Here is a 115,061-nt window from a genome sequence, read left to right on the forward strand (position 1 = left end):
AACCGTAATATAAGTGAGATATAACTCCAAACGCCCATTTGCTGCCTATAACTCTCAACGCTTCGTTTACGGCAAGGAGACATTTTTGTTCATCGTTTCGATTCAATTTAACACACCTGCCAAAACGAACTCTAGGTTTGGAATTGGAAAGGGAACTTTGGCAGAAGCTACAAAACCGGATGTCCCCATAAAGCTAATAGCCGTAGATGACATCGGGGCAAGAAGGTTACGAAGTAGATTTTCCGACATTGCGCAACCTTCACCCCGGACTTATGAATTTCGACACTTGGCTGGAGAAGAAGGGCAAAGCGATGTTCGAAGTCCTTTTCGTGGACGACTGAGCGAACGGGATAGCCAAGACAAGCGATTCATTTCACGATCCGGCTCGAAAGAATATCGAAAGATGAAAAAAAGGACGGCGCGACTCGCTCGCGCCGCCCGACCGGACAAAAGTTGCGCTGCCCGGTCACACATATTTGGTCAAAATGCTCTCCACATGCTCCAGATGCAAGCGCATCGATTCCCCCGCCGCGGCGGCATCGCGGCGTGCGACGGCATCGTAGATTGCCGAGTGCTCGCGGAACAGCCGTTCGGCGACGGAGCGGTTGGCGTAAAGCTCGACGCGCCGGATTTCCCGAATCGCCTGCTCCAATTGGCCCGTGATCGACTCGAACAGACGCAGCAAGATGCTGTTGTGCGCCGCCCCCGCCAGCGCCAGGTGGAATTGCAAATCGGTTCGCTCGCCATCGAGGTCGTCGCCGATCGTCTGTTCCATCTCGCGCACGATGGCCGACAATTGCCGCAAATCGGCATCCGTACGCTTGTCCGCGGCGAGCCGGGCGTTGGAGACTTCCAGCGACTGGCGCGCCTCCAGCAGCTCGAGGAGCGTGGAGCGGTTCAGGCGAAGCGAATCGAGCTCGGGCAGCCGGATGTCCGAAGACGCGGCGGACAAGCGGCTGCTGATGACGCGACAGCCTCCTCCCTGCCGGATTTCGATCAGCCCCATCGCTTTAAGCGCGCTCAATGCTTCCCGGGTCGTCGAGCGGCCGACGCCGAAGCGCTCCGACATCTCCTTGGTGGAAGGCAGCTTGTCTCCGATCTTCAGCTTGCCTTCGAGAATCTGGTTTTTGAGCTGCTCCGTAATCTCTTCATAGTGGTTGCGCTTGGTGAGCGGAGTGACTTCCACCGGCGGCGACCCTCCCTTTCCCGCGAGAATTCAATTTTCGTGCGATCGATCAGCCTACGATCAACGCATAAACGATGCCCGGGCCGTGAACCCCGATCGTCAAGTCGTTTTCGATATCCGACGAACGGCTCGGCCCGGAAATGAAATGAATGCCGGCCGGCAGGTTTTCCCGTCCCGCCCGGTCGAACTCGACCAGAATTTCGCCCAGTCTCGTTTTCAACCGCTCCGCCGGGATGACGATCATCAAGACGGTCGGCAGCAGCGACACCGAGCGGCCCTTATCCTTCGACGACAGCACGGTGACCGAACCGGTATAGGCCGCCGCGTAGTCGGCCATGACGACCCCGAAGTCCGCTTCGGCCGAGCGCGCCTTCCAGTGCGTCTCCGAATCGGTATTCCAAACGGAGACGACGGCGTCCGGGAGCGCCTCTTCGAGATGAAGCGAGGCGAGCTCCGGCTCGTTCTGGCGCACGATATAGCGCGCCCCCATTTCGGATGCTTTCGCCGCGATGAAAGCGCGGGCGTCGTCCATTCCGGCGAGCCGGGCCACATGCCCGCCCACGCTGCGCCAGTTCTCGGAAAATCGCTCGATCCGCTCATCCAGGCTCCATTCGAATTCGTTCCAGAAGTCCGGAGCTCCGCGGAACGGGTGCTTCGGAGCTTCCGTCACGCGCGGTCGCTTCAGCTTCTGCGCGATTCCGTTCATGAACGCTTCCTGCTTGGCGCGGGACTCCGCTTCGAGCCTGGCCAGCCATTCTTTATCGGTCTCAGCCATGTCCGTGCCCCCCTTTGCCGTGTTCGCGCTCCTTGACGATCCGTTCCATCCGGCTGCGCATTTCCGGATTCATTTCCTTCAAGCCGCTGCGAATTTCCTCGTCCAGCGTCGCGAAGCGCTGCCGGAACGATTGCTTGGGCAGGCTCGGCGTCACCCGGTACGAGTTCCATCCCTTCAGCGGACCGAGCTTCGTCCGGATGCTGCCGTCCCGCACGACCAGCTTCTGGCCGAGCTTGCCCATGCCGAGCACGGCGCGGAACCGCTTGGCGTTGCCCATCACCTGCGCAAAGCCCTTCATGCCGGCGCTTTCCAGCTTGTTGCCGTGACCGCTCTCGACTTTGCGGCGACGCAGGTAGATAAGCATTTCGTGGAGCGGAATTTTGACGGGACACGCTTCGTAGCAGGCGCCGCACAAGCTCGAGGCGTTCGCGATGTCGTCCCATTCGGCGACGTTTTTGTTCAATGCCGGCGTCAGCACGGCGCCGATCGGCCCGCTGTACGTTCCGCCGTAAGCGTGGCCGCCGATGTGCCGGTATACCGGGCAGGCATTGAGGCACGCCCCGCAGCGGATGCAGTTGAGCAGCTCCTGGAATTCGGGATCGCCGAGCTGCAGCGAGCGGCCGTTGTCCACGATAATGATGTGCATTTCGTCCGGGCCGTCCGCATCCGCCTCGCGGCGCGGGCCGGTAATGCCGGACATGTACATCGTCAGCTTTTGGCCGGTTGCGGAACGGGGCAAAAGCGTCGCCATCACTTCGAGGTCCCGGAAGGAAGGGATAATCCGTTCCATGCCCATGAGCGTGATTTGCGTCTTCGGCAGCGTCGTGACCATGCGCGCGTTGCCCTCGTTCTCGAACAGCACCATCGAACCGGTCTCGGCGATCGCGAAGTTGCAGCCGGTCATGCCGATATCCGCCTCGAGAAAGCTTTCGCGCAGCTTTTTGCGCACGAAGCCGGCGAGCACGGTCGTGTCCGCCTCCAGCTTCTCCCCCGCCACCTCGGAGAGCAGATCGGCGATCTGGTGACGGTTTTTGTGAATGGCGGGAATGACGATGTGGGACGGCGTTTCGCCGGCCAGTTGGATGATATACTCGCCGAGGTCCGTCTCGATCGCTTCGACGCCGATTTTCTCGAGCGCATGGTTCAGATGCAGTTCCTCGGATACCATCGATTTCGATTTGACGACCGTTTTGGCCTTTTTGCGCTCGGCGATGTCCAGGGCGATGCGGACGGCGTCCGCGCCCGTTTCCGCGAAATGCACGTGCACCCCGTTGGCCCGGGCATTATTGACGAACATATTCAAATAGTAATCCAGGTGAGCGATCGTATGCAAACGGATCTGCCGTCCGCGTTCCCGCCACTCGTCCCAATTGCCGTGATCGGCGGAGGCGTTCTTCTTCCCGTTGCGAAGCCGTTCGGTCGTAAATTTGACCGCCTTGCGCAAAAATTCGTCGTTCAGCGCAAGCTCCGCCCTTGCCTTGACCGTTTTCGGTTGCGATGCCGTCGCATGGCTCATATGAGGTTCGCTCCTTCCGCGAGAAGTTCCGCCAGATGCATGACCCGCACCGGTTCGTTGCGGTAACGCAAGTTGCCGGCGATATTCAGCAAGCAAGCCATATCGAGGCCGACCAGCACTTCGGCTTCCGTCTCTTTCACGTGGTCGACCTTCTCCGACACCATCGCTCCGGATATGTCCGCCATTTTCACGGCGAACGTCCCCCGAAGCCGCAGCAGTCCTCGGCGAACGGCAGCGGGACGAATTCGAGCCCTTTGACGTTTTTCATCAATTCCATCGGTTCGTCCTTGATGCCGAGCAACCGGCTGCCGTGACAGGAGGGATGGTACGTAACCTTGCGCGGGAATTCGGCCCCGACGTCGGTCACGCCCAGCACCTGCACGAGAAATTGCGTGAATTCGTACGATTTGCTTTGCAGCTTTCGCGAGCGCTCCAGCATGACCGGATCGTTCTCGAACAATTTCGGATAATGATGGATCATGCCGGTACAGGAGCCGGACGGAGCGATGACGAAATCGCTGTCCTCGAATGCGTCGAGAATCGTCCGCGCCGAAGCCCGCGCTTCGTCCCAATAGCCGCTGTTGAAAGCGGGTTGGCCGCAGCAGGTTTGAATCGTCGGGAATTCGAGCCTTACGCCGTGCTGCGCAAGCACCCGAACCATCGCTTCCCCGACCCGCGGATAGATGGCGTCGCTCAGGCAAGTGATGAACATGGAAACTTTCATGTCAGTCGCGCTCCCCATTTGTTTTTATAGTCTTATTATCAGGTTGTCAGACAACTTTGGCAAGCAAAATTTTCGCGCGCAAAGTTTGACGCCCGTTAACAAACAACCTTTATAATAAGAAAATAGCGCTGAAGGAGGCGAGCAAGACATGAAAAAAATTGCGGTATTTTGCGGGTCGAGCATGGGCGCGTCCGAAGCATACGCGAGCGGCGCCCAGGAGCTTGGCAAGGAGCTGGCCCGGCGCGGGCTCTCGCTCGTATACGGCGGCGCGAACGTCGGCTTGATGGGCGCCGTCGCCAATTCCGTGCTTTCGGAAGGCGGAGAGGCGATCGGCATTTTGCCCGGATTTCTAAAAAATCGGGAAATCGCCCATCCCCTGCTGTCCGAGCTCGTCATCGTCGATTCCATGCACGAACGGAAGGCCAAAATGGCCGAACTCGCGGACGGGTTTATCGTATTGCCCGGCGGCGCGGGTACGATGGACGAATTTTTCGAAATTTTCACGTGGCTCCAGCTCGGCCTGCACGCCAAGCCTTGCGGGCTGCTTAACGTCAACCGGTATTTCGATCCTCTGATCGCCCTGATCGCTCATATGGCGGACGAGAACTTTTTGCAGGAAAAATACCGCACCGCCGTTCTGGTCGACGAAGATCCGGGCGAGCTGCTGAACCGGTTCGCGACCTATGGGGCGCCGGACGTCAAAACGTACGATTTGGCCCGGCGCGCTTGACTTGACGATTCAGGACGTCATCCTGCCGGCCGCGGGATGGCGAACACGTCCGGACTGAACCCCGCATGCTGCTTGAACTGCTTGACGAAGACGGCCAGGTCGGCATAGCCGACGCTTTGCGCGGCTTCGCTTATGCTGCATCCGGTCGTGGCGAGCAGCTCTTCGGCCCGTTTGATGCGTCTTTGCACCAGAAAATCCGTCGGCTTTACGCCGGCATATTGCTGAAACAGCCTGGAAAACTCCTTCGTCCTCATGCCGTGAAGGCTTGCCAAATCGTTCAGGGTGAACGGCTCGCCGTAACGATCCCGGATAAATTGAATCGCCTGTTCCATCATGCTGCGGTTCTCCCGGTCTTCTTTCAGCCGGTTGCCGTTGATCAGCTCTTGCAGGATGCTGTAAAACAGCTCCTTCGACCGGAAGGCTGCCGCCGGCCCCGGGATTCCCGCCGTATGATGCAGCTTGCGAAGCAGATCGACGAGCCTCGCGTTCGTCCCCGTCTCGATCGGAAACGGCGTTTCCGCAAGCGATTTGTCCCGGGATTTATCGTCCCGGTTCGAATAGTAGACGGCGCAATATTCGAAATCCATCGACCGGGTGCACAGATCGACGCTTGTCTTGTTGGACAGGTGGACGGTCTTGCCCGGATGGAGCTCGAAACAAGCCCCTTGCGCGTAAAGTTCCGCCTCTCCCCGCAGCGTGAAAAGGAAAAAAGACCCCGAACCGGGACGTCCCCGCAGCTCGCTGCAGTGTTTGTCCGCCGGAAGAACGTGCTTGTACACGCCGTCGATGTCGATCGAAGCCCGGGTAAACCGCGCGGCCAACTCATTCCAATCGTTTGCCATTATGTAAATTCACCTCTTATGCTCGTTTGTCGTATCCCTATAATAAATGATAATGATTCTCATTGTCAAATAAAATCGCTCGGATTTTCCCTCGTTTTTTTCGCGCAGCGCATCCGCAAACGGCAAAAAGACGCTCCCGCACATCGATGTGCGAGAGCGCCGCCGCGCTTGCCGGATGAACCGCTGCTATACCGTTTTCACCGATATTCCTCGATCGGTTATCATCTGCTGCATGTCTTTCGGCATTCGGCGGTCGGTAACGATCGAAGCGATCGCATCCAAATCCGCGACGTGGGCGAACGCCTGGCTGCCGAACTTGCTGGAATCGGCCAGCAAAATCACTTCGTCTGCCATGCCGATCATTTTGCTCTTGATCCTCGCCTGCAGTTCGTTCGATTCGCTGACGCCGCGTTCCAGATGGACGCCCTTGCACGACAAAAACGCCTTGCCTACGTGATAGGCGTCGAGAGAACGCTCCGCAAGCGGACCGACATACGAAAGCGAGCCGTGCGCAAGCTGCCCGCCGGTCGAAATGACGACGATCTTTTCCTTCGCCGCAAGCTCGAGGGCAACCTTGATCGAATTGGTCAGCACGGTCAGCGGAATATCCGGCAGCTGCGCCGCCATATACCATGCCGTAGAGCTGGCGTCGAGCAAAATCCGGTCCTTCGGACGGATCAACTCGATCGCCGCCTCGGCGATTCGTTTCTTCTCTTCCGCGTTCAGGATTTCCCGTTCCGCGTAAGGCACCTCCGGCGGCTGCTGCTGATCCTTGACGCTAACCGCTCCGCCGTGCGTGCGGCGCAATCGGCCGGCCAGCTCCAAGCGGTCCAAGTCCCGGCGAATCGTCTCCTCCGTCACTTGGCACAGCTCGCTCAGCTCGGCAACCCGGATGCTTCCTCGCTCGTTTACCAGCTGAACAATGTACTCGTAGCGTTCCGCGACCAGCATAGCCTACCTCTTTTCGTCCTCATTTCGTCGTTTCGATTCGCACGTCAATTCGCGCGCGCAAGTCCGGTCGCGCGCAAAAAGCGGCCGTACGCGTCTTCCCAATGCTCCCGTTGCTGCGGCTCGTACGTCGTCACCGGGAACGATTCGCGAATAACCTTCCGCGCCTCCCAAATGTCGGAAAACTGTCCTTGCGCGATCCACTGAACGGCCAGGTTGCCGATGGCGCTGCCTTCGGCCGGTCCCGCCCAGACGGGCTTGCCGATCGCGTTCGCGGACCATTGGCAGAGCAGCGCATTCTGGATGCCGCCGCCGACCATGTGCAAGCCGTTGAACCGCTGGCCGCTCAGCCGCTCGGTCATCTCGAGCACGTACCGGTATTTCAGCGCCAGGCTTTCCAGAATGCAGCGAACGACGGCTCCCGCGTCCTCGGGCGCTTGCTGTCCGGTTTTCGCGCAGTAGGCGCGAATGCGTCCCGGCATGTCTCCCGGCGGGAGAAACGCGTCGTCGTCCGGATCGATGAACGCCGCGAACGCCGGAGCCGCTCCCGCGAGCTGCACGAGCTCCGGGAACGAATAGGAAATGCCCGACCGCTCCCATTCCCGGCGCGTTTCGTTCAAAATCCACAGGCCCATGATGTTTTTGAGCAGCCGGTACGTGCCGCCGACGCCGCCCTCGTTCGTAAAATTCAGCTCCCGGGCCAGATCGTTTATGACGGGCTTCTCCACTTCCGTCCCCATCAGCGACCACGTTCCGCAACTGAGATACGCGAACGATCGGTCGAGCGCCGGAACCGCCGCGACGGCCGAGCCGGTATCGTGCTCGGCGACCGCGTAAACCGGCACCGGCTCGATGCCGAGCTCCTCGCACAGCGAAGGCAGCAGCGAGCCGACCCGCGTTCCCGGCTGCACGATTTCGCCGAACCATTGTTCCGGCAGGCCGAGCTTGCCGATCAGCTCCCGGTCCCAATCGCCTTTCAGCGGATTGTACAGCTGCGTCGTCGTCGCGTTGGAAAACTCGTTGAACCGCTCGCCGGTCAGGAAGTAGCGCAGCAGGTCCGGAATCATCAGGAAGCGCTTCGCTTCGCGCAGGATCGGGTTCTCGTCCCGCTTGAGCGCGAACAGCTGGAAAATCGAATTGAACGTTAAAAACTGAATTCCGGTCCGGTTGAAAATTTCGGCCGAAGGGATTTGCTCGAACAGCTGCTCCATCGCCCCTTCGGTGTGCCGGTCGCGGTAGTTGTACGGGTTGCCCAGCAATTCGCCGTTCGCGCCGATAAACCCGAAGTCGACCGCCCAGGTGTCGATGCCGAGACTTTGCAGGGCGATGCCCTTGTTTTTCGCTTTGAGCAGTCCCGTCTTCATCTCATGGTACAACCTAAGCACGTCCCAGTGCAAACGTCCCCCGACTTGCACGGGGTCGTTCGGGAAACGGTGCAACTCTTCCGTCTCGATCGAACGGTCGGTCAGCCGGCCGAGCAGCGCCCTGCCGCTGCTCGCGCCGAGATCATAGGCGAGTGTGCTCGTCAACTGGCATCATCCTTGATTGAAAAGTACGTCCGATTAGCGCTTGAGCAGCACTTCCTGCTCGTAGGCTTTGATTTCCGCAAGCCACTCCTCGCGAACCGGAACGCCCGATTTTTCGCAGTAGTAATCCCATACGGCGCCGAACGGATACGTCTTGAACTCCTCGGTCAGCGCGAGGCGCGTCGTGTAGTCGCCTTCGAGCTCCGCTTTTTTCAGCGCTTCGACCGGCTCCAGCATCGCGCGCAGCAGCGCCTTGATCGTGTTGCGGGTGCCGATGACCCAGGCGGCGACGCGGTTGATGCTGGCATCGAAGAAATCGAGCCCGATGTGCGTTTTGCCGAGCAGATCGCCGCGAATCAGCTCCTTGCCGATATCCAGCAGCTCGTCGTCCAGCGTGACGACGTGGTCGCTGTCCCAGCGCACCGGGCGGCTGACGTGCAGCAGAATGCCTTCCGCGAACAGCGACAGCGCCGACAGCTTGTTCGAAATCACTTCGGTCGGATGGAAATGGCCGGCGTCCAGGCAGATCAGCTTGTTATTCGTCAAGCCGTAGCCCATGTAAAACTCGTGAGAGCCGACGGTGTACGCTTCCGCGCCAAGGCCGAACACTTTGCTTTCGACCGCGTCGAGGTTGTGGGCAGGGTTCAGCTCCTCGGCGAACACTTCGTCCAGCGCATCCTTCAGGCGCTGCCGCGGCGCCAGGCGGTCCGCCGGCGTGTCTTTGTAGCCGTCCGGCACCCAGACGTTCGTGACGCACGTTTGGCCCAATTGCTCGCCGAAATAGGCTCCGATTTTGCGCGAGGCCTTGCAGTGGTCGATCCAGAACTTGCGGATTTTCGGATCGGCGTGGCTCAGCGTAAAGCCGTCCTTCGAATTTTCGTGAGAGAAGCAGGTCGGGTTGAAGTCGAGGCCGAGGCCTTGCTCCTTCGCCCAGGTCACCCATTTTTCGAAATGCTTCGGCTCGAGTCGGTCCAGTTCGACCTTTTCGTCCGTATCCGCGTAAATCGCGTGAAGATTGACCTTGTGCTTGCCGGGAATCAAAGAGAACGCTTTCTCCAAATCGGCGCGAAGCTCCTCGGGCGTGCGGGCGGCTCCCGGATAGTTGCCGGTTACCGCGATGCCGCCGGTCAGCTCCTGATCCTTGTTCAAAAAACCGCGAACGTCGTCGCCTTGCCAGCAGTGCATGGAAATTTTGATTTCGGAAAGCTTGGCGAGCGCCGCGTCCACGTCGATCCCGTGCTTGGCGTAAAGCTGTTTCGCCTCTTCGTAGCTTTTTTGTACGTTGGAAGACATCGAATTACTCCCTTCGGGCGAGCCCCTTAGTCTGACCTCGAATTATTTGACCGGGTAGGCGACGACGGACATGAGAGCGTTCTCGGCCTGCGTCGCATCCAATCGGCTGTATTGAACGATGACCGGTATGTCGCTGCGCACCTCGATCGCATACGGAACGCCGACCGGGATCGGCGTTCCGTTTTTGACCAGGGACGAGGTGCGGATATGCTTCGTGCGTCTTGGCGGAACGACGACGAGAATGTCTTCCATCGGGTCGCGGTCTTCGAAAAAAATCGTGAAGTTGATCAGCGCTTCTTCCGAGGACACGTTCAGCACGCAGACGGATTCGTGGCTTTCGAGCGATCCCGCGCTTGTCGGCGGAATGTAGCCGTCGGGAATGATCCAGTGCTTTTCGCCTTTCGCTTGCGGCATACCGCAAGACCTCCCTTATGCATAATAATGGCGATTATCTCGTGAACGCCGCCGGCACGCCGCCGTCGATCGTCAGCATGCAGCCCGTCGTTTTCGCCGATTTCGAGGAGGCGAAAAACGCGACGCCCTCCGCGATATCGCGCGGATAAATGTTGACGAGCAGCGTCGTGCGCTTGCGGTAGTACTCTTCCAGCTGGTCCGGCTCGATGCCGTACGCCGCGGCGCGTTCGTTGCGCCAGTTGCTGTTCCAGATGGCGGAGCCTTGCAAAATCGCGTCCGGCAAAATCGTGTTGACGCGAATGCCGAACTCGCCGCCCTCGGCCGCGATGCAGCGGGCCAGATGCGCTTCCAGCGCTTTCGCGGAGCTGTAGGCGGTGACGTTTTTGCCGGCGTAAACGGAGTTCTTCGAGCCGATGAACACCATGCTGCCGCCGATAGCCTGCTCCTTCATCAGCTTGAACGCCTCGCGGGCAACGAGGAAGTAGCCCGTGCCGAGCACGTTCATGTTCAGGCTCCATTCCTTGAGCGACGTTTCGTCGAACGGGCTGGACGTCGCGAGGCCGGCGTTGTTGACGATGATGTCGACGCCGCCGTAAGCAAGAGCCGTTTGCGCGTAAGCGGCCTGGACCGCTTCCTCGCTCGTGACGTCCATTTTGACGGCGATCGCGCGGTTTTCGCCGTATTTCGCGTTGATTTCGGCCGCGACCTTCTCCCCGCCTTCAAGGTTCAGGTCGGCCAGCACGACGTGCGCGCCTTCCGACACGAGACGGCGGGCCGTTTCGCTGCCGATGCCGCCCGCGCCGCCCGTAATGAACGCGACCTGGCGGGAGAATTCGGCTTCCGGCGGAGCGAGGGACAGCTTGTAAAGCTCGAGCGGCCAGTATTCGACGTTGTAGGATTCGTTTTCGCTGAGCGAGACGAAGTTGCCCAGCGCCGTCGCGCCGCGCATGACCGCAATCGCGCGGTGGTAGAGCGCGCCGCTTACCTGGGACATCGCCCAGCTCTTGCCCGTGTTGATCATGCCGACGCCCGGAATCAGGATGACGCGAGGAGCGGCTTCGAACATGACGTCGCCTTCGTTTTTGTTGCGTTCAAAGTACGCCTTGTACTGCTCTTTGTATGCGGCGATGCTTTCTTTCAGAATTTGTTTCAGGCCTTCGACGTCGTCCGCGTCAGGCGTCCAGTCGACGAACAGCGGCACGACCTTCGTGTGCACGAGGTGGTCCGGGCAAGCGGCGCCGACCTGCGACAGCTTCGGGGAATCGTGGCCGCCGACGAAAGCGAGCACGTCGTCCGCGTCGTCGAACGACAGGATCATTTTTTTCGCGTCGCTGACCGCGCCGCGAATCGTCGGCATCACTTGCGCCGCGATCGAGCGGCGGACGTCGGCCGGCAGCGGGGCATGCTTTGCGCCGCCGAACAGCTTCGCCTCATTGACGCGCGCTTCGATAAACGCTTCGGCTTCGCTGATGATTTTGATCGTTTGCGCATATGCTTCTTCGGACGTTTCGCCCCAGGTGACAAGGCCGTGTTTCTCCATCAGGACGAGCTCGGCTTTCGGGTTGGCCAGCACGCCTTCCGCGATCATCTTGGACAGCGTGAAGCCCGGGCGCACGTAAGGAACCCAGACGAAGCGGTCGCCGAAAATTTCCTTGGCCAGCTCTTTGCCGTTATCCGCGCAGCAGAGGCTGATGATCGAATCCGGATGCGTATGGTCGACGTGCTTGAACGGCAGGAACGCGTGCAGCAGCGTTTCGATCGAAGCGCGAGGATGCTTGGCGTCGATCATGCAGTTCGCCAGATAAGCCACCATTTCTTCGTCGCTCATCTCGTCGCGCTCGAACAACGGACGGATGTCGTCCATGCGCAGGCCGGTGAAATTGCCCGCTTTCATCGAGGCAAGGTCGGAGCCGCTGCCTTTGACGTACATGACTTCGACGTCGCGGCCGCGGAAATCCTTCACGATCGTCTTGGCCGACGTGTTGCCGCCGCCCCAGTTGCAAACGCGGCGATCCGCGCCGATGATGTTCGAGCGGTAAACGAGCTGGTCCAGTCCGCTTTGAAGCTCGGCTGCTTTAGAAGAGTCCCACAAGCTTTGTACCATGTTGAGAAAACCTCCGAATGTTGGTTTTGTTTTTGCTTGTTTCGATTATATCATCTTTGTTTATTTTTGAATATGAGATTTCAAACAAAAACAAAAATAAAACCGCCGATTCGAATGCCGGCGGTTTCGGTTGTTGCACGTTTCGGTTTGTCAAATCCCGTCCACGATTCGCACGGCCCGGCGGGCGGCTTGCCGAAGCAGCTCGTCTTCGTCGATCGTCAGCAGCTTCCGGCCGCGCATCAGCAGCTTGCCGTTCACGATCGTCGTGTCCGCGTCCGCCCCGCAGGCGCCGTACGCCAGCAGCGATTCGAGCCGGTGGACCGGCTGAAGACGGGGCTTGCGCATGTCGATCAGGATCAGGTCCGCCTTTTTACCCTTCTCCAGCGTCCCGACGCTCCCGTCGATCCGAAGCAGCCTCGCTCCCTCGATCGTGCCCATGCGCAAAGCCTGCCGCGCCGGAAGCTTGGTCGGGTCGCCGTAATCCAGCTTTTGCAGCCAGGAGGCGGCCTTGATCTGTTCGAACATGTCGACGCTCGTCGCGCTGCCCGCCCCGTCCGTGCCGAGCCCGACGACGACGCCCTGATGCCGGAGCTCCGTCACCGGGGCGATGCCGCAGCCCAGCTTCAGATTGCTGACCGGGTTGTGCGCAACCCCGCCGCGCATGCCCGCGAGCAGCCGCACGTCCTTCCGGCTCAAATGGACGCCGTGCGCGAGCAGTACGTGAGCCCGGTCGAACATGCCCGCATGCGCCAAATATTCGGTCGGCGTCAAGCCGTAGCGGTCGCGGATTTTGACCGTCTCTTCCTTCGTTTCCGCCAAATGGATATGGATTGGCACGCCCGTTTCCTCGGCAAGCCTGATGACGCGGGACAGCGGTTCCGGCGGACACATGTACGGCGAGTGCGGGCCGAGCATCGTCGTGATTCTCCCCTCCGCCTTGCCCGACCAGCGTTCGATCAAATCCAGCGCTTCCGCCATCCTCCGGCCCCCGTCGTCCTCGGCGAATACGAGCCCTCTCGTCAGCGAAGCCCGGATTCCGGTCTCCTCCACGGCAAACGCGATTTCGTCCATATGAATGTACATGTCGGCGAAAGCGGTCGTTCCCGATTTGATCATTTCGGCAATGCCGAGCTTCGCTCCCCAATAAATGTCCTCCGGCGTCATTCTCGCTTCGGCCGGAAGCATTTTTCGATCCAGCCATTTCATCAGCTTGAGATCGTCGGAAAAGCCTCTCAGCAGGCTCATCGGCGAATGCTGGTGAGCGTTGACCAGGCCCGGCATCGCCGCCATCCCTTCCGCCGGGATGACCTCATCCGCGGCCGCGTCGATGGCGAATCCGATTTCCGCGATCGAATCCCCTTCGATCAGGATATCTCCGACAAACGGTTCCTCCTCCTTCATCGTCACGATCGTCGCTTGCTTAATCAGCGTTCGCATGCGCGTTCACCCTCCGTTTTTTTGATCGTCGAACCCTTTCCCATCGTGCGCCCTTCCCTGACGCGAATGTCAAGAGGCCGCTGCGGCGCGGGCCGCATTCACGCAACGGAACGGCCGAAAGACGCCCGCCTGGCGCTTTGCGTTTACGCAGCGGAATAGGCAAGGAACGGCCGCACGGCCCTTTACTTTCACGTAAGGTGAAGGTTTACAATAAGAAGAAGAAACGGAAGGTGAATGCCGGTGAAAATAAAGGAAGCGGCGGAAAAGCTGCGCATAACGCCGAGAGCGATCCGCTTTTACGAGGAAAAGGGGCTTATCGCGCCGGCAAAGGATGAGGACACCCGATACCGCGAATTCGGCGAACAGGATATTTGGCGGCTGCAGACGATCGTCTCGCTCCGGGAATCCGGCATGTCCGTCGAGGACATGAAAGCCGTGCTGGACAAAATGGAAGAACTCGGCAGCGAGGAGCTGCCCTATTATTTGGAGCTGCAGCGGTCCGCTTTGTTCGCCAAATGGCTGGAGATCAAGCAAATGATCGAGACGACCGACGACATGATCCGCATCGTCCGGGAACGGAAAACGCTGCCGCTGGACGACATTTTCAGGCTGGCGGAAGGTTCCCGGCGTCTGCGGGAGCACCGCAGCCGTTGGACCGACAAGTGGAACTTCGACCGGCTCGCGGCCGGCCACGACGAGCGGGTGCGAATCGACGCCGATACGTACCGGGATTATGAAACGGCGCTTCAATCGGTCGTCGAATGGATGAATCCGGCCGCGGGCGAACGGGGGCTCGACGTCGGCACGGGAACGGGAAATCTGGCCGGCAAGCTGGCGGAACGGGGCGCCGATATGGCCGGAGTCGACCAGTCCAAAGAGATGCTGAAAATTTGCCGCCGGAAGTTTCCCGCCATGGAGACGAGGCTCGGCAATTTCCTCGCCCTCCCTTTTCTCGACGAAAAATTCGATTTTATCGCGTCCAGCTTTGCGTTTCACCATCTGGAAAGCGATCAGCAGCGGCTTGCGGTCAAAGAAATGCGCCGCGTGCTGAAGCCGCACGGGCGCATTTGCATCGCGGATTTAATGACGGCGGAGCCGGAAGTCCGGCGAAAATCCGGCAAAACCGAAAACGGGGCCGACCTCGTCTCGCTTCCCGGCCTTCTCCTCCTGTTCGCCGATTTCGGCTTCAAAGTCCGGTACCGGCGCTTGAACGAGCGGCTGTTTCTCGTCTGCGCGGAATAACGAATGGGCACGCGGGACGAACGCAACGCTTTCGGTTGTCGGCTCCTATTTCTCGACGCAAACATAAAAGCTTTGAATGATCGAGCAGGGTTGGCCGGCCTCGTTCGCAAACGACCGCCTTTCGATCTCGCTCGCGATTTTCCTCGCGGCGGAGCGGGCGAAGAAGGACAAGTCCCAGGCGGGACGCTCGACTTTGCTCAGCGGCAAATTTCGCGAAATGCGCTCGATCACGCCCGTATCGACGCCTTGGAGATGCTCCTTTTTGTGGGGATCCGCATAGGCCCCGGATTCGCGGAACTGCTTGTAAAGCGGGTCGTAATGGTGAAGGTAGTGATTGCCGTCGAAATTCAATATTCGGCCTCCGGGCTTCAGCACGCGCAGCCATTCCGCATAGGCGCGCTCGGGAAATTCAAGGTTCCACGTCAGATTCCTCGAGACGATGTAATCGAAGCTGTTATCCTCAAAAGCGAGCTGCTGGGCGTCCATTCGCCGAAGATCGATGGCGACGCGCTCGGCTTCCGCGTTTTTTGCCGCGTGTTCGAGCATCTTTTCGGTATAATCGACGGCGGTGACGTCGTGCCCCTCCTTCGCCAGCAAAATCGCCAAAAAGCCCGGGCCGCACCCGACATCCAGGCATTTGAGCTTTTCCTTCCGCGGGGCGTGCTGCCGAAGCGCCGCAAGCCAGTGGTCTTTCGCGTCGGTTCGCAGCTGCTCCAGGTTGGCGAGGGAAAAACCTTCCGCCCGCTCGTTCCAATACGACTTGATCTTTTCCAGTTCCATCCCGCATCTCCTTTGTTTTATGCCGAAACGATCGCCTTACAGCGGCGCGACCGGCACGACGTTCAAGTAGCCCAGCGACGTTTTCTCGACGCTGACCTTGACGTTATAAACGCTTTGCAACACTTCGGGAACCAGCACGTTTTCCGGCGTGTCGTGCGCTTTGACGCGGGCCTCGTCCAGCAGAAGCATCCGGTCGCTGTATCTTGACGCCAGCATCAAATCGTGAACGACGAAAATCGTAATCGCCCCCGTTTTCCTCGTATACTCCTTTGCCAAATCCATGACGATCAGCTGATGCCGCAAATCGAGCGCGCTCGTCGGCTCGTCGAGCAGCAGCACCCTCGGCCTCGATACGAAGGACTGGGCCATCGACACGAGCTGTTTTTGCCCGCCGCTCAGATGGTTGAACGGACGTCGGCTCAATTCGGACAGGTTCAGCTCCTCCAGAACCCGGGCAACGCTGGCGATCTGCTCCTCGGCGACCCGCCAGCGCAAATTTTTCACCAAGCCCAGCAACACCATCTCGAACACCGTCAATCTCGTGCTCGCCGATCCGATCTGCGGCAAATAGGCAATGTCCGTCGGCGGGTAGACCGTATCGGCTTCGTCATCCGCCAGACGAACGGTTCCGCCGCTTTTCACCTGCCCCGCGATCGCTTTGATGAAGGTCGTCTTGCCGACGCCGTTCCGGCCGATGACCGCCGTCATTTGACCGCCGTGAAACGTCGCGGAGATTCGGTTTAATATTCGCCGGTCCGCATATTGCGCGCTTAAGTTGTCTACGGTTAATTTCAGCATCGCTCAGTCTCTCTTCCTCAAAATGAGTATAAACAGGAACGGCACGCCGACGATCGAAGTAATGATTCCGACCGGCAGCATCGAGCCGGCCGACAGCAGCTTGGAGACGATCGATGACAGCAGCATCAGCATGCCCCCGAACAGCATGGAAAGAGGCAGCAGAAACCGTTGGTCGTCTCCGGACAGCAGGCGGGCGCAATGCGGAGCGACCAGCCCGACGAAGGCGACGGTCCCGATGAACGAGACGGCCCCCGAGATGAGCACGGCGCTGATGACAAACACCGAAAAACGCAGCCTCTCGACGTTGACGCCCAGGCTTTCCGCCTTCTCTTCCCCGGCCGAAAGCGCCGTAAGCCTCCAGGAACGCCGCATCAAGGCAATGGAGCAAACGAGCAGAAACGCCGCGCTGACCGCGACGCTTGTCCAGGTCGAACGCGCCAAATTCCCGAACGTCCAGCCGGAGATGATTTGCGCGATTTCGGGCGAGGCGCGATACTGCAAAAATTGCTGCAGCGCGGTAAAAAAGAAGTTCATCATAATGCCGGTTAAAATCAGCGTCATCGTCGACATGCCGCGGAACTTGCCCATGTAATAAATGCAGACGGAAACGAGCAGGGCAAACAAAAACGCCAGCAAGGAGGTCCCCAGCCACAATTGCCCCGCGATCGCAAAGCCCGTCGTGATCGAGATCGCCGCGCCGAAGCTCGCGCTCGCCGTAATCCCGAACGTATAGGGGCTGGCCAGCGGATTGTTCGTAATCGTCTGCAGCTGGAGCCCCGCCACTCCCAACGACGCCCCAACGAATACGCACGTCAGCGTCATCGGCAGCCGAATATCCCAGACGACGACTTTCGCAACGCCTTCGCCGTTCGGACCGGCCGCCAAAGCCTTCAACAGGTCGGCGAACGCCATGTTCGACGATCCCGCCGCGAGGTCAAACCCAAGCGCGAGCGCAAAGGCGAATGCCGAAATCAGGACGGCCATCATCCTTCTTCGGTTCAAGCCCGCGTATCCATTCGATTTTTCGGTCACATGCCAGCCCTTCATTCCTCATATTTGGTTATCCGCCCTATAGGGACCGACTATCGCAAACGAATCATGAACGTTCCGTCATCGTTCAGCTCCGGAAGGTATTTCTCGTAATAGTCGTGCATCGACTTCGCCGGATCGATATCCGCAAACGCTTCGGGATATAGCGCCTTGGCGAGATACTGGGTAAACGCATAATCGATCATATTGCGCAGGCTGCCGTGATCGACGCCGTAAACTTCTCCGTTTTTGACGGCTTTCAAGTCCTTCCATTCCGGTCTCGAAGCGAATCCGGCCAGCCGCTCTTGCGCCGTCGCTTCGTCGACCGCAAATCCCATTCGCATCTGGTCCCCGCCGCTGTCGTCCGACCAAATCGACCCGCCGATAAAGATAACGTCGGGATTCGAAGCGATTACGAACTCTTTGTCCAGAACGCCGTAGCCCCCGTCGATCCCCGCTCCCATATTGTCGGCGCCGACGTTGTGAACGATCGCGCCCCAGAGCATCGAGTCGCTGTAGCTGTTGCCGTATTCGCCTACGCCCTTGTTTCCGAGCTCCACGTAAACCTTTTTCCCCTTTTGCTCTTCGGGGAGCGCGGCGATCCGCTCGTTTACCTGCTCGATCGCGCCAATATAAGCTTCGTTCTGCTCCTCGGCAACTTGTTCCCTGCCCAGCAGCAGCCCTAGAATTTCCGTGCTCTTCGTATGATTTTCCAGCTTTTGCGCATGGTAATCCAGGACGACGACGGCGATTCCCGCCTGTTCGAACGTCGCGATTTGCGGATTGTTTTCCGCGTATTGCGACAGGTTCATCAGCAGGACGTCGGGTTCGAGCGAAACGATTTTCTCCGCGTTCAGCACGTCGTCGTGATACCCGCCGATGCTGACGATATCGCCGCTTTTCATCCGCGGAAACGCGTCGGTAAATACCTTGTACTCGCCGTACCGCGTATCTTCCCAGCCGTCGAACGTCATTCCGACGACCTTGTCCAGGCTTTCCGCGCCGCCCACCATCATAAAATTGGCGATATAGTTGGCGACGATGAACGTTTCCGGCGGCTTGTCCAGCCGAACCTCCCTGCCCGCAACGTCCGTAAAGACGATCGCAGCCGAACCGTTAACCGCAGACGGATCGCTTGCTTGCGCGGAATCGCTCGCTTGCGAGGGACCGTTAACCGTTTGGCTCGAACACCCCGCCGCAAGCATGAGCGCAACAAACGCCATTGCGACAAGCCTCGTCATGCTATTGCGTATCTTTCCCATTTGCGTGATTCCCCACCTGTCCAACCGATTTTCGTAACACATTTTTTCTATATTGTAACACTAACGAAGCTTCCGGCAACTTATTTTTGCGAAAACCTAGTAAAAACGTCTTCGCCGTTCTGGGAGACAGAGAATGTCGTTTTTATCGGAGAAACTTATCCATTCTGAATCGCGAAAAAAACGCGCCGTGCTCCTTCGGAGACGCGCGTCGGGATAAATCCTGCTTTATGAAGCGAGATGATTCCATGTTGCGTTCAGCCACTCGGCGAACCGTTCCTCTTCCTCGAATTGCGGATAATGGGCGGATTTTTCGAATAAAACGAATTGCTTCTCGGGGGCCTCCAAGCGGTCGAAGTAATGTTTGGCCGCACTTGCGGAAGTCATATAATCGTATTTCCCCATAACGAAATATAAGGGAATATCCAATTGGCGAACGATTCCGGTAATGTTTTTCCCCGCTTCCTCCTCAAGCAGCCTTTCTTGGGTGACGGCAACGCCGCGCAAATATCGAACGACATCGAGCAAATTATACTCGGGATTGAACAGAAAGCCCGTATAGTAGTCCCTGTTGTCGTCGATAAGCCTTGCCGCGCCGCCGTATTTCCGAACCAGATCCCTTGGCGTGTGTTCTTCTCCGCTCTCGATCGCGCTCCTCAGCCGTTCCAGCCGTTCTGCGTCTTTCGCGTTGCCGGCGAGTTCGGCCTGCCCGATCGTATAATTCAGGCTGTCCAGCTCGCTCTCCACCGTGTCGGCCACCTGGCCGATCCCGATATAAGCGGCATATTTGTCGGGCGCTTCGGCAGCCGCCTGCAGCGAAATGTACGTTCCGAAGGAGTGGCCGACCAGCAGCACTTTTTCTTGTCCAAGCTTCTCCCGGACGTAATCGGTCAACGCCAGCAAATCTTCTACGAGCAGTTCCGCCGTCACGTTCGAATAATCCTCGAAAAAATGGTACGACTTCCCGCTTCCCCGCTGGTCGTAATGAACGATCGTAAAATCGTCTTCAAGCAAATCCTGGTACTTTCTTACATAAGGAATCTCGGAGCAGCCCGGGCCGCCGTGAACGAAGATGACGACCGGGTTGCTTCTGTCCGTTCCCCGGATCATCACCTCGTGCCCGGCTCCGTTAATCGGGACTTGGCCTAAGAAATAGATGCTGTCGGCGCCTTTGATCCATGGCGTCCACGTCGGGAACACGAATCCGGCGGCGATAACAAGAAATAGAAGCAGGGCGGCGATCTTCCATCGTTTCTTCTTTTTGCTGTTCACTCGCATCGTTTTCCCTTACTTCCGCTTGTTCCGCATGGCGCGCAGCAGCTTCGGGTTGCCCTCCTTGCCCTCGTTCTCGAGCCAGTTTTGGTACTCGGGAGATTCCGCCCCGTAAAGGGCGATCCGGCCTTCGGCGTCGTAATGGACGCCCCAGCCGAATTTTTTGGGCAGCATCGACGCCCGGAGGCACGGATGCGACTTGCCGAACAGCTCGTCCCATATTAGTCTGCGATCCGCCGCCGCTTTGTCTTCCGGAATTCCCTTGTGACGGACGTGAACCTCGAACAGCAGTTCCTCGTGGGTGAAGCGATAAGGATTTGCCGACAGCAGCTCGTATTGAATGACGTGCGCCGGCTTTGTTTCCTTCGCGCTTTGCGGGACGATACCGGCTTCAGCCGGGCAATCCTCCGAAATGAGAATCAGCGTGTCCTTGTAACTCAACCGATCTCCCTCCTTAGGCGCCAGTATACCGAATCGCGGCAAAAACACAAGCATCCGCGGGCTGAGATGAGTCGCCACGACTCAAATGGATCGTTAGCGCGCATGCGGAGGCCGTGAGAGGAGTAAATTTCACTCAAATGCGTGCGGCAGTTTGCGCATGGCGGGCTGAGATGAGTCACCACGACTCAAATGGATCGTTAGCGCGCATGCGGAGGCCGTGAGATGAGTAAATGCGTGCGGCTGTTTGCGCATGGCGGTTGGAGATGAGTCATCACGACTCAAATGGATCGTTAGCGCGCATGCGGAGGCCGTGAGATGAGTAAATTTTACCCAACTGCGTGCGGCAGTTTGCGGCTTGGCGGGCTGAGATGAGTCACCACGACTCAAATAGATCGTTAGCGCGCATGCGGAGGCCGTGAGATGAGTAAATTTTACTCAAATGCGTGCGGCTGTTTGCGCATGGCGGTTGGAGATGAGTCATCACGACTCAAACGAATTACGGGGGGGGCCGAGCCAATTTCTGGATGGATGGGGGAAATATCGCTGGGAACTATATTCCTGCTGTCCGAACAGTGCGATTGTACCCACATGCTTGCTCGTACATGTTCACAGATTTAAAAAATAACGGCCGGTTGGATCCGACCGTTATTCGATAAGGCGCCGGTAGCGCGCAGACAAATGGTTCGTTGATTAGCCGACCACGCGTTGCGATTCGCCGCTGTTCGCCTTGGCTACATTGCCGACCCGCGCGTTGCGATTCGCCGCTGTTCGCCTTGGCTACATTGCCGACCACGCGTTGCGCTCCGACGCTGTTCGCCTCCGGCTACATTGCCGACCACGCGTTGCGATTCGCCGCTGTTCGCCTTAACTGCAAAGCCGGCTCGTTCGTTGCGGTCGGCTGCTTCCCCGCCGCATTTCCGCCACGTCGCTTCCCCGGCCGCTCTCAGCCGTCCCGTTACGAACGGAACTTCCGCAAAAATTGAACCGCTTGGGCGATGTCCGCCTCCGGTTTCGCTCCGACTTCCCGCTCGATCGTCAAATAGCCGCCGTAGCCGATATCCTGAAGCGCCCGGATATAGTTCGGCCAATCCACGCCGCCCTCGCCCAGCGGCACTTCGCGGAACGCCGAACCGGATTCGGCCTCCTCGGCGATTTTATCGTGGTCGAGCTTTTCGTAGCCGAGCGCGCCGTACACTTCGCGGGGATCGATCGGACGGAAGCGGACGCCGTCCTTGGCATGGGTATGCACGATGTAATCCTTCAACGTGTAAACGCCCTGCACCGGATCGTCCCCCGTCACCATCACCATGTTGGCCGGATCGAAATTGACCGACACGCCTTTGGAGCCGAGTTTATCCAGGAAGCTTTTCAGATGGGCCGACGTTTCCGGCCCCGTTTCGATCGCGAAATAGGCGTTCATGCTCGTCGCGTATTCACTCAACTCGCGGCAGGCGGTCAGCATCGAATGGTACACTTCGCCGTTTTCGTCTTCCGGCACGATGCCGATATGCGTCGTGACCACGTTCGTTCCCAGCTCGACCGCCAGGTCCAAAATCCGTTTCGACTTCTCGACTTTCGCCGGATTTTCCCGCTTGTCCTGGAACCCGTGCCCGGCCAGATCGCCGACGAGCGCGGAAATGTCGAGCCCGAGCGATTCGATGTACGCCTTCCATTCCTTGCGCGCGGCCGGGCTTAAGTTATCGGGATCCATCTCGCCCGACACGGCGTAAATTTGCACGCCTTCCGCCCCGACCTGCTTCGCTTTGACGAGCCCTTCGCGCACGCCGACGCGGAAGCTGTCGACGATGACGCCGATTTTGTTGTTCATTTGGACGCCTCCTCCGTTTCGCTCCACATTTTCTTCAAGTTGGCAAGCCCGATGCGGGAACCGAGCTTGCAGTCCTCCATCCCTTCGAACTCCAGCGACAAATAGCCGTCATAACCGGATTCGCGAATGATCGACAACACGTCCGGCAGGTCGATGTCGCCGTTGCCCGCGATCGCGCCGCGCAAATAATGCCCGTGGGCCGTCTTGAACCAGCCCTCGCCGGGATTGCCCCGCGTTTTCGGCCGCCAGTAAAAATCTTTGATGTGCACCATCGAGGCGTAGCCGATGTTTTTTCGGACGGCGACGGACGGCTGCTCGTCCGCGCACATGAAGTTTCCGACATCGAGCGTCGTTTTGAAATTCGGACGGTCGACCGCGTGGATGAGCGCCTGCACCCGGTCGCTCGCTTGCGTGAAATAGCCGTGGTTTTCGACGCTCGTCGTGATGCCGAAGCCTGCGGCATATTCCGCGATCCGGCGGCAGGCTTCCGCAACCCGCGGCAGCTCGCCCAAAAAATTGCGGATCGACAAATCGTCGGACGAAGCCGCGTCGTGCCGCATCAGCTTCACGCCGAGACGGCGCGCGATGTCGACTTCTTTTTTCACCCGGTCGATTTCCGCCTCGAACGCATCGTCCGACAAGCCGCAGAAGTTGGCGCCGATCGCGTAATTGGACAGCTCGATGCCGCTTGCTGCCGCCTGGCTCCGAATCGCCTCGATCAGCTCCGGGTTGTCCGTCAGCGAAAAGCCGACCGGCACGATTTCCGCATGCTCCCCGCCGATTTCCGCGATGTAGGCGATCGCTTCGGGAACGGTCAGCTCGCCCGCGCGAATCGCGCCGAACAGACTGTACGTGCTTACGCCGATTTTCATAGCCGGATCTCCTCTTTGCGCTCGGACGATTCGTACACCGCGTTCAATATTTTCATCATTTCGACGCCGTCCTCGATCGGGCTGATCGGCTGGCGTCCCTCTCTCACGCATTCGACGAAATGGTCGATCTCGCTTTGGAACGCGCCTGCGAAGTCGAAGCTTTTGTGGTCGGTTTGCGGTACAATGTTCAAAATCGTATCGTTCTTTTCCGTCACCATGACGATTTCCGGATCGATTTCGAAGCCGCCTTTATCGCCGTAGAGCTTGACGGAGGCTTCGTTCGATTTGGCGTGAAGCGCGAAGCTGACGTCCACCTGGAGGCTTGCGCCGTTTTCGAACCGGATCAGCGCGCTGGCCAGATCCTCGACCGTGTTGAAGGCCGGATCCCAATCCGCGGCCTTGTAATGCGACAGGCTGGTGACGTTCGCGCGGTTGCCGAGCTTGTGGTACGTGTTGCCGCTGACGGTAATCGGCTTCGGCTTGCCCATCATGTACCAGCACAGGTCGATCATGTGCACGCCGATGTCGATGAGCGGCCCCCCGCCCGAACGCGAGCGGTCCGCGAACCAGCCGCCCGGGTTGCCGTGCCGGCGCAGCGCGGAAGCTTTGGCGTAATAAATTTCGCCGAACTCTCCCTGCTCGACGAATTTGCGCAGCATTTGCGCGTTCGGGTCGTAACGGCGAACGTAGCCGACCATCAGCAGCTTGCCCGTCTCCCGGACCGCCTCCTGGATGCGCAGCGCTTCCTCTACCGTCGTCGACACGGGCTTTTCGACCAATACGTGCTTGCCCGCCCGCAGCGCCGCGATCGCGATCTCGGCGTGCGTATTGTTCCAGGTGCAAATGCTGACCGCGTCGATATCGGGATCGGCAAGCAGCTCCTTATAATCGCTGTAGCTTTTGGCGGCTCCGAATTGCTCCGCTTTTTTCTTGGCGCGTTCGGCGTTCAGGTCGCATACCGCGATAAGCTCCGCGCCCGGGTTGCGCGTGTAGGATTGCAGGTGCGAATCGGAAATCGAGCCCGTTCCGATGACCGCGACTTTGACCGTTTTCATAGCTTCCCATTCTCCTCTGCTGGGTATTGGCCAACTGATTTGATATTATGAGATGAGAGAGCCGGTCAGCCATGAACCGGATTGCGCTTTATTTGGACGATTGTGCGATTTGCGAGCGAGGTGACCGTCATGAGAAGACCCGCGGCGCTGCTGGAGCCGATGGATATGCCCGACCCCCATTTTCCGATCAAGGTCCACTTTTCGGCTTCGTTTCGGACCGGTCAGCTGTTGTTTCCGAACCATTGGCACAAGCATATCGAAATTTTGTACTGCGTTGCCGGCAAAGCGCACATCGAATGCAATTCCGTGCCGCTCGCGATGGAGGCCGGCGACGTGATCGTCATCAACAGCAACGATTTGCACAGCGGAACGTGCCTGTCCGACGATTTGGCCTATTACGCGCTGATCGCGGACCCGATTTTGCTGCAAAGCCCGACGCCGGACGCGGCCGAGTCCAAATATATCTCTTCCGTCGCCGACAATCGCCTGCTGTTTCGGCACAACAGCTCATGCAGCGAGGAAATCGGCGGCCTGATCGTCGCGATCGTGGGCGAACTGCGCGGGCGCGAGATGGGCTTCGAGCTTTCGGTCAAGTCGCATCTGTACCGGATTTTGACGCTGCTGATCCGCCGCGACGTGGCGCAGGTGCTGACGGAAAACGAAGACCGTCTCCGGACCAAAAATCTCGAACGCCTCGCCCCGGTGCTGGCCTATATGGAGACGCATTATGCCGACCCGCTCCACGTCCATATGCTGGCCGGCATGGCGGGACTTAGCCGGTACCACTTCGGGCGGCTGTTCAAGGCGGTTACCGGCCGGACGATTACCGAATACATTGCCTGGATTCGCCTCAGCAACGCGGAGCAGCTCCTTCGCAATACGACGCAGACGATTTCGGAAATCGCGGAAATGACCGGTTTTCACGACATCTATTACTTCAGCCGCATGTTCAAAAAAATGAACGGCCTGCCGCCGACCGAATGGCGCAAGATGGCCGCGGAAACGGATTTGGGACAGGTTACAGCACCGCCACCGCCCTGACCGGAGAGCCGTCCCCGTTCTCGATCGCGAGCGGAAAGCCGTAAAACATGAAATCCGTCTCCTCCGGAAGCCGCTCCAAATTCGCAAGCGACGTGTACGTGACGATGCCGGCGCCGAGCAGTGCCCGCTCCAGCTCCTCGGTCAGCTCCCCGCCGACGAACGGCGGGCGAAGCCGCGCCAGCCCTTCGAAAAGCCCGACCCCGATCTCTTCCTTGAAAAAAAGCCCCCCATCCCGCGGCCAGGCTCCGTCCGGACGCACGACTTGCGCCTTGCCGAAAAACCGTTCGAGCGGCATGCGGTCGATCGGCGTGCCTCCCGCGTGCATATGGGAAAATGCGTCGACATGCGTGCCCGTATGCGTGCCGAGCGTCATTTGCCTCAGTTCCCAGCCGTGGCTCTCCCTCGTTCGGACGATTCGCACCTCCACCTCCGGATCGCCGGGATACACCGGCATGCCCGACCGGATCGGAATCGATAAATCGATAACGGCCATCGTTCTCGTCTCCTTCTCAAGCTGCGTGAACTTCATTAAGCTTCATTTTACAATCGCCGCCCGGCCGTTGCAGCCGTTTTCCCGCAATTTCGTTGAGTTTTCGCCCTTTGCCGATCTATAATGTTAAAAGCTGCGCGTATGAATCTCATATTCTCGAAAAAGGTGTGCAAGTAGATGAGCATTTTAACGGTCAAAAATTTGTCCCACGGCTTCGGCGACCGCGCGATCTTCAACGACGTCTCGTTCCGCCTGCTGAAGGGCGAGCACGTCGGGCTGATCGGCGCCAACGGCGAAGGCAAATCGACGTTCATGAACACGGTCATGGGCAAGCTCGAACCCGACGCCGGCAAAATCGAATGGGCGAAAAACGTCCGGGTCGGCTACCTCGACCAGCATTCCGTGCTGCAAAAAGGGATGACGATCCGCGACGTTCTGAAAAGCGCCTTCCGGTATTTGACGGACCTGGAAGCGCAGATGAACGAAATGTACGAGAAAATGGGCGCCGCCTCCCCCGAGGAGCTGGAGGCGCTGCTGGAAGAGGTCGGGACGATCCAGGATCTGCTGACGAACAACGACTTCTACATGATCGACGCGAAGGTCGAGGAAGTGGCGAAGGGCCTGGGCCTGAACGATATCGGGCTCGACCGGGACGTGCACGACCTCAGCGGCGGCCAGCGGACGAAGGTGCTGCTCGCGAAGCTGTTGCTGGAAAAGCCCGACATCCTGCTGCTCGACGAACCGACCAACTACCTGGACGAAGCGCACATCGAATGGCTGAAGCGGTATTTGCAGGCTTACGAAAACGCGTTTATCCTCATTTCGCACGACATTCCTTTTTTGAACAGCGTCGTCAACCTGATTTATCATATGGAAAATCAGGAGCTGAACCGGTACGTCGGCGACTACGACACGTTCCTGCAGCAGCACGAGGCCAAAAAGCAGCAGCTGGAATCGGCCTACAAGCGCCAGCAGCAGGAAATCGCCGATTTGAAGGATTTCGTCGCGCGCAACAAGGCTCGCGTCTCGACGCGCAACATGGCGATGTCCCGGCAGAAGAAGCTGGACAGCATGGAGATCATCGAGCTCGCCAAGGAAAAGCCGAAGCCCCAGTTTCAGTTCAAGGAGGGCCGGACGTCCGGGCGGTTTATTTTCGAGGCGAAAAGCCTTGTCATCGGCTATGACGAGCCGCTGTGCCGTCCGATCGACCTCGCCATGGAGCGCGGCCAGAAAATCGCCGTCGTCGGCGCGAACGGCATCGGCAAAACGACGCTGCTGCGCAGCCTGCTCGGAGAAATTCCGGCTTTGTCCGGCTCCGTCGAGCGCGGCGACAACTTGCTCGTCGGCTATTTCGAGCAGGAGATGAAGAGCGGAACCGACATGACGTGCATCGAGGCGGTGTGGGACGAATTCCCGGCGATGTCGCAATTCGAGGTGCGCGCCGCTCTCGCCAAGTGCGGGCTGACGACGAAGCATATCGAAAGCAAGATTTCCGTTCTCAGCGGCGGCGAAAAAGCGAAGGTCCGGCTGTGCAAGCTCATCAACCGGGAGACGAACGTGCTCGTCCTCGACGAACCGACCAACCATCTCGACGTCGACGCGAAGGAAGAGCTGAAGCGCGCCCTGCGCGCTTATAAAGGAAGCGTTCTGCTCATCAGCCACGAGCCGGAATTTTACCGGGATGTCGCGACCGACGTCTGGAACTGCGAGTCGTGGACGACGAAGGTGTTCTGAAGCGCGGAAAAAGCCCCGGCAGCATGAACCGCCGGGACTTTGATTTAAATTGCGCGGCACGTAAATGTCGGCGCGGCAATCGAACGGATTTCGAGCCGATCGCGCGCCCGCTTAAAACGCCGGCACGACCGCGACGCCGTACTTCTCCTCGATGAACGCTTTGACCTCGGGCGACGTCAGAGCCGCGTCGAGTTTACGGATCGCTTCTTCGTTCTCGTCCCCGCTTCTGACGACGATGACGTTGGCGTACGGGGAATCTGCATCCTCGCGGAACAGCGCCGCGTTCGGATCGATGCCGGCTTCCAGGACGAGGTTCGTGTTGATGACCGCCCCGTCAAGGTCCGGCAGCACGCGCGGCAGCGCGGCGGAATCGACTTCGCGGAATTTCAGGTTTTTCGGATTGTCGACGATGTCTTTCGGGGTCGCCTCGTACGTCGTCAACCCTTCCTTTAGCTTGATCAGCCCTTGCTTCTCCAGCAGCACCAGTGCCCGGTATTCGTTGGACGGATTGTTCGGAATGCCGATTTCGGCCCCGTCCCGCAACTCGTCCTTCGATTGGGCCTTTTCCGAATAAAAACCGATCGGCTCGACGTGCACCTTCGTCGTGACGGCAAAATCGTAGCCTTGCTCATTCTTGACGGAATCCAAATACGGAACATGCTGAAAATAGTTCGCGTCGATCTGGCCGTCCTTCAGCGCGGGGTTCAATTGGCCTTCGTCGTCGAACACGACGATTTCCAGCTCGACGCCTTGTTCTTTCAGAACCGGCTTCACGAATTCCAGGATTTCCGCATGGGGAACCGGCGCCGCTCCTACCTTCAAAACCGCGGGTTCGGCCGGCGTTTCGGACGAAGCCGGGGTCTCGGATGCTCCGGACGAAGACGAGCCGCTCGGCGAAGGCGAGGCGGATTCGGTCGCGGGGGCCGAAGGCGAAGCGGACGAATCGCCATTGCCGGCACCGCAGGCCGAAATCAACACCGCCATTAACAAAACAAGCGCTGGGACGAAAAACCGTTTTTTCTTGGACATACGTTCCTCTCCTGTCTTTTATCGTAATATGTAAAGCCAAGCGCGTTGCCGAAATCGATCATTCGCTACTCCTGTTTGAACCTTCGGCGCTGGATCGACTTTGCCGTCCAGTCCCCGGTCCATTGGACGATCTGAACGAGCAAAATAATGACGATGACCGTCGCAAACAAAACATCCTCGCGGAACCGCTGGTACCCGAACCGCACCGCCAGGCTGCCGAGGCCCCCGGCCCCGATCGCGCCCGCGACGGCCGTAAACTCGGTGATCGCGATCACCGCGATCGTCATCCCCCGCACGAGCGCCGGCAGCGCTTCGGGAATGAGCACCCGGAATATAATCGCGAGCGGAGATGCGCCGACGGACTTCGCCGCTTCGATTTTGCCCGCTTCCACTTCCTTGAGCGAATTTTCGATAATGCGCGCGAGAAACGGCGCGGCGCCGATCGAAAGCGAGACGATCGCCGCCGTCGGGCCCAGCGTCGTGCCGATCAACAGCCTCGACAGCGGCAGCAGCAAAATGATCAAAATGATGAACGGCAGCGAACGCACCGTGTTGATGACCGTGCCCGCGACCTTGTGCAGGACGGGCAGCGGCATAATGCCTCCCTTTTCGGTCGCGACCAGGACGATCCCGAGCAGCAGCCCGAGAGCGGTCGCGAACAGCGAAGACCAGAACACCATGTACAGCGTTTCGGTCAAACCTTCCCTCAGCAAGCCCGGCAAATCTTCCCTCATGTCGCCGCCCGCCGCTCTTCCGCCGGAAATCGGCTTCCGTAAACCATTTGCGCGATGCCGACAAAGCGCCGTGCCGTTTCGCTTTCGGGGCTCGCGAACAGCTTGTCGACGGTGCCGGTCTCGACGATTTTCCCCCGTTCGATTACCGCCATCCGGTTGCAAATGTGTTGAAGCACGTCGAGCTCGTGCGTGATCAGCACGATCGTGAGATGAAGCTGGCGGTTGATCCGCTTCAGCAGCTCCAGGATCGAAAACGTCGTTTCCGGATCGAGCGCCGACGTCGCCTCGTCGCAAAGCAGAACGTCGGGATCGTTTGCCAGCGCTCTGGCGATGCCCACCCGCTGCTTCTGCCCGCCGCTGAGCTGGGCCGGATACGCTTTTTCCTTGTCCGAAAGCTGGACGAGCTCCAGAAGCTCCCGCACGCGCCGCCTGATTTTTCCCTTGGAATGACCCGCCACGACGAGCGGAAACGCGATATTCTCGTATACCGTCCTGGCGTCGAGAAGGTTGAACTGCTGAAAAATCATGCCGATTTTTTGCCGGGCCAGCCGCAGCGCTTTCCCGTTCAGTCTCGTAATCTCCTGCCCGCCGATCGCGACGCTTCCGGAATCCGGCTCCTCCAGCCGGTTCAGGCAGCGGATCAGCGTCGACTTCCCCGCGCCGCTCGCGCCGATGATTCCGTAAATATCGCCCTTGCGCACGTGCAGATCGATGCCGTCCAAAGCCGTGAACCGGCCTTGCGGCGTTTTGTACGTTTTGCTGAGCCGCTCGACGACAATCATGCATGCCCACTTCCTTTCCCTGAGATTTCAAGCAAAACGAAAAAAACCAAGCTTTATCGTCCGCAGGCGGCAAACGATCGCTCAGTTTCCAGTTCGTCTGGTCAACTTTTAAAATAAACTATTCCAATGGTTTTAATATACTTTAATTCACTTCCCTGATTCTGTCAATGTCTTTTCAAAGCAATCAAGTTTAATTATACTTTTCCAATAAAATAACTTATATTTAAGGAGCGGAACCTTTTACCGGGAGTTTAAAAGCAAAGTGGCCGCCGCCGGACGGGATCCGGACCGGGTCTACGTTTTGCAAGGAATTTCCCCGATTATCGGCGGCACCGATGCCGAGGCCCGGGCGGAAAGGGAGCGGCTGGAGGCGCTGATCCCCGAGGCGACGGGCCTGAGCTTTTTGTCCGATTATTTCCCCGGCGTCGACTTTGAGGGCCTGACCCTGGACGACCGGGCCAAAGACGCGGGACTGGACCGGCTGGAGCTGGACAAATCCGATTACCGCAAACACCGGCCCGTCATCGCGAGAGATAACCCGACGCTCCGCGAAGTCTACTCCCTGCTTACCGGTTCCTTCAGCGACGACGGGCTCGTCGGCACGCCGGAGAAAATCGCGGATACGCTCGAGCGCTGGTTCGCCGAACGGGCGGCCGACGGTTTCATGCTGATGGCGCCGTCCCTTCCCGGCGGCCTGGAACGATTCGTCGACGGCGTCGTGCCGATCCTGCAGCGGCGCGGCCTGTTCCGGACGGAGTACGAAGGCGCCACCTTGCGCGAGCATTTGGGGCTCCCCGCCCCCGAAAACCGTTACGCCCGGCAACCTCGCGCGGAAAGCCGGAAATAGCGCAAGCGACCGAATCGCGAAAGCAATAACGGCCTCTCGCGACCGTTCATTCGGCCGGGCCGTTCCCGGTCTCGCTCGAACACGAAAAAACCGCGTTTTCCAAAACCGGAAAACGCGGCTCGCGAGCGGGTCAAGAGACCGCCTTCGATTTTTTTTTGCACTCTTTGCGGGTACATGTTTTATAATGGCCGGTAAAATCGAGTCGGTGATCGGTTACTTTGAAGCCGTATTCGCGCTCCAGCCGCTGCTCGAGATCGAGCAGCCAATCCTCCTTGATCTCCTGCAGGGAACCGCATTCGGCGCAGATCAAATGGTGATGCATATGCTCGTGGTCGTCGCTGCGCAAATCGAAGCGGACGGCGCCGTCGCCGAAATTCATTTTCTCGACGATGTGCAGCTCCGCCAGCAGCTCCAGCGTCCGGTACACCGTGGCGAGCCCGATGTCCGAGTACTTTTCCTTTACGAGCATGAACACGTCTTCCGCTGTCAGATGATCCCGTTCGTTTTCAAGCAGCACCCGGACGGTCGCTTCGCGTTGGCGGGTCATCTTGTACCCGTTGCTCGCCAATCGGCAATTAATCGAATCCAGCTGTTCCGTGATCGTCAACACAAGCACCTCTCTTCTATAGATAGCTAAGCTTAGCAGACCTTTTATTTAGAATAATTCTAATCTTAACGCAAACTTTGTCTGAAAGCAAAGGATTTCATCAAAATGAAGTCCGGCGAGGATCGGGCTCCCGGGTCGGCCCGGCATAAAACGGAAAAAAGCGCCCCATCTTCCGGTTCCCCGGAAAATGAAGCGCCCCGACTTAAGCAGGCCATTGGTTTGTCCTTCTCGCATGTTCGCCGCGCGCGAACGTTTTCGCCCGCGCCGTTTACGCCAAAATTTCCTCGATCCGCTCCAGGACGTCCGCGGACAGCGCGACGCCCGATGCCGCCGCGTTTTCCTTCACCTGCTCCGGACGGCTCGCCCCGACGAGCGCGCTGGCCACGTTCGGCTGGCGCAAAATCCATGCCAGAGCGAGCTGCCCGACCGTAATGCCGAGCTCCGAAGCGATTTCGCCGAGCCTGCGCACTTTCGCGATTTTTTCATCCGTGATATGCTTCCGCATATGGTCGAGCTTGGCCGCGCGGCTGTCTTGGGGCACGCTGTCCGCGGACGCGTATTTTCCCGTCAGCAGTCCTTGCGCGAGCGGCGAGAAAACGACCTGGCCGATGCCCTTCCGCTCGCCGAGCGGGATGATTTCCTTTTCGATGTACCGCTGGAACATGTTGTAGACCGGCTGGTTGACGACGATCCGGTCCAGCAGGTACCGGTCCGCGACCGTCAGCGCCTCGGCCATTTGCGCAGCCGTCCACTCGCTGACGCCGACGTAGAGCACCTTCCCCTGCCTTACGAGGTCGTCCAATGCGCGAAGCGTTTCTTCGAGCGGCGTCTCCGGGCCGAAGCGGTGGCAATAGTAAATGTCCACGTAATCGGTGCCCAGGCGCTTCAGGCTGGCATGGCATTGTTCGGTCACATGCTTGCGGGACAGGCCGCGGTCGTTCGGACCGTCGCCCATCGGCCAAAACACCTTGGTCGCCAGCACGTACGATTCGCGCGGATACGCCCGCAGCGTCTCGCCGACGACCAGCTCGGCTTGTCCTCTTTCATAAACGTTGGCCGTATCGAAAAAATTAATGCCGAGATCGTAAGCCGTCTCGATCGATTTCACCGCGTTTTCCTTTTCGACGTAGCCTCCGTAAGTCAGCCAGCTTCCCAGGCTGATTTCGCTCACCTTCAGGCCCGTACCGCCCATTTTCCGATAGTTCATCTTGCAACCGCCTCCTTGAATGGGGTCGAAGCCGCTCCGAACGTTGCCAGCTTCGCCGGACATTCCTTGCCGGAACCGCTTTTATTGTAATGGATTGCGATATACAATTAAAAGTAGTGAATTATTTTTCATTAAATTATACCCAGTATATATGCTATACTTTGTATACCAAGGAGGGTTTGGCGATGAATGCGAGCAATTATATTCCGAAAGTCCCGGTCGATTACGAATGCAACATTGAAAAAACGCTCGACGTGCTTGGCGGGAAATGGGCCTTTCTCGTCCTGCGCGAGCTGTTCGGAGGAACGAAGCGATTCGGCGAGCTGCAGCGCAGCATCCCGGCCGTAAGTCCCCGCGCGCTCACCAGCACGCTGCGCCATATGGAGGAAAAGGGCGTGCTGGAACGACGCGTGTTTCCTACCGTACCGGTTACGGTCGAGTATACGCTTACGCCCAAGGGGCAGGATCTGCACCATATCGTAAAAGAAATGAAGCTCTGGGCGGCAAAGTGGACCTAGAGACCGGCCGCCCGCAAACGTTCGGGAGCTCCCGCGACAAACGAAACGCGCCGCGCGCTTCGGGTCCGATCCGCCGATCGGCCGCAAAGCTGCGCTGCGCGTTTCGTTTAAGAGCCGGCGACCTAGCCGATTCCGCTATGCCTCGCTTCCTCGATCACCTCGATGAGCCGGTCGGGATAGTTCGTATGAACGCCGTCCGCCCCCCACCTTACCGCCTTGCTCATGTTCACCTGGTAATTTACCGTGTACGGGTACATCAACAAGCCCGCGTTTTTGACCTTCTGCACGTAGGAGCCGCTGAGCTTTTCGAAGTTGGCGCCGATGCCGTTCGCGTATTGCTTGATTTCCTCCAGAGAAGAACTCGAGATATACGCCGGCGCGTTGTACCACAGCAGTTGGAACAGCAGAATTTCTTCGTTCAGGGAACGCAGCTTGGACAGGCTGGCTTTGCTGAACGATTGCACCGCGACGTGGCGGCTTAACTTGTATTCCTCGACGAGTTCGATCAGCTGTTCCTCCATGCCGGGATAAACCGTCGGGGACTTCGTCTCCAGCAGGTAGTTGGCATCGTTGCCGAACGTTTCGAAAATTTCCCGCAGCGTCGGCACCTTTTCGCCCGCGTATTCTTCTCTCGCGTACATCGGATGGGTTTGGTTAAACCAGGAGCCGGCATCGAGCTGCCGGATTTCCTCCAATGTCAAATTTCGCACGCGGCCGGTCCCGTCCGTCGTCCGGTTGACCGTTTCGTCGTGCATGGCGACGAGATGCCCGTCCTTCGTCATTTGCAAATCGATTTCCAAATAATCCGCGTTCATGCGAACCGCCGTCCGGTAAGCCGCAAGCGTATTTTCCGGCGCGTATCCCGAAGCCCCCCGGTGCGCGATCGTCGCCACCTTTCGATCCGGCGAAAACAGTTCCATCAAGACGTCGCGGCTTGCGGACCACGACATCAGGAGCGCGATGATCGCGGCGACCAGAAGCAGATGAAGCGTGTAAAAGTAAAGCGTCGTAATCTCCCGTTTGCGCAACTTGAGCCCTCCCGTCATCCCCTGGTGTCCTTGCCGAAGGGAGCCGGCGTTTCAAGCTGGAGGCGCTTTCGTGGATCTCCCCTCGTCCCGAGAGCTTTCTTTGAATCCGCTTTACTTGCTTGTAAGCATCGTATTCAAACGAGGCCGCAATGCTGCCTTGCCTCTCGGAAAACATACAATGAGTCATTATTTCATTATGTCCAAAACCTGTCAAGAGTCGCCGGCATTCGACAAATACGCACGCTGCTTTTTACCTCGGAGACCGAAAAAAGAAACGCACGCGATCGGATTGACAATGTAAATGAGAATTGTTATCATTAAACTCGCCTTTATACCATAAAAAAAGGTCTGTCACGACCTGAAGGGGAGCAACCAATTTGTCGCACGCAAAGAAAAAAATCGGTTGGATCGCAACCAGCTTGATCGCCCTGTCGCTGATGCTCGCCGCCTGCGGAGGCGGCAATTCCAATAACGCCGCCGGTTCGCCGAGCGCTTCCGCCGGCGCCAGCCCGTCCGCGGAGCAGACCGCAAGCCCGTCCGCATCGGCTGCGGCTTCGACTGACGCCAGCGCCGAACGAACGCTGACGGACGGCCTCGGCAACGAAGTGACGGTCCCGGCGAACCCGGAACGCATTATCGCCTCTTACCTGGAAGACCACCTGGTCGCCCTCGGCGTAAAGCCGGTCGCCCAATGGTCGGTGGCAAACGGCATTCAGGATTATTTGCAGGGTGAGCTGGAGGGGATTCCGACGATCGCCTTCGATCTTCCCTACGAAGCGGTTGCAAGCTTTACGCCCGATTTGATCATCGTCGGCTCGTCCGGCCTGGTCGAAGGCGACAAGTACGGCCAATATTCGAAAATCGCCCCGACGTTCGTCCTCGGGGACGAAATCAACAACGATTGGCGGCAAGCGCTGCTGAAAATCGGCGAAGTGCTGGGCAAAAGCGACGAAGCGCAAAAAGCGCTGGACGATTACGATGCCAAAGCGAAAGACGCCAAGGAGAAGCTGCAGCAAGCGGTCGCTTCCGAATCGGCCGCCGTCCTGTGGCTGACGAACAAGCAATTTTACGTCGTCAGCGAATCGCAATCCAGCGGCGCCGTTCTATACGGCGATTTGGGCCTGACGGTGCCGGAAGTCGTCAAGGAAATTTCGGCCGCCGGCAGCGCCAGCTGGAACTCCATTTCGCTGGAAAAGCTGGCCGAACTGGACGCGGATCACATTTTCCTGATCAACAGCGACGTGGCGTCGGGCTCCGAAGCGCTTCAGGACCCGATTTGGCAAAACATCCCCGCCGTCAAGAACGGCAACGTATACGAATTCGACAGCAAGGAGAGCTGGCTTTACTCGGGCGCGATCGCCAACGGGCAAATGATCGACAACGTGCTGGCCAGCCTGGTCAACTAAAGACGCGCATGCAGCGAAGCAATCCTTCCGGCCGCCTTCGGCCGGGGGGATTGTTTTTTTGCGGCGATCGGCGAATGGGGCTTCACGGACGGCGCGAAGTTCGTTACATTAAGAAGACGCGAAGCAAACGCTTTAATAAGTCGCAACCGGAGGTTTTGTCCGATGTCTTCCCCCGTTACGCCGTCTCGCCGGGACGCGCTGCCCGGTCGGCCGGCCGCCGTTCCCGGCGCGGGGAGCGCTCGCGCCGCGCTCCCGTTCAAGCCGGTTGCCCGCCGGCATCATATCCTGTTCGCCGCGGCGACCGTTTTATATTGGATGACCATGTACGTTTATGTACCGATTCTGACTCCGTTTCTGCAGGATCGGGGCTTGTCGATGGGCTGGATCGGCTTCATCGTCGGCAGCTACGGCCTGTCCCAGATGCTCATCCGGTTTCCGCTCGGCGTCTATTCCGACCGAATGAGCCGGCGCAAGCCGTTTTTGATTGCCGGAATGCTGGCGGGACTCGTCGGAAGCGCCCTGTTTCTCGTCGGAGACGCCTGGCAGGGGCCGCTGGCCGGCAGGCTCGTGCTCGGCATATGCGCCTCTTCCTGGGTCGCCTATTCGGTGCTTTACGCTTCGTACTATCCGCCCGAACAGTCCACCAAGGCGATGAGCACGATCAGCTTTCTCACCGTCGTCGGCCAGCTGGCCGGCATGACGGCAAGCGGCTGGCTCGCATCCGCAGGCGGCTGGGAAACGGCGTTTTTGACCGGCATCGGCCTTGCCGCCGCCGGGATGCTCGCCGCCGCATGCGTGTTCGAGCCGCCGTCGCCAAGCCGCGCCGCGTTGCCCGCGGCTGCGGCGGAAGCGCAAACGGCAGCGCCCGGCGGCGCCCGCCGCAGCGTCCGGAAGAACGTAACGTCCTCGCCGCTGCTGATCGAAGTGTCGCTGCTGTCGCTGCTCGTTCACTGCATTTTATTCATTACGATGTTCGGCTTTACCCCGCTTCAGGCCGTTGCGCTCGGAGCGTCGGAAGTCGAGCTTACGTGGCTTGTCGTCGCCTTCATGGTGCCGCATGCGCTCGTTTCGCTCTGGAGCGGCCGGTTGCTCGCGCCCCGCTTCGGCGAACGAAACGTCATTATCGCCGGTTTCATCCTCAGCGCCGCCTGCTCCGCCGCGATTCCGCTTTGCGCCTCGCTTCCGTCGCTGCTGGCGACCCAGGCCGTGAACGGAGCCGCGCAGGCGATGGTCATTCCGCTGCTGCTCGGCCTTGCCATTCGCGACTATCCGTCGTCCGAGCGGGCGACCGCAATGGGCTTCTACCAATCCGTCTATTCTATCGGCATGTTTGCGGGCCCTTATGTCGCGGGCTGGTTCAACAATGCCGGCGGTCTTCGCGCCGGGTTTTGGTTTGCCGGCGCCATCGGGCTGGCCGCGGCCGCAATCGCCTTGATCGGAGCGAAACGCCGCCGCTAGCCGGACGGAGGTCGCGCCGACGAATTGCCGAATGGCCCTCCTCGATCGGCGGGCTTACATGTCAAATGGCCGGCGTACCGCCCACCAGACGAGAAGGGCGACGATCATGGCCGCAGCCAAGAGCAGCAGCGTATCCCGCCGGGCCCAGCGCAGCGTCGGCCATACCGCGGGGTACGGCCTTCGTCCGACGCCTCGGCTTTCGAGCGCCAGCGCCGCCTGATCGCCATGCCGGAAAAGCGCCGTCAGAAAAGGCATGGAAATGTGAATCAGCCGGCCCGCCGCGTTTTTGAGCGATAAGCGGGCAGTTTTCCCCCTCGCGATCGCGAGCCGCTCGAACCGCTCCCACTCTCCGAGCAAAACCGGAATGAACCGCATAAGCAGCGTAACGGTCAAAATCGCGTTCTGCGAGCGCAAGCCGAGCCTTCCTTTTCTTGCCGCGAGCTGCTCCAGCGATTTGCGCAGCCGAAGCGGCGTCATGACGAGCGGCAGCCCCAATCCGAGCAGCATGACGAGCAGCGTGCGGCTCATCGAATGCAGCGTGGCAAGCATCGTTTCCGGGTGAATGCCTTTGGCTCCCCCGGCTCCCGCGGCCGCGATCAAGGACGCCGCGACGGAAAACGCCATGAAAGCGGCGATCATTCCCCGCCACCTGCGCAAAGGAATTTGGCCCCACGCGATGGCCGTCAGCACGATCGCGGCCGCCATTCCGAGTCCCGCCCAATCCCGAAGCATGAAAATCGCCGCGGATAACAGCAAATAAGAAAGCCATACCGCCCGCGGGTCGAAGCGCGCGAGCCGAGGCGGCTCGTCCATGCCGTCGCCCCGGGCGGACCGGTGACGCGCCGGCTGCGAATCCGCTTCGGAAGCGGCGGTTTCGCGCGCGGCCGCTTCGGGCAGGCCGGCGTCCGCCGCCGCATCTCCGGGCGGCCGATCCGGCACGAGCTCGTCGGCCAACGCCGCCGCGTCCAGCAGCGATTCCGGCCGAAGCCCCCGCTTCAGCCAATCGCCCGCGAGCATCAGCCACGGCGGCGTTTCCATGCCCGCTTCCCGCCACAGCTCGGGACGGGCGAGAAGCTCGTCGCGGCCGCACAGCCTGGCCTCGCCCGACGGCGCGAGCAGCAGCGCCCGATCGGCCAGCGGCAGCGCCCATTCGCTGTCGTGCGAGACGAGCACGACGCCTCGCCCCGATCGCGCCTCGCGGCGCAGCCGCTCTGCGAGCAGCGCATGCCCTTCCGCGTCCAGGCCCGCGGTCGGTTCGTCCAGCAGCAGCCACGGCGCGGGGACGGCGAGCAGACAAGCGATCGCAAGCCTTCGGCGCTCGCCGCCGCTCATGCGAAACGGATCGCGGGTCAGCCACGCGCGATTCCAGCCTACCGCTTCGAGCGCCTCCTCCTGCCGCTCGAGCTTATCCTCCGCCGGCAGCCCGTAAGGCTTCAGCGCAAATTCCAGCTCTTCGGCAGCCGTCCGGGCGAACAGCTGCTCTTCCGGCGCCTGGCTCGCGTAGGCATACGCTTTTAACGCCCGATCGTTTCGAATCGGACGGCCGCGCCAATCGCTTATCCACAGCTCCGATTCGCCGAAACTTATGCGCCAATCCTGCGGCGGCCTCAAGCCGGCCAGCTGTTCCAGCCAGTACGATTTGCCGGCGCCGTTCGGTCCGAAGACGGCCGTTATCGTTCCTCGATGGAACTCAAGCCGGGTGTCCCCGCGCGTCACCGTCAAATCCGTTCGTTTCGATTCCGCTGCCGACATGTCACGCCTCCGCCCTTTTCGGCCGCAGCCGCGTCCTGCGCCAATCCTCCGCCGTTACCGGCAGAGGCGGGAACAGCTTGCCGGAACGGCACAGCTCCCGCGCAAGCCGGGCCAGATAGGGAAGCCGAAGTCCGATTTGCTCGCAGGGCGATAGGCTTTGCGCATATTCATCCCGACCGTACAAAAACTGCCGCACGTCCCCGTCGAAGCGGATTCGCCCGTCCGCGAAAGCGACGACGCGCTCCCCCGGCTCCAGCTCCTCCAGGCGCTGCGTAACCCAGACGATCGCCGCGCCGCGCTCGCGAAGCCGGCCGGCGAACGAGCGAGCCCGGCGCCGGGCGCCGTCGTCCAGCATGGAGGTCGCCTCGTCGAACACGACAAGCTCCGGATTCCCGGCGCAAGCGGCGGCGATCGCCGCCATTTGGCGCTGGCCGCCGGACAGCCGGCTCCATGGGCGGTCGGCCGCTTCGCTCAAGCCCGCCGCCTCCAGCATCGCTTCCGCCTGCACGTCGGTTACGGACGGCGTCATTCCCTGCCATTCGAGGGCGAACCTCAATTCCTCCCGGGGCGTTTGCCCGAACAGCTGCGCGTCGGGCTGCTGCATGACATAGGCTGCCGGATAATCCCCTGCGAAACCGCGCTCGACCGTTCCCTCGACGTTCCCCGCCGGCAAACCGGCAATCAGCCGCGCCGCCGTCGATTTGCCGGAACCGTTCACGCCCACGATCGTAAGCCACTCCCCTTTGGCGATCGACAAGTTCAGATCGGCAACGATCGTCTTCGTCTCTCCCGCTTCGTCCGCTCCGTAAACCGTCACCTCGATCAGGCGCAGCGGCAGGCTCGTTTTTTCCTCATTCATCTAAAATTCCTCTTCCCAAGCGAAATTTCCCATGGTAAAATGCGAAATGTTAACCAACAACCAAAATAAAGGTTAACATTTCGAGAGGGGTTTTGACAATGACGAATTTACCCGATTCGGCGGGATCCCCGAATCCGTCTCCGGTTGCTCCCGGCCCGTCGCAGCAAATCAGAGGGATCGTTTACACGGCTTTGTTCGCCGCCTTGTTCATCGCCTTCAGCTTCGTGCAGATTCCGCTTGGCTTTACGCCGGTCCCGATTACGCTTCAAGCGCTTGCGGTCATGCTCGCGGGAGGTTTGCTCGGCGCCAGATACGGCTTTTGGAGCATTGCCATCGTCGTCCTGCTGACGGCCGCCGGACTTCCCTTGCTGCAAGGCCGGGGCGGGCTCGCGACCGTGTTCGGCCCGACGGGGGGCTTTATCTGGATGTTCCCGGTTTCCGCGCTTTTGATCGGCCTGGCGAGCGACCGGCTGTTTCGCGGTGTCACGCGGCCCGGCCCGAAGCGAGTTGCCGCGCTTGCGGCTTCGATCGTCCTGTTCGGCATCGCGTTCGCGTACCTAACGGGCGTGCCCTGGCTCGCCTACAAAGCCGACACGTCCCTTGCCCGAGCAATGGTGCTTGGCTGCTACCCGTACCTTGCCGGCGATTTCATCAAAGCGGCCGTGGCGACGGTCGTTATCGTCCTGCTTCGTCCGAAGCTCCCTCGGCTGCGTTGACGTCTTGGGTCCCGGTCGCGCCTTGAGGGGTGCCTTGAGGGGCGCCTCGGGAACTATGTTCCCTTTTGCGGCCTTATTCTCGATATCCCCTTCCCTCAGGAAAGCCGAACCTATTTAAAAGTACCCGAATAATGGGATGAAGAGCGGATGCAACGGGTTCTGCAAAACGGTCGCGATCCCGCAGACAGACTGAGCTAACGGGATACCGCAAACAGCGTCGCGATCCGCAGACAGACTGAGCCAACGGGATACCGGAAGCAGCGTCGCGATTCGCATACTGCTTATTCAATCGGGTAGGAGGCTACTCATTAGTTGAGTAGGGGTCTGTCAATAATTTTGTGTAAACTCTTTTATAGGCATCTCTCCGAAGGGGAGATTAGCCTCCTCAAGGTAAGTGCTGGCCGATCCGGTCCGGAAAGAAGACGGAGAGCTGCAGGAGCATCTGTCCCCAGTTTTGAACACGACCGGTCCATTTGCGGGTGACGTCCATCGTGACTAAGTACAGCATCTTCAGTAGCGCCTCGTCGCTTGGGAAGATGCTTTTCCCTTTGGTGACTTTTCGCAATTGGCGATGATAGCTCTCAATCATGTTCGTCGTGTAGATGAGCTTACGAAGCTCAGGCGGATACTTGAAGAAGGTGGCGAGTTCGTCCCAATTGCTGCGCCATGAGCGGACAATAAGGGGATACTTGGCGCCCCACGTCTCCTCAAAGCGGTCGAGTTCCAGCAGAGCCATTTCCTCCGTAGCAGCCTTGTAGATGGGCTTCAGATCGGCCGTCACCTTCTTCAGATCCTTGTAGGAGACGTAGCGCGTGGAGTTGCGGATCTGGTGGATGATGCACTTCTGAATCTCCGTCTTCGGATAACAGGCAGAGATCGCCTGGGAGAAGCCCGTGAGGTTGTCGACACAGGTGATAAGGATGTCCTGAACGCCGCGATTCTTAAGATCGTTCAAGACGCTCAGCCAGAACTTCGCGGACTCGTTCTCGCCGATCCACATGCCCAGCACGTCCTTGTTGCCGTCCATGTCGATCCCAATGACCATGTAGGCAGCTTTGTTCACGATCGCCCCGTCTTGCTTCACCTTGAAGTGGATGGCGTCCAGGAAGACGACCGCGTATACGCCCTGCAACGGCCGATTCTGCCACTCTTTGATGAGCGGAATGATCTTATTCGTGACATTGGAAATAAAGGTTGGCGAGACCTCCAAACCATAGAGATTCTGCAGATGGTCCTGGATCTCCCGCGTGCTGACGCCTTTGGCGTACAGGGCGACGATCTGATCCTCGATCCCCGTCACGTTGGACTGATGCTTCTTCACCACGAGCGGCTCGAACTCGCCCAGGCGATCCCGTGGCACGGCAATCTCCTGGTCGCCGTACTCGCTAGTGACGATTTTCTTGCTCTTACCGTTGCGACTGTTCTTCGTCTGCTTGTTCTGCACGTCATGCTTGCTATAGCCCAGGTGCGTATCCATTTCGGCCTCTAGCATTTCTTGCAGCGTTTCGGCAAACAGGTCCTTTAGCGCATTCTGCGCATCCTGTGCGGTGACCAGATTATTCTCCTTGATGAAACTCCGCAGCTGCTCTTTCGTCCATAATCCCATGTGTGCTCCCCAACCTCTCCATGATTTCATTTTAGTAGGTTTGAGAGTTTACACAAAGTATTTTACAGACTCTTGAGTAGCCGACCTCCCACACCACCGTACGTACCGTTCGGTATACGGCGGTTCCTAAGTTTACATTCGAACAGACTTGAAATACGCTGAGAAGGTTGTGTAACCGGCTTTCTCCAGAAGTATGTCGGTTACAGTCGTGTGCAGGATTGGGCTTTTGGCTGTTCGCCAATAGCCTTTTCTTGTACTCGCGAACTTGAAGGCGGTGTTGTGGTCGTTTCCGAGTTTACGTAGCATGGCATATCGGGTTCGTACGCGTTTCCAACGTTTCCAAATGTACATGCGTATTCTTCTTCTGAGCCATTGATCGGTTACCTTAAGCAGGCTCTTCATATCCGCGAGTTTGAAGTAATTCAACCATCCCGTTATGAATTGTTTCAGCTTTAATTTCAGCTCGTCATATCCAAACCCTTTGCTTCTTGCCGTGAGCTCTTTTATTCTCGCTTTCATTTTGCTGATGCTCTTGGCGTGGGTACGTAATTTAATTCCGTCCTTGGACGGATAGAATCCGTAGCCCAGAAATTTGATCTTTCCGATGTAGGCCACCACTGTCTTCTCTAGGTTCACCCGAAGTCGCAATTTTCCTTCGATGAATGGCAGAATGTGTTCCAGCATCCGCGCCGCTGACCTTTTCGTCCTTGCGAAAAGGAGCATATCGTCCGCATATCTGACGAACTTGATTCTTCTGCGCTCCAGTTCGCGGTCCAACTCGTTCAGCATGATGTTACTGCACAGGGGACTAATATTGCCGCCCTGTACAAGTCCCAGCTCTGTCTCCTCGAATTTCCCCTTGTTGATCGCGCCTGCCGCCAGATATTTGTGGATCAGCGATACGACTCTGCCGTCTTTAATCGTTCTGGACAGCAGTTCGATCATCTTCGCTTGATTGACTGTGTCGAAGAATTTCTCCAAATCCATGTCTACGACATAGGTGTATCCTTCGTTTGCGTAGGCCTTACATTTCCTTAAGGCATCGTGCGCGCTTCTCTTGGGTCTGAATCCATAGCTGGTTTCAGCAAATTGGGCTTCGAAGATGGGTTGTAGCACCTGTGCCACGGCTTGCTGCAGCATTCTGTCCACTGCGGTCGGTATGCCCAGCGTTCGCATCTTCCCGTTGTCCTTGGGGATCTCCACCCTGCGGACCGGATTTGGACGATATTTTCCGTCCAGAACAAGCTTTACGAGTTCATCTCCGTTGTCTTTGAGATATTGTAGCAATTCCTCTACTTCCATCCCATCGACGCCGTGTGCGCCTTTGTTCCTCTTCACTTGCTTGTAGGCATTGTTCAGATTCTCCCGGCTCAAGATTTGCTCTAGTAGCTTGTCCCCTCGGCTGTTGGTGTTGGTGTTGTTGTTTTCAGTTATCCGCTTGTCGGTAAGCGCTCCCGCATACCCTTCGTGTTCCGCACTATCTCTTTGCGGGCAGCCCTTGCTACAGCAAGGTATTCTGCTTTCTTTTGTCCCGACTTTGGTAACTTTCATTGACTAACACCTCCTTAGGTTCAACCCTTCATAACGCTTGTCGCGTTACTAATATGGTCTCTGCTGACTTCTCACGATAAATCTTGTTTCAACCGCATCTCGCTCATCCGCTTCATGCGTCCGTGAGACCTCCCACGGTAAGACGCGTCGCTTTCATCCCATGTACCCGCCGTATTTACATCCTCGTGTCCGTGCAGTTTATTGGATTTTGTCTTGGTTAGCAGACTCGTCCCACTTTGGATGCCTGATGCGATTCGTGTTCCTCGGGTCGGGACTTTGCCTCCAGCTTCCTTCAGATTCCACCTCGCGATGGACACCCTTGCTCTTGGCTAATGGTTGGCAACTGCCAGCCCCCATAGCGGACTTTCACCGCCTAGCTGCGCGTCATGCGTGGCGCACTAAAAAAGCGGCGCCTCCGAACTAATCGGAAACGCCGCTTTCTTCGTTGTTATTTGGACTTTTTCTTGGCGGCGGAACGCCCCTGCTTTTTCGGGTCGTCGGGTTTCGGAGCCCGCGTCTGCGAGTTGGGGATGCCTTCGGTCATCGCGCCAGACCTCCTTGGCGAATTGGCGTCCGGTTTCGGACGGCAAGCTTAGCTTGCGGCCGCCCGCGCCCGATTATTCGGACGGTCTTAACAACCGCCTAGTCGCAAAATTCGGGATCTTCCGCCCGGGCCGCGGCTTCGACGTCCAGCTTTTCCGCGACCGAATCGCGGATAATGCTGACGATCGATTGCAGCAAATAGTTGACGTCGGTCTGGCTTTGCTGGAATTGCTGCACGATCGGCATTTCGTCGAGCTCGTCCTGCAGCTCTTCGATTTCCTTTTCGATCTTGGCGGCCATCGCTTCGTTTTTGAACGTGTTTTGGAAGGCGACCAGTTCCTTCTGCTTTTTCTTGATTTTCGCGATCAAGCCTTGAACCTTCTCGTGGCTTTGAATTCGCTTTTCCGCTTGCTGGTACAAGGCGACTTCCTCGGTCGTCGTGATCAGCTGCGCGAGTTCTCTCGCTCTGGCCAAAATATCCTCGCGCACGATCAGTTCCCGGTTATCGAACTCGGGGATCGCTTGGCCGTCCTCATGAAAACAGCCGCAGTCGTCTTGATGCTGATGGTCGTGCGCATGCTCGGTTGCCGACATATTCGATATTCCTCCTGAAATTGGCGATTAGGCTCCGTGCGACAAAGCGGCAGGGGCCGGAGCTTCGGTCGCTTCCCCGCGAATATACCACGTTTGAGGCTGCGTAACTTTGACCTGCACGAACTGACCGATCCACTCTTGCGAACCTTCGAAATGAATCAGCTTGTTCGAGCGCGTCCGGCCGGATAGAACGCCGGCGTTGTTTTTGCTGATGCCTTCCACGAGCACTTCCACCGTTTCGCCCTGCAGCAGCCGGTTGCTCTCCAGGCTAAGCTCGGCGATGAGCGCGTTGAGGCGTTCCAGACGCTTTTGCTTCACTTCGTACGGAACGTTGTCCTCCATGCCGGCGGCCGGCGTTCCTTCCCGAGGGGAATAAATAAACGTAAACGCCGAAGCGAATTTCGCCTCGCGGACAAGCGTCAGCGTTTCCTCGAACTGCTCCTCGGTCTCGCCGGGAAACCCGACGATAATGTCGGTCGTCAGGACGACGTTCGGGATGGCCGTCCGGATTTTGCGGACGAGCTCCAAAAAAAGCCCGCGATCGTATTTGCGGCTCATCCGCTTCAGCACTTCGCTGCTGCCCGACTGCACCGGCAGGTGAATGTGCTCGACCAGGTTCCCGCCTTTGGCCAGCACCTCGATCAAATGATCGTCGAAATCCCGCGGATGGGACGTCGTAAAGCGGATGCGCGGGATATCGATTTTCCGGATATCGTCCATCAGGTCGCCGAAGCGATAGCTGCGGTCCGTAAAATCTTTGCCGTACGCATTGACGTTCTGCCCGAGCAGCGTAATTTCCTTGAAGCCTTGCCGCGCAAGCTCCCGCACTTCGGCGATGACGTCTTCCGGCAGCCGGCTGCGCTCCTTGCCCCGGGTATACGGAACGATGCAGTACGTGCAGAACTTGTCGCAGCCGTACATGATGTTGACCCATGCCCGGAGTCCCTCGCGCTTTTTCGGCAAATTCTCGATGATGTCGCCTTCCTTGGACCATACTTCGACGACCATTTCTTTGTTGAAATAGGCATCCTGCAGCAGGTGCGGCAGCCGGTGGATGTTGTGGGTGCCGAAAATCAGATCGACATGCGCATGCTTTTCCATAATTCGGCCGACGACGGAAGCCTCCTGGGACATGCAGCCGCACACGCCGAGAAGAAGTCCGGGCCTTTCCAGCTTCAGCGATTTCAGATGACCCAGCTCGCCGAACACCTTATCCTCCGCGTTTTCGCGGATGGCGCACGTGTTCAGCAAAATGACGTCCGCTTCTTTCCGTTCGGTCGTTGCGACGAAGCCCATCTCTTCGAACAGGCCGCGCATCACCTCGGTGTCGTGCTCGTTCATTTGGCAGCCGTACGTGTAGATCAAATATTTTTTGCCGTGGCCGAGCGTCCGCAGTTCGTCCGGTACGGCTTGCTCGTAATGGACCCGAATTTCTTCCTTGCCGCGCTTCTTCTCGTCTTTGTAAGACGGAACGGAATTGATCGTGATTTCCCGGCCCTTGATCCGGTAGGTCGTCTTGCCGTCCCCTTCCTTGACGATCTTCGCATCGGAGAAGTTGAAATATTTGGAGTAATCTTTCTCTTGCGACATGGTGCGTTCACATCCTTTAGGTCAGACTCTATATCAAGAAACGAAAAGCGTTTGATTCATAAAGTACATTACGAAATTATATCACAACGGAACGCATGAATCTATGGAGGTTGTCATGGCAAAAAGAAAACCCTCCCCTGATTCGGGAGGGCCTTTCGTTTCTCGGGATCAGCCGACGATTTCGGCCGTGTCGCCCGTCTTGACGCCGGCGGCGTTGCCTTCGTCGGTGTCGATATGCATGTCGAGTGCGAAAGCGTCCGAGACGCGGGCGATGACCTGCTCGAACACGACGCCTCGCTCGCCTCCGACGCGAACTTTCAGCAGCTGCTTGTCCGCGATGCCCCATTTCGCCGCGTCCGACGTGTGGAAATGAATATGGCGGGCCGCCACGATGACGCCCTGGTCCACGGTCACTTCGCCAGCCGGCCCGACGATGCGGATGCCAGGCGTTCCTTCGATGTTGCCGGATTCCCGCACCGGAGGGTTAAGCCCGAGCGCGAAAGCGTCCGTACGGGACACTTCCAACTGCGTCGCCTTGCGGGCCGGCCCCAGGATGCGCACTTTGGGAAAGGAGCCTTTCGGGCCGTATACGGCCACCGTTTCGTTCGCGGCGAATTGTCCCGGCTGACTTAGCGGCTTCATCTCGGTCAAGCCTGCTCCCTCGCCGAACAGGATGGCCACATGCTCCTGCGATAAGTGAATATGGCGGGCCGAAACGCCGACCGGCACTTGTTTGGTTTCGCTCATTCGTATCTCCGCCTTTGCCTGATGGAATCATGTCCTTTTCACCCAATATTATACCTTATCCCCCGCCTGCAGGCACACGCGATCGCCCGTCCGGCGCGGCTGAAACCGCCATCATTCGGGCGCCGCCACGAATTTGTCGATTTATTCTGATCAAAAAACGTTTATCCGCCCGGCCCGGCTTGGGGGCCGCGAGAGCGGATAAACGTTTTGCTAAAAAATGATTATTTGAATTCCGCGACCAGCTTGTCGAATTCGTCCTTCGACAGGCGCAGGTCCTGTTTGGCCAGCGCGTCCTGCTTGAAGCCGACAGCCATATCCTCGTACGATTTGCGCGTCGTATCCTGATAAATAAGTCCCGTCAGCATGCCGCCGGTTTCCATGATTTTCGTCATCGCCGCGATCCGGTTGGACGGATCGTAGTCCTCGAATTGCTCCAGGTTGACGACGTTTTCCTTGAACCAGTCGTAGGTGTTGATTTTGTTGAACGTCACGCACGGGCTGAACACGTTGATCAGCGAAAAGCCCTTATGCCGCATTCCCGCTTCGATGAGCGCGGTCAGCTGCTTGAGATCGCTCGAAAACGACTGCGCCACGAACGTCGCGCCGGCGGACAGGGCGATTTCGAGCGGCGACAGCGTCGATTCGATCGACCCTTCCGGCGTCGATTTCGTCTTGAAGCCTTCGGCGCTGCGCGGCGAAGTTTGGCCCTTGGTCAACCCGTAAATCTGGTTGTCCATGACGATATACGTGATGTCCAGGTTGCGGCGAATGGCATGGACGGTATGCCCCATGCCGATGGCGAAACCGTCGCCGTCGCCGCCCGACGCGATGACCGTAAGCTCGCGGTTGGCGAGCTTGACGCCCTGCGCGATCGGCAACGCGCGGCCGTGAATGCCGTGCAGGCCGTACGCGTTGATGTAGCCGGAAATCCGGCCCGAGCAGCCGATGCCGGAAATGACCGCGAGCTGCTCCGGCTCGAGGCCCACGTTGGCCGCTGCCCGCTGGATCGCCGCTTGCACGGAGAAATCGCCGCAGCCCGGGCACCAGTTCGGCTTGATGTTGTTGCGAAACTCTTTGAACGTTGCCATCTCAGACCAACTCCTTGCAAGCTTTTTCGATTTCGGCGGGCAAAAACGGCGTTCCGTCGTATTTCAGCAGGCTTTCGATTTTGTCGTGATAGCCTGCGTTCAGTTTGATCAGCGAAGCGAGCTGACCGGTGGCGTTGTTTTCCAGCACGACCGCTTTCCGCGCTTTCGCCAAATACGGCTCCAGCAGGTCGGCCGGGAACGGATGCATCTGGCGAACGGTGACGTGGTTCGTCTTGATGCCTTGTTCGGCAAGGCGGGCGCGGGCTTCGTCGATCGTGCCGCCGGTCGAGCCCATACCGATAATGAGCAGGTCCGGCTCTTCGACCGTGCTGTCGGCCTTGATCGCGTCGGTAATCCGCAAATCCTTGATTTTTCCGAGGCGTTTTTCCATCATTCGCTTCCGGTTCGCGGCGGATTCCGACGGCCGGCCTTCCTGGTCGTGCTCGACGCCCGTCACGTGGTGGATGCCGTTTTTGGCTCCGGGCAGGACGCGCGGCGAAATGCCGTCCTCGGTAAATTCGTAGCGTTTGAACATTTTATGCTGTTCCAGCGGCGGCAGTTCGTCCGCGATCAGCTTTCCGCGCTCGATTTGGATGCGTTCGTAATCGAGCGGCTCGCACGATTGCTTGCCGAGCGAAAGCTGCAGGTCGGTCGCGACGATGACCGGCACCTGGTATTGCTCCGCCAGGTTGAACGCTTCGATCATATCGTAAAAGCACTCTTCGATCGTGCTCGGCGCGATGACGACTTTCGGGATTTCCCCGTGCGTTCCGTAAATAAGGGCGTGAATATCGGACTGCTCCTGCTTTGTCGGCAAGCCGGTGGAAGGTCCGCCGCGCTGCGTATCGATGATGACGAGCGGCGTTTCGGTCATGCCCGAAAGACCGATCGCCTCCATCATCAACGACAGGCCGGGTCCGGCCGAAGCGGTCATCGTCCGGACGCCGCCGTAGTTCGCGCCGATCGCCATCGTGACCGCGGCGATTTCGTCTTCCGTCTGGATGACCGTGCCGCCGAATTTCGGCAGCTTTTTGATCAAATATTCCATAATTTCCGAAGCCGGCGTAATCGGGTATGCCGACATCAGCCGGCAGCCGCCCGCGATGGCTCCGAGGCCGAGCGCCTCGTTGCCGATCATGAACAGCTTCTGCTTCCCGTCGGCCTCTTCCAGCCGGAATTCCTCGAGCGGGCCGCCGGCCTGCTCCAGGACGAATTCCGCCCCGCGCTTGACCGCTTCGATATTTTTCTCGACGACGGCCGGGCCTTTTCTTCCGAACTCTTCTTCCACCGCCTTGTTGAACACTTCCAAAGGAAGGCCCAGCAGCGCCCAGGAGGCCCCGGAGGCCACCATGTTCTTCATCAGGGAGGTGCCGAGCTCTTCGGCGATCGCCGTAATCGGAACCGCGAACAGCCGGGCGTCGATGCCTTCCGGCAACGCCGGCGAAAACTTCGCGTCCGCGACGACGACGCCGCCGGCGCGCAGTTCATGGGCGTTCAGATCGATGCTTTCCTGGTCGAACGCGACCAAAATATCCAAATCGTCCGAAATCGCGCGAATCGGAGTCGTGCTGATCCGGATTTTGTTGTTGGTATGTCCGCCTTTGATACGTGAGGAAAAGTGACGATAGCCGTAAAGATAATAGCCCAGCCGGTTCAGCGAAGTCGAGAAAATACGGTCCGTACTTTCCACTCCTTCCCCCTGCTGGCCGCCAATTTTCCATGACAATTGACTGATCACGTTTGTCCATCTCCTCTTAATCTCTGCTTCGACCTGTGCGCTTCCGCTATGAAAACGAATCCTATTTATAAAATAAAGATTAAAACTTTTGTTTAACCCATGTAAATTTTATGATTGCATTCCCCAAAAAGCAAGCTTTTATGCCTAAATCAACTGATAACGATTTCTGATAAAAACGATCCGCTTCCATTATGAATTCATTTCGATGGGATTACTGGGGAAGATATTTGCGCAAAAAACGCACCGCGTTCTCGCCGAGCATTCCCCGGACGATCGGCTCCGGGTACCGCTTGAGCAGCGCATCCGCGAGCGACGGGTAGTGGCCGGGCTGCGACAGCCCATGAACATGGCGTTCGATGCCGTCGAAATCCGATCCGAACGCCAGATACCGTTCCCCCCGAGAGAACAAACGTGTTCGACATGCCGGAGCACATCGTCGACGGACGCAGGCTCCCGATCCGACAAAAACCAGGGGACGAACGTCAGTCCGACGATTCCGTCCGCCCGGAATATCGCCGCAAGCTGAGCGTCGGTCAAATTCCGGGGATGCTCTCTCACCGCCCGAACGTTGGAGTGGGAAGCGAAAAACGGACGGCTTGAAAGTTCCGCCACGTCCCAGAAGCCCCGTTCCGACATATGCGACACATCGATCAAAATCCCCATCGATTCGCATTCGTTCACCAGCCTTTTTCCGGCGCGGGTCAGTCCTCCGCCGCGAGGTTCCATCGCGCCGTCGCATGCCCAGTTCGCCCAATTCCACGTCGGCCCAAGCAGCCGAAGCCCGAGCAAATGCAGCAGCCTCAGGCACCACCACTGCTCCCTCAGCCCGTCGGCTCCTTCCAGCGACAGCAGAGCGCCGGTTTGGCCTCCATCCCAAGCCGCCTGCAGATCGCCCGCCGTGCGGATCAGCCTGATTCCTTTTTCCGACAGCACCTTCGACCAAAACAGCTCCGCTTCCCGCAGCACCGTTTCCGGATCCTTCGGGCCGTCTTCGGGCAAATAAATCGCGAACGCTTGGAGCGACACCTCGCCTTCGCGGAGACGGTCCGCCGTCACGTCCAGCTTTCCTCCGGACGGTTCCCGAAAAGACAGCTCCGGATGCTTCAGCATTTTGAATAAAACGTCGCAGTGCAAGTCCGCCGCTTTCATCCTGCTCGTCCCCCCTGGCGTAAAACGTAAGGCCGTTCGATAGACCTTTCCCCATCCCCCGTTTACAGATAGCCGCTTTCAATCGTCCGTTAACACAAAAAACCTGTCCTCCCCTTCCAACCTCATGACAAGAAGAGCCATCTGGGCCGGACAGTTCGAGAACAGGTTCACTATCGCTTTGCGTTTCGTTTAACGAGGTTCCACGATTAACTTGATCGCCGTGCGATCTTCTCCGTCAATGACAATATCGGTAAAAGCCGGGATGCAAATCAAATCCACCCCGCTCGGCGCCACAAACCCCCGGGCGATCGCGACTGCTTTTATCGCTTGGTTCAGCGCTCCCGCGCCAATCGCTTGCAGTTCGGCATTGCCTCTTTCGCGGAGCACACCCGCCAAAGCGCCTGCAACAGAGTTTGGATTGGATTTTGCAGAAACCTTTAATACTTCCATGACCAGTTCCTCCTCGGGGATCAAAGGATGGGCCCACTAACGGATACTTATTCGGTGAGGGCCTCGTTAATTCCTGCTTCCAAGGAGAAAATGGCCGGCAAATCGCAAAAAATTCTGATATTTTTAGGCGGATAAAGCGGGTATTTCGCCGCTTGACAGCCAAAACACCCGTCTCTATCCGCGCGTTGTCAGGTTGCGATCCAGGAGTCCTCGTCTACCCGGATCGTTTTGATGCTCGTCGCCTTGCCGGTCGCATCGTCCAGTTCGACAAATACGCCGTGCAAATGCCATTTCCCTTCCGCAACCTGAAATCGGGAAGGCAGGCCCGTCTTGAATTTGCGCAGCACGCCTTCCTTCTCCATGCCGAGCACGCCGTCCCGCGGTCCGGTCATGCCCGCATCCGTCAAGTAAGCGGTGCCGCCGGGCAAAATCCGGTCGTCGTTCGTCTGGACATGGGTGTGCGTGCCCACGACAAGCGAAACTCGGCCATCCAAATGCCAGCCCATCGCGATTTTTTCGCTCGTCGCCTCGGCATGGAAATCGACCAGGATGCACTTCGTTTTTTTGCGAAGCTCGTCGATAATATCGTCCGCCGCCCGGAACGGGCAATCCGAAGGAGGCAGGAAGGTGCGGCCGATCAAATTGACGATCCCGAGCTCCTTGTTTCCGACTTTGATCAGGGCATAGCCGACTCCGGGCGTTTCCGGAGGCAAATTGGCGGGACGAACCATCCGCGGCTCGTCGTCGATAAACTCGAAAATTTCCCGATTGTCCCACGTATGGTTGCCCATTGTGATGCCGTGAACGCCCCAATCGAACAATTCTCGCGTTATGGCGGCGTTAATGCCGCGGCCGCCGGCGGCGTTTTCCCCGTTGGCGATGACGATATGCGGCTGATATTTGTCCTTGATCCAGGGCAGCAGCCGTTTGACCGTTTCCCGTCCGACGCTTCCGACAATATCCCCGATAAAAACCACTTTCATGAAAACACCTTCCCTTACGCTGACCGCAAATAATGGATCGCCCGTACGCAAAACGCGAACGGCCGCCAGAAAGGCAAGAAGTGGCCGCTAAGCCGCAGCCACTTCTTCAGCCTTCCCGAAACTTATTTCGCGTACTCCACTGCCCGGGTTTCGCGGATGACCGTAACCTTGATGTGGCCCGGATAATCCAGTTCTCCCTCGATTTTCTTCGTAATGTCGCGGGCCAGGCGGAACGCCTCCGCGTCGTCGACTTTTTCCGGTTGAACCATCACGCGAACTTCGCGTCCGGCCTGAATCGCGTACGATTTCTCGACGCCGTCGAACGATTCGGAAATTTCCTCGAGCTTTTCCAGACGTTTGATATACGTCTCGAGCGTCTCTCTTCTCGCTCCGGGACGCGCCGCGCTGAGCGCATCGGCAGCCCCGACGAGCATCGCGATAACCGAAGTCGCTTCGCAATCTCCATGGTGGGAAGCGATGCTGTTGATGACAACGGGATGCTCCTTGTACTTCTTCGCCAATTCCTCGCCGATCTCGACATGCGAGCCTTCCACTTCATGATCGAGCGCCTTGCCGATATCGTGCAGCAAGCCGGCGCGTTTGGCGAGAGTAACGTCTTCTCCGAGCTCCGCCGCCATCAGTCCCGATAAATAAGCGACTTCCATCGAGTGCTTCAGCACGTTTTGTCCATAACTTGTCCGGAACTTCAGTCTTCCCAAAATTTTGATCAAATCCGGATGGAGACCGTGCACGCCTACCTCGAACGTAGCCTGCTCGCCGTATTCGCGAATTCGTTCGTCCACTTCTTTGCGGGATTTTTCCACCATCTCTTCGATGCGGGCCGGGTGGATTCTTCCGTCGGCCACCAGCTTCTCAAGCGACGTGCGGGCAATCTCGCGGCGAATCGGATCGAATCCGGACAAAATGACCGCTTCCGGCGTATCGTCGATAATGAGGTCGATCCCGGTGAGCGTCTCCAGAGCCCGAATGTTGCGGCCCTCGCGTCCGATGATGCGTCCCTTCATTTCCTCGTTCGGCAATGCGACGACCGATACGGTCGTTTCCGCCACATGGTCCGCGGCGCAACGCTGAATAGCGAGCGAAATGATGTCGCGGGCGCGTTTGTCGGCTTCTTCCTTCGCCTGCTGTTCGATATCTTTGATCAGTTGAGCGGTTTCATGACGGACCTCCTGCTCGACAGTCGTCAAAATGAGCTGCTTCGCGTCGTCCATCGTCAAGTTCGAAATCCGTTCCAGCTCGCTGATCTGCTGCTTATGAAGCGTCTCGATCTCTTCCTGCGTTTCCTCGATTCGTTTCTCCTTGTTGGCGACCTGTTCCTCTTTGCGTTCCAACGCTTCGAGCTTGCGGTCCAGCGACTCTTCCTTTTGCACAAGCCGCCGTTCCTGACGCCCGATTTCGTTGCGGCGATCGCGAATGTCGCGCTCGGCCTCGTTTCGGAGCTTGTGCACCTCGTCTTTGGCTTCCAGTACCGTTTCTTTGCGGATTGCTTCCGCTTCTTTGCGGGCGTTCTCCACGATTTGCAGAGCCGCCTGTTCGGCACTGGAAATCTTGGCTTCCGCAATGGACTTGCGAACAACATAACCGATCCCAAAGAAAAGCGCGCCAACAACGATGACGATCAAGACCCAGATCCAGTCCTGCATGGTCTTTCACCTCCTCGTTGTATCACCAAGGCAAACGCTTGGGACACGTATAAAATTGTGTGCCGGCTTTCAAACCGATCCATTTCGCTGTTGCGGGCAAAACGGGCAGCTTCCCTAGTCTGGCAAGCCCCGCCCTGCCGTAGACGATTGCGGGCAGCGGGCCTTGCGTCCTGCGCCGACCCGAATCGTAAAAAGTCGAAAAAACAAGTTCCGAATCGTTTTTTTGGAAGGAAAAAAGGTTCGGAAGGGAAGATGGAATACAGGAACATTGTATCTTTTGTGAAAATGGATTGTCAAGCAAAGCATATCCGCTTCCGAAGCTTGGCGCATGCCCTATTCGAAGTACTCGTCCCAGTCGTCTTCTTCCCGTCCGTCCCGCGCTTCGTCCTCGTCAATGACCCGTCCGGCCGCATCGCGCGCGATCCCGGCGGGGAACCCTCGCCTTTGCAGCATTCCCATCAGCTTGTACCGGCGCTCCCGCAGGCTTTCTCCTTTAACGTTAGGCCAGCGCTTCTTCGCGAGGGCATATGCGGCCTGCCGCTCCGCTTCGCCGTCGAGTTCTTCGATCGCGTCGTCCGCTTCGCGCTTCGTCACGCCGCGGCGCAGCAGCTCCTGGCGGACAAGGCGGCTGCCTTTGCGCTGGGAGACCACTTTTTGCTCCGCGTAGCGCTTGGCGTATGCGGCGTCGTCGACGATCCGGTAAGAGGCCAGCCTGTCCAAGCAACCCGCGATCGCTTCGGCGGACAGTCCTTTTCGCTTCAGCGCGACGGCGATTTCCCGTTTCGTCCGCGGCTTCCGGTCGAGCATCCCGAGCGCCGCCCTGTACGCCTCCTCGGTTTCCTGCTCTTGTCTCAGCGCCTTCAGCTCCCGGACGTTCAGCCGTTTGCCCGGGAGCAGGCGCCAGGCCACGAGCGTGTCCTCGTGGATGGCGACCGTTTCCGTCCTGGGTTCGCCTTGCGCTCCCGGTTCGGCTTCGCTTTCGGCCTCCCGTTCCGCCGTCGATTCGTCCGCTTCGCGATCCGTCGACGAATCGGTCTCACCCGCGCTCGTCCGGAACGTGATCCGGTACATCGCTTTTTTCTTCGGATCCTTCTCGATCGAAACGATAACCGCTCCGAAACGCTCCTCTTCGTTCATGATCGGCATCGCCCCCGTCCAAAATAATGAAAGGACATCCGCTCGCGGCGAATGTCCCGGTAACTGCCTGTCCCTGCTGCAAGGCGTCGAATTCCGCCTTCTATTCGAGTTCCGCGAATTCCGTATCCTCGAGTTCGTCTTCCTCCTGGCTGCCGCCTTGGCTTATCGCCGTCGAAATCGCGTCCGAGCTAAGCGTAAGGCTGCGGATTTGACGCTCGATGTCCGCGCTGATCTCCGGATGATCTTTCAAAAATTGCTTCGCGTTCTCCCGGCCCTGGCCGAGCCGCTCGCCGTTGAAGGAAAACCAGGCCCCGCTCTTCTGCACGATATCCAGCTCCGTGCCGATGTCGACGATGCTGCCTTCCTTGGAAATGCCTTCGCCGTACATGATGTCGACCTCGGCCTGCTTGAACGGCGGAGCGACTTTGTTCTTGACGACCTTGATGCGGGTCCGGTTGCCGACCACGTCGTTGCCTTGCTTGATCGAATCGATCCGGCGAACGTCCAGTCGCACGCTGGCATAGAACTTGAGGGCTCGTCCGCCCGGCGTCGTCTCCGGATTGCCGAACATGACGCCGACCTTTTCCCGCAATTGGTTAATGAAGATTGCGATGGACTTCGACTTGCTGATCGCCCCGGACAGCTTGCGCATCGCCTGGGACATGAGCCGGGCCTGAAGGCCGACGAACGAATCGCCCATATCTCCCTCGATTTCCGCCTTCGGCACGAGCGCCGCGACCGAGTCGACGACGATAATGTCGACGGCGCCGCTGCGCACGAGAGCTTCGGCGATTTCAAGCGCCTGCTCCCCGGTATCCGGCTGACTGAGCAGCAGCTCGTCGATGTTGACGCCGAGATTCCGGGCGTAAATCGGGTCCAGCGCGTGCTCGGCGTCGATGAACGCGGCCTGGCCGCCCGCTCTCTGCACTTCCGCAATCGCATGGAGCGCTACGGTCGTCTTACCCGAAGATTCCGGGCCGTATACTTCGATAATTCTCCCGCGCGGGAATCCCCCGATTCCGAGCGCGATATCCAAAGCCAACGCGCCGCTGGGGTACGATTCTACCTGGAGCTGCGCTTGCTCGCCCAATTTCATGATCGATCCTTTGCCAAATTGCTTCTCAATCTGGCGCAATGCCATCTCTAGTGCGGCGCGACGATCGGACAACACACCCACATCCTTATCATTATGATAGGTTTATCATACCTGTTTTTGCTTCCGTTGCCAAGCTTTTTGCGAACATTCGTTCTGTTTTTGTTGCAAAAAAGAACCGCAGCAAAGTATTCTTCGCTACGGTTCTTCCGCAACTTTCAATCAAACTTTACCACAGGGACGTAAAGATGACAAGCCTTTTATGAAGAATTTGTCGTAAAAAGGCGACAAAAAACGGAGCGGTCAATCCCGCCCCGTCAGTGCCAGCCACAATCTGTACAGCGTTCGCTTGGAAGCCCGGAGGCGAATGCCCTCGCGATCTCCGGCCAGCTGGATCCGCTCCGTCTTCGTCGGCTTTCCCCGCTCCGCAAGCCCGATATACACGAGGCCGACGGGCTTGCCCTCGGAGCCGGCCGGTCCGGCTACGCCCGTTACCGACAGCGCCAGGTCGGTATCGGCCGCCGCCCGCATCCCTTCGGCCATCGCCGCCGCCGTCTCGGCGCTGACGGCGCCCGGCGCGCCGTCGCCCTCCAGCAGCGAGAGCGGCACGCCGAGCAGCTTGCGCTTCACGTCGTTCGTGTAGCTGACGACGCCGCCGGAAAACACGTCCGCGCTTCCCGGCACCGCCGTCAGCATCGTCGCGATCATGCCGCCGGTGCAGCTCTCGGCGACCGACAACGTGCGCCGCTGCGACGCCAGCAGCCGGATGACGGCCTCTTCCAGCGTGATGTCTTCTTCCGCGTAAAGATAGCGGTCCGCGCGCCGCCGGATTTCCTGAAGCGTCGGCTCCATCCGGCGGGCCGCTTCCTCGGCATCCGCGGATTTGGTCGAAACCCGGATCGCGACCTCCCCTTCTTTCGCGTAAGGCGCGATGGTCGGATCGGTCTGTTCGCGAATCAGATCGATGAATAAGTCCTCAAGCGCCGACTCCCCGATGCCGCTGAATTTCAGCATCGTCGAATGCAGCGCCGCGCTGTCGCCGAGCAGCTCCCGCAGCCAGGCGGAGGCGTCGTTTTCGAACATCGGCTTCATTTCCCGGGGAGGCCCCGGCAGCAGCAAGTAATGCTTGCCGCCTGCCGACAGCGCGTTCCCGACGGCGAGCCCCGTATCGTTGCGCAGCGGGACGGCCCCTTCGATCAGCATCGCCTGCCGGCGGTTGCTTTCCACGAACGCCGTTCCCCGCCCGGAAAACATCTCTTCGATCTTCCGCATCGTCGGCTCGTGCAAATGAACGGGAAGGCCGAGGAAAGCGGCAAGCGCATCCCGGGTCAAATCGTCCAGCGTCGGCCCGAGCCCCCCCGTAAACACAAGCAGGTCCGCGCGCCCGCACGCCGTCTCGATCGCGCGGCGAATGCGCGCTTCGTTGTCCCCGACCACCGTCTGGTAATAAACGTCCACGCCCAGCTCCGCCAATCCTTGCGAAAGAAATTTCGCGTTCGTATTGACGATTTGGCCGAGCAGAAGCTCCGTGCCTACCGCAATGATTTCCGCTTTCATCCGTTGCGCCGCACCTCTTTGTCCGATCCGGATTTGACGGCTTCGGGCGACGATTTGTCCGCCGCCGGAATGAACAGGTTTTTGTTCTTGACGAAATAATCGATGCCCGAATATACGGTGATCAACACCGCGGCCCATACGATGATCGTATCGACGGGAATATGTAAAAACACGAACGGGAAATTGTTAAGCAGCAAAACGACGATCATGGCGATCTGGGTCGCGGTTTTCCATTTTCCCCATTTGCTTGCCGCCAGCACGACCCCTTCGAGCACCGCGATTTGCCGCAAACCCGTGACCGCCCATTCCCTGGCGATAATGAAAATGGCGACCCAGGCGTCCAGCATGCCCATCTCGACGAGCGAAATCAGAACGGCCGCGACCAGGATCTTGTCCGCAAGCGGGTCGAGCAGCTTTCCGAGATTGGTGACGATTTTGCGCTTTCTCGCGATGTAGCCGTCAAGCCCGTCGGTGCTGGCCGCGATAATGAACAGCAGCAAGGCGAAAATCTGATTGTACGGAATGGAAAAGGTTCCGATCGTCAGCGAGGGAACGTCCAGCCTGACCAGCAGGAAGAACGCCACAATCGGCACGAGAAATATCCGCGCCAGCGTAATCTGGTTGGCCAGGTTCAAGCCCTTTCCCCCTCCTTGTTTCTATGCGTGAAGCCTGAATATAGCGAGATGCCTTCCGCGATCATCGTGTCTTCCCCCATCAGTCGTTTCCGTACTTCTTCCAATTCGAACTCAGTATAAACGAAGCCGCAAAAGCTGTCAAAATGCCTGAGCGCCCGGGCGGAGCCTTCGTTCACCGGTAATTGACGAATTGAAGTTCGAGCGAAAGATCGGCGCCGCGCAGCAAGGTCATGACGGCCTGCAAATCGTCCTTGCTTTTGCCGGTGACCCGCAATTGATCGCCCTGGATCTGGCTTTTCACTTTCAGTTTGGAATCGCGGATCAGCACGTTGATCTTCTTCGCGTTTTCCTGGTCGATGCCCGTCTTCAGCGCCACCGTTTGCCGGACGGTTCCGCCCGAAGCGGGCTCGACTTTGCCGTAATCCAAATTGCGGATCGGAACGCCCCGCTTGATCAGCTTCGACTGCAAAATGTCGATAACGCTTTTGAGCTTGTAGTCGTCGTCGGAGGAAATGACGAGGGACTCCCCTTCCAGCTTGATGCCGCTTTTGCTGCCTTTGAAATCGAACCGGGTTTCGATTTCCTTGAGCGCCTGCGTTACCGCGTTGTTTACTTCCTGCATATCGACCTTGGACACGATGTCGAACGAATATTCGGATGCCATTGTACCGTCTTCCTTTCATAAAGTGCCTGAACTTTGGTTCCTATTATAGCAGTTTTTGCTTACGAACCCAAAACAAAAGAGCCCTTTTGCGAAAGGGCCCTTCGTTCGATTGGCCGATGCGGCCTTCAGCGCGCCCGAGCAGGCGCACGGAACATGTCCAAAATGCCGAGCACGATCCAGGCAAGCCCGTGTCCGAGGATACCATAACCCCAAGCGCTCGGCGTCATAAACCAGCCGATCAGGCTTACCACAACGCCGATAGCAATTACGATCCAGCTCGTTGCCATCCTGTAACCTCCGCGATTCGATATTTCCTGCATAAGTATCATAACCGCGGAGGTCGCCGCTCATTCCTCGCCGGCGGTTTCGCCGGCAGCGGGCGTAAATACGAATTTGCGGGAACCGGACGCTTCTTCGTCGTCCACCGCGACGCCGTCGATCGTAATCGAGGCATTCACGGCGTGAGCGACGTTGACGTACAGGGGGCCCGTCAAATCGAACGTCAGCTTCTCGTCCGTTTTGGGCGTTCCGTTATAAACGTACTTGCCCTTGCTGTTGTTCTCCTGAACGCCGACCCAGCTCGTCCCGGACAACGTGATCGTTATGACGGGCGTGCCGCTCGACGATACGTCGTAATAGGAGGTCGTCCCCGATTGTTTCGTAAGCGTCAGCGCCGTTTCGGGCGAAGGCGACGAGGAAGGAGCGACGCTCGGACTGCCTTCCGGTTCTCCGGTCGGCGAGCCGCCGGCCGAAGAAGTAGGCGACGCCGGCGGCGAAGACGGCAGCGTCGTTTCCGACGTAATATCGGTCGAGTTGTCCCTTTCCTCCGCATCGTCTCCCGGATTTTGCACGAGATAAAAATACAGCAAAGCGGCGATCAGCAAAGGGAAAAGCCAAAGCACCGAATTGACCGCAAGCTTGCCCCATTTGTCGTTATGCTGAACGGATCGGCTTCTGGGCTTGAGCATCGGCTCGCTGGCGACCGTCTCCGGGGACGGAGCTTGAGGCAATTCTTTATGATATAAACGGAGCACTTCTTCCGCATCGAGCCCGACCGTCTCCGCATAAGTTTTGACGAATGCGCGTACGTAAAACGACCCGGGAAGAACTTTGTAGTCCCCCGTCTCGATAGCGTCCAAGTATCGTTTGCGGATTTTGGTCGCTTCCTGTATATCGTCAAGCGTAAGCCCCCGCTGCTCCCTCGCTTTGCGCAGAAGCAGTCCCAAATCCGACATGATGTCACCTCCGTCAATGATCTAATGGATGCCGAAAAAATTATAACCTTTAAAAGCCGTCATCGAAACCGGCGGTCGTAAAGTTTTCGTATGTAATTTCTTCTTCCGGCGTGTTCCTGAGCTCGATGATGCTGTCGAACACGTCGTAATCGAAATCGGATTCCCGAACGAAAATATCCGGATGCTCGATCACCTTGGTCGAGGGCATCGCCATAATATCCTGCAGCAGGCTGTAATGCTTCTCGTTCGAACGTATCGTGCTTACGATTCCGTCGATAATAAAGACGTTGTTCGGATTCGTTTCCTCTTCCGACAGCTGGCTGCGCACCGTTTGGCGAAGCAGGGTGGACGATACGAACGTCCAGCGCTTGTTGGCGCAGACGCTTCCCGCGATGATGGATTCCGTTTTGCCTACGCGCGGCATGCCGCGCAAACCGATCGTCTGGTTGCCGTCCCGCTTGAACAATTCCCCGAGAAAATCGACCAAAAGTCCGAGCTCGTCCCGCGTAAACCGGAACGTTCTGCCGTCGGAAGAATCCCGTTCGATATACCGGCCGTGGCGGATCGCCAAAATATCGGTCAGGCGCGGAGGGCGCAGCGTAAGCAGAGTAATATTTTCCACTTTGGCGAGCATTCGCCCGAGCAGTTCGATCTTTTCGTCGTCGTCCGTTTGCAAAAGGAGGCCGCGGGTGCGGTCTTCGACGCCGTTGATCGTGATGATATTGACTTCAAGCATCCCTAATAATGAGGCCAAATCGCCTAAAAGGCCGGGACGGTTTTTATGAATTTTATATTCCATGTACCATTGTTTCTTTTCCATTGTGCACCTCATCCGCCGGTAAAAAAGTCGACCCCGACTTCTTCCTTGCCTACTTTGTATTCTACAAGACTCGCCATTCTCCTGCAAAAAAATCGGGAAATATTCCGTCTAAAGTCCTAATTTTCGGTTTGCAAGTCCAAACGGCCCCGCCGAAAATCAAGCGGAGCCGTCTGAGCTGCGGCGCAGTTCAAGAAAGCAGGATCATGTTCGTTTAGCTGTGCTCGGCGAGCTTGACCATCAAGCGGGCCATCGTTTTGCGTTCCGATTCGTCCCCGATGTCCCACAGTTCCTTCAGAACGCGTTCCTCGTCGTTTTGGGGATCGACTTTATTTTCCAGAAACTCGCCGATTTCGAAAGCGAGCTTCGTAATGGCTTCTTCGCTGATCCCCATCTTTTTGGCGGCTTCGACACGGTCACCCAAAAACTTTTTCCACGTTTCGAAATTGCTCAATACGGTCGACATCGCGCAGCCTCCTGTGAAGTGGAATGAATGCTACAACGAATAATATGTCCATCGCCCGTGCGCCGTATTCGCAGGAGGCCGCCGCGCAAACTTGTCAAATCATCCAGCCGCCGGAAAGGCCGATCACCTGGCCGGTCACATAACCCGCGTCGTCGGAAACGAGAAAACGTACCGCGTCCGCCACTTCTTCGGGCCTGGCCAGCCTTCCGAGCGGAATTTCGCCGATCAGGCCGGCTTTCTCCTCGGGGGTAAGCGCCGCCAGCATATCCGTTTCCACGGCGCCCGGGGCGACCGCGTTGACCGTGACCCCGGATCCCGCCATCTCCTTGGCCAATGCTTTCGTAAAGCTGTTGAGTCCGCCCTTGGCGGCGGAATAGGCGATTTCGCCGGCGGCGCCCGTCAGCCCCCAAATGCTGGAGAGGAACACCATCCGGCCTTGCCGGTTCCACGTCATGGCGGGACCGAACAGCTTCGCCAGCCAGTAAGCCGATTTCAAATGAACGTTGAACAAATCGTCCCAAGCTTCTTCATCCGTATCGTCCAAGAGGCGATAATAAGCGGTGCCGGCGCAATGAATTAAAATATCCGGTTCCAGCGACCGGCGGTCCAGTTCGCCTTTGAGCCGCTTTAGCGCTTCGCCCGAACGGACGTCCGCCTGCACGGCGAACGAATCCGTTCCGCTTAAGGACCGGCATTGCTCGGCCACTTGCTCCGCCATTTCCAACGCAGAATGGCAGTGCACGATTACCCGGGCTCCGTCGGCCGCGAGCCTTCTTGCGACCGCCGCCCCGATCCCCCGGGAGGCCCCGGTGACCAAAGCCGTTCGCGAAGAACTGAACGCTTGCGCGGAAGCTGCCAACGTCAAGTCGTTTCGCTCCGGACGACGCATACGGCGAGACGGTCCGCCTGCACGTGCTCGCGCAAACGGGCCTCGATGTCGGCCAGCGTCAGGCTTTCGTACAGGCCGACCAATTCGAACAAATCGCCGCCGCTCATGCGGTATCGCGTAAATTCGTTGGCGATCGCCTCGGGGCTGTTCAGCATTCGCAAATAGGAGCCGATCCGCTTGCGTCTGGCCCGCTCGAACACCGCTTCGGGAATCCCGGAAGAAGCCGCGGCTTCGAGCGCGCCGGTCACTTTGGAAACCAGGGCGTCCGGATCTTTCGTATCGCCGCCGATGGCCGAAAACGCGTAGCCCGGTCCGGCGTTGAATTCGTGGCCGAAACCGTCGGAAATGAGATTTTCCTCGTAAAGCTCCTGGTACAGGGGAGAACTGGAGCCGAGCAAAATATCGAACATCAGCCTGGCCGCCAATTCCCTGCGGACCGCCTCGCTGCCGTCTCTCGGCTTGGGCGCTTCTTTGTACCCGAACAAGCATTTGGGCAACGAAACCGGAAGGCGGATTTCGTTCCGCTTCTCCCGCACCGTCAGCGGTTCCGTTTCGAAAAACCGTTCGATCTCGCCGGCTTTGGCGAACGTTTTGGCCGCTTGATTGGCTTTGACGAACGCCATCGTCGCTTCCGCGTCGACTCCGCCGACGACGAACAGCGTCATGTTGGACGGATGGTAGAACGTTCGGTAGCAGTCGTACAGCATTTCCTTCGTAATCGAACGAACGGAAGCTTCCGTTCCGGCAATGTCGATGTGAACCGGATGGACGTTGTACAGCGCCTCGATCAGCCCGTAATAGACGCGCCAATCCGGATTGTCCCGGTACATGTTGATTTCCTGGACGATTATGCCCTTTTCCTTCTCGACGTTCGCATCCGTAAAATAGGGATTCTGGACAAAATCCAGCAGCGTCCCCAGATTCGCCTGAACATGGTCCGTCGCGCTGAACAAATAGACCGTGCGCTCGAAGCTCGTAAAGGCGTTGGCCGACGCCCCCTGCGAAGCGAACGTAGCGAAAATGTCGCCTTCGGGCTCTTCGAACATTTTATGCTCGAGAAAATGGGCGATGCCGTCCGGCACGCGCAAATTTTCTCCGCCGGGCGGGCGAAAATGATTGTCCACGCTGCCGTAGCGGGTCGTAAAGGTGGCGTACGTTTTCGTAAAGCCCGGCTTCGGCAGCACGAATACGTCGAGGCCGTTGTCCAGCTTTTCGTAATGAAGCGTTTCCTGAAGGTTGGCGTATTGTTTGACGGCCATTTCAATCCCCCCCTTTTCGGTCCCGCAAAAAGTAAATCGTGTCCAGCTCGACGGTTTGCGCGACCTCCGCCACCTGATCGGGGGTTACGGCATCGATTCGTTCAAGCAGACCGGCGTTCGTGCGCTCGGTTCCGGAGAGAACGTTGTTGAAATCGAAAGAAATGCGCTCGAAGGCGGAGTCCTGCAGCTCGCGCAGCTGATTGGCCAGCATCGCTTTCGTCCGTCGCATGTCGTCTTCGCCGATTTCGCCGCGGCGCATCGAAGCGAGCTGCTCCTGGATAATGCCGAGCGCCTTCTCGTAGTTGGCGATTTCGATTCCCGATTGAATCGTCAGCAACCCTTTGTGCCCGTCGAGGCGGGAGGAGGCGTAATAAGCGAGGCTTGCCTTTTCCCGGACGTTGACGAACAGCTTCGAATGCGGGAACGCCCCGAGCAGCCCGTTGTACATGAGCAAGGACGGGTAGCGTTCGTCCCCGTAAGAAAGCCCCGTCCGAAGTCCCAGGTTCAGCTTCCCTTGCCCGACGTCCAGCCGTTCGACGATTGTTTGCGGTTCGGGTCGGGCCCGCGTCAGCCGAGGCGGAGAATACGCGGCGGGAGACCTGCCGGTCAGCCTGAACGCCGCTTGCGCCAGCTTCCCGACTTCCTCAAGCGTCGTATCGCCCGATACGTACAAATCGAATGCCGCTTCGTCAAGCCAGCGTTCGTACTCGCCGTAAAGCGCGCCGGCATCGATACCGTCCAGCGCCTCCTTGCGCCCCAGGGCAAGCAGGCGGTACGGTTCGTCCTTGCACATCTCCTCGACGCAGCGCTCGGCGGCGTAACGGATTTTATCGTTGATGATCGCTTCGATCCGTTTGCGAACCGTCGTTTTCTCCGCTTCCACGTAACGCGAACGAAAATGCCCGGCTTCCAGCGCGGGCGTCGTAACCGCTTCTCCGAGGAAATCGATCGCTTCCTTGAGCAGCGGTTCGGAAGAGGACACGAAGCGATCGTTGATGATATCCAGCTTGAACTGGACGATCTGATAATCGCCGCGTTTGTAAATGTCGAAGCCGAAGCCCGCCCCGTAAAGTTCGTCCAGCCGTTCCCGGAACGAGATCGTCTCGGGATATTTCGCCGTGCCCCGGCGCAGGACGAATGGAGCGAGCGCGACCGGCGTTACCCTCGATTCCGTCAGCGGAATGCCGACGAACAACGTCAATGCGAAGGTTTTGAACCGTTTGGTCGGCAACACGTGCAAGCGCAGCCGGCCCAAGCTTCCCCGCTGGAAAGTTTCCGTAGACAAGGCATCCTACCCCTTTGGCTCAATTCCGATTCAGCCCCATTCTAACCGATGGCCAACCCGGAAGCAAATGGTTTCCAGCGATGTTTCCGTCTTTACCGGCAAAAGATATGCCTGCCGATCGTTTTGTACTGCGGCCGGGTCCAAATCCACTTGGACGTCGCGGTTACGGGATTGAAATAATACAGGCATCCGTCGGTCGGATCCCACCCGCTGAGCGCGTCTTTGACGGCTTTCGCCGCGGTTTCGTTCGGCGTTAAATAAATTTGTCCGTCGGCCACTGCCGTAAACGCGCCCGGCTGAAAGATGACGCTCGACACCGTATTCGGAAATTCCGACGCGCGAACGCGGTTCAAAATGACCGCGGCCACCGCGACCTGCCCTTCGTACGGCTCGCCGCGGGCTTCGCCGTAAACGGCGTTGGCCATAATTTTCAAATCGCTTGCGGACAAGCCCAAATTGTTGGAAGCGGGAAGATCGTTCTCGGCGGCCGCCTGGCCTCCCCCGCCTCCCGCGGCATTCCCCGCGTTTCCGCCCCCGGCTCCCGGCGGCAGCTCGTCGGCCGTCGGCTTCCAGTTTTTCGTCGCTTCCCACAGCTTCAGCTTCGTTTTCGCGCCGACGACGCCGTCGGCCTTCATCCCGAATTTCCATTGGAACCATTTGACGGAATTCAGCGTGGCGGAACCGAATTGTCCGTCGACCTTGCCGTTGTAATAGCCGAGAAACTTCAGCCGGCCTTGCAATTCGTATACGTCCTTGCCGGACGAGCCTTGCTTCAGAATCGTATTGCCGAACGTTTCCAGCGTATCGTTCGAGCTTTCCAGCGTATACAGCCCGAGCAGGCCGAGAACGAGGCAAAGCGATACAATTACCAGACGATAGCCCATGACTTGTGTCACGCCTTTCCCAGTCAATTGATGCGGCTCGCTAACAAACAGCCGTGTTCATTGTCTCTAGTATGAGAAAGGGGACCCCCGGTTATACGCCTTTTTCCTGACGAGGATTTCATTGAAAAAAAGACAAAAAACCCGCGGCGGGAGCCGCGGGCGGGGCGTTGCAAATTCGGCTTCAGGAGGAAGCCCGGTTGTTCATTTGGTACTGTTCCAGGCTCGTCAGCACTTCGCGCGGTTTGCTTCCTTCGTAAGGGCCGACGATGCCTTTGGCTTCCATATAGTCGATCAGCCTCGCCGCGCGCGTATAGCCGATTCGCATGCGCCGCTGAAGGAGCGAGACGGAAGCTTGCTTTGCCTCGAGGACGATCGAAACCGCCTGGTCGAACAGCTCGTCGGCGACCTCCTGGGCTTCGCTTTCCGATTCTTCTCCGACCTCGGGCACGAGCTCCTCGTCGTATTCGGCTTCCGCCTGGCCGCGGACATGGGAGACGACGGCCTCCACCTCGGAATCCGACAGAAACGCGCCCTGCACCCGGATCGGCTTCGACGATCCCATCGGGAGAAACAGCATGTCTCCCCGTCCGAGCAGCTTTTCCGCGCCGACCATGTCCAGGATCGTCCGCGAATCGACCTGCGACGAGACGCCGAACGCGATCCGGCTCGGAATGTTCGCCTTGATGACGCCGGTAATGACGTCGACCGAAGGGCGCTGCGTGGCGATGATGAGATGGATGCCGGCGGCGCGGGCCATCTGCGCCAGCCGCATGATGGCGTCCTCCACGTCGCCGGCGGCGACCATCATCAAATCGGCGAGCTCGTCCACGATGACGACGTAGTACGGAAGCACGCCGTCGGGATTGCCTCCGTTCGTCATCAGCGTGTTGTAGCCCTCGATGTTGCGGGTGCCGGACTTGGAAAACTTCTCGTATCTCTTTTCCATTTCGACGACGACTTTTTTGAGCGCGAGCGCCGCCCTGCGCGGATCGGTGACGACCGGCGCGAGCAAGTGCGGAATGCCGTTGTACACGTTCAGCTCGACCATTTTCGGGTCGATCATCAAAAACTTCACTTCGTCGGGCTTCGCCTTGTACAGGATGCTGGCGATGATCCCGTTGATGCATACCGATTTGCCCGAACCCGTCGCGCCGGCGACGAGCAAATGGGGCATTCGCGCCAGGTTGCCGACGATCGGGGTGCCGGAAATGTCGCGGCCGAAGGCAATCGACAGCCTGCTCTGCGCGTCCCGAAATTCCTGCGTTTCCAGCACTTCGCGCAGCGTGACGACGCTCACTTCCGAATTCGGCACCTCGATGCCGATCGCGGATTTGCCCGGAATCGGCGCCTCCATGCGGATATCCTTGGCGGCAAGCGCCAGCGCGATGTCGTCCGTCAAATTGACGATGCGGCTGACTTTGACGCCTACGTCCGGCTGCAGCTCGTAGCGGGTAACGGCCGGGCCGCGCGCGACGTCCAGCACTTTCGCCCTGACGCCGAAGCTTTCCAGCGTGGCTTCGAGCTTGCGGGCGGTGTCGCGCGTATCCGCCGAGCTGCCGCCCCTTCCGCCGCCCTGCGGCTTGTTCAGCAGATGAAGAGGCGGGATGCGGTACGGCTTTTTCGGTTTATGTATCGGTTTCGGCGCCGCGGCTCCGGCCTCTCCCGCCGAATTCCCCGATCCTTCCGCCGCCGCTTGCGAGCCTTGGTCGGCCTCTTCGGGCGAAGGCGTCATGATTTCGCCGGTTTCGGGATCGATCGGCGGATAAGCTTCGTCTTCCGAAACGTACGCTTTCTCCCCGAAGGAGCCGAGGCGGTCGTTTTCGCCTTCTTCGTACCGTTCCTCGTCGTACGAATCCTGCATCCAGGCCGGACTTTCCGCGTCCTCGCCGTCCTCGTCGTCCCAGCGATCGTCTTCCGCGGGCATCGGCTCCCGGACGGCGTTCGGAACCGGCTCCTGCTTGAACGCAGGCTCCCCGTCCGAAAACAGGCGGCTTACGGATTCGTCGGGCTCGCGCGCGGACGAGGAGTTTCGTTTCGCGTGGATATTGACTTTCGGACCGGCGGCCGGATACACGATCGGCTCGTCGTCCTCCTCCGCGTCGAACGCCTCCTTGTCCTCTCCCCGTGAAACACTTGAAAAAACACCGATTTCTTTCCTTGCTTCGGTTCGAGCGGCGGCTCGCCGTCAAGCGGATCTTCCGCCATCGCCATCGGGACGGCCGGTTTCTTTTTCTTCTCTTTGACCGGAACGGCTTTGGCGCGCAGCGCCTTCGCTCCGGACGAGAAGCGGGTCGCCAGCCGCGGAGCGATCCGCTGCAGGAACGTTTTGACGGCTTTCAGCATGTCCACGTAGGAACGGTTCGTGACCAGCATGATCGCGATGGCGAATTCGATCAGCAGGACGAACTTCGAGCCGTAATAGCCGAACAGCCAGTACAGGATCGAATATTGCAAGGCGCCAAGCAAGCCCCCGCCGACATCCTTTTCCCAAATGCGGACTTCGGGCTCGATCGGGGCTTGCCAAATTTGCTCGTACAGCTGGCTCATCGACTGGCTCATAATCGTCGAGGGACTGACCGCGTCCAGCGGATCGAGCCGGGCGTCGACGAAGCCCATCGCGCTCCAGAGCGCAAAAGCGAGCGACAGGAGCACGACCCCGGTACGCCGGGACGTCCAGCCCTTCGGCCACTTTCGCTTGATCATGACATGCAAACCCAGCCAAATGCCGACGAGGGCGATCAAAAAATAAAACTGCCCAAGCAAATAGGCGAACAGCTTGGACAAGGAACGCCCTCCCGCCGCTTCTCCGTACAGAGCGATGACCGAGAGCGTAATCAGGACGATGCCGTAAATTTCGTACTTTAAGGTCGCTCCGAACGAGGCCTTCTTGCGTTTGCGCTTGGCCAAGTTTGCCACCTCCCGGTACACCATTATATCACAGTTGTCCGGAGGTTTCAGTCGTACCGGAGAAGGAACCTTCCGTTTGCTTGCCCGCGGCGCCCGCGCCGAAATGGATCGTTTGGCCCGGCGCGAGCTCCGGTCTCAAGTAAGCGTCGAGCGGAGCCGACACGAGCCGCACGATTCGCCCGATGCCGGGGGCGACCGGGGCGACAAGCATCGTCATTCCGCCGAACGCCACCTCCACCATAGGTTCGCGGACGCTGTCGAATCCTTCGAGCACCCGCTCGGCCGGCATGCACGTATACAGAATCACTGCACCGCCCCTCCTTCCTGCTGCCGCAGGGCGATGTTTTCCGCGATCCGGCGCTTCAATTCCTTCAACGCGCTGCCGATGCCGCCGATTTCGTCGATCAGGCCGTTGCGCACCGCCTCGGTTCCGACGATCGTCGTCCCGATATCCCGCGTCAGCTCCCCCGTTCTGAACATCAGCTCTTTGAACGTTTCTTCCGGTATCCGGGAATGCTTCGTGACGAAGCGGACGACGCGCTCCTGCATTTTTTCCAAATATTCGAACGTTTGCGGAACTCCGATAATAAGGCCGTTCAGCCGGATCGGATGAATCGTCATCGTCGCCGTTTCCGCAATGAACGTGTAATCGGCCGACACGGCGATCGGCACTCCGATCGAATGGCCGCCGCCGAGCACGACGGCTACTTTAGGCTTCGACAGGGACGCGATCATTTCGGCGATGGCCAATCCCGCCTCCACGTCTCCCCCGACCGTATTCAGCACGATCAAAATGCCTTCGATTTTGGGGCTTTGTTCCGCTGCGACGAGTTGCGGAATGATATGCTCGTATTTCGTCGTCTTGTTTTGCGGCGGCAGCATCAGATGTCCCTCCACCTGTCCGATGATGGTCAGGCAAAAGACGTTCGATTCGGGAGCGGGCACCGTCGTTTGCCCGAGCTGCACGACGTTGTCGACCGGTTGAGGCGGACGGTTCTCCGGGCCCGGGACGGGCTGTTCGGCCTTCGTTTCCGCCGTTTCATTCTGGCTCATAGCTTGCCTCCTTAAGCCGCGCAGTCAGGCGCGGCTTGACATAGTATGGGCTTAAGGAAACCGAATATGCGGGGAAAAACGCGCAAATCCCCTTGCCTTGGTAGGCAAGGGGATGTGTGGTTTGAGTGTGGGTCACGCGTCCATTATACTTCCATAATGATCGGGAGAATCATCGGTCTTCTTCTTGTTTGTTCATACAGGAAACGTCCGAGCGCTTCCTTGACGTTCGTTTTGAGCGATGCCCATTCGTTTACGTTTTCGTTCATCAGCTTTTGCAGCGTGCCGGAAACGATTCGATTCGCTTCCTCGAGCAAGCCTTCGGATTCCCGGACGTAGACGAAGCCGCGGGAAATGATATCCGGGCCCGACAGAATCGAGCCGTCCTGCTTGGACAACGTAACGACGACGACGAGAATGCCATCCTGGGACAAAAGCTTGCGGTCGCGAAGGACGATATTGCCTACGTCGCCTACCCCGAGACCGTCGATCAGGACGTTGCCCGAAGGAATTTTCGCGCCTTTCCGCGCCGCGCCGTTCTGGATTTCGACCGTATCCCCGATATCGAGCAGGAAGATGTTCTCCTTCTCGATGCCGACCGATTCGCCGAGCAAGGCGTGATGCTTCAGCATCCGGTACTCCCCGTGAACCGGGATGAAATATTTCGGGCGAATGAGGTTGAGCATCAGCTTCAGCTCTTCCTGGCTGCCGTGGCCGGATACGTGCACGCCGGATACGGAGCCGGGCCCGTAAATGACGGACGCGCCCAAACGCATCAGTTCGTCGACCGTGCGGCCGACATATTTCTCGTTCCCCGGGATCGGCGTCGCCGAGATGACGACGGTGTCTCCCGGCATGATATCCACTTTGCGGTGGGTGGAGCGGGCCATGCGGGTCAAGGCGGACATCGGTTCGCCCTGGCTGCCGGTCGACAAAATGACGACGCGGTCCGCCGGCAGCTTGTTCACCTCTTCCGGTTCGATCAGCATGCCTTCCGGAATTTCCAGATAGCCGAGCTCCGAAGCGATCGAAACGACGTTGACCATGCTTCTTCCGATGACGGCCATTTTCCGGCGGGTTTCCATCGCCGCGTTGATCACCTGCTGAATCCGGTGCACGTTCGAGGCGAAGGTCGCCACGACGACGCGCTGTTTGGATCTGCGGAAAATTTCCTCCAGTTCCTTGCCGATGCTGCTCTCCGACGGCGTAAACCCCGGACGTTCCGCATTCGTGCTGTCCGACAGCAGCGCGACGACGCCGCGGTTGCCGATTTCGGCCATCCGTTGCAGATCCGCATATTGCCCGTTAACCGGCGTATGGTCGAACTTGAAGTCTCCGGTGTGGACGACGACGCCCTCCGGCGTATCGAGACACACGCCGACCGAATCCGGAATGCTGTGATTCGTCCGGAAAAAGCTCGCCTTGATCGTGCCGAACTGCAATTCGGATTCCGCGGTGATGACATGGCGCTTGGTTTCTCCCAGCAAGCCGGCTTCCTTCAGCTTGTTCTCGACGAGCCCCAACGTAAGCCGCGTCCCGTAGATCGGGATATTCAAATGCTTCAGGACGTACGGCAAGCCGCCGATATGGTCTTCGTGTCCGTGAGTAAGCAGGATCGCCCGCACTTTGTCGCGATTCTCGGTCAAGTACGAAATATCCGGTATGACGACATCGATGCCCAGCATTTCCTCTTCGGGAAATTTCAGGCCCGCATCGACGATGACGATGTCGTTTCCGTGCTGGATGCCGTACATGTTTTTGCCGATTTCGCCGACGCCGCCCAGTGCGAAAATAAGTAATTTGTCTTGGTTGTTCTTCTTAGACAAGTCTGGTACCTCCTACGTTAAGTCGACGATCCCGCTCATTATGGAATTGTCAAGTTGCAAAAAATTAATAGCCGCACCCATTCACTCACCAATATTATACATGATGCGATTTGAGGAATTCAAGGCAGCTTCTTCGCCCGATAATCCTGTCGGCTCCTATTGTTCCCTCAAGCCGCTTTGCCGATGCTTCCTCTTTCGCGACGGCTCGGATTCTCGTCCGGCTCCTCGGTTACCCCCCGATCAGCCGATCAGCTTGCGGATAAAATCCAGTTCCGGGTCGGTCACGTCGACGAGCGGAAGCCTTACGCCGCCGACCGGCAGCCCCTTCATTCGGAGCGCCGCCTTGACCGCGACCGGATTCGGCACCGGATGAGGACAATGGAACAATCCCTTGAATACCGGGTAGCAGCTGGCGTTGATTTTCGCCGCGTCGGCCGTGCGGCCTTCCGTGTAGGCTTCGATCAGCCGCTTCATCTCGGCCCCGATAATGTGGCTGGCCACGCTGATGATGCCGTAGCCGCCTACTGCAAGAGCCGGAAGCGTCACCGCGTCGTCTCCGCTGTATACGACGAACGATTCCGGCGCGCCGGCGACGATTTCGGTCATTTGCTCCACGGAAGCGCATTCCTTCGTGGCGACGATGTTCTGGATTTGGGCCAGCCGAAGCGTCGTCTCCGTCGACAGGCTGACGCCTGTCCGTCCGGGAACGTTATAGAGCACGACGGGAAGCGAGGTCGCTTCCGCAATCGCCTTGAAGTGCCGGTACATGCCTTCCTGGCTCGGCTTGTTATAATACGGGGCGACGAGCAGGACGCCGTCGACTCCCGCTTGCTCCGCCATTTTCGTGAGATGAATCGAATGGCGCGTATCGTTGCTGCCCGTTCCGGCGATAATCTTGCAGCGGCCCGCCGCGCGCTCGACGGCGAAGCGGAACAGGTCTTCCTTTTCCCGATCGGTCAACGTCGGGGACTCTCCCGTCGTTCCGCAGACGACTAGGCTGTCCGATTTCTGCTCCTCGATGAGATAATCGATCAGGCTGCCCGCAACCTCCCAATCGATTTCCAGTTGTTCGTCGAACGGCGTCACCATCGCCGTAATTAACCGACCAAAGCACATATTGCTTTTTCCTCCTCCGGTTTGCGGTAAAAAATCGGCCTCGGTCCGCATTCGTCCAAAAGGCGGAAACGCCGGCGCTCAAGAAACGAGATGCAGACCGAAAACCGTATGCAGCGCTTGCAGGGCAAGAGCCATATCTTCTTCAGCCACCAACACCCAAATCGTCGTATTGGAGTCTGCAGATTGCAAAATTGGGATGCTTTCTTCCGTCAACGCTTCCACGATGCGCGCCATGACGCCGGGTTCGCCGTTCATGCCGCCGCCGATCACCGCCACTTTGGCGCAATCGGGCCGGATTTTGGGCGAGAAGCCCATGTCCCCGAGCAAACGCTTCGCGCGTTCGCTGTCCGAACCGGCGACGGTATACACGACGGCCGCCGGCGTCACGTTGATAAAATCGACGCTGATGCCGTTCGCCGCCATCGCCCGGAAAATGCGGACCTGTACATCCGGAGGACTGTTCAGCGTCTCGATCGACAGCTGGGTCACCCCGCGCACGTGGGCCAGTCCGGTAACGGTCCTGTCGCTCCAATCCTTCCGGCCGCGCACCTGGTCGGCATGGGTGACGAGCGTCCCTTCCCCGTCGGAAAAAGTCGAGCGGACCCGAATGGGGATGCCCGCTCGCATGGCGATTTCCACGGCACGGGGATGAATGACTTTGGCTCCATTATAGGCCATATTGCAAATTTCGTCATAGCTTACAACGGAAAGCTGTCTCGCCTGCGCGACCAGCCGCGGATCGGCGGTCAGGATCCCTTCGACATCCGTATAAATGTCGACGACGGACGCGGAAAGCGCGGCGCCGATCGCCGTCGCCGTCGTATCGCTGCCGCCGCGCCCGAGCGTCGTGGTTTCGCCGTCCTCGGTTATCCCTTGAAAGCCCGCGACGATGACGACGCGGCCGTCGTGCAGATGCCGGAACATCGCGGACGGATCGATCCGCTCGATTCGGGCCGCGCCGAACCGTCCATCCGTCAAAATGCCCGCCTGCCCGCCGGTCAGCACCGTGCTCGAAATGCCCGACGCGTTAAGCAAACTACACAAAGTCGCCGCGGAAATAATCTCTCCGCAGCTTAGCAAAAGGTCCTTTTCCCGCTTCGGAAGCGCGTCCCCGTTGCGGCCGATCCAGTCGAGCAGCGTATCGGTCGCGTAAGGCTCTCCTTTGCGGCCCATGGCGGAAACGACGACGACAAGCTGCTTGCCGTCCGCCCGTTCCCGCAATATATGGCGGAGGACGTTGCGTCGACCTTCCTCGTCTGACAGCGACGTCCCTCCGAATTTTTGCACCATGATCATGACGCAAACCTTCCTCCGTCACCAGAATGGGAATGCCGCGAGCTGGCGAAGGCGAGCTGAGTCCGACAAATGGCGCGTATTAAATTCATTTCAAGCATACAGGAAACGCTCGATCAGCATAGGCTGCAGCTGCTTCCCCTGCAAAGCCGCCTCGCATGCTTCCATGGCAAGATCCATTCGCGCCACTAGCGAATTCGGCTTCGTCTGCGGATTGTCCTGCCCGAACGGAACGAAATAGATGTTCTTCGCCACGAGCAGTTTCGCGATATTGGCAGCGTTGAGCCCCAGGCCGTCGTTTGTCGAAATCGCCAAAACGACGGGACGGCCGTTGCGCATCTGCGCCTTGGCCGCCATCAGCACGGGGCTGTCGGTCATTGCGTTTGCCAGTTTGCTCGTCGTGTTGCCCGTGCAAGGCGAGATCAGCAAAACGTCGATCCGCTTGCTCGGACCGAGCGGCTCCGCATCCACGATGGAAGCGATCAGCTCGTTTCCGGTTATGTTCCGTAATTCCGTCTGCCAGTGCTCCGACGTTCCGAATCTCGTATCGGTCGTCATAATCGACGGAGACAAGATCGGAACGACATTCGCCCCCGCGTCGATGAAACGCTGGATTTGCGGGACGACTTCCGGCAACGTGCAATGAGATCCGGTCAATGCGTAACCTAACGTGATTCCCTGCCAATTCATGGCTGCTCCCCCCGTAGTCGGCTGTCCTCCAGAATCATCTGGATTAGCCCGTTCGCGATAATGCGTCCGGCCGTTTTCGGAGCCACGATTCCCGGCAATCCCGGAGCCAGCAGCGCTTTGACGCCGCGCTTCTCGGCGAAACGGAAATCGGTTCCGCCGGGCTTCGATGCCAGATCGATAATCACGGAATGCAGGGGGAGTCGGGAGATCACCTGCGCTGTGATTATCATATTCGGAATTGTATTAAAAATCAAGTCGCAGCCTTCGGCCTGGCGGGCCAGATCGCTTACGTGAAAAGGCTCGAACCCCATCTCGAAAGCCCGGGCGAACGTCTCCTCGCGACGGACGCCGGCTTTGACTTTGGCCCCCACTCCTTGCAGCGTCCTCGCCATCGTCAGCCCGGTCCGGCCCAGACCGAGCACGATGCAGGAGGAGCCGTGAATCGTAATGTCGGTATTTTGAATCGCCATCATCAAGGCGCCTTCCGCCGTCGGAATCGAATTGTAAATGGCCACGTCGTCCCGTTCGAACAGTTCGACCAGGCCGATTCGGTGCTTTTCGCACAATTTTCGCAAAAAAGGCTTTGCCATCCCGGCATAAACTTTGCTCCGATCCGGCAATTCCTCCAAATAGGCGTCGGACAGCTTCATTTCCCGATCGGTAAAAATCGCCGCGATCGTGCCGTCGTCTTCGGTACCGACCGCGGGCAGCAGCAAAGCGTCGGCCGTCTTCAGCAGTTCCGGCGTCCAATCCGCTTTGGAGACTCCCGGAAACGGCGTATCCAGCCTGTCAAATCCGGCGATCGAAACGGTCGCGTCGAGCTCCGTCAGTTTTTGGATCACTTCCAGCTGCCTCGCGTCTCCGCCTGCCAGAACGACGTGCACACCCGTAAGCATGCCGCCTCCCTCCTTCCGCTTTCCTTCACACAAGACATCATATGCAGCCGCCTAAAGCCGGGTGCCTGAGGACGGAGAGAGCCGGAACGTTTCGCGGATAAGCAAAAAACCTTCCGATCCGCCTGCGGCGAACGAGAAGGTTTTCGTTTCGTTTTCGGTCGCGTTCAACGTCCGCGGAATTTTTGCACGTGGGCGCGGGCGGCGTCCACGTTCTCGACCCGGTTGCGGCTCCATTCGAGCAAAATCCGGTCGATATACCGGAAATGCAGCTTGCCCGCGAACACGGCTTCCTTGAGCGCGAACAAAATCAATTCGGCCGGATAGCCGTCCTGATCGATCCAGTTCGCGATCGTTTCGCACTCCATCGGAGTAAGCGGCCGGCCGAATTCCTGCTCGAATACGCTGAACAGGTCGGTCTGGGCGCGCCCGTTGACCGGCACGCCCGGGAAAGCTTCCGGCAAGCTCCCGGACGGCCGCGCTTCCTCCGGCCGCTCCTGTTCCGATCCGGCTCTCGGCGGCAGTTCCCCGTCCGCGAGCAACTCGCCGATCCGGCGAAACAGCCCTGCCAGGTTGTAACGCTCCGATTGGACCCCGGTCAACGGGTCGATTACCTCGTCGATGCCGACATAGCCGAGCCGCATCAGCTTTTGCATCGTTTTCCCGGCTTCCGCCTGGGAAATGCCGAGACGTTGCTGAAGCTGCTCCATCGTCGGAAAATCGTTTTGCTCCAATTGCCGGTAGGCCAGCAACTGGATCACCAGCATGCATTCCGTATCGGTCAAGTTCAGAACCCGGTAGCTTCGCAACAACGCGTACGGCAAGCTTACCGCTCCGTCCATATAAGCTTCCGCCAGCCCGAGGGCCAGCGCAGCGCGTTCGCTCATTCAAGCCTTCTCCTCTCCGAACGTATGCCGTGCCGACGCGGCCTTACTCCTTGGCTTCGGCGGCCGTTTTCTGTACGAGACGGTACGTGTCCCGCGCGATAAGCAGCTCCTCGTTGGTCGGCACGACGAGCGCTTCTACCTTGGAACCGTCCTTCGTGATTCGGCGAGCCTGGCTCGAGCGGACTTTATTGCGCTCCTCGTCGAGCTCCAGGCCGAGAAACGTCAAGCCTTCGCAAACTTTTTTGCGGAGGATGTCGGAATTTTCCCCGACTCCGGCCGTAAACAGAACCGCGTCCAGGCCGTTCATCGCCGCGGCGTATGCGCCGATGTATTTGCGGATGCGGTAGGCGTACATATCGAACGCAAGCTTGGCGGATTCGTTCCCTTCGCTCATCGCCTGGACCACTTCGCGCATGTCGCTGCTGACGCCGGATACGGCGAGCAAGCCGCTGTGCTTATTGAGCATCGAATTGACTTCGTTCAGCGTAAGATCTTCTTTATTGATCGTAAACGGAACGATGGCCGGATCCAAATCCCCGCTCCGCGTTCCCATCATCAGCCCCTCGAGCGGCGTCATGCCCATGCTCGTATCGTACGACTTGCCGTGCAGAATCGCGGTGCAGCTGGCCCCGTTTCCGATATGGCAGCTGACGAGCTTCAAGCTTTCGAGCGGACGCTCCAAAAATTCGGCGGCCATCTTGCTGACGTAATCGTGCGATGTTCCGTGAAAGCCGTAGCGGCGAATTTTGTGTTTGCGGTACAGCACGGTCGGAATCGCGTACAAGTACGAGGTCGCCGGCATCGTCTGATGGAAAGCCGTATCGAACACGACCGCCTGCGGAATGTCCGGCAGATTGGCTTCCACCGCGACGATCCCCATCATGTGGGCCGGATTGTGCAGCGGAGCCAAATCGAACAGCTTGCGGATTTCGAGCTTGACGTTCGAATCGATCAGCACGGACTCGTGGAACGTTTCGCCGCCGTGAACGACCCGGTGCCCGACGGCCTGAATCTCGCCCACGTTGCTCAATACGCCGAACTTGCGATGCGTCAGCATGTCGAGCACCTTCCGGACGGCAACCGTATGCTCTAAAATTTCGCTGACTTCCCGCACTTCCGGCTGCCCTTCCACTTCATGCGTCAGAATCGAGGAATCCATCCCGATTCTTTCGACGAGTCCTTTCGCCAAAACCGACTCTTTCGACATGTCGTAAAGCTGATATTTCAACGAAGAGCTTCCGGCGTTAATGACAAGGATGTTCATAGTATCCGGTCACCGTCCTTATCGTAAGTAAAAAAACCGGTGCCCGTCTTCACGCCGAGCTGTCCCGCCCGCACTTTCTTTTTCAGCAAAATCGAAGGGCGATACTTGAGCTCGCCGTATTCGCGAAACATCCGGTCCAGCGCCGCGAGCACCGAATCGAGCCCGAAGCGGTCGGCCATCTCCAGCGGGCCGTGCTGGAACTGATAGCCGATCCGCATCGCGCTGTCGATATCCTCGGCCGAAGCGACCCCTTCCTCCAGCAAATGCAGCGCTTCGTTAATAAGAAGACAAATGAGCCGGGTCGTGACGAAACCGGGAGACTCGTAAACCATGACCCCTTTTTTGTTCAATACGTTTTCGATAAAATCTTTGGTCTTCCGGTACGTGTCGTCGGACGTTTGCAAACCGAGAATGATTTCCACGACGTCGACGCGAATGGCCGGATAGACGAAGTGCATGCCGATGACCCGCTCCGGGCGGCGCGTCGCTCCGGCGAGCTCCGTCAGGCTAAGCGTAGACGTGTTGCTCGCCATGACCGTTTCTTCCGGCAAAATGCCGTCGAGCTGCGCGAACACGGCGCGTTTGCTCTCCAAATCCTCGCTGATTGTTTCGATGATCAGGTCGCAATCGGCCAGGTGTTCCAATGAAGGCTCCGTATGTATGCGATTCAGGATCAATTTTTTCTCGGCTTGCGTAATGGCCCAGCGCTCGATTTGCCGGTCCAGGCTCATTTCGATTCCGTTCAGCGCGTTTTGCAGGCGCTCGGGCGTTTTTTCCGCCAAATGGACGTCCAATCCTTTGGCGGCGAGCATTTCCGCGATGCTCTGGCCCATCGTACCGGCTCCAACCACTCCAACGTTGCGAAACATAACGTATGTCCCTCCAACCGATCCGCGTAACTTTCTCTCTGTTCGCTTGCGAATTCTATACTATCTTAACATACCAGGGGTGCAGCCGAAACCGACGATCTCGTGGCAATTCCGTTAACCGCTTTGTCACAAATCAACGGATTTTCCCGGCCAGCTTGCCAAGTTCGTTCAGAAACGCTTCATTATCTTCCTCGCTGCCGACGGAAATTCGCGCATAATCGGGAAATCCCCAGCCCCGGCCGGAGCGGATGACGATGCCCCGCTTCATCAATTCCTCGTAAATCGCGTCCGCCTCTGGCCCGAACCGAACCCAAACGAAATTGCTCATGCTCGGAACGAAGGAAATGCCAAGGGCCTCGAACCCGGCGTACAACTGCCTGCGCCCGGCCCCGTTCGCCGCGATCGAAGCCTGTACGAACGCTTCGTCCCCGAGCGCTGCGACCGCCGCGGCTTGAGCCAGCGCGTTGACGTTGAACGGTTCTTTCACCTGGAGCAGCGTACGGATCACGTCCGCGGGAGCGGCGCCGAAGCCGATGCGGATGCCGGCAAGGCCGTAAATTTTCGAAAAAGTTTGCAGCACGATGACCGGAAAGCCTTCTTTGACGAATTCCAGTCCGTTCGTATAGTCCGGCGCGTCGGCGAATGGATGGTAAGCCGCATCGAGGACAACCAGCACCCGGGGCGGAAGCTTTGCCAGCAAGTCGCGCAGCCGGTCTTTTTTCAAATAAGTGCCCGTCGGATTGCTGGGCGAACATAAATAAACGATTTTCGTTTTATCCGTTACGGCGGCGAGCAGCCGATCGATGTCGTACTGCCAATGTTCGTCCAACGGTACCTTGACCGTATTCGCCTCCATCAACGTCGCGCCGAATTCGTACTCGCTGAACACCGGCTGCGGAACGACGATTTCGTCGCCCGGATTCAAGTAAGCCTCGGAAACGAGCGTAATGAGCTCGTCTCCGCCGTTCGAAACGATCAGGCATTCTTTCTCCAGGCCGTAATGGGACGAGAGCTCCTCGACGAGCGCCGAGGCCCGATTGTCCGGGTAACGGTGAATTTCCGGCAGCATTCGCCGGATAGCCTCGAGCGCCTTCGGGGAAGGACCGAGCGGGTTTTCGTTCGAGGCCAGCTTGATGACTTTTTCCAATCCGTATTCTTTTTGCACTTCCCAAATCGGTTTGCCCGGCGTGTACGGAGTCATGCGCTTCAGCGTTTCGCGCGCCGCGATTGCGTGTTTTTGCAAAATAGTTCATCCTCTCTGTCGCTTTAATACTTCAATCATACGATACATTAATACTTTAATTTAGTAAAGTTAATTTCGAAATATCAAACAGCGACAGCCAAGGATACGAAAATAAAATCCCAAACTGTCGCCGAACTCATATTTTCCTTTTGTTTTACAAATCAAAGGGACGAAAAAAATGGCTCTGCCCTAAAGGCAAAGCCATTCATTCCAGGCACAAATTCGCGAGCGTCCTCCCCCTTGCACAAGCGGCGACTTCGCCAAGCTCCGCCTCCGCCGCCGAGTTTCGGTTCAGCTCCGATCCGGCGCGCCGCCGTCTGCGAGAATGTCCGCCACCCGCTGCTTCCAGGACTCCACGTAGCTTTCCGACGCCGCCCACTGCACCATGACGACGGATTCCGTCGGCGCGAGCGCAAGAGTCACGGACTGACCGCTTTTCTGCTTGTAAGGATAAACGTCGATTTCGTTCGGCAGCACGACGGCGAGCACATCCTCCCGCGGAGAGGTAAAGGCGTCTTCGGCCTTCGGCTCGATTTGCCGAATCTGCTCCCAGGACAGCGCAAGCTCGTCGCTCTGAACGACTGTTTCCGGCAGCGCGACGGCGATTTCCTCGGAGGTGTCGGCATCGACCGGACGGAGCGACTCCGATCCGGCGAATCCGACCGCTACCCATTGCCCGGGCTCCCTGACGATCGACCATTGCACCGTGCGCGATATGGCCGGCTCTTTTTCCGCGGTCGGCACGCTTTGCGCCACGTCTTCGAATGCGGCAAACGGTTCGAGACTCGGCTCGAATACGGTTTGCAAATTCGCTGTCAGCTGCTCCACGTTTTTGACGAAGAAATATTCGTCCGCTTCCGCGTCCCGTTCGGGCGAAAGCACCCGCTTCGACAGCGATACGTACTGATTGCCGGCGTACAGAAGTTTCTCCACGACGGCTTCCCTGGCCGTTACGGGCGAAGCGATCCGCTCCGAAGCGGCCTTTCCTTCCGCCTTGTAAGCTCGCAGCAGCTGCGAATCCGAACCCTCTGCGGGTTGAATCGCTTCGATTTTCCAAAAATCCTGTCTGTACGGCATCAGAATGCCGTCTCCCTCCGCCACGACTTCCAGCTTGTTTTCCTCCGGCGCGACGAGCACGGTCCGGTATGAGCTGGCGCCATCTCCGTTCTCGTCGTTGCGAATGCCGATCAACAGCGCGGAGGCAATCGTTTCGTTATTCGCCGCCAACGCTTCGACGGGTTCGCCGGAAGCGCTGACGGAAGCGGTCGGCGAGGCTTGGTCGACGCTGCGCAAATCGGAGCCGTTCCACAGTCCGATCCCCGCGGCGACGAGAACGACCGCGGCCAAAGCCGCGCCTGCGCCCTTCCACCCGAAACGAATTCCTTCCTTCCGGTTGCGCGCGGGGCCGTCCAGCCGTTCCTCGATACGGCGCCGCAAACGTTCGTCAAAGCCGTGCCTTCTCAGCGGATCGCCAGCCAACTGTTGTTCGAGCTCTTTATCGATCAGATCCATGGCCAAGTCGTCCCTTCATCTTCGATAGTTTCCGGCGGGCGTGGAACATGCGCGATTTTACCGTTCCTTCGGTAACGCCGAGCATGTCCGCGATTTCCTTCAGCGACATTTGATGATGAGCGTATAAAATAAGGACTTCGCGATATTTGACGGGAAGCTCCAGCACGAGCTTCCATATTTCGCTGGAGGCCAGCTGTTCGAGCGCATCGTGCTCGGCGGATAACCGGACGCCGGCGGAATCGCCGATCCGGTCCGTGAGCGTCACCTTCCGCAGGAAAGCCGACCGCTTGAAATCGATCGCCGTATTGCGCGTAATGGTGAGCAGCCACGTCTTGACGGACGAATCGCTGCGGAAGGCGTGCAGGTTTTTGTATACTTTGATGAAAACTTCCTGCGTGATATCGTCCGCCATATCCCATTTTCGCGTAATGCTGAAGGCGTAGTTCCATACTTCCTTGCCGTAAGCGCTCATCAGCTCGTTCAACAGCGCTTTGCGGTCCTCGGATTCGGTCATGTATTTTAAATAATCGAAATTCGCTTCGGAGTTCAAGCCTTCCACCTCTTTATTCGACGATCCGGCAAGCGCACAAGTTTAAAGATTTCATAAAAAAGATCGCTGCCCGGCAAAAACGGCTTCGCCGCCCTGTGGGACAAGGAAAGTCCTTTTAAAAACGGGCCCGTTCGAACCTTTTACTATGCTAACATATTTCAGGTCCGGTTTCTTCTTTATCATCGAAAAAGCAGAAAGGGACGCCCCTCCGGTCTCGATGACCTTTTGGGACGCCCCTTGCCAGGCGTCAGGCTGCCTGCTTCAACTGCTCTCTCAACTGCTCGCCGGAGAGCGTTTCCTCCCGAATCAGCACGGCCAGCAGCCGCTTGAACGTTTCAAGATGGCCGCGGAGCAGCTCGCGAGTCCGTTCGGTCAGCTCTCCGAGAATGACCGCGTTCTCCTGCGACCATTGCTCCGTCGTCACGGCTTGCGGGTGGACGATGCCGAGCCCCGACATGCCGGATTCGATCAATGTGCGGACGATGTTCGTCGCCTGCTCGAAATCGCCTTTCGAGCCCGTGCTCCGGCCTCCGTAATTCAACTCTTCGGCAACGGCGCCGCCGAGCGCGATCATAATCTGATCCTCGAGCGTTTCTTTCGTGTACAAATAGCTGTCCTTCGCCGGATGATGGCGGACGTAGCCGAGCGCGCCGCCCCTCGGCGTCAGCGACACCTGCGCCACGCTGCCGGGACGCACCGTTTCGGCCACGATGGCGTGACCGAGCTCGTGAATCGCCACGCGCTCGCGTTCCTCGCGCGTCGTTTCGCGGTCCATCCGCTCGCCCATCATCACCTTGTCGATCGCTTTGCCGAAATGAGCAGCTTCCAGCTTCTCGCTCTCTTCTCTCATCGCGTAGATCGCCGCCTCGTTCATGACGCTTTCCAGCTGCGCGCCGGAAAAGCCGAACGTCTCCTCGGCGATTTTGGCGAGCGACACTTCCCCGGCAATCGGCTTGTTGCGGGCGTGCAGCCGCAAAATGTGCTCGCGCCCTTTACGGTCCGGCATATCGACCTGAATATGCCGGTCGAACCGCCCCGGCCGGAGCAGCGCGGGATCGAGCAGCTCCTTGCGGTTGGTCGCAGCGATGAGCAGAACCCGCGGCTTTTCGTCGCCCTGAATGCCGTCCATCTCCGTCAGCAGCTGATTGAGCGTCTGGTCGTATTCCCGCTGCTGCCCGCCGTCGCGCTTGCCGCCGATGCCGTCGATCTCGTCGATGAAGATGATCGCGGATTCCCGCTTCCGTTTGGCCGCAAGCCGTCTCGCTTCCTGGAACAAGTCCCGGATGCGCCCCGCGCCGACCCCGACGTACATCTCGACGAATTCGCTGCCCGAAGCGGACATGAACGCCGAATGCGTGTGCTGCGCGGCCGCCTTGGCGAGCAGCGTTTTGCCCGTGCCGGGGGACCGGTCAGCAAAATGCCCTTCAGCGGGCGAATGCCCAGCTTTTCGACCTGCTCGCTTCGCACGAGAAATTCGAGCGCTTCGACCAATTCTCGTTTGGCTTGCTCCTGCCCGCCGATATCGTCGAACGTCAGCGCCTCCGGCTCGCGCGCGGGCGTCTTGCGCGTCGCCGCCCCCATCGCCACGCCTCCGCGCCCTTTCGCGACCAGCATCAGCCCGCCGACGAGACAAACGCCCATCAGCAGCGGCAGCGCGGGAATCCCCGCGTAGATCAAAAAGACGACAAGCACGGGCAAAAAGCCGAGCGCGATTTCTTTTCCGTAATTTCGCAAATTACGCATTCGGCCACACCCCAAACTTGGCCGGCTGGCGAGGCAGGATGACGAATTTCGCGTCGTCTCCGCTGCGAAGCGTAATATAAACGTTGTTGTCGTCCATTTCGGTAGCCGTTTCGAGATTCGGATATCGTTCCGCCAACGACGCCATCGCGTCGCGAACGTCCGAATACTGCCCTTTATCCATCGCTTCGGCGACGTCGAACAGCGCCTGGCTCCAAATATGCTCCAGATCGTCGTTCGTTCCGCCGTCCACGACGAATTGCAGCGTCTTCGACCCGATCGACGATGCGCCCTGCTCGGTCACCTTTTTGTACACCTCGGCCAAATTCGCGTCCGCGGCCAGGCCGACCTTGAGCGTAACGTCGTTTCCGCTCATGCTCGACTCGGCGGACTCCACGCCCGGCACCGATTCCGCGATCCGGTCCAAAGGCTGCTCCACCCCGTAGTGCCGGTAACCGTACCAACCGCCAAACAACAAAACCGCGGACAACGCGGCCGTCGTGACCGTCGGTCCTATTTTCAATTTCATGCCGCAATGTCCTCCTTGCTCTTATTTTTATGATCATCGGATATACCATTTGTACATCAATGAGTATATCATATTTCGATAGATTCATCGTCAGCTAATCGTTGGCAGCGATCCCAGCCGAACGCGCAAAAAAAGCCTTCGGGCTCCTCGATAAGAGCCTGAAGGCTTTGCGTGCGGCGCGTTTCTTCGTTCGGAACGTTTCAACCGGCCGTGCGGCCCGGCAGTTCGTACGTTTTCAGCTTGGCACCGTCCTCGAACGCGTAAAAATCGATCGCCTGCCGTTCCGTCTCCGGATCGGCAACATAACGGATTTCCCAAGCCGGCCGATCCTGAAACCAGCCGGGAAGGATGCGGACGATTTTCGCGCCGGGACGCTCGGAAGCGAACCGCTGCTCGGCCTGGTCCTGCGACAAGCCGTTGGCCAGGGCATCGTTCGCCGCCCCCGACTCCCGCACCCATACGATCCGGGCGACGCCTTCCGCGTCCTTGCCGATGACGACCCAAACCGTTTCCTCCCAAACATGCTTGACGGCCGAATCGATCGAAGTCAGGCCCGCTTCCGTTTTGGCGAGTTCGATCGCTTCCGCCTCGTCCCTGCGGTAATCGGCATCGGCGTTGCGGACCGTCATCACGAGCAGAAGCAGGAGCAGGAGAACGAAGCTTACGGTCAGCACGATCCAGCGAAGCGGCGAGATCCGGGCCGATCTCCGGTAATGGTCGCTGCGGCTCACCGTCACGCACGCAGCCTTTCGAAGCAGCGCTGCGCCTCGCGGCGAATCCGTTCGACGTCGAGCGTGAGCAGCTCCCGATTGCGCATCAGCTGGCGGCCGTCCACCCACATATGGGCGACGTCGGCGCCGGAAGCGGCGTAAACGAGATGGGAAACGTAATCGGTAGCCGGAACGAAGTGAGCCTTTTCGATGGATACGGCGATGAAATCCGCTTTAAGTCCCGGCTTCAGCATGCCCGTTACCCCTTCGAGCCCGATCGCCTTCGCGCCGTACGACGTGCCAAGGCGAAGCGCCTCCGCGGCGGGAACGACCGTCGGCACCTTCGAGACGCCTTTGTGAAGAAGCGCGGCCATCCGGATCTCTTCGAAAAGGTCGAGATTGTTGTTGCTTGCGGCCCCGTCGGTGCCGAGCGATACCGTCACCCCGGCCCGCAGCAGCTCCGGAACGCGGGCGACGCCGCTGGCCAGCTTCAAATTGCTTACCGGGTTGTGCGACACCGCCACGTTGCGATTAGCGAGCAGCGCGATTTCCTCGTCGGTCAGATGCACGGCGTGGGCGACGAGAGCAGGCCGCGAAAACAGGCCGAGACGGTCCAGATGCTCGACCGGACGAACGCCGTAGTCGCGGACGTTTTGCTCGACTTCCGCTTCGGTCTCGGACATGTGCGTATGTAGCGGAAGTCCGAGTTCGTGAGCGGCGGCGACGATCTTTTCAATGTAATCCGGCGGGCAGGTATATGGCGCATGCGGAGACATCATCACCTGAATCCGGCCGTCCGCTTCTCCGTGCCAATCTTTGGCGAACCCGACGGCGTTGTCCAGCTTGGCCTGCTGAACGTCGGGAGGGCACAGTCCGATCACGCCCCGCGTAAGACTAGCCCGCAGCCCGGAATCCCTGACGACTTCCGCCACCCGGTCCATGTGGTCGTACATGTCCACGAACGTCGTCGTGCCGCTCAAAATCATTTCCGCCGCGGCCAGCGAAGTGCCCCAGTAAACGTCGTCGCCCGTGAATTTCGCTTCCATCGGCCACATATGATTTTGCAGCCAGTCCTGCAAATTCAGGTCGTCCGCGAGCCCTCGAAGCAGCGTCATCGCCGCGTGGCCGTGCGTGTTGATGAGACCGGGCATAAAAAGATGGCCGCGTCCGTCGATCGTCTCTTCCGCCGTCCGTTTTTCCTCCTCCGGCGCGGCTCCGTCGCCGATCGCCGCGATCGCGGTTCCTTCGACCGCCATCCAGCCGTTCACGACCGGCCGCTGCGGATCCATCGTAATCAAAATGGCGTTCTCGATCAGCCAACGTTTCATGGTTCACGATTCCCCTCATCGGTTTGATTTTCTTCGTCGCGGTTCATGTAATATGCCAGGCTGAACAGATCCGCGGTAAAATCGGACTGATGCAGCCGCGTGTCGGGCGGCGTGCGAATGACGGTCGGGGCGAAATTGAGGATGCCCCGGATGCCGGCGGCGACGAACTGGTCGGCGACGTTTTGCGCCTCGGACGCCGGCACCGTAATGATGCCGATCGTAATATTTTTCTCCTTGACGGTTTCGTTTAATTTTTCCATCGGGAGAATCGTCAAATTGTTGATCGTCTTTCCGATTTGCGAAGGCTCGCGGTCGAAAACGGCGGTGATTTTCATGTTTTCTTTCAAATACATATTGTAATTGCAAAGCGCCCGTCCGAGATTGCCCGTTCCGACAAGGGCGACGAAAAGCGGCCGGTCGAGCTTCAAAATGTGGCGGATTTTTTCGATCAAATATGGAACGTTATACCCGACTCCCTTGCGGCCGAAGTCGCCGAAATAAGCGAGGTCTTTGCGAATTTGGGCCGGATTGAGGTCCAGCTTTTCGCCCAAATCCTGCGACGACACCGTCTGAACGTCGCTTCTGTGCAGTTCGTCCAAATAGCGCAAGTAGATCGGCAAGCGCCGGACGACGACTTCGGAAATTTTATCCTGCTTCATCCGATTCCCCCCTGTCTGCTTATGATAGAATGACCGCTATTCGTGCGCCTGCCCGAGCCAATCGCGGATTCGCCCGACAAGCCCGGAGGCCGGCAAATGCTCCATTTTCGGCCCGGGCAGCGAATATAAAAAGTGCTTGCCGTAATTCGTTTCCAGCACGCGCGTATCGTACAGGATGACAATGCCTTTGTCGCTGGTCGTCCGGACGAGACGGCCGAACCCTTGCTTGAACCGGATGACCGCCTGGGGCAGCGACAGCTTCATGAACGGATTTTTCCGTTCGGCCGCCAGGCGCTCCGATTTGGCCTCGGCTACCGGATGGTTCGGCGGCTGGAAGGGGAGCCTTACGATCGCGAGGCACGTCAGCGCGTCTCCCGGGATGTCGACGCCCTCCCAGAAGCTGCTCGTGCCCAGCAGCACGGACGAGGGCTGCTCCCGGAACTGCCGGGTCAGGCCGCTGCGGCTGCTGCCGTCGATCCCTTGCCCGAGCACTTCGATGCCGGCGGGAGCCAGCAGATCCTTCAGCGGGCCGTGCACCGCTTTAAGCATCCGGTACGAAGTGAAAAGAACGAGCATGCGGCCGCCCGTCGCGCGGGCGACGTCCGCCAGCGAACCGATCAGCGCCTCGGTGAACCGATCCTCCCCGTCGCGCCCCCGGATGTTCGGAAAATCGCGGGGAATGAGCACGAGCGATTGCTCCCGGTAGTTGAACGGGGACGGAAGCTGGGCCGTCATCAGCTTTCCGGCTTTGTCCGCTTGCGTCAAGCCGAGCTGCTCGGTGACGTAATGAAACGATTTGTCGACGGTCAGCGTGGCGGAAGTCATCACGACGCTCGATTTGCGGTCGAAAATGTATTCCTTCAACTTTCCGCTGACGTCGGCCGGAACGCCGTACATCGAGACGGACCGGCTGCGGTATTGCGTTTGCCCTTCAAGCCAGTATACGAAATCCGGATCCGCAAGCGTGACGAACGATTGCAGCTCCGCCTTCACGGCCGCCAAATCCTTGACCGCGCCGTTCAGGTCGGTGAGCAGGCTTTGGAGCGGAAGCTCGTCCGCCCGTTCCCGAATGTCCGGGAGCATTTTTTCGAGCGGTTTGATCAAATCCGACAGCAGCTGAATGACATTGCGGCCGTCGGTCTGGGCCGCCTCCCACTCGTCGGGGAGCTGATCCGGCTTGATCCGGTACGACAAGCTTCCCGTCTCGTCGGAGGCCGAAAGCTTCGCCAGCATGGCAAACAGGCGATCCGTCCAGCGCTCCCAGCTTTCGCGAATGTCCTGAATTTTCGGAACGGCCTCTTCCAGTTTTTCCGTCCAGGCTTGGGCGTCTTTGTCCGGATCGGAAGCGAGCTGCCCGATCAGCTGCGGGAGCAATCCCGTCCGGGCGTCCTTCATGAGCCGGTATAACGGATTTTGCAGCGAGCCGTAAGCCGTTTTCTGGCCGAGATGGTGGCTCGCCACTTCCTCCAGATGATGGGCCTCGTCCACGATCAGCTGGCTGTACGCGGGGAGAAGCCGGTTTTCCGCGCGCAGGTCGGTAAACAGCATCGCGTGATTCGTAATGATCAAATCCGCTTTGCCGGCCTCGTTGCGCGACCGGTGGTAAAAGCATTTGCGAAACCACGGGCAGCTTCGATTCAGGCAGGAATCCGCGTCGCTCGCGACTGCGGTCCACTCGTCTTTCGCGCGGCCGTTCAAATTCAGCTCCTCCGCCTCGCCGCGTTCGGTATCCGCCAGCCAGACCGTCATCTGAGCGCGGACGACCGCTTCTTCCTTGCTCATGGCGTATTCGGGAATTTGCAGCTGCTGTTCGAATTTGCGCAGGCATAAATAATTGCTTCGGCCCTTGAAGACGGCCGCCTTGAACGGCACCGGAAGCACCTGCTGCAAAAGCGGCAAATCCCGTTGGCGCAGCTGCTCCTGCAATTGGATCGTATGGGTGCTGACCATGATTTTTTTTGATTCTTTCAATCCATAATAGAGAGCAGGAATCAAATATCCGAGCGATTTTCCGGTGCCGGTTCCCGCCTCGACGAGCAGGTGGGCGTCTTTTTCCAAGGCGTCCAGCACTTGCCCGAACATGATTTCCTGGCCGGTTCTGGGCTCGTAAGTCGGCAGCAGTTCGCGAAGCTTGCCCTGAATCGCTTCCAAAAATCCGGCAAAGCCCGCTTCCTCGGCAAGGCCGGTCGCCCGCTCCGCATTTTCGGACTCCGGTTCGGCTTTTCCCGTTTCGTCGTCGAGCCAATCCTTTACGCGAAGCGCGAATTGCCGGTAATATTCGTACTCTTGTTCGTCCGGGGCGAAAACGGCCTCCCTCGCGGCGGCGATTTCGGCCAGCAGCCAGCCGGTATCGCTTTGCTCGCGATCGAACAGCGCGGCCACCCTTTGCAGCGTCAGAAGCGGAATCGACTTCAACCGTTCCAGGCAGCGCACGAACAAGTCCGCCGTAGCCGAAGCGTCGCTGTCCGCTTGATGGGGGCGATCGTGATTCAATTCCAGTTGAAGCGTCAACGCGGAAAGCCGGTACGAAGGCATCGTGGGGAAAGCGATTTTGGCCAGGTCGAGCGTGTCGAGCATTCTTCCGGAAAAAGGCAAATAGCCGCATCGATCGAGAGCGGCTTGCAAAAAAGCGGCGTCGAAGCCGACGTTGTGCGCGACCAATACCGCATCCTCGAGCAGCGGCACGATTTGCGGCAGCGCCTCGTCGATTCCCGGAGCGTCGGCAACGAGCGCGTCGTCGATCCCGGTCAGCCGGCTGATCCATTCCGGAATCGGCTTTTCCGGCTTTACGAGGGAGGAAAAGGTCCGCAGGACCTTCCCCGCCTCGTCGATCACCACGATGCCGGCCTGGATGATTTCGTCTTTATCGGATGAAGTTCCCGTCGTTTCAAAATCGAGAACGGCAAAGTTCATGCCTGACTTCCTTTCGGTGGCTTTAAGCCGATTCGCAAAACAACTCGCCCGGTTTTCAAGCCTGAACGAGGGCGTGCAATTCCCCGCAGCCGAATTGAAGCTCCAGTTGACCCGAATGGCTTTGGCACGATTCCAGATTGCGGCGCGGCTCTTCGAACGAAGGGTCCGACTCCACCGCTTTGGCAAAATAAAGCTGCGCCTGCTGCAAATTCGCATGGACGGCCTGAACGCAGCCGAGCGCATTATAGGCGACGGCCCTCAGCTTCGCATTGTCGGCAATGGCCGCCACGAGCTGAAAATGGCGCTGCGCTTCGTTGAACTGCTGCAAGTACATGCGGCACATCGCCAGCAGCACCCGCGCGCCGATCAGCTCGGGACGCAGGATCAGCGTTTCCTCGAAGCAGCTTGCGCCTTTGTCGTACATCTGCAGCTTGAAATAACCTTGCCCCATGACGAAGGGCTCGCAAATGTCCGCGTGGGCGGCCGAAGCCGCGGCCTGTTCCTTCAGTTCCCGGTAAACCGCCATTTTGTCCTCGAATTGCAGCCATGATTCAATCATATCATCACTGAGCGACTTTAACACGTCCCATTGCTGATCCAGGCTTTTCTTTTCGGCGACGGAAGCTTGCGGATAACGGCGAATAAGTTCGTCAAGCGTTTCGTTCAAGGCTTCAAACCATTGTCGAATCATTTTCGTCCCCTCCTGCCGCAATCGGGTTTCACCCTCATTCTGCGTTCCGGAGGGGGGTTTCATACGCGTTACAGGACGGTCGAATGAGGTTCTTCCCCCATCATTCGGACCAGGCGATTGTTCTCGTCCACGAGGGCCACCTTCGGTTCGTGGCGCTTCGCCTCTTCGTCGGTCATGTAGCCGTAGGCGATGATGATGACCGTATCGCCGGGCTGGACGAGGCGGGCGGCGGCCCCGTTCAGGCAGACGACTCCCGAGCCGCGGGGACCGGATATCGCGTACGTTTCGAAGCGCGCTCCGTTATGGTTGTTGACGATCTGGACCTTCTCGTCCGGCAAAATGTCGACGGCATCCATCAAGTCCCGGTCGATCGTAATGCTGCCGACATAATTCAAGTTCGCTTCCGTAACGGTCGCGCGGTGGATTTTGGACTTCATCATTTGCCGCAGCATTCAGGACCGCTCCTTTCGTGGTCGTTCGAGTAAAACGTTGTCGATGAGCCGCGTTTTGCCGAACCGCACGGCGAGGGCGACGAGAATCCGCTCTTCCGCCCGGTTCAAAGGCAAATCTTCGGAAAAAGGCTCCAGGTCCGGGTAGGATACGGCTTCGACGTAATCGATATCCGCCAGCGGCTGCGTCCCCAGCCGGCGCTTGATGCGGTCGACCAGCTCGGGAGCCGTGGCTCCGCTTTCGGCCCATTCCGGAACCAGCTTCAACGTTTGCGATAAAATAAGGGCTTGACGCCGTTCCTCTTCGTTTAAGTATACGTTGCGCGAGCTCAGCGCCAGGCCGTCCGGCGCGCGGACGATCGGGCAAGGCACGATTTCGGCGGCAAGGTTCAAATCTTCCGCCATTCGGGAAACGACCGCCACCTGCTGGGCGTCCTTCAATCCGAAATAAGCGCGGTCGGGCGCGACGATGTTCAGCAGCTTGGCGACGACCGCGGCCACGCCGTCGAAATGCCCCGGCCGGCTTGCGCCGCACAGGCGCTCCGTTACGCCGCGAACCGAAACGGCCGTTCGCATCGGCCGGGGATACATCTCCTCGACCGAAGGCATAAAGATCACGTTCGCGCCCGCTTCCGCCGCGACGGTTCTGTCCCGCTCTTCGTCGCGGGGGTACCGTTCGAAATCCTCGTTCGGCCCGAATTGCAGCGGGTTGACGAAAATGCTGATCACGGTCAGCCCGTTTTCTTCCGCGGACCTTCGGATCAGGCTCGCATGCCCTTCGTGCAAATAGCCCATCGTCGGCACGAAGCCGACGGTTCCGGGCTCGCCCGCACGGCCGCGGTATTCGGCGATTTTCCGCTTCAGTTCGGCGATCGTGCGAACGACCTCCGGCGATGCCGCAACGGCATGGTTCATTGCGAATTCCCCCCGTACAACGAATTGGTCAGCGGCTGTGCCGTTTGCGGGCCGGGTTGAAAGGCGTGACCCTCTTCGGGGAACCGCTCGCCCTTCACGTCGCCGACATAGTCCGCGATCGCCGCGCGAATCGTTTCGCCGACGTCGGCATACGTTTTGACGAAGCGTTTGTCGCGAATATTCGAACCGTAGCGGATCAGATCGTGATACACGAGCACCTGTCCGTCGCATCCGCGTCCCGCGCCGATGCCGATGATCGGAATGTCGAGCGAGCGGGAAATTTCGGAGGCGAGCGGCTCGGTGACCAGCTCCAGCACGATGCCGAAAACGCCCGCGTCCCGGAGCGCCCTGGCGTCGGCCTTCAGCTTTTCGGCTTCTTCCGCTCCCTTGCCCTGGACCTTGTAACCGCCGATTTGCAGGACGGATTGGGGGGTCAAGCCCAGATGTCCCAGCACCGGGATGCCGGCTGCGACGAGCGTGCGCACTTCGTCCGCCAGATCCGCTCCGCCTTCGATTTTGACGGCGTGGGCCCCGCCTTCCTGCATGATCCGGGCGGCGTTGCGAAGCGTCGCTGCGCTTCCGAGACGGTACGTCGCAAACGGCATGTCGGTAACGATCATCGTATTCGGCGCGCCGCGAACGACCGCGCGCGTATGATAAATCATATCTTCAAGCGTGACGGGCACCGTCGTTTCATAGCCGAGCACGACGTTGCCGAGCGAATCGCCGACGAGAATCATATCGACTCCGGCTTCTTCGGCGAGCCGGGCGGAAGGATAGTCGTAAGCGGTCAGCATCGCGACCTTCGTTCCTTCTCTTTTCATTGTTCGCAAACGAGGCAAAGTTAATGGCTGTTTCATCGCGTGAAGCGCCTCCTCTTTTGGCCCGGACAAACAAAAAAACCTTCATTTGCCCGTGAGCAAAGAAAGGTTTCCATTCAGCAGGAACGCGCGCTTCACGTCCTTCTGTCTCGGTCCTTTCGGCTCAGAGCAGAATCCGCCGCGAAATGATCACGGTTATTCGTTTGTCCTTGAAAGCCTTGCGCAAGTGCGATTCGCGAACGGCGATAACGCCTTGCCGCTTCATTATAACAGACCGTTCTTCCGGCGTCCACGTTTTCCCGTCCGCCTCTTGTCGCGCAAGTCCGGCGGGCGGGACATATTAGCCTTCCCGCCAAGGATTGATTTCCGCCGAATAGACCGTTTCGATCGAGCCGTCGGGCAATTCCACCCGAAGCCCTCCCATGTCGCTCAAGCCGCGCGGAACGCCTTCGATGACGCCCTTGGGCGTATGCAGGACGGCGGGGCGGTTCAAATTGACCGAACGCGCTTCCCACAGCGCGCGAATCGGTTCGAACCCTTCCTGCAAGTACAGCTCGTACAGGTTTTCGAATTCTTGGAGAGTGCAGGCGATCAGCTCCGCCCGGTCGACCGGGCGGCCGGCGGCCATTTTGAGCGAAACGGCTTTGCCCGCGACCTCCTCGGGATAATCCTCCCGTTCCAGGTTGACCGAAACCCCGATCCCGACGACGATATACCGAACGCGTTCGTCTTCGGTCGCCGACTCCAGCAAAATCCCGCTGATCTTCCGCCCGTCCACGAGCAAATCGTTCGGCCATTTGATGCCGATCGAAAGCGGCACGACGGCGGAGATCGCCCGGCTGAGCGCGACCGCCGCCAGCAGCGTCAGCTGCGGGGTCGCCTGCATCGGAAGCCGCGGCCGGAGCAGCAAGCTCATCCAGATGCCCTTGCCCGCCGGCGACACCCAGGAGCGGCCCATTCGTCCCCGGCCCGCCGTTTGCTGCTCGGCAATGACGAGGGTCCCTTCGGGAGCGCCTTCTTCCGCGAGCTTGCGCATGACATCCTGCGTCGAGTGCACGCTCTCCAGCAAGTGGAGGACCCGGCCGAACGAACGCGTCTTCATTCGCCCGGCGAGCTCCGCCTGCGACAGCCTTTCCGGCCGTCCCGCAAGCCGGTAGCCGAGCCGGGGCACCGCCTCGATCCGGAACCCTTCCGCTTCCAGCTTGCGGACCTGCTTCCAGACGGCGGTGCGGCTGACGCCGAGGCGGCGGCTGATTTCTTCGCCCGAAACATAGGCGTTCGGTTCGGCCGATTCCAGCAAAGCTAACAAAGACGTTGGTTTCATTTCGTTCCTTCTTTCGAATCCCGATTTCCGCCGATATCCCCTTCGACGGCGGCGGCCTCCGCAAGCAGCGCGTCCCGCTCGTTCGGCAGCCGGCCAAGCGCGACGGCCTCAAGCAGCCGCCGCAGCGTCTTCGCGACCCAGGGGCCCGGTTTTTTGCCGACGGCCTCCGCCACTTCGTCGCCTCTGACGGCGAGCCCTCCGATCGCGGTCGCGGCCATTCGGCCCAGCCAATCCCGGGCCCGTTCGGCAAACCCGGGTTCAAGCGATCCGAGCGCCGCTTCGGGACAGGCCGCCGCCAGCGCGAGCCAATCTTCCGCGGCGGGACGGCCGAATTCGAGCACCGCCAGCGTCCAGCTCCGGCGCAGCTGCTCCCGGACCGGCCCATTAACGTCCGTTCTTTCCGTCTCCCCAAGCTCGTCCGTCCGGGAAGGGGCGGTCTTCGCCGCGTTCGCGTCCGCCGCAAGCCTCCGGCTCAGGCCGACGACAGCCGCGACCCGGGCGCCCCGCTTGACGCCGAGACATAGCGAGCGAAAAACCGCTTCCGCTTCGTCCGGCGCGGCCCCGCCGCCAAGAAGCAGCGCGCACCATCGAAGATCGGGGTCCGCCAGCCGCTTCAGGCCGGAGGCCCCGCCGCCGGTTCCGCCCGTCGGCAGCGCTGCCGACGGCGGCAGCGGCTCGCGGGCGAACCGGAGAAGCCCGCTTTCGGCCAGCAGCGCGAACGCGCGGTCGGGATCACTTCCGGCCATCATTTTGTCCAGTTCCGTTCCGACCCGCTCCATTGCAATATGCCGAAGCCGTTCCCGCTGTCCGAGCAGTCCGTCCCACGTCTTGGGCGCGAACTCGAATCCGAATTCCGCCGCGAACCGGATGCCGCGCAGCAGCCGGAGCGCGTCTTCGGAGAACCGTTCCGCCGCCTCGCCGACCGTGCGGACGATTCCACGCCGCAAATCCGCGGCGCCCCCGAACGGGTCGACCGTCGCGCCGTCTCTTCCCCATGCGATGGCGTTAATCGTGAAGTCCCGGCGCGCCAGGTCCTCCTCGACATTTCCGACGAACGACACCTCGTCGGGCCGGCGGGAATCGGTGTATTTGCCTTCCCGCCGGTACGTCGTCACTTCGAACGAGCGCCCCTCGTCCCGTACCGTTACCGTGCCGTGGGCGAGTCCGGTCGGAATCGCGTTCGGGAACATCGCGATAACCTGCTCCGGCGTCGCCGAGGTGGCGATATCGATGTCGTGCAGCTTGCGGCCGAGCAGCCGGTCGCGCACGCAGCCGCCCACCAGATAGGCGGTATGGCCGGCCGATTCGAAGCGGGCGAGCAGTCTCAACGCCGCGGCCCAGGCAATAGGATCCGTATCGGTCAAGCTGCCGCCCTCCCCGTCAAGGCGCCAAGCAAACCGGAAGCTCGAGCTCCTTGGGAATGCCTAAAACCTTGTAATAAATATTTTCGTATTGGGCGGTGATTTTATCGTTGCAAAATTCCGTTCTGGCCCGCGTCAGGCAAGCTTCCCTGAATTCGGCGTACAGCTTTTCGTCGGTCAACAGCCGCAAGGCGTTCTCCGCCATTTCCGCGGTGTTGCCGATAGCGGACAGAAATCCCGTCTTCCCGTTTAACACCAGCTCCGGGATGCCGCCCGCCGCCGAGCCGATCGTCGGAACGCCGCAAGCCATCGCCTCCAGCGCCACGAGCCCGAAGCTTTCTTTTTCCGAAGGGAGCAGCATCAGATCGGCAAGCGAAATAACTTGCGCGACGTCGTCCTGCTTGCCCAGGTAGCAAACCCGATGGCTCAAGCCCATCGCGTCGATTTTCGCCTGAATTTTCGGCAAATCCGGACCTTCGCCGACAAGCAGCAGCTTCGCCTTCGTTTTCTCGTTCACCCTGGCGAAAATGTCCACGACGTCGCAGGCCCGCTTTACCGGCCGGAAATTGGAAATGTGCATTAAAATTTTTTCGCCGGGCTCCGCATAATCCGCCCTCATGTCCGAAACGTCCCGCGGGTAATACACCCGTTTGTCCACGAAATTGTACGTCAGCTCGATCGGCCTTGCGATGTCGAGAAGCTCGCGCGTTTCCCGAATCAAATCCCCGCTGACCGCCGTGACCGCATCGCTGTTTTGAATGCCGAACCGGATCAGATCCTTGAGCGACTCGTCCTGGGCCAGCACCGTAATGTCCGTTCCGTGAAGCGTGGTGACGACCTTGAGCCGGTCGCCGGACATTTGCTTCGCCAAATAAGCGCACAAAGCATGAGGAACGGCATAATGAACGTGAAGCAGGTCAAGCTGCTGAAGCTGCGCGACCTGGTGCATTTTGCTGGCCAGCGAAAGGTCGTAGGGAGGATAGCGAAACACGTAATAATCGGTAACTTCCACTTCATGATAATAAATGTTGCGCTGGAACTTGCCCAAGCGGAATGGCACGCTGTGCGTAATGAAATGAATTTCGTGGCCCTTCTCCGCGAGCAGCTTGCCGAGTTCGGTCGCCACGACGCCGGAACCCCCGAGCGATGGATAACAGGTGATGCCGATTTTGAGCGGCCGATCCATTCCCTCTCCTCCTTTCTACATCCTATTCCCCGAATGCTTGCTTTCTTGACACAAACGAATCCGCTGCCGCGGCGTCAAAAACGATCCAGGCTTATCGGCCCTTTCGCGATGAAGCCTTCCGCAAAAACGAATTTGCGGGCTTGTCCGAACAGCTTGTCCCGCGCCGCCACGTTGTCGAGGTACCCCATCGTCAGCGGAGTCGGCACCCAGTCGCGCAAATCTCCGGCAGGCTCGAATTGCGAACGGTACGCCCGCAGCGCCTCCATTTTGCGTTCGTGCACGTCGGTGACGTCGACGACGAATTGGGGAGCATGCATATCGTTGATAAAATAATAATACAGCATGTCCACCGTCCACGCGGCTTGCTCCGGCATGTAGCGGCGCAGCTTGGCGTTGAACGCCGCTTCCTCCACCATACGGCTGCACATGACGTGGTCCGGATGGCGGTCCGCGAAATAGGGCGCGAAGACGACGCGCGGACGATACCGGCGAATGGCCGCCACGATTTTGCCGACTTGCGAGGAATCGCTTGCCGAAAGCCCGCGATCGGGCAGCTCGAGATTGTCCCGGACGGCGAGGCCGAGAACGGCCGTCGCGGCATCCGCCTCCCGCTTGCGGGTCGCTACGTCGCCGTTCGAGCTCATTTCGGCTCGCGTCAAATCGACGATGCCCGTTCTCTGCCCGCTTGCCGCCGCTTTGATCAGCGTGCCGCCCATTCCGATTTCGACATCGTCGGGGTGCGCGCCGAACGCCAGCAAATCAAGGCCGAATTCCGTACGTTCGCTCATTCTTCCAGTCCCGGCTTGTATTTGTGCACAAGCTCGCGCCACGCGAAGTCGCCGCGCTCCAGCGATTTGACGAGCAGCTCGGCCGTCGCGACGTTCGTCGCGACCGGAATGCCCTGCACGTCGCACAGGCGAAGCAGCGCTATAATGTCCGGCTCGTGCGGCTGGGCCATCAGCGGATCCCGCAAAAAGATGATGAGATCCATCTCGTTTTGCGCCACCAGCGCTCCGATTTGCTGGTCGCCGCCGAGCGGACCGGACATGAACCGGTGCACGTTAAGCGACGTGTTTTCCATAATGCGGGTGCCCGTCGTTCCGGTCGCATACAGCTTGTGCGGCTTGAGCACATGCTCGTAGGCGATCGTGAAGTTGACCATTTCGTCTTTTTTTCGGTCGTGGGCTATCAATGCGATTTGCATCATCGTCCGTTCCCCTCCACGTTCGATCGGTTTAAATTACTCTATAAATTAGTCGAGAAAATGCTCGAAGCCGTACACGAGTCCGGTTACGGTCATCACTTTTTTGATCGCGGCGTTGACGCCGGGCATGTACCCGGACCGCTCGTACGAGTCATGGCGGATTTTCAGCGTTTGGCCGTGGCCGCCGAAGATGACCTCCTGCTGGGCGAATACGCCCGGAAGACGGACGCTATGTATTCGAAACCCGTTGTAATAACCGCCTCTTGCGCCTTCGATCGTTTCCTCCTCGTTCGGATTGCCCTGGCGAAGCTCCTGCCTCGTCTGCGCGATCCATTCCGCCGTCTTGATCGAAGTGCCGGAAGGCGCGTCCAGCTTCTGATCGCCATGGTATTCGATAATTTCCACGTGAGGCATATATTTGGCCGCCATCGCGGAAAATTTCATCATGAGAATCGCTCCGATGGAGAAATTGGGCGCGATCAGTCCGCCAATGCCCTTCTCCGCGCACAGCTTGTCCAACTGTTCGATTTGCTCGGGCGTGAACCCGGTCGTCCCCACGACGGGACGAACGCCGTGCCTGATGCAAGCCTCGGTATGGGGAACCGCCGATTTCGGGTTCGTAAAGTCGACCAGAACGTCGGGCTTGGCCGCCTCCAGCGCTTCGTCCAGCCGGTCCGTCACGAAGACGCCGGTGTCGGGCTTGCCGACCAGCGCACCGGCGTCAACCCCCGCGGAAGACCTGCTTATCGCCGCCACCAGCTGCAGTTCCTGATCTTCAAGCACCATTTTGACGACTTCCCGGCCCATCCGGCCGGCGCTTCCTGCTACCGCTACTTTAATCCGTTGCGACATTCCGTTCACCTGTCCCTTTTCCTATGATTGCGAAAGTACGTTAGCTTCAAATTGCGGCGGCGTTCCGCCTTGACGAGGTCAAGCCATTTTTTCGCCTCTTCGTGCTGCGGGTGAAGCTGGAGCGTTTCTTGCAGCGCTTGGAGCGAACGTTCCAAATCGCCTTGCAAACGGTAGGCGATGCCGAGCAGAAGAAACGATTCCGCATCCAAAGGATCGAGCCTCGTTGCGTCGTTCAGCAGCCCGATCGCAAGCTCCGTCGCCGGAGGCTGCCGCTCGAGCAGCGCTTTGGCCTCGCTCGTCAGTTGTCTTGCTTCCAGCGTTTGCACATAATAAAGATAAACCGTCGCTTCAGGGTCCAACTCCGCCGCCCGCTTCGCATGGCGGATGGCGACATCGAGCTTTCCGCTTCTCGACAGCGTGACCGAAGCTTTATAATGATAGGATGCATTGTCCGGCTCCAGTTCAACCGCGCGAAGAAACCAGGCTGCGGCGGCTTCGAAGTCTCCGCGAAGTATCGCCTCGTACGCCTGCCCGACGCAACTTTCCCCATTCATGGCCGATCATCCCTCCTCATCTCGGAAAGGGGATGATACAGCATATGAAGCTTACGGAGCGTCGGTGTCCTTCTTTGTCCAGCGGTCGGCATCGCGGGTATTGAATTTATGCATGACCTTGTCGTGCGCTTCCGTCAGGTCGATGCCGAGCGAATTGGCGAAGCAGAGCACGATGAACAGGACGTCGGCGAGCTCCATCTCGATGGAATTTTCCGCCTCGTCCGGTTTTTTGGGCTTTTCTCCGTAAAGATGGTTCACTTCCCGCGCAAGCTCTCCGGCCTCCTCCGTCAAACGGGCGAGCAAGGCGAGCGGGGAAAAATAGCCTTCTTTAAACTGCGAAATATAGGCGTCCACTTCGCGCTGGATATCGGCGAGGGTCTTTTGGGCCAGCGGCTTGCCGGCGATGCGCGATTCTCCCATAAAACCGGTTCCTTTCCGTCGCAAGCTTCGGCTTGCTTGTCATTATGGACTGCTGCTCGAAAAAAGTCGAGGAAACGAATCCTTCGACTTATCCCTATGTTAGCTTAAGACGGATTCAAAAACAAACCAAATTTTTGGCGGAGGGACGGCTTGTGAACAACAAACGCTTGGAAGATTCGGTCCGATCCTGGCTCGTTCTGATTGCGGGAACGGCCATTTACGCCTTCGGGCTGGAGTACTTCATTTTGCCCAACCGGCTGATGGAAGGCGGCGTGACGGGAATCGCGGTGCTGCTGCACTATGCGGCAGGTTGGCCGACCGGGCTGTCCACCCTGCTCATCAACCTGCCGCTGTTCCTCATCGGCTGGCGTCAGCTCGGCAAAAGCGCGATGGTCTTCACGGTCGGCGGCACCGTGCTCCTGTCCTTGTTTTTATGGATATGGGAGCGCGTCATCGCGCTCGGGTGGATTCGGCCGTTCGCGACGGAGTACGACTTTTTTCTCGTCGCGCTGTATGCCGGGGTTACGCTCGGAGCCGGGCTCGGCCTCGTCTTCCGGTCGGGGGGCACGACCGGCGGGGTCGATATCATCGCCCGGATCGTGCAGCGGTGGCGGGGATTCAGCATCGGGCAAATCATTTTGGCGATGGATATCGTCATCATCGGCGCCTCGTTGTTTTTCATTCCGAAGGAGCGGGTTCTCTATACGCTCGTCAGCGTTTTTATCGCCTCCAAGGTGATCGACTTTATCCAGGAAGGGGCGTATTCGGCCAAGGCGTTCACCGTGCTGTGCAAATCGCCGGAGCAGCTCGCCAAGACGATCGCCAGGGAACTGGACCGGGGCGTCACGCTCATGCCCGCCGTCGGCGGCTATTCGGGCGAGCCGAAAACGATGCTGTACTGCGTCGTCAGCCGCTTCGAAATCCGCAAATTAAAAAGCCTCGTCCGCCAGCATGACAGACAGGCTTTTATCGTGATCAGCGACGTGCATGACGTGCTCGGCGAAGGCTTCCGGGAAGGCGAAGAAGCGACTTGAACCAACGGTCGGCCGCGTCCTTGCGCTCCCGGTCCGAACCGTAATTCGGATGCGAGCGGTCGAAACGGAACCGCCTCCATCCGGCCCAGGTCAAGATCGCCACGATGATCGAGCCCAGCGTCGCGCTGAACCCCCAGGGAGGAGGCACCACCGCCGGGACGGTCGCGGGCCGCTCCCCTTCGGGCGGGAACAATCCCTCCATCGCTTCCCGCAAAGGCGGGATCAGCTCCCCGAGCAGCTTCGGGTCGGGCGTCTCCGACCGCAACAGCCGGTCCGCGTAGCGAATGACCGCATCCCCCCGCTCGACGACGTAAGGCTCTCTTTGCAGCGCGACCGCCGTCCGAATGAGCCGGTAATGATCCGCCAGGCCGTTCCATGCCGCTTGCGCTTCCTTCGTTACGCGCCCCGGGCTTGCGCCAAGCTCTCGTTCCAATACGCTTACGTCTTCCCGCAGCACCGGACGATATTGAAGCCACAGCGGCTTTCGCGGCTCGGCAAGGGCATCCGCCGCAAGCCGCAATTCCGCCGCAGATGTCTGAATCCGTTTGGCGTCTTGCGAGACGGCGGCCATCGCCCGCTTCATCTTGGCGACGCTGTCGGCGAGCGCCTGGATCCCCTCCGCCGTGGCGATCGCCGTCATCGGCAATTTTCGCAGCCGAAGTTCCGCTTCCTGCAGCGAACGGGCGGCGGCAAGCCTGTCCCCTTCGCCTACCGCTTTGTACAGCGCTTCGGCCGCGTTTCGGAACGCCCTCACCGCCTGATCGTCGGCGGCCTGAGCGGTCGAAGAAGCGTCCGCGCCGGCGGACCGTTCGGGAGCGTCGCCTGCGGCTTTCGCGCCGGCGGCCGCCGAAAAGAGCAGTACGGCCGCCAGCGCCAGCAGCGGCATGAGCCGAAGCCCGCACATATGAAGGAATCGGGACCATCTGCCGTTTCGTCTTTGACGGCGGCGGTTCCGATTTGTCGATAACGAATCAGCGCAAACCATGGACATCCCCCTCCTGCCTTACCTTATGAGGGGATGTCCACGCTTAGAACCGGTTCGAATCCGCCGAAGCCGGGATGCCGCGAATCGTATCGAGATAGCGAAACAGGCCGCCGGCCATGACGCTGAAGGCGGTCAACAGGAACGTAAACAGGGCGACTTCCTGCAAATAAGCGGGATCGAGCTGCCTCGGCAAATAAGGGTAAACGCCGTACCCGTAGTCGACGGTGTCGTTCAAAAACGTCCAGAACGCCGCCGCGCCGAGCGCCCATCCGCCGAACCGGAAAAACCGGGCGTACGCGCATGCGCAGACGGCCATCGCGGTATGGGACGCGACGAGCATCCAGTCTTGCCAGACGAGCTGGTCGCCGAGCGCCGCTCCCGCGAAAATGACGGCCGTCGCCCAAATGCCGTATTTGATCGACGTGACGACCGCCAGCGCTTCGACGATGGCGCGAACGCCGCCCCAAAATCCGCCGCCCGTCGGTTTCGGCCGCAGCCAAAGCCACAAAACGGCGATCGCGAAAAACAGCGACGCCGTCGGGCTGTCCGGCACGAACGGAAGCTGCCACAACGGATGCGTTTCCCACGTGTCCTGGAGCTGTCCCCCGTACCAGATATAACCGTAAACCGTGCCGGGAACGTAAAAAATCATCAGCAGCGTCAGCGTCGTCGGGTGCAGCAAACATCCCCGGGACAAAAACCATTTCCAGCTCATGCCTTGTCTCCTCTCGATTGAAACGACGCGCCGAAACGCTTCGAATCGTTGCAAAAGACCTGACCGTTTCCGGTCAGGTCTGCTCGTGGTTCGTCTTTATTCCGCCGCTTCGGCCTTCTGCGTCGAAAGCCAGGTGGCGATTTGGTCGATTTGCTCGTTCGTCAGTTCGGCAGGTCCGCCTTTACCCTCTCCGAACGCCGGCATCGCGCCTTCGCCCGCGCCGTTCGTGATGATGTCGACGAGCTCTTCCTTCGACATCGTGTCGCCGATGCCGCGAAGCGACGGCGCGCCTCCGCCTTCGAGCTCCGCGCCGTGGCAGGCGATGCATTGCGCTTCCTGCATGATGCTGAACGCGGGATCGTCGGGGTTGACGAGCGCCACGACGTTCTCCTTGCCGGCGATAAATCGCCCCTTGCCCTGTTCGATCGATTCGCGCGATCTCTCCTCGCGTTCGATATGCTCGGGGACGACGCCGTTTTTCTCGAGTTCATGCTGGTAGTGATCCCAGGATACCCAGGTCAGGTATACGCAGGCGACCAGCGAAACGATCATCAGCGAGGAAGCGATCGGACGGCGGTAGAAGCGGCGCTCCTTGCCGGTATCGAGAAACGGCGCGAGGAGCAGAGCTCCGAACGCGATCCCCGGAATCCCGATCGTGCCGAGCACGATGTAGCTTTCGGATGCGTAATGATACTTGAGCAGCTGGTAAATAAACAGAAAGTACCAGTCCGGCATCGGGATGAACGATCCGTTCATCGGATCCGCCGGGTAACCGAGCGGAGCCGGATGAGCGATCGTCAGAACGAGAAAGCCGACCAGAACGACGACGCCGGCCATCCATTCCTTGAGCAGGAAGTTCGGGATGAACGCTTCGGACTTTCCGGGGAAAGCCGTATAGTCCGGAGGCGTCTGAAAGCCCTTGCCCTTGCGAATGCGGGAATCGCCGATATAAACGACTTTTTCATCGGATTTGGATCCGTGTCCGTGTGCCATAAGCTTGCCACTCCCCTCTTTCTTACAGCGGCCCGGAGATGCCCTGTTTTCGAATCATGAAGAAGTGCGCAGCTAGCAGCGTAAGCAGCAGGCCCGGCAGGAAGAAGACGTGGATCGCGAAGAAACGCGTGAGCGTTTGCGCGCCGACGATCGTGCCCCCAGCCAGCAACTCCTTGATGTACCCGCCGATCCAAGGAACCGAACCGGCGATTTCCATGCCGACCTTGGTCGCGAAGTACGCCTTGTTGTCCCACGGCAGCAAATAGCCCGTGAAGCCAAGGCCCAGCATGACGAAGAAAATGAGCATTCCGACGACCCAGTTCATTTCGCGCGGCGCTTTGTAAGAACCGGTGAAAAATACGCGAAGGGTATGTAGGAACATCATAACGATAACCAGACTCGCTCCCCAGTGGTGCATGCCCCGGACGATCGCGCCGAAGGCTACCTGATGCTGGAGGTAATCGACGCTGTAGTAAGCGTTGATAATGTCCGGCACATAATACATGGTCAGAAACATCCCCGAAAGGATTTGGATGACGGTAATGAAGAACGTCAATCCGCCGAAGCAATAGACGAATGCGGAGAAGTGATGCGCCGGGTTGACGTGCTCCGGCACCTCGTGGTCCGCGATATCGCGCCACAACGGCGTAACGTCGAGACGCTCGTCAATCCAGTTATACATGCTTTTAAACATGGGACGAAACGCCCTCCTTCTACGTGCGCGTATTCGATACTAGCGGTCCGAGGTACACCCACCCGTTTTCGATCTTGACCTCGTACTCGTCGAGCGCCTTGGGCGCTACCGCCAGATTTTTGCCGTCTTTCGTATACCGTGCCCCGTGACAAGGACAGTGATATTCGTCCGGCTTCTCCGTGCCCCAGCTGATCGTGCACCCCAAGTGCTTGCACACCGGCGACAGCGCAAAGATCTTGTTGTCGTTGCCTTTCGCGATGTACGCTTCCAACTGCGGATCGCTCTCGTACCATCCGTCCACCTGATGGATCTTGAACGAAATCTTTTGCGGATCCTGCGTCACCTTGGCTTCTTCGACGACCTTCACGAAGCCGGTTTCCGTTTTCTTCTGGAGAAGCGGATCGACGGCGAAACGAAGCATCGGAAGGATGGCGCCGCCGGCCATAAATGCGGTCGCGCCGCCCAGCGTATAGGACAGAAATTGACGTCTTGTCATTTCCTGGCGTTTGATCGGCTTATGCGCGGCCTCGTGCTGCTCGTTATGTTCCATTGTTCTACCCCCTTTGCCCACCAATGTCGCTGTCCACCATGGACATTGCCTTACTGTTCACAAGACATAATTTATAATAGTACACGCATATGGGGGCGTCAACAATTGCCAAGACGAATAACCGGCTTGTGTGAAAACGCAGGTCAAAAATGTTTCAAATTTGTCACATTTGTCGGACTTGTGGAGACGGTAATTGGTATTCCCCAAACGTGGAAAATTATGCGTCTTTCCACAGGGCTGCGACCGGCCTGCAGATCGCTTCCGCATCGGGCCTCTCTTCCGGACGGGCGGGCTGAACGAGCAAATCGGCCGAGGCCGGCAATGCCTTCAGCAAGCCCGCCGTTCCGGAAACGACCACGACGAAGCGGAAGCCGGCGGCCTTAAGCGCATCGCAGCGCCGCTCCAGAAGCTCCCCGTCGGCCGACGCTTCCGCGTCGAAATAATGATACGCGGGCAGCGTGACGGCCCGGCCTTTGAACGCCGTTTCGAGCGGGGACAGCCAGTCCCCGACGGCCGCCGCCTTGTCCGTCATTTCCGCCGGCGTCTCCCTTCCGGTAAGGCCGGTTACCGGGAGCAGGCATGTATCGAAGTACATTTGCAGCCCCGGCCAGGTAAGCGAATCGAATTCACTGAATTTCATGCCGTGCATTCTTCCTTTGCATAACGTTTTAGAGCAGCGAGCCGAAAAAGGTCATGATCTTTTCGTCGATTCCCGGCAGGCCCTCGTGCCCGAAATCCGGATAGACCGCCAGCTGCTTGGGGGCCGTAATTTTGTTGTAGGCCGCGAATTGAGTCGAAGGCGGCGTAATCGAATCCATCAGCCCGACCGCCATCAGCACGTCCCCGCGGATCCGCGAAGCGAGATGCTGGACGTCGATGTAGCCGAGCCGCTCGAAAAATTCGTTCTCCCGCTCATGCAGCGGATCGAACAGACGGAAATACGTTTTGAGCTCTTCGTAGGCGTCCTTGGCCAGGTCCATCTCCCAAACGCGCCGATAATCGCTCAAAAACGGATAGATCGGCGCGAGCTTGGCGATCCGCGGCTCCAGCGCCGCGCACGCGAGCGTCAGCCCTCCGCCTTGGGACGCTCCCATCGCGGCGACGCGGCCGCCGTCCACTTCCGGCAATTCCATGACGATGCCGGCAAGCTGCGCCGCATCCAGAAAAACATGACGGAACAGCAGGTTGTCCGGATCGTCGTCGACCCCGCGGATAATATGGCCCCGCAGCGTATTTCCCTTGACGCCTCCCGCATCCTCGGACTGCCCGCCCTGGCCGCGCACGTCCATCGCCGCGACGGAAAAGCCCAACGCGGCGTAGCCGAGCTTGGAAACCCAATCTCCGGCATGTCCCGAATAGCCGTGGAATTGAACGACGGCGGGGTGCGGCGAGGGCGCGTTTTTCGGCCTTGCGTACTTGGCATGGATTCGGGCACCGCGAACGCCCGTAAAGTAAAGATCGAAGCATTCGGCAAAAGGCACTTGAAAGCGGGCCGGGACCAGCTTCAATTGAGGGTCCGTCGCGCGCATTTCGGCGAGCGCCCGGTCCCAATAGGCGTCAAAATCGGAAGGCTTCGGATTTCTCCCTTCGTACGCCTGCAATTGGCTTAGCGGCATGTCGAGCAGCGGCAAGTTCGTTCATTCCTTCCTCTTATTTAACGGTAAAATCCTCCTTTCTTCATCCTACTGCAAATTCCGTCCGCAGAAAAGCGTTTTCTTTTTCGAAACAAACAACCTCCCGATCCGCCGCGCGTGGCGGCGGCCGGGAGGTCGGGCCGTATCGGGAAAGCTGGAAGGATCGTCCGTCGGCATTACGGTTGAATTGCCTTCAATTCGTCAGTCAGGCGCCGAAACGATTCGGCATCCCCTTGGACAAGCGCCGCGTCAATTGCCTCGTAGATTTTTGCCATCCGGTATTTTCGCAGCGCTTCGTCAAGGACCATCTCCGCCTCCAACCCGAGCATTGTCTCATAGGCGATTTTCATGTCCATCGGTTGCACCTCCAAAATCCGGCGATAGGGCTCTATCTGTCGGCTCCCCTTAAAGCATATTCATCGCTGCCGTCTCCGTTCAGGTCAATAGCCCCTTGCCGATCCTCGATATTGGTTAAATCTAAACCTTTTCTTTCATCGCGCTTTTTCCGATAGGCGTCAGCCGAACGAGCGGCACCCCGTCGTTCGTCTCTCCCCACCGCAGCAGGCCCAGATGCATCATCATTTTCAAAATCCGCAAGTGCAGCACGTCTTCCGCCGTATCGTAATAGTAGGGACGAACGAGCGGAAGCAGCACGGACGCGAGCGATGCCGTCGTCGTCCAATCCGCCGCCAGACGCATCGTCCATTGGGCCAAAGGCAGCACGTTCGGAATCGGCCCCCGGTAGCTCCGCAGCCAGAAACGATACATCTCCGCCGGTTCGATCGGCCGTCCGCCGCCCGCCGCGAGCAGCCCCGCCTCCGTTAATTCCAGTCTCTCCCCGCTTTCCCTTACCCAATTTTCCTGGCAGCAAAAATCGTAGAGAAGCGAGAATCGCTCGGGATATTCCCGAAAACGGCGCCCGTACCCGAATCGCCAAGCGGTTTTTCCCGGCAAAGCTTCCGTTACGGACAAAGACTCGAGCAGCTGTCCGAGCTGCCTTTTGTACAGATAGCCTTCCGAGGTCAGCAAAATGTCGTGATCGCGCACGTAGCGCAAAAACAGAACGGCATCCTCGCATAGCAGGTTCCGCTCGTCCCGGTAGACGCCGGGCTCTTCGCGGACGTCCAGCCGATTGCGAAACCGCTCGTCCAGAACGTCGGCAAGCCGGCTTTTGACGTCTTCCGGCACCTGTAACATGTAACGGGTATGCTGCGTAAAACCGTTGAACAGCCATCCGAACCGCTTGAACCTGGCGATTGCCTGCCGGGCCGAATGATCGGGTACGGGAGGCGCCTCGCTCGCCGCTTTCCCTTTTCGGCGGCCGCTTCCGGATTTCGAAGCGCGCCCTTTCGGCGCCGGAGCCGTCTTGACAGCCGCGGGTTCCGCCGCCGGCACGGACGCCCGGGCATTCGTATCGGATGCCGTCCACAAAGCCCTGGCCGTCAAATCTTCCAGGCTGTACAGCTCCCTGGGCTCGAACAGAAGCGAATTCAGAAGCCGCAAGTCTTCCTCGCTCATTCCGTCCACCCTTTGCGCGATTGCCTCCCGTCTTTGCACCGTCGACAAAATCGATTGGATCAACTCGTGCTTCGAGTGGCTGCTCGTTTCGCAGCCATACGTTTCGGCAATGCGCGTCAATTGCTCGATGTCGGCATAGGTGAGCATATCCGCTAAATTCATCGGCATTCCCCGTTTCCGGAGGATTTATATGCCATTATCGGTGGATTTCGCGCCGTTTAAACGTCCGGCCAACAAAAAACGAGCGGCAGCCCGAAAGCCGCTCGCTCGTTATTCATGGAAATCGTCGCGCAAATGAGCCGTACAATTGTGAAGCAGGGGAATCCATCCGTCCTCCCGCCTCTCCAGAACGGTCAAGGACAAATTCGCGATATGGCCGTCGCCGGCGTCCGCGATCAGCGCTTGCAGCATTTGCGCCAAAAAGCTGCCGTGCGTCACGACCAACCAATTCTCGCCCGGGTGGCTCGCGGTAAACTGCTCGACGAACGCAAGGCCGCGTTCGCGGACGCTGCCGTCCGTCTCCTGATCGGGAACGCGCCTGCGCCAGTCGGGCCCCCAGCGTTCGATCCGTTCGGCCTCCGTCGTGCCTTCGGCTTGGCCGAAGCTTCTTTCCTTCAGGCGAGGGTCGGTCAAAAAGGGAATGCCAAGCCGGTCGGACAAAATCTGCCCGGTTTTGGCGGCGCGTTTCAAATCGCTGCTGACGACGCCGTTCCACAAGCCTTTCTCCCGGAGCAGCCGGTCCGCCAGCCTTTGGGCTTGCATCTCTCCGACGGCGCTAAGCGGAATGTCCGTCGTGCCTTGAATTTTCCCGGCCTTGTTCCAGGCGGTAAGCCCGTGCCGTACCCAACCCATCCGCATGCAGGCGTTCATGTCCGCACCCTCGTGAACCAGTTCAGCACCAGAAGCGTCATGACGACGCCGAGCAGCGACAGAGCGATCCAATATTCGGGATAGGCGGGCGATGCGTGAAGCACGATCGGGTCGCTCAAGCTTGCCACCGGCACGTCGACGGACAAGCGGGAACCCGAGCTGGCGACGGAAAACGCGGAGGCCGTTTCCATGACGCCCGTCCTGCCGGTATCGGAAGACATCATGCGATCCGCGAGCACGTACAGAAACCCGCAGGCGAACACGGCCAGCAGGGAGGCAAGCAATCCGGCGACCCGGATGCGGAACGCCCTTCCGAATGCGTAAGAGCGCTGCACGGCGGGCATGAACCAATTTTGCTCGGCGTAAATCCGGTTCATGACGTTGCGGTTCATTTCCTCGAGGTTAACCGATTTTTCCAAATAATTCTCGAATTCCTCGTCCATCGGCAGCGACCGGATCAGGCTGGCGCTTTCCTCCCAGAGTCGATATTCCTCGAAGCAGCAGGCGCAAGAGCTTAAATGCTCCTCGACCTGGCGCCGCTCCGATTCGGAGGCGGATCCTTCGCAGTAATCGCTGAATTTCAATCGTATCAGATCGCACCCGGTCTTCATCGCGATTTCATCTCCTCAATATCCTTCAGCAGAACCGGCTCGCTAAAATAAGATTCCATTTGCGTCTTGACGCTGGCCCTGGCCCGAAAGAGCAACGATTTGACGGCGCTCACCGTCTGTCCCAATATGCCCGCGATTTCTTGATAGTCCATGCCTTCGTACTCGCGTAGAATGAGAGCGGAACGCTGCTTCTCCGGCAAATTGTTGATCGCTTCCCGCACCTTCAACACTTTCTCGTTTCGCAAAAGAGCCATTTCCGGGGTCGCCTCCGGAGGAGCGGCGGGTATGTATGCGGAGTCGTCCAGCGACATGTGGGCGGCCTTCTGCTTCCGAAGCTCGCTCAGAACGGTGTTTCGCGCGATCGTATACAGCCAGGTCGCGAACGAAGCGTCCACTTCCCGAAACGAGTGCAAGCTGCGGTACGCTTTGTAAAACGTTTCGGAGCACAAGTCTTCCGCGAGCAGCTCCAGCTTGGCGCTGCGCAGCATATGGTATATAAATGAAAGAATCTTCTTCTGGTAACGCGTCATTAATTCCGAATAAAGTTCAACGTTTCCGTCCTTGATTTCCCGAATCAGTTGCGAATCGGTCATCGACCCTGCGAGCCTCCCCTCTTGTGCAGGGATTCGCTTGCAGCCGGCTTATACCAATATACCGGCCATAAACGAAAAAGTTGCGCGAAGCGCGCATCTTCCACACAACCCCATTATTTTACATAGGCTATTTGCTATTGTAACACACCGCGAAGAGCGCAAAGCTTAAAAAATTCTAAAAATGCTTTTTTGGCGAATGGAACCGATTCGAGGTCCTTGAAGCGAATGTCGCAATAAAAATTTCGAAAACGCTTCAAAAATAATGAAAACGCTTATTGACAAAATGAAAACGGATACATATAATAAAAGTACAGTATGGTTTCTCTCCACTCCTATCCAATATCTGAGCGTTCGACGTAACGCTCGCGCCACTCCTTGAGTGGCGTTTTTTGTTTGTGATCCAATGGGCGGCCTTATGACGCATGCCGTGATTCCGAATATCCCGGGTAATGCGGGAAGCGCAATAGAAAAGTTATTCCTTAACCATAAAACGTTCGCAAGCCTTGATTTGTTGCACGATTTTTTTCGTTGGCAATTGGATCTTCTCGACGGTATGATTTCACACCCTGTAATGGGATGGAACGCGACCGAAGTCTCGAATACGTCGGGCTTGCGTCACGATTATGCGTTATTCGCGTTCAGACTTCCTCCGCTCGCGAACGGGGATTACGGGCAATTGTACGAGAGAAGGCAGCGACTGGCACTTGGCCGTATTCCTGGCGAGGATTCGAACGAGGGTAATGCAGGAATGGGCAGGAGTATGCGGGATTGGACGGAGGATGCAGGATTGGCCGGGGATGACGCAAATGGGTTCGCCTAAGCTTGGTTGGATTTTATCCAACCTAATTCGGCTTTTTTGAGATACATTTCGGCTTCGTTGGATTTTGTCCAATCTGGCGAGGCCTTATTAGCGTTTTTGTCCAAATTCCGAGTCCCTCATTGGATATAATCCACTCTAGGCAACGATTTCCTCGTTTTCCGCTCCCTTGATTGGACGAAATCCAACATAGGCCTCCCTCCGCTTGGATGCTCCTTCCTTCGCTTGGACGGTCCCCCTCCGAATCCCTCCGCTTGAACGCCCCCTCCGCCTTCCCTTAAGGCTCCCGCATACGCCTCTTAAGGACGCGAAGGACTTAAACTTATCCCATACGACAGAAAAAGCGGCCCGCCCGAATCTCCCCGATCCGGAGGCGGCGCCGCTTATTTTCAGAAAAACACTTCATGCCCAAGCGATCGAAGCAGTCCGACCGCTCGGTCGAGATCGTCCTGCTGCCGGAACGACAGGCGCAATACGCCGGGAACGTCCTCGCGGCTCTCGATGATATGCAGATTGCTCAGATTGATTTTCTCCTGGCCGAGCTCGGTCGCGATTTTGCCGATGATTCCCGGCTGGTCGGGAACGTTGACATAGCATTCGTGCAGCGAAGAAATCATGCCCTTGCGCCGTTCGGGAAGCTGGTTGCGAAACGCCCCGGCGCTGCGGAACTGTTCCGCTACTCCGTCTCCGTCCCCGGCTTCGAGCAGCGCCGCGAACTTGTCGATGCCGAGCCGCCAATCGTCCAGCAGCTTCAACAGCACTTCCTTGTTGTTGAGCAAAATATCGCGCCAGATCGTCGGATCGCTCGAAGCGATGCGGGTAATGTCGCGGAAGCCGCCCGCCGCCAGGCTGCGGTACAGATCGTTCGAATCGTTGTAGGCGGCGATCTGGTTCACGAGCGCAACCGCAATAATATGCGGCAAATGGCTGATGGCGCCGACAATGTCGTCGTGCATCTTGGAGTCCGTTTTCACGATTTTCGCCCGGGTCCAGCGCAGCAGCTCCTCCAGCCGTTCCAGCGCCCCGCTCGGCGTCCGATCCGTTGGCGTCAACACGTAGTAGGCGTTCTCGAACAGGTCGGGCGACGCCGCCTCGACGCCGCTGCGCTCCGATCCGGCCATCGGATGGCCGCCGATGAAAGCCGCGCCGCCAAGCTCAAGCCGCTCGGCGAACGCGACGACGGACGCCTTCGTGCTGCCGACGTCGGTGATGACGCAGCCGGGCTTCAGCGGCAGCTTCGCCAACTGTTCGATATAATCGTTCAGGCGTCCGACCGGCACGCACAGAAAAATAAAGTCCGCATCCGCAGCCGCTTCGGCGATCGACGTCGTGCCGACGTCGACCACTCCGAGCCGCTCGTATTTTCGAACCGAAGCCGGGTTGATCGAATGTCCGACGATTTCATACCCCGGCTTTCCCTTCCAGCACAGCGCAAGCGAGCCCCCGATCAGTCCGACGCCGAAAACGGCGATGCGGATTTTCGGCGGGGCGGTTGTTTCCCCTTGTTGGATAAAGCCGTCGAGATCCGCCGCCATTCGCTACACCCGCGCCCCGAATTGTTGGAGAACGGTTTCCAGCGCGGCGACGACTTTCGCGTTTTGCTCGGCGCTGCCTACGGTTATGCGCAGGTGCGTCGGATATTTCTTGTGGCCGGCGCGAACGATAATCCCTTTGCGCAGCAGCGCGTCGAACACCTCGCCTGCCGGGTGCCCCACATCGACCATAATAAAGTTGCCGTAAGCGGGAAACGCGGACAGACCCAGCCGGTCGAATTCCGACCGCAGGTAAGCGAGCCCTTCCTTGTTGGCCTTCCGGCAGCCGTCGATGAACGCTTGGTCCTGCAGCGCCGCGAGCGCGGCGGCTTGCCCGAATCGCGACGTGTTGAACGGTTCGCGCACCTGGTTGATCGAACGGATCACCTCCGCGCGTCCGATGCCGTATCCGATGCGAAGCGAAGCCAGCCCGTAAATTTTCGAGAACGTGCGAAGCAGCACGAGGTTGGGATACTTTTTCAGCAGGGCGAGGCCGTCCGGGAATTCCGGATCGTCGATATATTCGCAGTACGCTTCGTCCAGCACGACCATGACGCTTTGCGGCACTTTGGACAAAAACCATTCGACTTCGTCCTGGGTGACGATCGTTCCGGTCGGGTTGTTCGGGTTGCAGATCCAGACGATTTTCGTCTTGTCGTTCACTTTGTCGAGCATCGCTTTCAGATCGTGCGTGCCTTCGCGAAGCGGGACCTCGACGAACACGCCGTTTTCGATCTCGACGTTGTGCTTGTATTGCGGGAACGTCTGATCGGCCGCGATCGTCTCGTCCCCCGGAAGCAGAAACGCGCGGGCGATCATCAGAATCACTTCGTCCGAACCGCAGCCGAGAATGATTTGATCCGGGTCGACGTTCAAATATTGGGCCAGGGCGGCGGTCAGCTCCACGGCTGCCCCGTCCGGATAAATGCTGATGTTGCCCAGCTCGTTTTTAATCGCTTCGAGCGCCGCCGGCGAGCTGCCGAACGGGTTTTCGTTGGAAGCGAGCTTGATGACTTCGGTCAGTCCAAGCTCGCGCTTGACTTCTTCGACAGGCTTGCCGGGCTGGTAAACCGGCAAATGGACGATATTCGGTTTGGGTTGCATCGGGGTTCCTCCTGATTTCCGCTTTTGTGACATTGAAAAAGAGCGCTGCGCGCTCCGACGTGCGATATGCTTCTATTTTGACACATTGCGCAACCCCTGTACAGATGCCAAGGGGGGAATCGGCCGCTCCGAAATTCGGCCGGCCGGATCGAAAATCGGGCCTGCGCCGACTGCGCAAGCCCGATTCGTTTCTTCTATTTCCGCAGCGAGACTCAGCTCCGCGGCTTCAAGCCGGCGATGAACGCCTGCACGGCTTCCAGTCCTTCGCGGCGCTTGCCGGCTTCCGTAGCCGTCAGCAGCGGCAGCGCTTCTTCCACTTTGCGGACGATGGCGCTGCCGACAATGACGCCGTCGCACGACGACGACAGCTGCTCCACCTGCTCGCGGGACGAGATGCCGAAGCCGACGCAGATCGGCACGTTTGCCGCGCCCCGCACCGTCGCCAGAAACTTGTCGATCCCCGAATAAAATTCCGACCGGACGCCGGTAACGCCGAGCGAGGAAACGCAGTAGACGAAGCCGCGAGCCCGCGCCGCAATGCGCTCGACCCGGGCGTCCGACGTCGGCGCGACGAGCGGAATGAGATGAATGCCGGCCGCCTCCGCCTTTTGCCTCGTTTCCTCGTCCTCTTCGAGCGGCAAATCCGGAATGATGACGCCGCTGAAATCGTTCGCCTTCAACTGCTCGAAGAAGCGGTCGAGGCCGAATTGCAGCACCGGGTTGAAATAAGTAAACAGAATGAAGGGCATGCCGACGCCGCGTTCGCGCGCCTTCGCCGCGACGGACATGCAGTCGGCGAGGGAAACGCTGTGCCTCAGGGCCCGCTCCGAAGCCCGCTGGATGACCGGACCGTCGGCCAGCGGATCGGAGTACGGGACGCCGAGCTCGATCATATGCGCGCCGGCCGCTTCCGCCGCCTGGACGAGGGAGACGGACGTTTCGAGGTCCGGATCTCCCATCGTCAGAAACGGAATGATCGCCGTCTCGCCTTTCGCCTTCAGTTCGGCGAACACAGCGTCGATGGCGTTCGTCGTCGCTACGCTCACGATTCGGCACCTCCCAGGTACTGCATGATCGATTCTACGTCTTTGTCTCCCCGTCCGGATAGGCTGACGACGATCGTTTCGTCCTTGCCCATCGTCGGAGCCAGCTTCAGCGTATGCGCGACTGCATGCGCGGATTCCAGCGCCGGAATGATGCCTTCCAGCCTGGACAGCAGCTGGAGCGCTTCGAGCGCCTCGGCGTCGGTAATCGGCACGTATTCGGCGCGGTTCGTATCCTTCAGGTACGAATGCTCCGGCCCGATGCCGGGATAGTCCAGCCCCGCCGAAATCGAGTGCGCGGGCAGCACCTGGCCGCCTTCGTCCTGCAGCACGTAGCTCATCGAGCCTTGGAAAACGCCCGGCCGCCCCTTGGTCATCGTCGCCGCGTGTTCCTCGGTGTCGACCCCGCGCCCGGCCGCCTCGACCCCGATCAGGCGAACGGACGCATCGTCCACGAACGGGTGGAAGATGCCCATCGCGTTGCTGCCGCCGCCGACCGCCGCCACGATCGCGTCGGGCAGACGGCCCTCGGTTTCGAGCATCTGGTCCTTCGTTTCCAGCCCGATGACGCGCTGAAAATCGCGCACCATCATCGGATACGGGTGCGGTCCCGTCACGGATCCGAGAATGTAATACGTATCGTCCACATGGCTGACCCAATAGCGCAGCGTTTCGTTGCACGCGTCCTTGAGCGTCCGCGTTCCGCTTG

General features: G+C 58.8%; 109 protein-coding genes and 4 pseudogenes (2 of these 113 cut by a window edge). 11 read left to right on the plus strand and 102 right to left on the minus strand.

The window, feature by feature from the left end; translation table 11 throughout:
• The 5 genes and pseudogenes from JW799_RS23875 to JW799_RS23895 all read right to left on the minus strand — a co-directional run.
• Positions 1-106, minus strand: the beginning of a protein-coding gene (locus tag JW799_RS23875) for a winged helix-turn-helix transcriptional regulator (protein ID WP_080838902.1). It extends 242 nt beyond the left edge of the window; 106 of the gene's 348 nt are visible here — the first part of the coding sequence; its start codon is at positions 104-106; its stop codon lies off the left edge, out of view.
• Positions 107-466: 360 nt separating this feature from the next.
• Positions 467-1,186, minus strand: a complete 720-nt coding sequence (locus tag JW799_RS23880; protein WP_080838900.1) for a FadR/GntR family transcriptional regulator — start codon at positions 1,184-1,186, stop codon at positions 467-469.
• A gap of 49 nt (positions 1,187-1,235) precedes the next feature.
• Positions 1,236-1,961 (minus strand): LutC/YkgG family protein, encoded by a 726-nt coding sequence (locus tag JW799_RS23885; RefSeq protein ID WP_205432021.1) that lies wholly within the window; start codon positions 1,959-1,961, stop codon positions 1,236-1,238.
• A complete protein-coding gene (locus JW799_RS23890) occupies positions 1,954-3,477 on the minus strand; it encodes a LutB/LldF family L-lactate oxidation iron-sulfur protein (protein ID WP_205432024.1) in 1,524 nt (507 codons plus the stop codon). Before JW799_RS23890 ends, JW799_RS23885 begins: the two co-directional genes overlap by 8 nt.
• Positions 3,474-4,201: pseudogene (locus JW799_RS23895) on the minus strand ((Fe-S)-binding protein). Before JW799_RS23895 ends, JW799_RS23890 begins: the two are co-directional and overlap by 4 nt.
• Positions 4,202-4,349: 148 nt before the next feature.
• Here JW799_RS23895 and JW799_RS23900 point away from each other — a divergent pair.
• Positions 4,350-4,931 carry an LOG family protein gene (locus JW799_RS23900; RefSeq protein ID WP_205432026.1) on the plus strand — a complete coding sequence of 194 codons (582 nt, stop codon included), beginning with the start codon at positions 4,350-4,352 and terminating at the stop codon, positions 4,929-4,931.
• A gap of 17 nt (positions 4,932-4,948) precedes the next feature.
• On the opposite strand, the gene JW799_RS23905 is transcribed toward JW799_RS23900, so the two are convergent.
• From JW799_RS23905 to JW799_RS23935, 7 genes are all read right to left on the minus strand, one after another.
• A complete protein-coding gene (locus JW799_RS23905) occupies positions 4,949-5,773 on the minus strand; it encodes a helix-turn-helix domain-containing protein (RefSeq protein WP_205432028.1) in 825 nt (274 codons plus the stop codon).
• Positions 5,774-5,959: 186 nt separating this feature from the next.
• Positions 5,960-6,724, minus strand: a complete 765-nt coding sequence (locus tag JW799_RS23910) for a DeoR/GlpR family DNA-binding transcription regulator (protein WP_080838888.1) — start codon at positions 6,722-6,724, stop codon at positions 5,960-5,962.
• Between the two features lie 44 nt (positions 6,725-6,768).
• Positions 6,769-8,250 (minus strand): rhamnulokinase, encoded by a 1,482-nt coding sequence (locus JW799_RS23915; RefSeq protein ID WP_080838886.1) that lies wholly within the window; start codon positions 8,248-8,250, stop codon positions 6,769-6,771.
• A 33-nt stretch (positions 8,251-8,283) separates the two neighbouring features.
• Positions 8,284-9,540: an L-rhamnose isomerase gene (gene rhaA, locus JW799_RS23920; RefSeq protein ID WP_080838884.1), complete on the minus strand. Its 1,257-nt coding sequence runs from the start codon at positions 9,538-9,540 to the stop codon at positions 8,284-8,286.
• 42 nt (positions 9,541-9,582) lie between these two features.
• The gene (locus JW799_RS23925; protein ID WP_080838882.1) at positions 9,583-9,954 is read right to left on the minus strand and encodes a sensory rhodopsin transducer; all 372 of its coding nucleotides are present in this window, start codon (positions 9,952-9,954) and stop codon (positions 9,583-9,585) included.
• 34 nt (positions 9,955-9,988) lie between these two features.
• Positions 9,989-12,058 carry a bifunctional aldolase/short-chain dehydrogenase gene (locus JW799_RS23930; RefSeq protein WP_080838880.1) on the minus strand — a complete coding sequence of 690 codons (2,070 nt, stop codon included), beginning with the start codon at positions 12,056-12,058 and terminating at the stop codon, positions 9,989-9,991.
• A gap of 150 nt (positions 12,059-12,208) precedes the next feature.
• Positions 12,209-13,495: an amidohydrolase gene (locus JW799_RS23935; protein ID WP_205432030.1), complete on the minus strand. Its 1,287-nt coding sequence runs from the start codon at positions 13,493-13,495 to the stop codon at positions 12,209-12,211.
• A 240-nt stretch (positions 13,496-13,735) separates the two neighbouring features.
• On the opposite strand from JW799_RS23935, the gene JW799_RS23940 reads away from it, so the two are divergent.
• On the plus strand, positions 13,736-14,737 hold the full coding sequence (locus JW799_RS23940) for a MerR family transcriptional regulator (RefSeq protein WP_080840935.1): 1,002 nt from the start codon (positions 13,736-13,738) through the stop codon (positions 14,735-14,737).
• A 45-nt stretch (positions 14,738-14,782) separates the two neighbouring features.
• Here JW799_RS23940 and JW799_RS23945 read toward each other — a convergent pair whose 3' ends face one another.
• The 9 genes from JW799_RS23945 to JW799_RS23985 form a co-directional block, all read right to left on the minus strand.
• Positions 14,783-15,517: a class I SAM-dependent methyltransferase gene (locus JW799_RS23945; RefSeq protein WP_080838876.1), complete on the minus strand. Its 735-nt coding sequence runs from the start codon at positions 15,515-15,517 to the stop codon at positions 14,783-14,785.
• Between the two features lie 36 nt (positions 15,518-15,553).
• Positions 15,554-16,315: an ABC transporter ATP-binding protein gene (locus JW799_RS23950; protein ID WP_080838875.1), complete on the minus strand. Its 762-nt coding sequence runs from the start codon at positions 16,313-16,315 to the stop codon at positions 15,554-15,556.
• A gap of 3 nt (positions 16,316-16,318) precedes the next feature.
• Positions 16,319-17,347 (minus strand): iron chelate uptake ABC transporter family permease subunit, encoded by a 1,029-nt coding sequence (locus JW799_RS23955; protein WP_205432032.1) that lies wholly within the window; start codon positions 17,345-17,347, stop codon positions 16,319-16,321.
• Between the two features lie 50 nt (positions 17,348-17,397).
• Positions 17,398-18,567 (minus strand): ABC transporter substrate-binding protein, encoded by a 1,170-nt coding sequence (locus tag JW799_RS23960; protein ID WP_205432034.1) that lies wholly within the window; start codon positions 18,565-18,567, stop codon positions 17,398-17,400.
• Positions 18,568-18,831: 264 nt separating this feature from the next.
• Positions 18,832-19,881 (minus strand): alpha/beta fold hydrolase, encoded by a 1,050-nt coding sequence (locus JW799_RS23965; RefSeq protein ID WP_205432036.1) that lies wholly within the window; start codon positions 19,879-19,881, stop codon positions 18,832-18,834.
• Between the two features lie 9 nt (positions 19,882-19,890).
• Positions 19,891-20,316, minus strand: a complete 426-nt coding sequence (locus JW799_RS23970) for a DUF6157 family protein (RefSeq protein ID WP_240353397.1) — start codon at positions 20,314-20,316, stop codon at positions 19,891-19,893.
• 955 nt (positions 20,317-21,271) lie between these two features.
• Positions 21,272-22,144, minus strand: a complete 873-nt coding sequence (locus JW799_RS23975; protein WP_080838868.1) for a sugar phosphate isomerase/epimerase family protein — start codon at positions 22,142-22,144, stop codon at positions 21,272-21,274.
• Positions 22,141-23,016, minus strand: coding sequence for a sugar phosphate isomerase/epimerase family protein (locus tag JW799_RS23980; protein WP_080838867.1), 876 nt, complete (start codon positions 23,014-23,016; stop codon positions 22,141-22,143). Before JW799_RS23980 ends, JW799_RS23975 begins: the two co-directional genes overlap by 4 nt.
• Entirely contained in the window at positions 23,013-24,071 is a 1,059-nt protein-coding gene (locus JW799_RS23985; RefSeq protein WP_080838865.1) for a Gfo/Idh/MocA family protein, read from the minus strand. The genes JW799_RS23980 and JW799_RS23985 overlap by 4 nt, the downstream gene beginning before the upstream one ends.
• Positions 24,072-24,200: 129 nt before the next feature.
• Between JW799_RS23985 and JW799_RS23990 the strand changes: the two genes are divergently transcribed.
• Positions 24,201-25,112 (plus strand): AraC family transcriptional regulator, encoded by a 912-nt coding sequence (locus JW799_RS23990; RefSeq protein WP_205432037.1) that lies wholly within the window; start codon positions 24,201-24,203, stop codon positions 25,110-25,112.
• On the opposite strand, the gene JW799_RS23995 is transcribed toward JW799_RS23990, so the two are convergent.
• Positions 25,090-25,605: a cyclase family protein gene (locus JW799_RS23995; RefSeq protein ID WP_080838861.1), complete on the minus strand. Its 516-nt coding sequence runs from the start codon at positions 25,603-25,605 to the stop codon at positions 25,090-25,092. The two genes, JW799_RS23990 and JW799_RS23995, sit on opposite strands and share 23 nt — an antisense overlap.
• A 174-nt stretch (positions 25,606-25,779) precedes the next feature.
• Between JW799_RS23995 and JW799_RS24000 the strand changes: the two genes are divergently transcribed.
• The gene (locus JW799_RS24000) at positions 25,780-27,336 is read left to right on the plus strand and encodes an ABC-F family ATP-binding cassette domain-containing protein (RefSeq protein ID WP_080838860.1); all 1,557 of its coding nucleotides are present in this window, start codon (positions 25,780-25,782) and stop codon (positions 27,334-27,336) included.
• A 111-nt stretch (positions 27,337-27,447) separates the two neighbouring features.
• Here JW799_RS24000 and JW799_RS24005 read toward each other — a convergent pair whose 3' ends face one another.
• The 3 genes from JW799_RS24005 to JW799_RS24015 form a co-directional block, all read right to left on the minus strand.
• Positions 27,448-28,365, minus strand: a complete 918-nt coding sequence (locus JW799_RS24005; RefSeq protein WP_080838858.1) for a MetQ/NlpA family ABC transporter substrate-binding protein — start codon at positions 28,363-28,365, stop codon at positions 27,448-27,450.
• Positions 28,366-28,430: 65 nt separating this feature from the next.
• On the minus strand, positions 28,431-29,099 hold the full coding sequence (locus tag JW799_RS24010) for a methionine ABC transporter permease (protein WP_080838856.1): 669 nt from the start codon (positions 29,097-29,099) through the stop codon (positions 28,431-28,433).
• Positions 29,096-29,881: a methionine ABC transporter ATP-binding protein gene (locus JW799_RS24015; protein ID WP_205432041.1), complete on the minus strand. Its 786-nt coding sequence runs from the start codon at positions 29,879-29,881 to the stop codon at positions 29,096-29,098. The genes JW799_RS24010 and JW799_RS24015 overlap by 4 nt, the downstream gene beginning before the upstream one ends.
• A gap of 262 nt (positions 29,882-30,143) precedes the next feature.
• On the opposite strand from JW799_RS24015, the gene JW799_RS24020 reads away from it, so the two are divergent.
• Complete coding sequence (locus tag JW799_RS24020; RefSeq protein WP_205432044.1) at positions 30,144-30,728, plus strand: LLM class oxidoreductase; 585 nt, start codon at positions 30,144-30,146, stop codon at positions 30,726-30,728.
• A gap of 130 nt (positions 30,729-30,858) precedes the next feature.
• Here the strand turns inward: JW799_RS24020 and fur are convergent, their stop codons facing one another.
• Positions 30,859-31,335: a ferric iron uptake transcriptional regulator gene (gene fur / locus JW799_RS24025; protein WP_080838852.1), complete on the minus strand. Its 477-nt coding sequence runs from the start codon at positions 31,333-31,335 to the stop codon at positions 30,859-30,861.
• A gap of 268 nt (positions 31,336-31,603) precedes the next feature.
• Positions 31,604-32,542, minus strand: coding sequence for an aldo/keto reductase family protein (locus JW799_RS24030; protein ID WP_205432046.1), 939 nt, complete (start codon positions 32,540-32,542; stop codon positions 31,604-31,606).
• A 185-nt stretch (positions 32,543-32,727) separates the two neighbouring features.
• Here JW799_RS24030 and JW799_RS24035 point away from each other — a divergent pair, with 185 nt between their 5' ends.
• On the plus strand, positions 32,728-33,060 hold the full coding sequence (locus tag JW799_RS24035) for a winged helix-turn-helix transcriptional regulator (RefSeq protein WP_080838848.1): 333 nt from the start codon (positions 32,728-32,730) through the stop codon (positions 33,058-33,060).
• Positions 33,061-33,182: 122 nt separating this feature from the next.
• Here JW799_RS24035 and JW799_RS24040 read toward each other — a convergent pair whose 3' ends face one another.
• On the minus strand, positions 33,183-34,088 hold the full coding sequence (locus JW799_RS24040; RefSeq protein ID WP_205432048.1) for a glycerophosphodiester phosphodiesterase: 906 nt from the start codon (positions 34,086-34,088) through the stop codon (positions 33,183-33,185).
• 377 nt (positions 34,089-34,465) lie between these two features.
• On the opposite strand from JW799_RS24040, the gene JW799_RS24045 reads away from it, so the two are divergent.
• Entirely contained in the window at positions 34,466-35,494 is a 1,029-nt protein-coding gene (locus JW799_RS24045; RefSeq protein ID WP_240353398.1) for an iron-hydroxamate ABC transporter substrate-binding protein, read from the plus strand.
• Between the two features lie 162 nt (positions 35,495-35,656).
• Positions 35,657-36,952, plus strand: coding sequence for an MFS transporter (locus JW799_RS24050; RefSeq protein WP_205432049.1), 1,296 nt, complete (start codon positions 35,657-35,659; stop codon positions 36,950-36,952).
• Between the two features lie 54 nt (positions 36,953-37,006).
• On the opposite strand, the gene JW799_RS24055 is transcribed toward JW799_RS24050, so the two are convergent.
• On the minus strand, positions 37,007-38,704 hold the full coding sequence (locus JW799_RS24055; RefSeq protein WP_205432059.1) for an ATP-binding cassette domain-containing protein: 1,698 nt from the start codon (positions 38,702-38,704) through the stop codon (positions 37,007-37,009).
• 1 nt (position 38,705) lies between these two features.
• Positions 38,706-39,563, minus strand: a complete 858-nt coding sequence (locus JW799_RS24060; RefSeq protein ID WP_205432062.1) for an energy-coupling factor ABC transporter ATP-binding protein — start codon at positions 39,561-39,563, stop codon at positions 38,706-38,708.
• A gap of 98 nt (positions 39,564-39,661) precedes the next feature.
• Between JW799_RS24060 and JW799_RS24065 the strand changes: the two genes are divergently transcribed.
• On the plus strand, positions 39,662-40,279 hold the full coding sequence (locus JW799_RS24065; RefSeq protein ID WP_205432064.1) for a biotin transporter BioY: 618 nt from the start codon (positions 39,662-39,664) through the stop codon (positions 40,277-40,279).
• Positions 40,280-40,664: 385 nt separating this feature from the next.
• Here JW799_RS24065 and JW799_RS24070 read toward each other — a convergent pair whose 3' ends face one another.
• The 56 genes and pseudogenes from JW799_RS24070 to JW799_RS24345 form a co-directional block, all read right to left on the minus strand.
• A complete protein-coding gene (locus JW799_RS24070; RefSeq protein WP_080831775.1) occupies positions 40,665-41,885 on the minus strand; it encodes an IS256 family transposase in 1,221 nt (406 codons plus the stop codon).
• 132 nt (positions 41,886-42,017) lie between these two features.
• On the minus strand, positions 42,018-43,436 hold the full coding sequence (gene ltrA / locus JW799_RS24075) for a group II intron reverse transcriptase/maturase (RefSeq protein WP_205428888.1): 1,419 nt from the start codon (positions 43,434-43,436) through the stop codon (positions 42,018-42,020).
• Between the two features lie 642 nt (positions 43,437-44,078).
• A complete protein-coding gene (locus tag JW799_RS24080) occupies positions 44,079-44,573 on the minus strand; it encodes a YlbF/YmcA family competence regulator (RefSeq protein ID WP_080838835.1) in 495 nt (164 codons plus the stop codon).
• 27 nt (positions 44,574-44,600) lie between these two features.
• Positions 44,601-46,163: a tRNA (N6-isopentenyl adenosine(37)-C2)-methylthiotransferase MiaB gene (gene miaB / locus JW799_RS24085; RefSeq protein WP_080838834.1), complete on the minus strand. Its 1,563-nt coding sequence runs from the start codon at positions 46,161-46,163 to the stop codon at positions 44,601-44,603.
• A 168-nt stretch (positions 46,164-46,331) separates the two neighbouring features.
• Positions 46,332-46,910, minus strand: a complete 579-nt coding sequence (gene pduL, locus JW799_RS24090) for a phosphate propanoyltransferase (protein ID WP_080838831.1) — start codon at positions 46,908-46,910, stop codon at positions 46,332-46,334.
• A 221-nt stretch (positions 46,911-47,131) separates the two neighbouring features.
• On the minus strand, positions 47,132-47,998 hold the full coding sequence (locus JW799_RS24095; protein WP_205432065.1) for a 2-oxoacid:ferredoxin oxidoreductase subunit beta: 867 nt from the start codon (positions 47,996-47,998) through the stop codon (positions 47,132-47,134).
• A gap of 1 nt (position 47,999) precedes the next feature.
• Positions 48,000-49,736: a 2-oxoacid:acceptor oxidoreductase subunit alpha gene (locus tag JW799_RS24100; RefSeq protein WP_205432066.1), complete on the minus strand. Its 1,737-nt coding sequence runs from the start codon at positions 49,734-49,736 to the stop codon at positions 48,000-48,002.
• 211 nt (positions 49,737-49,947) lie between these two features.
• A pseudogene (locus tag JW799_RS24105) lies at positions 49,948-50,885 on the minus strand (dipeptidase).
• A gap of 189 nt (positions 50,886-51,074) precedes the next feature.
• Positions 51,075-51,335 carry a stage V sporulation protein S gene (locus tag JW799_RS24110; protein ID WP_019005392.1) on the minus strand — a complete coding sequence of 87 codons (261 nt, stop codon included), beginning with the start codon at positions 51,333-51,335 and terminating at the stop codon, positions 51,075-51,077.
• Between the two features lie 188 nt (positions 51,336-51,523).
• Positions 51,524-52,318, minus strand: coding sequence for a TIGR00282 family metallophosphoesterase (locus JW799_RS24115; protein ID WP_205432067.1), 795 nt, complete (start codon positions 52,316-52,318; stop codon positions 51,524-51,526).
• Positions 52,319-52,440: 122 nt separating this feature from the next.
• A complete protein-coding gene (rny, locus tag JW799_RS24120) occupies positions 52,441-53,982 on the minus strand; it encodes a ribonuclease Y (RefSeq protein ID WP_080838825.1) in 1,542 nt (513 codons plus the stop codon).
• Positions 53,983-54,315: 333 nt separating this feature from the next.
• On the minus strand, positions 54,316-55,119 hold the full coding sequence (locus tag JW799_RS24125) for a regulatory protein RecX (protein ID WP_176220853.1): 804 nt from the start codon (positions 55,117-55,119) through the stop codon (positions 54,316-54,318).
• A gap of 100 nt (positions 55,120-55,219) precedes the next feature.
• A complete protein-coding gene (gene recA / locus JW799_RS24130; protein WP_080838818.1) occupies positions 55,220-56,287 on the minus strand; it encodes a recombinase RecA in 1,068 nt (355 codons plus the stop codon).
• A 228-nt stretch (positions 56,288-56,515) separates the two neighbouring features.
• Positions 56,516-57,769 (minus strand): competence/damage-inducible protein A, encoded by a 1,254-nt coding sequence (locus JW799_RS24135; RefSeq protein ID WP_205432068.1) that lies wholly within the window; start codon positions 57,767-57,769, stop codon positions 56,516-56,518.
• Positions 57,766-58,404, minus strand: coding sequence for a CDP-diacylglycerol--glycerol-3-phosphate 3-phosphatidyltransferase (gene pgsA, locus JW799_RS24140; RefSeq protein WP_080838815.1), 639 nt, complete (start codon positions 58,402-58,404; stop codon positions 57,766-57,768). The genes JW799_RS24135 and pgsA overlap by 4 nt, the downstream gene beginning before the upstream one ends.
• A gap of 172 nt (positions 58,405-58,576) precedes the next feature.
• Positions 58,577-59,068 (minus strand): YajQ family cyclic di-GMP-binding protein, encoded by a 492-nt coding sequence (locus JW799_RS24145; RefSeq protein WP_080838813.1) that lies wholly within the window; start codon positions 59,066-59,068, stop codon positions 58,577-58,579.
• Between the two features lie 125 nt (positions 59,069-59,193).
• The gene (locus JW799_RS24150; protein ID WP_205432069.1) at positions 59,194-59,355 is read right to left on the minus strand and encodes a hypothetical protein; all 162 of its coding nucleotides are present in this window, start codon (positions 59,353-59,355) and stop codon (positions 59,194-59,196) included.
• A 60-nt stretch (positions 59,356-59,415) separates the two neighbouring features.
• Complete coding sequence (locus tag JW799_RS24155) at positions 59,416-60,303, minus strand: helix-turn-helix domain-containing protein (protein WP_205432070.1); 888 nt, start codon at positions 60,301-60,303, stop codon at positions 59,416-59,418.
• A 49-nt stretch (positions 60,304-60,352) separates the two neighbouring features.
• Complete coding sequence (locus JW799_RS24160) at positions 60,353-61,123, minus strand: DUF3388 domain-containing protein (protein WP_139787277.1); 771 nt, start codon at positions 61,121-61,123, stop codon at positions 60,353-60,355.
• Between the two features lie 211 nt (positions 61,124-61,334).
• Positions 61,335-61,586 (minus strand): DUF3243 domain-containing protein, encoded by a 252-nt coding sequence (locus JW799_RS24165; protein WP_080838809.1) that lies wholly within the window; start codon positions 61,584-61,586, stop codon positions 61,335-61,337.
• 94 nt (positions 61,587-61,680) lie between these two features.
• Positions 61,681-62,451 (minus strand): elongation factor P 5-aminopentanone reductase, encoded by a 771-nt coding sequence (ymfI, locus tag JW799_RS24170; RefSeq protein ID WP_240353399.1) that lies wholly within the window; start codon positions 62,449-62,451, stop codon positions 61,681-61,683.
• Positions 62,448-63,734, minus strand: coding sequence for an EF-P 5-aminopentanol modification-associated protein YfmH (gene yfmH, locus JW799_RS24175; RefSeq protein WP_205432072.1), 1,287 nt, complete (start codon positions 63,732-63,734; stop codon positions 62,448-62,450). The genes ymfI and yfmH overlap by 4 nt, the downstream gene beginning before the upstream one ends.
• A 1-nt stretch (position 63,735) precedes the next feature.
• Positions 63,736-65,019: an EF-P 5-aminopentanol modification-associated protein YfmF gene (gene yfmF / locus JW799_RS24180; protein ID WP_205432073.1), complete on the minus strand. Its 1,284-nt coding sequence runs from the start codon at positions 65,017-65,019 to the stop codon at positions 63,736-63,738.
• 92 nt (positions 65,020-65,111) lie between these two features.
• Complete coding sequence (gene sleB, locus JW799_RS24185) at positions 65,112-65,903, minus strand: spore cortex-lytic enzyme (protein ID WP_205432075.1); 792 nt, start codon at positions 65,901-65,903, stop codon at positions 65,112-65,114.
• 181 nt (positions 65,904-66,084) lie between these two features.
• A pseudogene (locus JW799_RS28980) lies at positions 66,085-68,810 on the minus strand (FtsK/SpoIIIE family DNA translocase).
• A 28-nt stretch (positions 68,811-68,838) separates the two neighbouring features.
• Positions 68,839-69,117 (minus strand): YlzJ-like family protein, encoded by a 279-nt coding sequence (locus tag JW799_RS24195; protein WP_205432077.1) that lies wholly within the window; start codon positions 69,115-69,117, stop codon positions 68,839-68,841.
• Entirely contained in the window at positions 69,114-69,863 is a 750-nt protein-coding gene (locus JW799_RS24200) for a ClpP family protease (RefSeq protein WP_080838798.1), read from the minus strand. Before JW799_RS24200 ends, JW799_RS24195 begins: the two co-directional genes overlap by 4 nt.
• Positions 69,864-70,006: 143 nt before the next feature.
• The gene (locus tag JW799_RS24205; protein WP_080838797.1) at positions 70,007-71,686 is read right to left on the minus strand and encodes a ribonuclease J; all 1,680 of its coding nucleotides are present in this window, start codon (positions 71,684-71,686) and stop codon (positions 70,007-70,009) included.
• A gap of 240 nt (positions 71,687-71,926) precedes the next feature.
• Positions 71,927-72,802, minus strand: a complete 876-nt coding sequence (dapA, locus tag JW799_RS24210) for a 4-hydroxy-tetrahydrodipicolinate synthase (protein ID WP_205432079.1) — start codon at positions 72,800-72,802, stop codon at positions 71,927-71,929.
• Positions 72,803-72,880: 78 nt separating this feature from the next.
• Positions 72,881-74,098, minus strand: a complete 1,218-nt coding sequence (dapG, locus tag JW799_RS24215; protein WP_080838793.1) for an aspartate kinase — start codon at positions 74,096-74,098, stop codon at positions 72,881-72,883.
• A 90-nt stretch (positions 74,099-74,188) separates the two neighbouring features.
• A complete protein-coding gene (locus JW799_RS24220) occupies positions 74,189-74,785 on the minus strand; it encodes a dipicolinate synthase subunit B (protein ID WP_080838791.1) in 597 nt (198 codons plus the stop codon).
• Positions 74,782-75,681, minus strand: a complete 900-nt coding sequence (gene dpsA, locus JW799_RS24225; RefSeq protein ID WP_080838789.1) for a dipicolinate synthase subunit DpsA — start codon at positions 75,679-75,681, stop codon at positions 74,782-74,784. Before dpsA ends, JW799_RS24220 begins: the two co-directional genes overlap by 4 nt.
• Before the next feature lie 164 nt (positions 75,682-75,845).
• Positions 75,846-76,565 (minus strand): DnaD domain-containing protein, encoded by a 720-nt coding sequence (locus tag JW799_RS24230; RefSeq protein ID WP_080838787.1) that lies wholly within the window; start codon positions 76,563-76,565, stop codon positions 75,846-75,848.
• Positions 76,566-76,608: 43 nt separating this feature from the next.
• Positions 76,609-77,829 carry an acetate kinase gene (locus JW799_RS24235; protein WP_080838785.1) on the minus strand — a complete coding sequence of 407 codons (1,221 nt, stop codon included), beginning with the start codon at positions 77,827-77,829 and terminating at the stop codon, positions 76,609-76,611.
• Positions 77,826-78,698 (minus strand): 3-hydroxyacyl-CoA dehydrogenase family protein, encoded by an 873-nt coding sequence (locus JW799_RS24240; RefSeq protein WP_080838784.1) that lies wholly within the window; start codon positions 78,696-78,698, stop codon positions 77,826-77,828. The genes JW799_RS24235 and JW799_RS24240 overlap by 4 nt, the downstream gene beginning before the upstream one ends.
• A gap of 133 nt (positions 78,699-78,831) precedes the next feature.
• Entirely contained in the window at positions 78,832-79,944 is a 1,113-nt protein-coding gene (gene hisC / locus JW799_RS24245; RefSeq protein WP_420830696.1) for a histidinol-phosphate transaminase, read from the minus strand.
• A gap of 288 nt (positions 79,945-80,232) precedes the next feature.
• Positions 80,233-81,453 (minus strand): hypothetical protein, encoded by a 1,221-nt coding sequence (locus tag JW799_RS24250; protein ID WP_205432080.1) that lies wholly within the window; start codon positions 81,451-81,453, stop codon positions 80,233-80,235.
• Positions 81,437-82,003, minus strand: coding sequence for an RNA polymerase sigma factor (locus tag JW799_RS24255; RefSeq protein WP_176220849.1), 567 nt, complete (start codon positions 82,001-82,003; stop codon positions 81,437-81,439). Before JW799_RS24255 ends, JW799_RS24250 begins: the two co-directional genes overlap by 17 nt.
• 247 nt (positions 82,004-82,250) lie before the next feature.
• Positions 82,251-83,737, minus strand: a pseudogene (locus JW799_RS24260) (AAA family ATPase).
• A gap of 1 nt (position 83,738) precedes the next feature.
• Positions 83,739-84,272, minus strand: coding sequence for a hypothetical protein (locus tag JW799_RS24265; protein ID WP_080838777.1), 534 nt, complete (start codon positions 84,270-84,272; stop codon positions 83,739-83,741).
• Positions 84,273-84,472: 200 nt separating this feature from the next.
• Positions 84,473-85,009, minus strand: coding sequence for a cell wall elongation regulator TseB-like domain-containing protein (locus JW799_RS24270; RefSeq protein ID WP_080838775.1), 537 nt, complete (start codon positions 85,007-85,009; stop codon positions 84,473-84,475).
• The gene (locus JW799_RS24275) at positions 85,006-86,310 is read right to left on the minus strand and encodes an amidohydrolase (RefSeq protein ID WP_205432081.1); all 1,305 of its coding nucleotides are present in this window, start codon (positions 86,308-86,310) and stop codon (positions 85,006-85,008) included. Before JW799_RS24275 ends, JW799_RS24270 begins: the two co-directional genes overlap by 4 nt.
• Positions 86,307-86,969, minus strand: a complete 663-nt coding sequence (locus JW799_RS24280; RefSeq protein WP_080838771.1) for a redox-sensing transcriptional repressor Rex — start codon at positions 86,967-86,969, stop codon at positions 86,307-86,309. Before JW799_RS24280 ends, JW799_RS24275 begins: the two co-directional genes overlap by 4 nt.
• Before the next feature lie 36 nt (positions 86,970-87,005).
• Positions 87,006-89,882 (minus strand): ATP-dependent DNA helicase DinG, encoded by a 2,877-nt coding sequence (gene dinG, locus JW799_RS24285; protein WP_080838769.1) that lies wholly within the window; start codon positions 89,880-89,882, stop codon positions 87,006-87,008.
• A gap of 55 nt (positions 89,883-89,937) precedes the next feature.
• Positions 89,938-90,573, minus strand: a complete 636-nt coding sequence (locus JW799_RS24290) for a tetratricopeptide repeat protein (protein ID WP_080838768.1) — start codon at positions 90,571-90,573, stop codon at positions 89,938-89,940.
• A 68-nt stretch (positions 90,574-90,641) separates the two neighbouring features.
• Positions 90,642-91,025 (minus strand): aspartate 1-decarboxylase, encoded by a 384-nt coding sequence (panD, locus tag JW799_RS24295; protein ID WP_080838766.1) that lies wholly within the window; start codon positions 91,023-91,025, stop codon positions 90,642-90,644.
• The gene (gene panC, locus JW799_RS24300; protein WP_080838765.1) at positions 91,026-91,937 is read right to left on the minus strand and encodes a pantoate--beta-alanine ligase; all 912 of its coding nucleotides are present in this window, start codon (positions 91,935-91,937) and stop codon (positions 91,026-91,028) included.
• Positions 91,934-92,797 (minus strand): 3-methyl-2-oxobutanoate hydroxymethyltransferase, encoded by an 864-nt coding sequence (panB, locus tag JW799_RS24305; RefSeq protein ID WP_080838764.1) that lies wholly within the window; start codon positions 92,795-92,797, stop codon positions 91,934-91,936. The genes panC and panB overlap by 4 nt, the downstream gene beginning before the upstream one ends.
• Before the next feature lie 301 nt (positions 92,798-93,098).
• Positions 93,099-94,082, minus strand: coding sequence for a biotin--[acetyl-CoA-carboxylase] ligase (locus JW799_RS24310; protein ID WP_080838763.1), 984 nt, complete (start codon positions 94,080-94,082; stop codon positions 93,099-93,101).
• Positions 94,079-95,446 (minus strand): CCA tRNA nucleotidyltransferase, encoded by a 1,368-nt coding sequence (locus JW799_RS24315; RefSeq protein WP_205432082.1) that lies wholly within the window; start codon positions 95,444-95,446, stop codon positions 94,079-94,081. Before JW799_RS24315 ends, JW799_RS24310 begins: the two co-directional genes overlap by 4 nt.
• A gap of 16 nt (positions 95,447-95,462) precedes the next feature.
• A complete protein-coding gene (gene bshA / locus JW799_RS24320; protein ID WP_205432083.1) occupies positions 95,463-96,629 on the minus strand; it encodes an N-acetyl-alpha-D-glucosaminyl L-malate synthase BshA in 1,167 nt (388 codons plus the stop codon).
• A gap of 74 nt (positions 96,630-96,703) precedes the next feature.
• On the minus strand, positions 96,704-97,417 hold the full coding sequence (gene bshB1 / locus JW799_RS24325; protein WP_080838757.1) for a bacillithiol biosynthesis deacetylase BshB1: 714 nt from the start codon (positions 97,415-97,417) through the stop codon (positions 96,704-96,706).
• A complete protein-coding gene (gene mgsA / locus JW799_RS24330) occupies positions 97,414-97,836 on the minus strand; it encodes a methylglyoxal synthase (protein WP_080838755.1) in 423 nt (140 codons plus the stop codon). The genes bshB1 and mgsA overlap by 4 nt, the downstream gene beginning before the upstream one ends.
• Before the next feature lie 45 nt (positions 97,837-97,881).
• On the minus strand, positions 97,882-98,685 hold the full coding sequence (dapB, locus tag JW799_RS24335) for a 4-hydroxy-tetrahydrodipicolinate reductase (RefSeq protein WP_080840929.1): 804 nt from the start codon (positions 98,683-98,685) through the stop codon (positions 97,882-97,884).
• A gap of 5 nt (positions 98,686-98,690) precedes the next feature.
• Complete coding sequence (locus tag JW799_RS24340) at positions 98,691-99,239, minus strand: tetratricopeptide repeat protein (protein ID WP_080838753.1); 549 nt, start codon at positions 99,237-99,239, stop codon at positions 98,691-98,693.
• Positions 99,240-99,290: 51 nt separating this feature from the next.
• Complete coding sequence (locus tag JW799_RS24345; RefSeq protein ID WP_080838751.1) at positions 99,291-99,659, minus strand: nucleotide pyrophosphohydrolase; 369 nt, start codon at positions 99,657-99,659, stop codon at positions 99,291-99,293.
• Between the two features lie 152 nt (positions 99,660-99,811).
• Between JW799_RS24345 and JW799_RS24350 the strand changes: the two genes are divergently transcribed.
• Positions 99,812-100,693 carry a YitT family protein gene (locus JW799_RS24350; protein ID WP_245809787.1) on the plus strand — a complete coding sequence of 294 codons (882 nt, stop codon included), beginning with the start codon at positions 99,812-99,814 and terminating at the stop codon, positions 100,691-100,693.
• On the opposite strand, the gene JW799_RS24355 is transcribed toward JW799_RS24350, so the two are convergent.
• The 12 genes from JW799_RS24355 to JW799_RS24410 form a co-directional block, all read right to left on the minus strand.
• A complete protein-coding gene (locus JW799_RS24355; protein ID WP_205432084.1) occupies positions 100,635-101,678 on the minus strand; it encodes a sporulation protein YpjB in 1,044 nt (347 codons plus the stop codon). The genes JW799_RS24350 and JW799_RS24355 overlap by 59 nt on opposite strands.
• 43 nt (positions 101,679-101,721) lie before the next feature.
• Entirely contained in the window at positions 101,722-102,393 is a 672-nt protein-coding gene (locus tag JW799_RS24360) for a DUF1405 domain-containing protein (protein ID WP_080838747.1), read from the minus strand.
• Positions 102,394-102,489: 96 nt separating this feature from the next.
• A complete protein-coding gene (locus JW799_RS24365) occupies positions 102,490-103,386 on the minus strand; it encodes a menaquinol-cytochrome c reductase cytochrome b/c subunit (RefSeq protein ID WP_205432085.1) in 897 nt (298 codons plus the stop codon).
• Between the two features lie 22 nt (positions 103,387-103,408).
• Positions 103,409-104,080, minus strand: coding sequence for a menaquinol-cytochrome c reductase cytochrome b subunit (gene qcrB, locus JW799_RS24370; protein ID WP_080838743.1), 672 nt, complete (start codon positions 104,078-104,080; stop codon positions 103,409-103,411).
• Between the two features lie 19 nt (positions 104,081-104,099).
• Positions 104,100-104,630, minus strand: a complete 531-nt coding sequence (locus JW799_RS24375; protein ID WP_080838741.1) for a Rieske (2Fe-2S) protein — start codon at positions 104,628-104,630, stop codon at positions 104,100-104,102.
• A gap of 217 nt (positions 104,631-104,847) precedes the next feature.
• On the minus strand, positions 104,848-105,270 hold the full coding sequence (locus JW799_RS24380; protein ID WP_176220847.1) for a DUF2487 family protein: 423 nt from the start codon (positions 105,268-105,270) through the stop codon (positions 104,848-104,850).
• A 28-nt stretch (positions 105,271-105,298) separates the two neighbouring features.
• Positions 105,299-106,261 (minus strand): acetylxylan esterase, encoded by a 963-nt coding sequence (locus JW799_RS24385; protein ID WP_080838733.1) that lies wholly within the window; start codon positions 106,259-106,261, stop codon positions 105,299-105,301.
• 179 nt (positions 106,262-106,440) lie between these two features.
• Positions 106,441-106,620, minus strand: coding sequence for an IDEAL domain-containing protein (locus JW799_RS24390; protein ID WP_080838730.1), 180 nt, complete (start codon positions 106,618-106,620; stop codon positions 106,441-106,443).
• Between the two features lie 121 nt (positions 106,621-106,741).
• On the minus strand, positions 106,742-107,944 hold the full coding sequence (locus JW799_RS24395; RefSeq protein ID WP_205432087.1) for a hypothetical protein: 1,203 nt from the start codon (positions 107,942-107,944) through the stop codon (positions 106,742-106,744).
• Positions 107,945-108,052: 108 nt separating this feature from the next.
• Entirely contained in the window at positions 108,053-108,652 is a 600-nt protein-coding gene (locus JW799_RS24400) for a histidine phosphatase family protein (RefSeq protein WP_205432088.1), read from the minus strand.
• Positions 108,649-109,263 carry a zf-HC2 domain-containing protein gene (locus tag JW799_RS24405; protein ID WP_205432089.1) on the minus strand — a complete coding sequence of 205 codons (615 nt, stop codon included), beginning with the start codon at positions 109,261-109,263 and terminating at the stop codon, positions 108,649-108,651. The genes JW799_RS24400 and JW799_RS24405 overlap by 4 nt, the downstream gene beginning before the upstream one ends.
• Positions 109,260-109,856: an RNA polymerase sigma factor gene (locus tag JW799_RS24410; RefSeq protein WP_205432090.1), complete on the minus strand. Its 597-nt coding sequence runs from the start codon at positions 109,854-109,856 to the stop codon at positions 109,260-109,262. The genes JW799_RS24405 and JW799_RS24410 overlap by 4 nt, the downstream gene beginning before the upstream one ends.
• Before the next feature lie 415 nt (positions 109,857-110,271).
• Here JW799_RS24410 and JW799_RS24415 point away from each other — a divergent pair, with 415 nt between their 5' ends.
• Positions 110,272-110,676: a hypothetical protein gene (locus tag JW799_RS24415; RefSeq protein WP_080838721.1), complete on the plus strand. Its 405-nt coding sequence runs from the start codon at positions 110,272-110,274 to the stop codon at positions 110,674-110,676.
• Positions 110,677-111,062: 386 nt separating this feature from the next.
• On the opposite strand, the gene JW799_RS24420 is transcribed toward JW799_RS24415, so the two are convergent.
• From JW799_RS24420 to trpB, 4 genes are all read right to left on the minus strand, one after another.
• Positions 111,063-112,208, minus strand: coding sequence for a prephenate dehydrogenase (locus JW799_RS24420; RefSeq protein WP_080838720.1), 1,146 nt, complete (start codon positions 112,206-112,208; stop codon positions 111,063-111,065).
• A 3-nt stretch (positions 112,209-112,211) separates the two neighbouring features.
• Positions 112,212-113,309 carry a histidinol-phosphate transaminase gene (hisC, locus tag JW799_RS24425; RefSeq protein WP_080838718.1) on the minus strand — a complete coding sequence of 366 codons (1,098 nt, stop codon included), beginning with the start codon at positions 113,307-113,309 and terminating at the stop codon, positions 112,212-112,214.
• 212 nt (positions 113,310-113,521) lie between these two features.
• A complete protein-coding gene (gene trpA / locus JW799_RS24430; RefSeq protein ID WP_205432091.1) occupies positions 113,522-114,355 on the minus strand; it encodes a tryptophan synthase subunit alpha in 834 nt (277 codons plus the stop codon).
• Positions 114,352-115,061: the 3' portion of a tryptophan synthase subunit beta gene (gene trpB / locus JW799_RS24435; RefSeq protein ID WP_080838715.1), read on the minus strand. The gene runs 493 nt beyond the window's last position; only the last 710 of its 1,203 coding nucleotides appear in the window; the start codon falls outside the window, past its right edge — the gene reads right to left on this strand; its stop codon occupies positions 114,352-114,354. Before trpB ends, trpA begins: the two co-directional genes overlap by 4 nt.

Origin of the sequence: Cohnella algarum, assembly GCF_016937515.1 — a bacterium.
GTDB classification, from domain to species: domain Bacteria; phylum Bacillota; class Bacilli; order Paenibacillales; family Paenibacillaceae; genus Cohnella; species Cohnella algarum.

Excerpts from the sequence above, each read along its gene's own strand:
- JW799_RS23885 (WP_205432021.1), bottom strand. The coding sequence starts at position 1,961 with ATGGCTGAGACCGATAAAGAATGGCTGGCCAGGCTCGAAGCGGAGTCC.
- JW799_RS23890 (WP_205432024.1), bottom strand. The coding sequence starts at position 3,477 with ATGAGCCATGCGACGGCATCGCAACCGAAAACGGTCAAGGCAAGGGCG.
- JW799_RS23900 (WP_205432026.1), top strand. The coding sequence starts at position 4,350 with ATGAAAAAAATTGCGGTATTTTGCGGGTCGAGCATGGGCGCGTCCGAA.
- JW799_RS23905 (WP_205432028.1), bottom strand. The coding sequence starts at position 5,773 with ATGGCAAACGATTGGAATGAGTTGGCCGCGCGGTTTACCCGGGCTTCG.
- JW799_RS23910 (WP_080838888.1), bottom strand. The coding sequence starts at position 6,724 with ATGCTGGTCGCGGAACGCTACGAGTACATTGTTCAGCTGGTAAACGAG.
- rhaA (WP_080838884.1), bottom strand. The coding sequence starts at position 9,540 with ATGTCTTCCAACGTACAAAAAAGCTACGAAGAGGCGAAACAGCTTTAC.
- JW799_RS23925 (WP_080838882.1), bottom strand. The coding sequence starts at position 9,954 with ATGCCGCAAGCGAAAGGCGAAAAGCACTGGATCATTCCCGACGGCTAC.
- JW799_RS23930 (WP_080838880.1), bottom strand. The coding sequence starts at position 12,058 with ATGGTACAAAGCTTGTGGGACTCTTCTAAAGCAGCCGAGCTTCAAAGC.
- JW799_RS23935 (WP_205432030.1), bottom strand. The coding sequence starts at position 13,495 with ATGCGAACGCTGATTAAGCAAGCGACGATCGTGACGATGAAGGAGGAG.
- JW799_RS23945 (WP_080838876.1), bottom strand. The coding sequence starts at position 15,517 with ATGGAACTGGAAAAGATCAAGTCGTATTGGAACGAGCGGGCGGAAGGT.
- JW799_RS23950 (WP_080838875.1), bottom strand. The coding sequence starts at position 16,315 with ATGCTGAAATTAACCGTAGACAACTTAAGCGCGCAATATGCGGACCGG.
- JW799_RS23960 (WP_205432034.1), bottom strand. The coding sequence starts at position 18,567 with ATGGCGTTTGTTGCGCTCATGCTTGCGGCGGGGTGTTCGAGCCAAACG.
- JW799_RS23965 (WP_205432036.1), bottom strand. The coding sequence starts at position 19,881 with ATGCGAGTGAACAGCAAAAAGAAGAAACGATGGAAGATCGCCGCCCTG.
- JW799_RS23975 (WP_080838868.1), bottom strand. The coding sequence starts at position 22,144 with ATGAACAACAAAATCGGCGTCATCGTCGACAGCTTCCGCGTCGGCGTG.
- JW799_RS23980 (WP_080838867.1), bottom strand. The coding sequence starts at position 23,016 with ATGAAAATCGGCGTAAGCACGTACAGTCTGTTCGGCGCGATTCGCGCG.
- JW799_RS23985 (WP_080838865.1), bottom strand. The coding sequence starts at position 24,071 with ATGAAAACGGTCAAAGTCGCGGTCATCGGAACGGGCTCGATTTCCGAT.
- JW799_RS23990 (WP_205432037.1), top strand. The coding sequence starts at position 24,201 with ATGAGAAGACCCGCGGCGCTGCTGGAGCCGATGGATATGCCCGACCCC.
- JW799_RS23995 (WP_080838861.1), bottom strand. The coding sequence starts at position 25,605 with ATGGCCGTTATCGATTTATCGATTCCGATCCGGTCGGGCATGCCGGTG.
- JW799_RS24000 (WP_080838860.1), top strand. The coding sequence starts at position 25,780 with ATGAGCATTTTAACGGTCAAAAATTTGTCCCACGGCTTCGGCGACCGC.
- JW799_RS24005 (WP_080838858.1), bottom strand. The coding sequence starts at position 28,365 with ATGTCCAAGAAAAAACGGTTTTTCGTCCCAGCGCTTGTTTTGTTAATG.
- JW799_RS24010 (WP_080838856.1), bottom strand. The coding sequence starts at position 29,099 with ATGAGGGAAGATTTGCCGGGCTTGCTGAGGGAAGGTTTGACCGAAACG.
- JW799_RS24015 (WP_205432041.1), bottom strand. The coding sequence starts at position 29,881 with ATGATTGTCGTCGAGCGGCTCAGCAAAACGTACAAAACGCCGCAAGGC.
- JW799_RS24030 (WP_205432046.1), bottom strand. The coding sequence starts at position 32,542 with ATGAACTATCGGAAAATGGGCGGTACGGGCCTGAAGGTGAGCGAAATC.
- JW799_RS24035 (WP_080838848.1), top strand. The coding sequence starts at position 32,728 with ATGAATGCGAGCAATTATATTCCGAAAGTCCCGGTCGATTACGAATGC.
- JW799_RS24050 (WP_205432049.1), top strand. The coding sequence starts at position 35,657 with ATGTCTTCCCCCGTTACGCCGTCTCGCCGGGACGCGCTGCCCGGTCGG.
- JW799_RS24055 (WP_205432059.1), bottom strand. The coding sequence starts at position 38,704 with ATGTCGGCAGCGGAATCGAAACGAACGGATTTGACGGTGACGCGCGGG.
- JW799_RS24060 (WP_205432062.1), bottom strand. The coding sequence starts at position 39,563 with ATGAATGAGGAAAAAACGAGCCTGCCGCTGCGCCTGATCGAGGTGACG.
- JW799_RS24065 (WP_205432064.1), top strand. The coding sequence starts at position 39,662 with ATGACGAATTTACCCGATTCGGCGGGATCCCCGAATCCGTCTCCGGTT.
- JW799_RS24070 (WP_080831775.1), bottom strand. The coding sequence starts at position 41,885 with ATGGGATTATGGACGAAAGAGCAGCTGCGGAGTTTCATCAAGGAGAAT.
- ltrA (WP_205428888.1), bottom strand. The coding sequence starts at position 43,436 with ATGAAAGTTACCAAAGTCGGGACAAAAGAAAGCAGAATACCTTGCTGT.
- JW799_RS24080 (WP_080838835.1), bottom strand. The coding sequence starts at position 44,573 with ATGTCGGCAACCGAGCATGCGCACGACCATCAGCATCAAGACGACTGC.
- miaB (WP_080838834.1), bottom strand. The coding sequence starts at position 46,163 with ATGTCGCAAGAGAAAGATTACTCCAAATATTTCAACTTCTCCGATGCG.
- pduL (WP_080838831.1), bottom strand. The coding sequence starts at position 46,910 with ATGAGCGAAACCAAACAAGTGCCGGTCGGCGTTTCGGCCCGCCATATT.
- JW799_RS24095 (WP_205432065.1), bottom strand. The coding sequence starts at position 47,998 with ATGGCAACGTTCAAAGAGTTTCGCAACAACATCAAGCCGAACTGGTGC.
- JW799_RS24110 (WP_019005392.1), bottom strand. The coding sequence starts at position 51,335 with ATGGAAGTATTAAAGGTTTCTGCAAAATCCAATCCAAACTCTGTTGCA.
- JW799_RS24115 (WP_205432067.1), bottom strand. The coding sequence starts at position 52,318 with ATGAAAGTGGTTTTTATCGGGGATATTGTCGGAAGCGTCGGACGGGAA.
- rny (WP_080838825.1), bottom strand. The coding sequence starts at position 53,982 with ATGCAGGACTGGATCTGGGTCTTGATCGTCATCGTTGTTGGCGCGCTT.
- JW799_RS24125 (WP_176220853.1), bottom strand. The coding sequence starts at position 55,119 with ATGAACGAAGAGGAGCGTTTCGGAGCGGTTATCGTTTCGATCGAGAAG.
- JW799_RS24135 (WP_205432068.1), bottom strand. The coding sequence starts at position 57,769 with ATGAAAGCGGAAATCATTGCGGTAGGCACGGAGCTTCTGCTCGGCCAA.
- JW799_RS24145 (WP_080838813.1), bottom strand. The coding sequence starts at position 59,068 with ATGGCATCCGAATATTCGTTCGACATCGTGTCCAAGGTCGATATGCAG.
- JW799_RS24150 (WP_205432069.1), bottom strand. The coding sequence starts at position 59,355 with ATGGCAACGAGCTGGATCGTAATTGCTATCGGCGTTGTGGTAAGCCTG.
- JW799_RS24155 (WP_205432070.1), bottom strand. The coding sequence starts at position 60,303 with ATGTCGGATTTGGGACTGCTTCTGCGCAAAGCGAGGGAGCAGCGGGGG.
- JW799_RS24160 (WP_139787277.1), bottom strand. The coding sequence starts at position 61,123 with ATGGAAAAGAAACAATGGTACATGGAATATAAAATTCATAAAAACCGT.
- JW799_RS24165 (WP_080838809.1), bottom strand. The coding sequence starts at position 61,586 with ATGTCGACCGTATTGAGCAATTTCGAAACGTGGAAAAAGTTTTTGGGT.
- yfmH (WP_205432072.1), bottom strand. The coding sequence starts at position 63,734 with ATGGCCGTCAAACAATACGCCAACCTTCAGGAAACGCTTCATTACGAA.
- sleB (WP_205432075.1), bottom strand. The coding sequence starts at position 65,903 with ATGGGCTATCGTCTGGTAATTGTATCGCTTTGCCTCGTTCTCGGCCTG.
- JW799_RS24200 (WP_080838798.1), bottom strand. The coding sequence starts at position 69,863 with ATGAGCCAGAATGAAACGGCGGAAACGAAGGCCGAACAGCCCGTCCCG.
- dapA (WP_205432079.1), bottom strand. The coding sequence starts at position 72,802 with ATGTGCTTTGGTCGGTTAATTACGGCGATGGTGACGCCGTTCGACGAA.
- dapG (WP_080838793.1), bottom strand. The coding sequence starts at position 74,098 with ATGATCATGGTGCAAAAATTCGGAGGGACGTCGCTGTCAGACGAGGAA.
- JW799_RS24220 (WP_080838791.1), bottom strand. The coding sequence starts at position 74,785 with ATGAATTGGCAGGGAATCACGTTAGGTTACGCATTGACCGGATCTCAT.
- dpsA (WP_080838789.1), bottom strand. The coding sequence starts at position 75,681 with ATGCTTACGGGTGTGCACGTCGTTCTGGCAGGCGGAGACGCGAGGCAG.
- JW799_RS24230 (WP_080838787.1), bottom strand. The coding sequence starts at position 76,565 with ATGAGCGAACGCGCTGCGCTGGCCCTCGGGCTGGCGGAAGCTTATATG.
- JW799_RS24235 (WP_080838785.1), bottom strand. The coding sequence starts at position 77,829 with ATGAACATCCTTGTCATTAACGCCGGAAGCTCTTCGTTGAAATATCAG.
- JW799_RS24240 (WP_080838784.1), bottom strand. The coding sequence starts at position 78,698 with ATGTTTCGCAACGTTGGAGTGGTTGGAGCCGGTACGATGGGCCAGAGC.
- JW799_RS24250 (WP_205432080.1), bottom strand. The coding sequence starts at position 81,453 with ATGGATCTGATCGATAAAGAGCTCGAACAACAGTTGGCTGGCGATCCG.
- JW799_RS24265 (WP_080838777.1), bottom strand. The coding sequence starts at position 84,272 with ATGAAATTGAAAATAGGACCGACGGTCACGACGGCCGCGTTGTCCGCG.
- JW799_RS24275 (WP_205432081.1), bottom strand. The coding sequence starts at position 86,310 with ATGAAACGTTGGCTGATCGAGAACGCCATTTTGATTACGATGGATCCG.
- JW799_RS24280 (WP_080838771.1), bottom strand. The coding sequence starts at position 86,969 with ATGAAGCAGGATAAAATTTCCGAAGTCGTCGTCCGGCGCTTGCCGATC.
- dinG (WP_080838769.1), bottom strand. The coding sequence starts at position 89,882 with ATGAACTTTGCCGTTCTCGATTTTGAAACGACGGGAACTTCATCCGAT.
- JW799_RS24290 (WP_080838768.1), bottom strand. The coding sequence starts at position 90,573 with ATGATTCGACAATGGTTTGAAGCCTTGAACGAAACGCTTGACGAACTT.
- panD (WP_080838766.1), bottom strand. The coding sequence starts at position 91,025 with ATGCTGCGGCAAATGATGAAGTCCAAAATCCACCGCGCGACCGTTACG.
- panC (WP_080838765.1), bottom strand. The coding sequence starts at position 91,937 with ATGAACCATGCCGTTGCGGCATCGCCGGAGGTCGTTCGCACGATCGCC.
- panB (WP_080838764.1), bottom strand. The coding sequence starts at position 92,797 with ATGAAACAGCCATTAACTTTGCCTCGTTTGCGAACAATGAAAAGAGAA.
- JW799_RS24310 (WP_080838763.1), bottom strand. The coding sequence starts at position 94,082 with ATGAAACCAACGTCTTTGTTAGCTTTGCTGGAATCGGCCGAACCGAAC.
- bshA (WP_205432083.1), bottom strand. The coding sequence starts at position 96,629 with ATGGATCGGCCGCTCAAAATCGGCATCACCTGTTATCCATCGCTCGGG.
- bshB1 (WP_080838757.1), bottom strand. The coding sequence starts at position 97,417 with ATGAGCGAACGTACGGAATTCGGCCTTGATTTGCTGGCGTTCGGCGCG.
- mgsA (WP_080838755.1), bottom strand. The coding sequence starts at position 97,836 with ATGATGCAAATCGCATTGATAGCCCACGACCGAAAAAAAGACGAAATG.
- dapB (WP_080840929.1), bottom strand. The coding sequence starts at position 98,685 with ATGTCGCAACGGATTAAAGTAGCGGTAGCAGGAAGCGCCGGCCGGATG.
- JW799_RS24340 (WP_080838753.1), bottom strand. The coding sequence starts at position 99,239 with ATGAATGGGGAAAGTTGCGTCGGGCAGGCGTACGAGGCGATACTTCGC.
- JW799_RS24345 (WP_080838751.1), bottom strand. The coding sequence starts at position 99,659 with ATGGGAGAATCGCGCATCGCCGGCAAGCCGCTGGCCCAAAAGACCCTC.
- JW799_RS24355 (WP_205432084.1), bottom strand. The coding sequence starts at position 101,678 with ATGGTTTGCGCTGATTCGTTATCGACAAATCGGAACCGCCGCCGTCAA.
- JW799_RS24360 (WP_080838747.1), bottom strand. The coding sequence starts at position 102,393 with ATGAGCTGGAAATGGTTTTTGTCCCGGGGATGTTTGCTGCACCCGACG.
- JW799_RS24365 (WP_205432085.1), bottom strand. The coding sequence starts at position 103,386 with ATGGCACACGGACACGGATCCAAATCCGATGAAAAAGTCGTTTATATC.
- qcrB (WP_080838743.1), bottom strand. The coding sequence starts at position 104,080 with ATGTTTAAAAGCATGTATAACTGGATTGACGAGCGTCTCGACGTTACG.
- JW799_RS24375 (WP_080838741.1), bottom strand. The coding sequence starts at position 104,630 with ATGGAACATAACGAGCAGCACGAGGCCGCGCATAAGCCGATCAAACGC.
- JW799_RS24380 (WP_176220847.1), bottom strand. The coding sequence starts at position 105,270 with ATGAAATTCAGTGAATTCGATTCGCTTACCTGGCCGGGGCTGCAAATG.
- JW799_RS24390 (WP_080838730.1), bottom strand. The coding sequence starts at position 106,620 with ATGGACATGAAAATCGCCTATGAGACAATGCTCGGGTTGGAGGCGGAG.
- JW799_RS24395 (WP_205432087.1), bottom strand. The coding sequence starts at position 107,944 with ATGAATTTAGCGGATATGCTCACCTATGCCGACATCGAGCAATTGACG.
- JW799_RS24400 (WP_205432088.1), bottom strand. The coding sequence starts at position 108,652 with ATGAACGCCTGCATGCGGATGGGTTGGGTACGGCACGGGCTTACCGCC.
- JW799_RS24405 (WP_205432089.1), bottom strand. The coding sequence starts at position 109,263 with ATGAAGACCGGGTGCGATCTGATACGATTGAAATTCAGCGATTACTGC.
- JW799_RS24410 (WP_205432090.1), bottom strand. The coding sequence starts at position 109,856 with ATGACCGATTCGCAACTGATTCGGGAAATCAAGGACGGAAACGTTGAA.
- JW799_RS24415 (WP_080838721.1), top strand. The coding sequence starts at position 110,272 with ATGACGCATGCCGTGATTCCGAATATCCCGGGTAATGCGGGAAGCGCA.
- JW799_RS24420 (WP_080838720.1), bottom strand. The coding sequence starts at position 112,208 with ATGGCGGCGGATCTCGACGGCTTTATCCAACAAGGGGAAACAACCGCC.
- hisC (WP_080838718.1), bottom strand. The coding sequence starts at position 113,309 with ATGCAACCCAAACCGAATATCGTCCATTTGCCGGTTTACCAGCCCGGC.